We start from the raw sequence: 94,744 nt of genomic DNA, 5'->3' as shown, positions 1-94,744 counted from the left end.
TCACCCGCGACACCCTTGTCTCTGGCTAGCACTTCCTACTGCAGAGCGTGTTCGGGACTCTAACCCTATAGTCGATTGCCATGCCCGGCGCACCATAAAAAAGTCCCGATTTTCATCGGGACTCTTCATTTTATCCTCTGCTACCTCTTGATGGTCTTCCACCTTCGCCACCTCTTTCACCTCCGCCACCGCGCTGTTGTGGGGCTTCCATCCTTCTTTGTTCCTGTCTTTGTTGCATTTGCTGATTACGCTGTTGCTGCATTTGCGCATCACGCTGAGCCCTTTCCTGTTGTTGCTGCTGGGCTTGTTGCGCACGTTGCTGTTGCATTTGCTCATTACGCTGTTGTTGCATCTGCGCATCGCGTTGGGCCCTTTCTTGCTGCTGTTGCTGTGCTTGTTGCGCACGTTGCTGTTGCATTTGCTCATTACGCTGTTGTTGCATCTGTACATCGCGTTGTGCCCTTTCTTGCTGCTGTTGCTGGGCTTGTTGCACGCGTTGCTGTTGCATTTGCTCATTACGTTGCGCCCTTTGTTGATCCATCTGAGCACGTTGATCATCCTGACCTCGTTGTGGCTGCATATCACGTTGACCACGTTGTTGATCTATGCCCATGCGGTCTTGATTACGTTGTTGTCTGATCTGATCCCCACGTTGCTGATCCTGAACACGATTTGCATTATCTTGTCTGTTGCCATTATCAATCCCATTGGCACCACCGCGACTAATACGTCCGTTTGCATCCCGGTTATAAACTTCTCCCCTTTTATTTGGCTGATTATTGTTATCCCGGCCTACATTTCGGCTATCTCTCGATCCAAAACGGTTATCGCCAGTGCCTGGAGTATTGCCTCTTTGATCGCGATTAGTGTATCCTTCATTTCTTCCGCCTCGGCTAATGCCAGCATTGCCTTGCTCAAATCTACGTGGCGCGGCATTACGGTTGTCTAGCACTGCATTACGTTCAGGTCTTGGCCGGTAAATTGCCACCTCCCTACCGCCAATGCGGCTTGCACCTGGTCTCGAACTTTCAGCATAACGATATACAGTTACATCCCTGTTGGTTGCACGCCTGATATCTTCAACCCTTGGACCTCCATAATAACTTCTTCGGTTATACACATAAGTATTATTGATAATGGTAGTATTACGGATGTATACGTTATTACGTCCATAATCATATCTTGGAAAAGAGTTGATATAAATATTACGCTGAGGAATGAAGTTCCAGCAGAAAGCAGGCACTACATAACGGCGGCCGAAACTTAAATTAATACTAATGCTTGGTGCCATGGGTGCCCATCCGTAATAGCCATCTCCGCTTCTCCAATCTACCCAGGCTGGTCCCCAATTAGTGTCAGGCAACCAAATCCATTGCCGATAACTGTTAATTACCCAACGGCCATAGTGGAAAGGTGCCCAGCCCCAATCGTAATTGGAAACCCAGGTATTACCATATTCAGTCATGGCCCAACGTCCATTGGTATAATATGGGCGGAATTCACTTTGATCTACATCTGGTCGCCAAACATAACCGTATTGTGGATCCTGAATCCATGTGCCATAAGGTGAAAGCTCGTCGTAAAATGTCTGTAAAGAGATATTGCCGGTACTGTAACCATCAGACTGGTAATCATTTTGGTAGTCTTGTGCCCTGACAAGGGTTGTGGTTCCGGCAAGGAGCGAAAATAGCCCCAGCACAAGTGCCGTAGATTTCAGTGTTTTCATTTGTGTGTTTATTTTAATAACCTAATGTGTGTGTATCAATTAGAGAACCAAAAATGCTGAAGGTTTAATATGCAAGCATAGTTATTTACATTTTCCCTTTAATATTGCATTACAAGGCATATTTAACTAATATTTAACGTTTTACAGCAAGTTTAATTGTGTAGAAAAGAAGTCAGTTAAAAATAAAATTTGCTACACCTCTGTACATGAAAGAGATTATACTGCCATTTCCATAAGTTTTAGAACTTAAATTCTATTTATTGTATGTATTTTTGTAACATGCAAAAAGGCACTTTATACCTTATTCCCGTACCACTGGCCGAAGAGGCAGCACATAAAACTTTTACTCCTTATTTGGTCGATACGATTAATCAGATTGATACCTATATCGTAGAGAATAGTAAAACAGCACGCCGGTTTTTAAAAGAGGCAGGTTTAAAAACACCACAGAAAGATTTAATCGTACACGATTATGGCAAACATAACCGAACAGATCTGGGACAGTTTTTTGGGGAGCTTACCGCCGGCAAAGACGTTGGTTTAATGAGCGAAGCGGGTTGCCCGGGTATTGCCGATCCTGGGGCTGATATTGTTGCCGAAGCACACAAACGCGGTATTAAAGTAGTGCCACTGGTAGGGCCAAGCTCCATTTTACTGGCTTTAATGGCCTCTGGCTTTAACGGACAAAGTTTCGTCTTTTGGGGCTATCTGCCTATCGATAAAGAACAACGTACGAAGCGCATTAAAGACCTGGATTTATCGGCCAGCCGTTATAAACAAACCCAGATATTTATTGAAACACCTTTCCGCAATAACCAGCTTTTTGAAGAAGTATTGAAAAGCTGCAAACCCAATACTCAGATTTGTGTCGCCAGCAACCTTACCGCAACAGATGAATTTATTAAAACACAAAGTGTTTACAACTGGCGCAAAGAGGAAATAGATTTACATAAAAAGCCGACTATATTTTTGTTATACTAAAATCGGATGAAGCGTAGTCCTGAACGTTAGGTTATCGTGTGGACACATTTATATTAGCTGCATTTGTTTTTTATAGCACATATGCTACGGCAATCGTCATGCTGATCCGATAGGAACGTTAGGGGGAAGAGATCTTTTATATAGACTTAATTTCGCTGAACCTTTGGGTTACCTACGCTGTTGCACACTGCCTGAAATGCCGGACGATTTCAAAAAATCAAAACATATCCAGCCTAACATTGGTTGTTAAGGTAACGCTTTGCAATATTATTCACTAAATCTTTGAGTTATGAAAAATACGAGCACACCGAAAAACAATCCAACAGTTCAAGGCAATTCAATAGCTGACCGCGCTAACCACGATGTTAAAACGGATAAAAAGATACAGGGCATTACCAACGGAGGTGGCCAACGTTCCGATCAGACATCGAATAAAGATAACCAGCGGAAGTACGATAACAAAAAATAATGAAAAAGGTGATGATTCTTCCGGATCATCACCTTTTTCATTATCACAAATCCCTAATCCGGGGATATACAGAATAATAGCCATTTTATCAATAACATATTGCTCTTTTACTGATGGAAGTTCAGGCAAGGCAAAATGCTCAGTGACTATGGTAATGTGATCGGCTAAGTTTTCAGCCATTTCAACAGGGCTTCAAAACATTTTCAAGCTTCTGCATTTCCGAAATTCGGATCTGCCTAAAACCCCATCCAACATCCATTTTTTTGCTGTGTCATGCGGTCAAATGTTAACCAGACAACCTGAACCCAATTATTAGCTAATGAATTACTTGCTTATACCCCCAAGATCGGTTACGCATGGCAACTGGAGCAAAGCAGAAAGCGGAGCATTTATTGATTAGCCATTCTGTTTTACAGGTGTAATAGCGGCTGTATTAGGAGATTTATGCGAGTTCACTAAGCAGATGATATTTTGATACATCTCTCATTCCCAACTTATCTGGAAATCCTCTTAACACACGAACTATGGAAGTTCTGAACAATCCATCCTAACGAAAAAATTACTAATAAATATGGCTTTTATGTAATTTTTTATACATAAAAATGAATTATAAATATTACAAACAATACTGATTAAGTTTTCGTGTAAAATTCCGCTTAACGCCAAAATTAATGTAACATGTTCTGTTACATTTGTTTCATCAGCTATTAAGGACCAACTAACCTCTTATCCAATGAAAAAAAACTTAAAAAAAATCGCTTTCTTAGCGATAGTTGCAGTAACCATTGCTGCATGTAAAAAAAACCAGGAAACAGTAAGCCCAGAACCACAGGAAACGGTAAAAAATGCCGATAAGGTTTTACAGCACATTAAAAATCTGGGCTTTCCCGAGTCGAGCATTGTTGATAATGGCAATGAATATATCGTTGAGGAAGATATTATATTTCCTAAAAACATGGAAATCCCGGTTAATAATTCGGCACCAAAAACAGAACAGTACTACACCGGAAGTATTGTAAACGCAACGAAAAAACTAAACATCCGGATTTTTGTAGATGCATCCATGACATCAATGAGCAGTGAGATCAACAGCGCCATTGCCCAATGGAATGCTGTTCCAAATTCTACTTTACGCTTCAGCATTGTAACCACCGCCCCTTACGACATCCTGATCAAAGATGAAAATTTGGGAAATGGCGTTTGCGGCCAGGGACAGTTCCCTTCAGGCGGAAGTGCAGGTGCTTTGGTTAAAATCAATAAAAGTTATATTGCAGGTAATTCTTTTGCACAACGTGCCAGAACAATTTGCCATGAGTTTGGTCACTGCATCTCATTCAGACACACCAACTGGGCTGCGATCGGTGAATCAAGTGCAACGAATGTACCTGGCGTAACCGGAACAGACGCCTTATCGCTAATGAATGGTGGCCAATGTGGTTCGGGTGCAACCGTATTATCTCAAAAAGATAAAGACGCAACTGCAGTATTATATTAAAACGCAAAATAATCAATTAACCTAAACTAAATCCTTAACCAGTTGAAGATGAGCTCGGGTACCTAAGCAGTACCTGAGCTTATTCTTTAGCTAAAGCAATAATATCCTTACCTTCTAAAATCCGTCTCTGGTCATGATGGCTCAAGGTGTTAATCATCGCCTGGCCAAGCTCCGCCATCGTGCAAAAACCACTTGGATAAATGGTCCTGCCAATTGGAAACAACCAGTTGATGTATTTATAGAATTGATGTGCATACTTTTGCCCTGCTAAAGGCTTGATAAAACCCGGACGAAAATTAAAAACCTGTTCGAAAGGTAATTTTGTTAAATCACTTTCTGTTTTGCCTTTTACCTGAGCCCATCTTAAACGGCCATTCTCATTGGTGCCTCCACCAGAAACGTAACAAAAAGTCATACCACTGTTAAGCCTACTCAATGTTTGTGCTACATGCATGGTAAGCGTATAAGTCATTTTATAATAGGTTTCCCCATCAACACCTACCGATGAAATGCCTAAACAGAAGAAACAGGCATTATAGCCAGACAACTGATGTTCGATCGCTGAGAAGTTAAAAAAGTCAGCATGAATAATCTCCTTTAATTTTGGATGCGCGTAACCACAAGGCTTACGGTTAATTACCAGGATATGATCAATTTCAGTGCTGCCTAAGCATTGCATCAATACACCCTCCCCAACCATTCCGGTGGCGCCGGTAATGATAACATTATGCTCATTTCTTGTTTTTCCCATTGAAAGTTATTTAATAATCAAAACGAAGATCAGTGAATCTTTGTTTGCCAAATGAAGCTGTTAGCTTTGTTTTTGCTTTATTAATATAGAAAAATGATAATTAATTACCGTAATATGAGGAGTCAAAATTTGCCAATCATTAAAATGATGTTGTCAGCCTGCTTATTATTTATTTCCAGCTGGTTATTTGCACAAAACGAATTAAGTCCAGGGCAAACCTATCCTGATTTATTTGAGAGAGTGCAAATGGCAAGAATTTATCCCGATAGTAAATCTTTTACAGACGCCATTCCAAAGAAGAGTCCTTCAGAAATCATGAAGGCCTATAACGCTTTAAAAAACAAGCAAAGTTTTGATCTGAAAGCTTTTGTAAATGAATATTTTAATATTCCGGAAAGTCAGCATGCGGCTTACCAATCTGATATCAGTGCGGGTATAGAAAAGCATCTGGATACTTTGTGGACGGTTTTAAAAAGAGAGCCTGATACCGCTTCCACTTACCAGACGTCACTCCTACCATTACCAAAACCCTACATCGTTCCTGGCGGTAGGTTCAGGGAAATTTATTATTGGGATTCCTACTTTACCATGCTTGGATTACAAAGGGCAGGTAAAACAGAAATCATAAAAGACATGGTTGATAATTTCGCTTATCTCATTGATAAATATGGTTTTATCCCTAACGGAAACCGTACTTATTACCTCACACGTTCGCAGCCACCATTTTTTGCAGCTATGGTTCAATTGCTTGCAGCGCACAATAAGGATATTAAACTGGCAGATTATAAAGATACCCTGGAAAAAGAATATCAGTTTTGGATGAAAGGAGCCAGTAAATTAAGTAATGGCAAAGCCATAAACCATGTGGTAAAGCTTCCTGACGGTTCAGTTTTAAACCGATATTATGATGCAGGCGATCAGCCACGGGAAGAATCATACAGAGAAGATTTTGAAGCCGCTAAATTAACGAAACAGGCTCCTTCCACTTTTCTCAGAAATGTACGTGCTGCCGCAGAATCGGGCTGGGATTTTAGCAGCAGGTGGTTTGCCGATGGTAAAAGTTATAACCAGATTATCACTACCGATTTACTTCCGGTGGATTTAAATACTTTATTATATAATCTCGAAATGGCCATCGCTACCGCCAACAACGAAGCAGGCAACAAAACAAAAGCCATTGTATTTCTCCAAAAAGCTGCGCTGCGGAAAAAAGCTATCCTAAAATATTTCTGGAATAAAAAGCAAGGTTTTTTTACTGATTATAACTGGAAAAACCGGTCATTTTCCAGCCAAATTACACTTGCCGGAGCATTTCCGCTGTATTTTAGACTCGCTACACCGGTACAGGCCAAAGCCGTTAAAGAAAAACTAGAAAAAAACTTCCTTAAAACCGGCGGTTTAATTACCACATTAGCCACTACAAAAGAGCAATGGGATGCACCAAATGCCTGGGCGCCACTTCAATATATCAGCATTATGGCATTGCGCAATTACGGGTACAATACATTGGCCGATACCATTAGTAACAGATGGATTAACCTTAATATTTCGGTATTTAAGGAAAGCGGGAAATTGATGGAGAAATATAATGTGGTACATCCGAACAGCAAAGGTGGCGGCGGGGAATATCCACTTCAGGATGGGTTTGGCTGGACAAATGGTGTACTTTTGAAACTTATGAAAAAGTAGATGATCTACGATAGTCAAATTGAACTTGTCGGAATATTTACTGGTTTCGACAAGTTCAAAGCGACAAATTTTTAATTTCTGTTCGCAACAGAAAAGGTTTTGTTTTCCATACCAACACCCGTAATTTTAAGCGATTTCCATTTTGAAGGTAAAACGCTGGGAATTTGAATAATCCCTTTGTTTGTGATATCCAGACCTCCGAATCCCATGAGCATGCTTTGTAAAACCCCGCCGGCACCCGTAGCAAAATATGGATTTTTGCCTCCTTTAGTTTCCGCAATAACTCTGAATGGAGGATTTAAATTTGGCTGATAAGCCTCCGTAAAATATTTGTATGCCTTTTCTGCATTACCCGTTCTGGCATACAACAATGCAAAAATTGCATGTGTCATTGCAGGTGTGCCTTCATCAGGGATTCTGGTTTCGTAGTAGGCTAAATCTTTAACAATCTGACCTTTGTCCGTGATCGCTTTAAGCGGATAGGCCAATAAATTAACATCAGCCTGTTTAATACCTTCACCTTTATAAGTTGCATGTTCTTTGGTTACACCATCCGGAAAGGTTAAAACGGGAATGTTTTTTTCGACCAGTTCCCAATCTTTATTTTCAGGCAAGCCTAAAATTGCTGCAGCCAGTTTAGCATTTTTTAAATTCAGTTTGGCAGCTGCGTTTGTAAAAGCATTATTATCTACATTTTCTGCCCATTCATCAGCGGCCACCACATTTTTGATATCATATTGGTTGGGTCCGTTACGCTCTACCCTACTTGCCCAAAAATCGGCAGTTTGTGACAGGATAAGCCAGCCCTTTTCTTTAAGCCAAACTTTATCCTGAGTTACGCAATAGTAATTCCATGTGGCCAATGCAACATCGGCAGAAATATGGTGTTCAAAAGGACCACTTAAAGCCCAAACAGGCGTTTCTTCAACTCCTGTATCAGCACTTTCCCAGGGATACATTGCGCCTTTAAATCCATGTGAAAAAGCATTTCGTTTTGCTGCTTCCAGTCGTTCAAATCTATATTCAATCAATGATTTTGCAATATCAGGATGAAGCGCAAGGAGAGCCGGAAACATCCAAATATCTGTATCCCAAAACACATGTCCGTTATAGCCTAAGCCTGATAAGCCCATTGGCGAAAGTGAATAGGAAGTTCCCGCGCGCGCGAATGAAGTGAGGTGATACAACATACTATGTACATCCTGCTGCGCTTGCGGGTCTCCATCAATTAAAATATCCGATTTCCACAAATCATCCCAGGCTGCATTATGATATTTAAGTAATCGGTCGTGACCTTCGAGTTTGGCAAAAATGGTCATCCGTTCTGCCTCATTAAGTGGATCGGCATGTTGAACAGAACTTATCGTACTGCCAATAACCGAATAAGTGTAGCTTTCGCCTGCCTTTAGCGTTTTACTGAACTTCATTAAATGGCTGTTATTATCCCACATTTCGTGGATAATTTTTGGCTCACTGCCATGGAGCTCTGTAAACAAAAAACTGTTCGATGCACATAGCTGCAATTTACCTGTCGGGCTTTTCGCAGTTGAGGTGAGCAGGCTTAAAGTAACCTGCGGCCTGTCTATTTCGTTATAGTAATTCTCAACATCCCGAAGCGCATCCGGAGTTTCCATTACACTTGCCGCAGTGAGTTTTAAATCTTCATTCGCTGTGATGGTTACATCCATTAAAACCGTAAATGGCAAATGGCGTAATGCGTAATAGGTATATTTAATATTCGCTTTTTTGCCATAAAGTAATTGCGTTGTAAAAGCCCCATGCTTCATGTCTAATTGCTGCTGCATGTTGCTGGTATTTTGGTCATCAAGCCTTCTGCCATCAATTTCGATATACATATTCAGTAAGTTGAAACCGTTAAGAAAATTGCTTACACGACCGCGCCCGTAGGTATCAAACGTACCAGCCAATACCACGTTTTTAACTTTAAATGGCTGTGGTGAGGAAACAATTCCAATGATGCCGTTGGCAGCTGTTATTCCAAAATATTTATTAGGATCGATTCTATCAGAACTTATTTTCCATGGGTCTTGAGCCTGCAAAGTAAGAGCAATTCCCAATTGAAGAAAAAATAATAAAATTAATTTCATAACCTCTAAAGTTTAATTTTCATAAGCCTTTAAAATTTTACAATAAAAAAGTCCGGTTTTTAAAGCCGGACTTTTTAACTTATTAAAAATGATTAATAACCGGGATTTTGCTTTAGATTTTCGTTAAGCTGGTTATCAGGAATAGGGTAAAGAAGGTATTTAGCATCGCTTGCTGCCTTTTCCTGCCAGGCGTTTAACCATTTTCCAAAACGAATTAAATCAGTACGGCGATGGCTTTCCCAATAAAATTCTCTTCCAAGCTCATCAATCATTACATCAGGAGTAAGGGAGTTTAATGCACCAGCGCCACGAATCTCTCTGATATTGTTAACAATTACAAGTCCGGCAGGCGCGTTTGTAGTTCTCATTAAGGCCTCTGCTTTCATCATTAATACATCAGCATATCTGAAATAAACCCAATCATTATTTGGATTACCAATTTGTGCGTAATCTATAGCATATTTATATACCCGAATACCGGCAACTTCTAGATGATTTACATCTTTTTCTATGATATTAACCTCAGGTGTGAAAGCCAAAGCGTTTCCACGGCGATCTTTCAGGGCTACGCCATTTTGATTATATTGTTGTCCAACATTAAATCCAATTTTAACGCCACCAACATTAGTCATTCCAGGGTAACTCATGCCACGTCTGGTATCTGTTGCAGTGAACTTGTTGTAGAAATCAGATAAGGTAGAAAAACCATTCCAGCCACCTGGATTCATGTTATAGTGTGATGGCGCATAGAAGAATGCATTTAATCCGCTACCTTCTCCTCCTCCAATGTTGTGCCCGGTAAAGATATTCTCTGTAGAAATTATTTCATTATTTGGCGCAAAATTATCAAAGTAATTAGCGGCAAGTGCGTATTTGCCAGTTGCTGTAATCTCATCTGCTAATGTAATTACTTTGGCCATATCAGCTGCATCAAATGTAGGGGCTGCTCTGTTAGTAAATGCGCCTTTATTTAAATAGCATTTCATTAACAATACCTTGGCAGCTTCTTTAGTGGCAATATATGGCTTGGAACTTGCTGCTGTAGCACTTGGTAAAGCTGCCATAATTGCATTGAGTTCGCTAATTATAAACTCAGTAGCTTCTTTCGCTGTACGTACCTTTGCAGGCAGCGTAAGATTTTCGCCTGGTTCGCGATATGGTACTTGTCCAAATAAATCAATAATTGAAAAAGTAGCTAATGCCCTGACAAATCTAGCCTCTGCTGCTTGTTGAGTAGTTGGATTATAACGTAACAAATCGGTAGCAGCAAAAGTCGTACCTGTTAAGTCTTTTAAGGTACTGTAAATCCGTGAGTGAAAAGAAGTCCATTTATGCAAATGAAAAGCTCTCCAATCGCCACCATCATCCCAATCGCCGCCACGTGTTGGAATAATTACTTCATCCGAAGCTACTTCCTGCAAAGACCAAACACCCCATGGAGCCTCGAAAGGATTTCTTAAAGAGGTATAAACACCCTTTAAAAGAGTTGTCGGATCTGCGGCACCACTACTTATTTGCGATGAAGTTAACTCACTATTTAAGTTCTCATCTAGCTTAGTACAAGAACCTAATATTAAAAATGCAACTGGTAATACCAGCCATTTCTTTTTATTTAAAATTTTCATAACGTTGTTATTAATTAAAGATTAAAGAGATAAATTAACACCAAATGTAAAAGTACGTGCAGTAGGGTATGGAATGTATTCAATGCCTGCTGATGGTACGCCATCTTTGTTTTTATCTACGTTTACTTCAGGGTCGAAGCCTGTAAATTTGGTAATTACAAACAAATTCTGACCAGTAACATAAATATTTAAATTTTTAATTGATTTACCGATATCGCCAATGCGGTAGTTTAATGTTGCGTTGGCCAATTTTAAATAACTACCATCTTCTATATAACGGGAGGAAGCAGAAATTGGATTTGCTAACGATTCTTTAATAGAACCACCTACTAAATTTGTGGCGATATTTTTACTTCCTAAATTGGAAATTGAAATTACCCCGTTGGCAGTATTGTTATAAATGTCCTGGCCAAAAGCTCCATTTAAATTAGCTGTAAAAGATAGTTTTTTGTAAGCAACAGTAGTACTGATACCCAATAAAGTAGACGGATTAGGATTACCTACGTAATAAGAAGTAAAACCTCCATCAGTGTATTGCGAAAAGCCGCTGGCATCTAAACCTTCATACCTTTTAGTAACCATAGCAAACAAAGGCAAACCGTTTTGTATTACTTCAGCAGTTACACCACTTAATCCCTGTCCATTTAAATTCCCTGTTAATATGGTATTTGGCATATTGCTAACGTTATTTTTAATAAATGTTGCATTTGCGCCCAAATCCCAAGTAAAATCTTTTTGGGCTACAACCTGTCCGCTTACAGCTAGCTCAATACCGCTATTTTTAATAATACCAGGCAAGTTAACCCATGTAATAGCAGCCGATGGCGAAGAAGGCACAAAAGGAATACGAGGATATAATAAATCAGTAGTTTTTTTACTGAAATAATCAACGGAACCGGTTAATCTACCTTTAAATAACCCGAAGTCAAAACCAATATTAGTTTGTTCGTCTGATTGCCACTTTAAATCTACGTTGGCATTATTAACAAGCGCAAAAGTAAGTGGACCGGTAGCTGCATATCTTTCCTGAGATGCACCTGCCGGAAATTCCTGGTTACCTGTTTTACCCCAACCGCCTCTTAATTTTAAAACACTTATTGCATCTACGTTAAAAAAGGGCTCGTTTTTAATATTCCATGCAGCAGAAAACGATGGGAAATAACCGTATTTATTGTTTGCACCGAATTTTGTAGAACCATCAATACGGAACGTTCCGGTGATAATATATCGGTTTTTATAGTTTAATGTTGCTCTGGCAAACTCTGATTGCAATTCTGATTTAGGATCATTAAAAGACGAAACAGTACGTTTATCAGTTGGCGAGTATTGCATTATATTGGTGTAATCAATTGGCGTGTTATCAAAACCAAAAGCCGAAGAATTACTTCCTTTATTGATATACTTCATATATTCATAACCAACAACAGCGTTTAAACTTAATCCTTCGGTTATATCTGTGGTGTAATTTAAAGTATGTGTGTTTTGTAACGTTACCAACTCATTGTTGCCGATGTTTGCAAAACCACCCTTGCTTTGAATGTCTTCTAAGTTTATAAAACTGCGAATAGAAGAACGACGAGTACCTGTACTATAATTCACACTCGCCAACATGCGATATTCTAAACCTTTAGCAATTTTATAATAAGGAGAAAAGCTTCCTAATGCTGTGGTAACTTTCGATTTATCACTATAAGCTTCTAACATAGCAACTGGATTAATAGTTGTTCCTGTCCCTACAAATACGCTACCATCGGCATTATATAGAGATTTAGTTGGGTTCCAGGAAAGTGCCTGACCAAGTATACTACCCTGGTAACCTGCATTATTAGATACTGGTGCAATATTTTCGCTATACTGACTGGTAATTACGTTAATATCTAAACCCAGTTTTTTACTTTCTAAAAATTTAAAATTACCCGTTACACCGGCAGTATATTTAGTAAAGTTTGAGCCCTTAATAATTCCATCAATATCCTGATAGCCTAAAGAGAAGCGAAATTTTGCATCTTCACGTCCACCACTCATATTCAATGAATAATTCTGATTGTAAGCAGTTCTGGTTATTTCTTTTAATGCATCTACACTTTGACCTTCATTTCCACTGGTAATTCCATATGATGATAAAGCGGCCCTGTATTCATCGCCTGTCATTACATCAATTGAACGCATTAAGTTACTAACTCCGGTTGAAGCACTAAAGTCGGTTTTTAAATCACCAACCTTACCTCTTTTAGTGGTAATTAAAACCACACCATACGCGCCTCTTGAACCATAAATAGCTGTAGCAGATGCGTCTTTCAAAATTTCCATCGATTCGATATCAGATGGATTTATAAAGTTTAGTGGATTTCCACCTGGTGTAACCCCTAAACTTCCGGCATCTAAACCTGGTCTGGCGCTTCGTCCATCAAGTGCAACTCCATCTACTACATAAAGTGGTTGCCCGGTACCAGCAATAGCCGAGTTACCTCTTATACGAACCGTGTTAGCGCCACCTGGTTGCCCGCTATTAGCTGTTAACTGTACACCTGCTACCTTGCCTTGAATCAGTTGATCTGGTGCTGTAACTGGTCCTTTATTAAAATCCTTTGCCGATACGTTGGCAACAGCTCCGGTTAAATCGTTTTTCCTCACCGACGCGTAACCAACAACAACAACTGCATCCAGGTTGTTTAGCGAAGCCAGTGTGATATTAATCTGGGTTTGATTGTTAATGTTTACGGTTTGTGTTTCAAAACCTACGAAACTCACAATTAATCTTGATGTTGGCGATGGTACCGTAATTTGATATTTACCTGCAGCATCACTTTGTGTTTTAGTGTTTGTTCCCGCAACCTGCAAAGTTGCACCAGCTAAGGGTAATTTATCATTATCTAATATTATACCTTTTACCACGGTTTGCGCAAAAGCTGCCGTGTTTAAAAAGACCATAAAGAAACTTAAAAATGTAAGTTTCTTCAATGCATACAATTTCTGTTTCACAGGCGAAACAGACCAATTGCCTGGTAGAGTCGTGTTCATAATGGATTTATTTAATTGGTTAGAATTTTTAGTTTTTTTTAGTTCAGATAATTATGCTGAATCTTAAGGTGGTTGATGTTTCATGAATTTTGTTAGTTTAGTTTAGTTAGTATGATGATTATTTTTTATACAAAGGATATGGTTTTTCAATTTTCAATTTGGCTACCTCCAGCGCCTGACTGATACATTCATCAATGGATTTCTCGTGAACAAATGCCAATAGAAATCCCGACCAGAAAGCATCTCCCGCACCGGTTACGCCAATTACGGAATTTACCGGAAGTGCCGGCTTATGCTGCCAGGCCTGGTTTTTTGTTTTAAACCAGACACCATCTTTTCCGCAGGTAAGGCAGATTATTTGAGCATTCAGATTATCCAGCCATTTAACAGCTTCCTCAATGTTCAGGCTTTCCCCGGTGAAACGCTCCAAATCGTCGACACTAATTTTTAGTAATGGATTCATTTTCATCAGTTTTTTGAAAACATCTTTACCATCATCTTCCTGCCATATGGATGGTGCATAATTCCAGTCAACCGATAAATATTTACCTAGTTGATAGGCCTTTTCGAAAGCATGTAGAATATTGCTCCGTGCCGGTTCTTTGCTCAATGCGAAAGCAGTAGTATGCAGGATACCGCAGGCCTCAATGATGTTTTCATCCATCCTTTTAATGATCATATCGGCGCTCCGGTAAGCGATAAAATCAGGCGTTCCAGAGTTTTTACCCACTAATACAATACTGGTTTTTTCATCAGAGGTGCGGCTTATATAGGTATCGGCTATCCCAACAGATTTTAATTCACGAATGAGATAAGTACCCAGATTATCGTTACCTACCGTAGCAATAAGTTCAGCATCAACACCCAGCCATTTTAAATTGGCACATAGGTTGGCTGAGCTTCCGCCCTGGCTGACCAGAAAACGTGATGGCGATGCAAGAGATTCTATATTGAACTCTGATATGATATCAGCAAGGAGCTCTCCTACTACTAAAACTTTTGCTATATTTTTCACAGGCCTGAGAATTTAAATGTAAAGAGTTTGGTAAATGCATCATTTTTAATCGCTTGCTCGGCAATTACAGCTCCCGCAGCACTCCATGTACAATTAGGAATGCCACAGGGCGATTGATTGGTACCGTTAAGGCACTCGTTAAATAAATCGCCGCTGCTGTTGGCACGATGGATATCAGCAGTAATTTTAAGCGCCGTTTCATACTCCTGGTGATGATTTAATGAAGCAGCAAGCCAGCCATTCCAAACCGGCCATAGGCCGCCGTTATGAAAATAACCGGGTTTGTTGCGGAACGAGTAGGCATAGTTATGTTTCAGCTCCTGCATATCTGCGTCACTATATTCAATTGTTGGATGAAAAGAAGGAATTAAATCCTGGTTATCGTTGTACAGCGTTTTTACGTAGGCTATGGTATTGCTGGTTTGTTCTTTGTTGCCTACACCGAGCAGTAGACAAAAAGTATTGGCCTGCAGATCAAAATAATGATAAACCCTGGCCGGATTAAAGCCCATTAACCAAAAATGCGGAGAAACTGCCGCTAACTGATGGATAAGATGAGGCGAATAAAGCTGCTTTTGCGATTCACTTTTCCAATAATTTAATTGTATAGCATGGCTGATGTTCAGCGCTTTTTCGCTCCAACCCTTATTCTCTGATAAGGTTGATGCTAGTCTTAATGCCCAAAGCCGCAAAAGCTGATCGAAAAGAACATATCCATGCTGGATATATTCATCTGCCCAATCTCCGCTCTGCGGAACATAAATTAAATGTTTACCGTTAAACTCCCAGGCATCCATTACGCTAAAGCATCGCCCGGTTTGATGTACATATTTTTCCCAGAGTGAATTGTCGCCTGTTAAAATAGTGTAGGCCGATAAACCAATTACTGCCCAAGATGGGTTATCGGCCCGGCCTGATGTGCCTCCAAAACTTACCGATCCATCGCTGGGTGAAACGCTGGAGGGCATAAAACCGCTTTCGTGCTGGTGGTTAAAAATGGTTTCAATAGTTGCTTTGGCAGTAGCTATAAGTGATTTGTTACCGCTTAGCAAAGCCGCTATGCTTGTAATTACTCCATCCCTCGTCCACACCCTTTTATAATTATCATGTTCCTCTACTGCAGCCACAAAACCGGAAGGTGTTGATGCCCGGGCCATCAGTTTCAGTGCTAGTTCATATCCTTTTTGATTAACCATTGGTCTTACCTCCTATATCACGCTTGCTGATCAGTGAAACCATTATGCCTGCTACTACAAGCAATCCACCGGCAAACAGGATAGCGTTTTCGGGCGTATGCCCTAAAAAATACCGGTATACATATTTAAAAGTGATGGTTTCTAAAAGCATGGGCAGCACAATAAACATGTTGAGGATACCCATAAAAATGCCGGTTTTCGCTTTCGGTATACTACCGGCAAGCATGGCATAAGGGGTACCCATCATGCTCGCCCAGGCAATGCCCAAACCAATAATGGGTATAAACAACAAAGCTTTAGTGTGGATTAGCGGCAAACAAGCCAAACAAACACCTCCTGTTAATAAACTGATGAGGTGAACTTTCTTTGCTGTTATTTTCCTGGCGAAATAAGCAAGTGGAAAAGCAACAATGAAGGTAACCACATTATAGCCGCCATTTACGGTCCCGGTTAAAAGCTGCGCGGAAGCAAAACCATCAGCTGCTGCATTACTGGTATTGTAAATGGTTTTTGCCAAACAAAGGGTTACAAACTGCCAGTAAACAAACATGCCGTACCAGTTAAAAAGGTAAACCAGTCCAAGTTTTTTCATTGTTGCAGGCATTACCTTAAAGGCCTCGATAATATCTTTAAAAATATTGATAACACCCCCCGGCATTGCCTTAACCTTTTTAATTTCTTCAGGGCTTAACGGGGTTTCCTTTGTGGTAAAACAGCTGTACATGATAGAGCCGATGGATACCAGCCCCCCGATAAAAAATGCCGCGTAAGTGGTATACGGAATGTTGTTGCCACTGCGGGCATGTATGCCGATTAAACCTGCAGCAATTAAAATACCCGGGGTAAGATTGGCAAGTGTAATACCCAGACCGGTAAAAAAACTTTGTGTTAAAAAACCGAGGGCGTGCTGCTCTGACGGGAGTTTATCGCTAACAAAGGCGCGGTAGGGCTCCATGGTAATGTTGTTGCCTGCATCCAGTATCCATAAAATTCCTGCAGCCATCCAAATCGAACTGCTGTAGGGCATGGCAAATAAACAAATGCTGCATATAATGGCCCCGATTAAAAAATATGGTCTTCGCCGTCCAAATTTACTGGTCGTTTTATCGCTCATGGCACCTACTACCGGCTGGATAATCAGTCCGGTCATTGGCCCTGCGAGGTTTAGCAATGGAATCTGATCTGCATTTGCTCCCAGATAGGAATAAATTGGAGTCATGTTGGTTTGTTGCAGACCAAAACTATACTGTATACCGAAAAAACCCAGGTTCATGGCTATGATTGAACTGAAATTCAGTTTCACTGCCGATGAAATACCTTTGTGTTTTTCTGCTTGTGCGATTATCATATCAGGCCCTTTTAAGTTGATAAACGATAGCCTGCCAAGGCTTCAGATTTAATTTATTATTTGCAATGCCCACTGTTCCGCTGTAGTTGTTGATGAGCTGAGTTGCAGAAAGCGTGTTGATACCTGTACCCAGCTGGTAAGTAACTTCGTGGTTAGAAAAATTTAACACAACCAAAACTTTTTCCTTACCCAGGCTGCGTGTATAACAGTAGATACTGGGATTTTCGATATCGAAAACCTGGTAACTGCCGTAAACCAATACCGGGGATGCTTTACGCAAGGCCAGGATCTTTTTAAAATAAGCGAGCTCACTTGCCGGATTTTTTTCCTCATCAGCTACATTTACTTCGTTATAATTTTGATTTACTTTAATCCATGGTGTTCCGGTGGTAAAACCTGCATTTATTGTTCTATCCCACTGAAACGGGGTGCGTGTATTATCCCTCGAAATGAATTTCTGTTTATCCATAAAAGCCTGCAGATCCTCATTTTTGGCCTTTGCATTTTTGTAAGCGTTTATGGTTGCGATATCGCGGTAATCTTCAATCTTGTCAAACCTGATGTTGCTCATACCCAATTCATCTCCATTAAAATAATAGGGCGTTCCACGCATGGTCATAATCAGGGTGGTTAATAGTTTAGAAGATGCCGTTTTAAATGCTTTGCTGTCATTCCCATATTTGCTCACCATGCGGGGAACATCGTGGTTGCCCAGAAATATGGCGAGCCAGCCTTTATTCGCAAACGAATGGTCCCATTTGGTAAATGCCTTTTTCAGATCAGGTAGTTTATAACCTTTGGGATCGTTCCCGATATCCATGATCTCAAAATGGTAGGCCATATTTAACTCCTGCCGGTCTGCGTCAACCAGCGAATGTGCATCAGCTAAAGTACTCCCTGCACCTTCTGCAACGGTCATAATGTTGTACTTACTTAACACGGTGCGGTTCATTTCCTTTAAATATTGATGGAGGTGTGGACCCATTCCATAATATCTGATGATGTTTCTTTCGTAGCCTTCGGGATATTTTTTCCAGGTGGTATCTTTCGAAACATATTGGAAAGCATCCATCCTTAAGCCATCAATCCCTTTATCAAGCCAAAACTTCATGATATCATATACTTCGCGGCGCAGTTTTTCATTTTCCCAATTTAAATCGGGCTGTTTTTGCGAAAAGTAGTGGAGATAATAAGATTTGGTTAAAGGCTCGTATTTCCAGGCATCATTGTTTACATCAAAAAAGCTGTAACGGGGTGTGGGTTTTCCTTTTTCTGCGGGCCACCAGTGATAATAATTACGGTAAGGACTATTGCGCGAAGACCTGGCCTGTTTAAACCATTCATGTTCATCACTACTATGATTTAACACCATATCAAGCACCAGCCTGATCTTTCTTTTATGAAGGCCACTAAGCAGTTCGTCAAAATCCTTCATAGTGCCAAATTCTTTCATGATACTACGGTAATCACTAATATCATAGCCGTTATCATCATTTGGCGAAGCAAATATCGGGTTAAGCCATACCACATCAATCCCGAGACTTTCTAAATAATCCAGTTTTGAAATAATCCCACGTAAATCACCCACACCATCCCCGTCGCTATCTTTAAAACTACGTGGATAAATCTGATAAACTACGGCCTCCTTCCACCAGGCCGGCCTGTTCGTTTCGCTGTATACATTATGATTAGAAACAGGCTGCGTATGGCCGGTACTCAAATAAAAAAGCAGACTTAAAATAATAAATGGTTTCAGGGATCTCATATTTTTCGATAACAACATGCCAGCCCCAAATGAGCAGGCTACCTACATGTTGCGCTTTAGTTTAGTATTTGGTTAATGTAATTTCGAATTGGCAATGCCGAACGTTTAGCCCTACATACTTCATCTGTTTAATGATATGAAGATAGGTTTATAAAAGATTTAAAACCATATAAACCACCGAATTATGACCGCAAACGTTTGCGGAAACATTTGCGAAAATGTTTGTTGTGGAAAACTTATATTTGGGTAACCAAATATTAAACCATGAAACAGAACGCAACTTTAAAAAAAATTGCAGAAAGGTTAAACGTAAGTATATCAACCGTTTCGAGGGCACTGAAAAACCATCCGGACATTTCAGAGGAAACCAAAAAGAAAATAAATGAGTTAGCCGCATTGCTGGAGTACGATCCCAATCCCTATGCGGTTAACCTGCGTACACATAGCAGCAGGGAGTTTGCCGTGGTTGTACCAAGTTTATCAAACTTCTTTTACCATTCATTTATCAGTGCAATTGAAGAAGATGCACGCATTGATGGTTATACCGTAATTATCTACCGTTCGGCTAACGATCCGGTGATTGAACAGGAGATCTTAAAAAGCTGCAGACACAAAAGGGTTTCGGGAATATTTATTGCCATAACTTCCGGAACAAAAGAAATAGAACCTTTCCTCAAATTGGATTTACAGGGGATTCCGGTTGTTTTTTTTGACAAGGTACCAAAATACGAATCCTGTAACAAAATCTGCGTTGGGGATGCACATGCGGCAACCATTGCGGCGAATGAAATTTTAAAAAAGGGAATTACAAATGTCCTGGCTATTTTTGGTGATGAAAATATGTCGATTACGCAGGTAAGGCTGCAAAAATTTACCGAAATTGTTTCAGGTTACGCAGAATTTAAGGCTGTACACGCTAACAATTCGGAAGAAGCAGAGCAAACTGCCCTATCAATGATTCCAGGATTTGAAAAAAAACGTTTTGCTGTTTTTTGTATGAGCGATGAGATTTTGGTGGGGGCAATGAAAGCCATCCAGCGGATGGGCCTAAAAGTGCCGGCCGACCTTGGGGTAATCAGCATCAGTGATGGAATGATTCCCTCACTTTTTTATCCTGAAATTACCTATGCCGAAACCAGCGGTTTTAAACTGGGCAAACTGGCTTTTGGCAGAATGATGAGATGTATTGCCGGAAGTTCTTTTGCACAAACCATTATTGATGAATCTATATTAATCGAAGGCGGATCTATATAACCCCTTAAAATCAGCGGCTGTGTTCCTTACTAAAAACAACACAGCCGCTAAAAAAATTATCTTGCCGAAGGGCCTTTCATTTGGTAATCTTTCGGCGGCTCTGCTCCTAAAAGATGTTGAACAAAATAATCCCAGCGGCGGCGCATCATATACGGCGAGTAGGCACCGTAACCATGCGCACTGTTTGGAAAAATAACCAGGTCGAAAGATTTATTGGCCTTTTCCAATGCTTCCACAACTAAAAGTGTATTATAAGGCGGCACATTATCATCCATCATACCATGCACCAACATTAATTTTCCTTTTAGGTTTTTAGCATAATTCTGGTTGGCCTGTGCTTCATAATCCGAATTTTCTACCAAACCATTATAGCGCTCGCCCCAATCGTCCTCGTAGTTTCTATTATCATGATTACCTGATTCGGAAATGCCTACCTTGAAAAAATCAGGGTAACGGAACATCGCAGCAGCGGTTGCAAAACCTCCGCCTGAATGCCCCCAGATGCCTACCTTGTTGGTATCGATGGGATATTTTACAGATAGTTGCCTGATGGCTGCAATCTGATCTGGTAAGGTATTCTCGGCCATATTGCCATAACTCATATCATGGAAACTTTTAGAACGGCCAGGATTACTGGTTCCTTCCATAACCACCACAATAAAGCCCAGCTCGGCCAAAGCCTGGTGATCCCCACGCGAGGCAACGAAGGCCCAACTGCCTACACTACCGCCCTGAGGCCCCGGATAAATATAATCGATAACCGGGTATTTTTGATTAGCGTCCATTTTTGTTGGTGTAAAAACCAGACCATAAATATCAGTTTTGCCATCTTTGGCTTTCACCGAAACCGGAGCCGGTGCTTTCCAGCCTGTAGCAGTTAACCTGGAAACATCTGTTTTTTCTAAAGTACTGATCAGTTTACCATTGATATTTCTTAAAACAGTAACTGCAGGAACATCAGGTTGCGAGTAGCTATCAACAAAATATGCGAAAGATGGCGAAAATACAACCTGGTGATTGCCAACTTCTGGCGTCAAAAGCGTCAAATTTTTACCATCGAAACCAATTTTATACAGGTAACTGAAATAAGGATTACCTTTTTCGCGACCATTGGCAAAGAAATAAAGTGTACGCGTCTTTTCATCAACCTTAACTAAACGTGTAACTACGAAATCGCCTTTGGTAATCTGATTCTTTAATTTTCCATTGCCAGAATCATATAAATAAAGGTGTCCCCAGTTATCTCTTTCCGAATACCAGATAATCTCTTTAGAGGCAGGAAGATAACGCCAGTTAATGGCACCCTGCCCAGATTCGTATTGCGTTTTAACAGTTTCTTCGAAAACTTCGCGAACGGCGCCGGTTGTGGTGTTGGCAATGCGGAATTTTTCATTTTTATGATCGCGGGAAGTAGATACAAATGCCACTTCCGTACCATCCGCTTTCCAATCAATATCATCAAAAGTGCCACTGCTCGAGATATCATCGCTTAAGGTGGCCCGATGTGGATCTGCAGGAATATTAAGTGAAATTACTTTTGGATTTTCTACATCAATGATCACCCTCCTGATCGTTGCAATTTGTTTATCGCCAGGCAAGGGATATTTCCAGGCTTTTAATGTTGGTGCTCCAACATTGGTTGTTACAAGGTACATATCTTTCGAATTCCGCTGATCTTGCTGAAAAGTGGCAATTTTTTTCGAATCAGGTGACCAGCGCAGAATTGGCGCATCACTATGCTTCCAACCTGCATTATCCGTAGCATATCCATAATCCTTAATGCCGTCAGTAGTTAACCGGGTTAATTTTCCGGTGGCTATATCTTTAACAAAAAGATTATAATCTTTAATCAATATTGCCTTTTTCCCGTCAGGAGATAATACCTCGCTCCAGCTAAGCCCGCGACGTGATGGCATTGCACTACCTTTATAATCGGTAGTTAAAGTTTTTGTTTTCTTTACCGGATCTACCAAAAAAACCTGTTCAGTACCATTTACTTTAGTGCTATACCAAAATTTATCTCCCTCAAGCCAGTTTGGTTGCACAGTGGCATGATCGATGTATTTTGCGGTATTGTAGCTCATCAAACTTTCAGCCCTTTCGTAATCTTTAACGGTTAAAGCTTTCTGTTGCGCATTTGCTGTAAAAGCCAGCGTACAAGCTGTTACAGTAAACCAATATTTATTCATCATGTTAGTTAATCTTGCGATAAAAATAAGACTGTTTTGGCAAACGATTGGTATTAATCATGATACAAAATAAGCTTTACTTCCGGCATGGTATCAGGAAGGGCAAGCGCCATCCTTAAAAACAAACAAGCTTTTATTTGATAAAGAGATCATTCCTTGATTTGCTTACAAACTTCGGGGATTTGCATACATCAGCTCAGTTTGGCTCGCTGATCTTTGGATTATGGAAATAAAACAAATGGCATTGGGCAACCAGGGTTTGGTTGTACCAATGATTGGTCTTGGCTGTATGGGTATGACAGGCTTTGAAGCAGGACACATATATGGCCCTTCGGAAGAGCATGAAGCCATTGCAACGATTCACCGTTCACTCGAGTTGGGCGGTAATTTTTTGGACACTGCCGATCTGTACGGACCGCTGAAAAACGAACAGCTTATCGCGAAGGCCATCAGCGGGAAACGAGATCAATATGTTTTGGCCACCAAGTTTGGCTGGGAAATCGACGATAACAATAAAGTAACCTGGGCCATTAATGGCAAAAAGGATTATGTAAAGAAATCTTTGGAGCGTTCGTTAAAAAACCTTGATACCGATTACATCGATCTGTATTACCTGCACCGCTTGGATAAAAATACGCCGATTGAGGAAACAGTTGAAGCCATGGCCGAGCTGGTTAAGGAAGGTAAGATAGGCTATATCGGCTTGTCAGAAGTATCGTCTGAAACCGTTAAGCGGGCGCATGCCGTACATCCGGTTACCGCCGTGCAAAGCGAGTATTCTTTATTTGAACGGGGAGTAGAAGAGCGCGGGGTTTTAATTACGTTAAATGAACTGGGTATCGGCTTCGTCGCTTACTCACCACTGGGCCGGGGTTTTCTATCCGGCCAGATCAAAAGCATCAGCGACCTGCCGGAAAACGATTTTAGAAGAGCGATCCCACGTTTCCAGGGCGAAATGTTCAACAAGAATATCGAATTGGTTAAAGCAATCGAAGCTATGGCTGAAACAAAAAACGTCACATCTTCGCAGCTGGCTTTAGCCTGGATCATGAGTAAGGGAATTTTACCTATTCCTGGAACGAAACGCAGAAAGTATTTGGAACAAAACCTTGCAGCAACCAACATTGAGTTGACCGAATCGGATCTTTCACAACTGGAAAGCATCGTACCATTGGGTACAGATACCGGTGCGCCATATGATGAGTTTAGTATGGGCTTAATTGATTAATTTTGGTTATGAATGCTATTAACTCCATATCAGAATTTCACCGCTTACTGTCGCTGCCAGAACCCCACCATCCGCTGGTGAGCGTAATTAACCTGGCACATAGCGTTTTTTTGGAAGATGAAATCTGGAAAGGTTTCGTTAACCGCTTTTACTGCGTAGCGCTTAAACGCGAAGCTAAGGGTAAAATCAGGTACGGGCAACAGCATTATGATTATGATAAAGGCGTATTAAGTTTTACCGCGCCCAACCAGGTGCAACAACTAGACCTGCAAAGTATGGAATGTGGGTCTGGTTACCTCCTGATCTTCCATCCAGACTTTCTGTTACAGCATCCTCTGGCGAACAGCATTCATCAATATGGTTTTTTCGACTACGCGGTTAATGAGGCACTACACTTATCGGCAGAGGAAGAAGATGACCTGATCACGATTCTCCATAAAATTGATAAGGAGTGCCGGCATATCGATAAACATACCCAGGAGATCATCCTGACACAGATTGAAAGCCTCTTAAAATATTCCAACCGTTTTTATGAGCGGCAGTTTTTGACCCGCAAAAACAATAACTTAGCACTTTTAACCAGGTTTGAGCAGTTGATAGACGACTATTTTAACAGCGATGTAAACAGTTTACTCACGGTAAACTATATTGCAACACAGATGAACCTGTCGCCGAATTACCTGAGCGATCTGCTTCGGATTCACACCGGACAGAACACACAGCAGCACATTCACGAAAAACTGATTGCGAAAGCGAAAGAACAACTTTCCACCACTAATCTTTCAGTCAGCGAAATCGCTTACGCCCTCGGCTTTGAGCATGCACAATCCTTCAGCACACTTTTCAAAAGAAAAACAAATCTGTCTCCGCTGGAATTTCGTCAGGCTTTCAACTAACCAGCGGCGAAAAACAGAATTTTATTCTGTCTGACTGTTAGATTTTAGTAGCATAACGGAAGATGATATTTTGCAATGCATTTAGTTTGATCCCTTTAATGCGTAATGTTTCGGGTTCATGCCGATGTGCGCTTTAAATATTCTTGAAAAATGGCTGAGGTTTGTAAAACCCATCCGGTAACCGGCATCTGAAACAGATAGCTTCTCCATTCTTAGCAAAAAGGCGGCTTCCTGCATTCTAAATTTCTGATAATAATTGAAAATGCTGTCGCCAAAAATTTGCCTGAATAAACGTTTCAGTTTAGTTGGACTCATATGAGCAACAAATGCGAGTTCTTTAATCATTGGCGGCGTTTCCAAATGTTCAAGCATCTGCTGTTTTACGCGGTAAATGGCTTGTAAATCATGAATGTTTAAGGCAAGTAACTGTTTTTCACCGCGATTTTCCAGTTCCATCAATAACCTGCAAATCAGTTCTTCGGCCTTTACCCTTAAAAAGAAAAGTTTAAAGGTTTCATTGGCCGGTTCAGACAAGATTTCATCCACATTTTTTTGTAAAGAAGGCCACATAATCTGTTCAAACAGAAGAGGACGTTCATTCTGCAAAAGGCCTTTCAAAACCGATGATTCTTGTGAGGCAGTAAACAAACTGTTCAGGTAATCCGCATCAACTTCTATAGTAATGGTAGCAGTATTGGTATGGATCGCAATCACATCATCTGTATTGATCCGACTGGTTCCTATTAATACTGAAGGTATTGTATGCCTGAGTGGCGGTGACGTTTCTGCTCTGGAGAATATATTTTGAAACTTGAAAAATATCGTCTTCTTAGCAACATTGATATCAGGATTCTGAACAATTACATCTTTATTGAGCTCATAGTTACTAATAAGCATACGGATGTGTTCATTAAAAACAAATCCGATACAGTATCCACTTCCAAACTGCGGTGGAATCTCTAATCTTGTATTTTTTAATTTTGTTCCCAATAAGCGGGCTAATCTTTTCAGCACTTCCGGAACCGTTTGATCTTCAATTTCCATAAAGTCTTTTACGACTGTTTTTAGGTCTAATATAGCTATTTTATACTTAAATCGACTAATAATTTTGTGTATCAATCAAAGGCAATGATACTAAAAGAAAAAAAAGTGGCTATTATAGGTGCAGGGCCGGTCGGCCTGACCATGGCGATATTATTACAGCAAAAAGGCATAGATGTATGCGTTTACGAAAGGGATAAAGATCCACAAGCCAGAATCCGGGGCGGTACGCTCGATTTACACAAGGATTCAGGGCAGAAAGTGATGAAAAAAGCTGGTTTACTGGAAAGTTATTACGCCATAGCAAAGCCTATGGGGATGACGATCACAGATCAAAAAGGAAAAATATTATTGACCAAACAAGTTACACCGGAAAATCAATACGATAATCCCGAAATAAACAGAAATGACCTTAGAAAAGTACTGCTAAACACGTTAAAACAGGGTACGGTGATCTGGGACAGCAGATGCAAGAAACTCGAGGTATGTGAGGAGAAATGGCATTTGCGATTTGAAAACGAAACATTAGCAATTGCTGATTTTGTTATCGTGGCCAATGGCGGAATGTCTGAGATAAGGAAATATGTTACGGATACAGTCGCTGAAAACACCGAAACTTTTATCATACAAGGCGATGTAACTCAACCTGAATTAAATTGTCCTGAATTTTTCCGACTATGTAATGGTAACCGGTTAATGGCTGCCTACAAAGGAAATTTATTGGTAGCAAACCCCGATAATAAGGGTGTGTTAACCTATGGTGTGATTTTTAAAAAGCCTGAAAATTGGAGTGATGATTATAATGGTTTAAACTTTCAGGATCAGGACAGTATCCGAACATTTCTTTTAGAGAGGTTTATGGATTGGAATGAACATTACAAACAATTATTCCGCTCAACCTCCTCTTTCTGGGGCTTGCCGACAAGAATATTATCATTGGATAAACCCTGGAAAAAAGACCGCCCTTTGCCGATTACACTTATCGGAGATGCTGCGCATTTAATGCCGCCTTTTGCTGGCGAAGGTGTAAATACCGGACTGGTAGATGCATTAATTTTAGCAGATAACTTAACTGAAGGAAAATTTGAAAACTTAGCAGATGCTATTAATGATTATGAAAAACAAATGTTTATTTATGCCAACGAAGCACAACTTGCATCAGTAAGGAACGAAATAGAAATGCATCAGCCAGATTTTACTTTCGAAAAGTTGATCCGTTAAGCTTCGGTAGCCCACCTTCACCAAAGGCATTGTTGAATACGATTATAAGGGGATATCTAATGTAACACCGTCCTGAAGCAGGGCTGATTAGCATAGTAAACAAACTTTTAAAACATTGCCTACCTTATTCTAAACGTAATTCTGCTGAAATCAGCTGTTAATATTTTGTTCACTTTGATATTGCTTCAAGTGTAACATAAGTTGCCCAAGTGCTGCATGCAAGGGCGAACAATAGGCAGTACAAAAGAATATCTATTTCTTTTCTAAGCTTGATCCAAAAAACGATGATAAACATCAAAGGGGAAACTGCTATAAAAATAAAGACAATTGTTGCCAGGGTCTCGAAAATATCCTGATCATAATTCATGAGCAACATCCTGCTCCCAAAGTAAAGCAACCAGACGAACAATGGCGAGAGAAAGCATATTAACATTTTCCATAATAACTTAAGGTTAAGGTGTCCAGGCACTGTATTGCGATAATTTTTATATAACCAAAAAACTATGCCACCCATACACAAGATCAGAATTGCCAGCTGAATATAGGTGTTAAAAATGGTATCGGAACGAGTATTGATTTTTGAAGACGACTTGAGCTTATCTTGGTTATAGTGTTTGATACTGGTTGTTTCTCCGTTAACAAACGTCTGTATAACCTTATCAGTGCCAACAGTATCCCTGATCACCCAGGTTGAGTCTTCAAATCCCATTTTATAAAAACCCTCGATGATAGGCTTACCATTTTTCATTCTTACAAACCTTCCGTCAAGTCGCCCGCCACTAAATCTTAAAGAATCAATTCCTTCCTCCGTATTTACCGTTACAACTGTTATTTTTCCCGGGGGAACCAAGCTGGCGCTATCTGCGATATCATATAAAACCTCCTTGTCAAGATTTTTGAGGGATAGGTTTTTATTATAATCGTCATTCCTCACAGGCTTGCTGATGTATAAAGAATTTATTTTAACAACAAGCAAAGAATCCTTTTTGTAAAATTCGTATTCGCCATACGAACCGAGATTTTGCATTATTGGGTTTCGCAAAAGCACGTATTGTGGTTGATCAAACGATTGAATATATTTTTGTTGGGTAGTGGCACAAAAAGAGAAAATCGCAACAACGCCAATAAAATAGGCGCCTAATCGGGACATCAACGCTGTACCCATGGATTTACCTAGGGATTGTCGCGAATCGTTTTTTTGGTACATCCAGGCAAATAAGATCATGGGTAGTGCCATCAGATCGGAAAGATCGACCGTTCTTCCAATACTGAAATATGGTTTTATCAATTGAATGATAACTGAGGCATATTCGCTTTTCCAAAAAGTAAATAGGATCGCTGTAGATATAAAAACCCATATTTTTTGTTTTGGGAATATAGCCGACCAAAATATAGGAAAGATAAAAAGCCCGCAAAAATCAGAAAGTTTTCCGGTAAACCAGTTATGGAAAGCTGGCTTCAGAAAGAAGTCGTTGATAATTAACAGGAAAAGAAAAAAAATGAAAAGTGGCGAAAGAAGATTTTTAAGGCGGTTATTCATATTTTGCATTTACATCTGCTATTGATACCGATTATGCAATTTGGTAACCTGCGAAATTGAATCAATTAAATACAATCCAGGCTATTAAATAATAGAATAAAGAAAGGATATAAGCTTATTCTTAAGATAGGTATAAAATGTTTTAATGCGCGATACTCCTGTTTCAAAAATCAAATTTACGCAGCTCAGGTCGATGTCAGATTCGACATCATTAGGGATTTGCACTATTGGATGATACAAAAAAGCGGGAGAATTTTTCAATTCGCCCGCTCAGCGGAGAGAGAGGGATTCGAACCCTCGATACCGTTGCCAGTATACAAACTTTCCAGGCTTGCTCTTTCGACCACTCAGACACCTCTCCGTATCGGACTGCAAAAGTAATTTTTTTATTCATATCTCCATAAAAATTAATGACAAGAAATTCGGTCTGATGAATTTAATCTTTTGTTAAGTTATATCCCGTTTAACCGCTTGTTCTTTTTAAAGCTGAAGTCGTATAAAACATATTACAAATATTTCTCCACTGCGGTCGAAACGAAGGTTAGCGAAGAAGACAGCTAGGCTCCTTAAACGGACTTTTGACGGACTTAAGTCGGGGTTTCGTCGGACTTATGACAATTCCACCCGACCAAAATCTGAATTAAATCCCTGGTATATCTTTAGATAAGTATAAGCGACTAGCCTGATATTTAAAAGATCAGGCATAAAAAAAGCGCCTCATTTAAAATGAAGCGCCTTGTAATAAATTATATATAATTAATCTATAACGGTAATTTTTAACATATTGGTTTTGCCTTTTGCTTCGATCGGAATAGCGGCGGTATTGATGATGATATCACCTTGTTTAACCAATTTTTTACTTTTCAAGAATTCGTTTACTTCAATAATGGTATTATCAGTACTTTCCCAATTATCATAATAGAAACCTCTTACCCCCCAAAGCAAACTTACTGCATTTAGTAATGCCCTGTTGCTGGTAAAAATAAAAGTTAGGGCTTCCGGACGGTGACTTGAAATTTCGAAAGCAGTATAACCACTTAAAGTCATCGATACAATACCTACTGCATTGGTCTGTTTAGCTAGGAAACAAGCCGAATCACAAATCGCGTCGCTTAAGAAAGAAGGTGATTTTGGTTTTAAAAACTTATCAGGATGGAAAGGATAATTGTTCTCTTCAATGTTCTGAATAATTTTTTGCATGGTTTCGATCACAATCAGCGGAAATTCTCCTACTGAAGTTTCACCACTTAACATTACCGCATCAGCGCCATCCAAAACAGAGTTAGCTACGTCATTTACCTCAGCACGTGTTGGACGTGGGGTTGTGATCATACTTTCTAACATTTGGGTAGCTACAATTACCGGTTTAGAAGCTGCCCTACATTTCGCAACAATCATTTTCTGTAATAATGGAACTTCTTCCATCGGACATTCAACACCCAAATCGCCACGGGCAACCATAATACCATCAGTTACCGCAATAATTTCATCAATATTGGCAATAGCCTCTGGTTTTTCTATTTTAGCAATTACGCGGGCAGTTTTACCACGCTCAGCAATAATCTTTTTAAGTTCGATAATGTCTTCTGCCTTACGCACGAAAGATAAACCGATCCATTCTACATCGTTTTCTAAAACAAATTCTAAGTTTTCACGGTCTTCAGGAGTTAAAGAAGGAATAGAAACTTTAGTATTTGGCAGGTTAACACCTTTTCTGGAAGTTAAAATTCCACCATGAACAACTTCACAAACTACTTCGTCTTTTAAATTGGTGGAAATCACTTTCATCTGAAGCTTTCCATCATCCAGAAGTATAATTTCGCCAGCCTGAACATCCTGAGGAAAGTTTTGGTAAGTAATGTAAATGCGTTCTTCGTTACCGATGCACTCGTTCGTTGTAATTACGGTAGTAGTTCCATTGATCAGGTTAATGCCGCCTTCTTTTACTAAACCAATACGGATTTTAGGCCCCTGTAAATCAGCAAGAATACCTACATTATACTCGTATTTTTTATTCAAATCGCGGATGGTATCCAAAACCGCCTGATGATCTGCTTGTGATCCGTGTGAAAAATTTAGACGGCAAACATCTAAACCTGCGTTAAACATACTATATAATACATCTGGTTTTGCTGATGCAGGCCCAAGCGTGGCAACAATTTTAGTTCTCGAATGAAAAGGTTTCATTTATTAATTGATTTTAGGAATGCAGTTTAAAGAAAGCACTAATTATTATCTAAAATAATCAAACTGCATTGAATTTTATATATTTTGTTTTTTAGTTCTTTGTTTGTAACTGCCAAATATAGTGTATTTAATACACCATGTATATAATTTTTATATTACCAAATTTTCACGGCTCTTTAATTTCGCCGGATCTATCTTTGCAGCTACCTGTATATCAGGAAGTTTGTTCAATCCATTAATTAAATAATCCAAATCTTCCTTATCAATAAATTCTTTAATGATGATGAAAAAATCTACCTTGCTCATCTCCGGAATCAGGAAGCCATCGCTGCTTTTATTGCAGATTAAATAGTATTCCACTTCACCCTGCTCTACAAAAAAGTAATATTTAGAAAAAGACCAGGCGGGTTCATCAATATTAAAAAATATTTCGTGGTCCTCTATTTTTTCAAACTGGGTATTTAGCCGGGTATTAATTTTGTGGCAAAGCACATAGTCTTTAAGGGGTGCTGTGATCGCAATTAGTGTAAAATCAAGGTCTAAGGTAAGTTTTAGGTAAGTCTTATTCAAAACGAAATAAATTATTTACAGAACGAAATTAAAAAACTAATTCTATATTCGCTGTGTTATTGAGGTACCAAAATTACGTATCGAAATAAAAACATTTGAAAATTGTAAGAATTTATTTTTCTTTGCACAGAATTATTTAACCATTAAATTATAAAATTATGTCTGATATTGCTTCAAGAGTTAAGGCTATTATCGTAGAAAAACTAGGTGTTGACGAAAGCGAAGTTACGCCAGAGGCTTCATTCACCAACGATTTAGGTGCAGATTCTTTAGATACCGTAGAATTGATTATGGAATTTGAAAAAGAATTCAATGTAGCTATTCCTGATGATCAGGCTGAAACCATCGGTACAGTTGGCCAGGCAATTGCTTATTTGGAAAAAAACGTTAAATAGAATTACGCTTTTTCAGTATAAATGGAATTAAAAAGAGTAGTAGTAACAGGGTTGGGTGCGCTCACTCCTATAGGCAATAATGTTCCCGATTTTTGGGAAGGGTTGACTAACGGGGTGAGTGGCGCTGCTCCTATTAAAGGTTTTGATACTGAAAAATTCAAAACCAAATTCGCATGCGAGGTTAAAAATTTTAATCCTGAAGACTTTTTGGAGAAAAAAGAAGCCCGCAAGCTAGATCCGTTTGTACAATATGCTCTTGTAGCAACAGATGAGGCTGTAAAAGATGGTGGTTTTGATTTTGAAAAATTAGATACCAACCGAATCGGCGTAATCTGGGGTGCAGGTATAGGTGGATTGAAAACTTTCCTGGATGAAATTTCAAATTTCGCCAAGGGAGATGGTACCCCAAGGTACAATCCATTCTTTATTCCTAAAATGATCGTAGATATTGCTCCAGGCCATATTTCGATAAAATATGGCCTGCGTGGGCCAAATTTTGCAACTGTTTCAGCATGTGCTTCTTCAACAAATGCGATGATTGATGCATTTAACTATATCCGTTTGGGTATGGCTGATGTCATTATCAGTGGTGGTTCAGAGGCAATCATCAATGAAGCAGGCATGGGTGGCTTTAATGCCATGCATGCATTATCAACACGTAATGAAGATCCTTCAACAGCATCGCGCCCTTTTGATAAAGACCGTGATGGCTTCGTAGCGGGTGAAGGTGCAGGAACCATTATCTTAGAAGAGCTTGAACACGCTAAAGCAAGAGGTGCAAAAATTTATGCAGAACTTGTTGGCGGTGGAATGAGTGCAGATGCTAATCACATCACAGCGCCACATCCAGAAGGTTTAGGCGCAAGAATGGTAATGAGCAATGCACTGAAAGACGCTGGTTTAACAACTGCTGATATAGATTATATCAATGTACACGGTACTTCTACACCACTGGGTGATATTAGCGAAACCAAAGCTATTGGTACATTATTTGGTGAAGATGCTTACCGTTTAAATATCAGCTCAACCAAATCGATGACTGGCCACCTTTTGGGTGCAGCCGGAGCTGTTGAGGCCATAGCGGCAATCCTTGCTGTTAAAAATGATATTGTTCCTCCAACAATCAATCATTTTACAGATGATCCTGCATTTGATCCTAAACTGAATTTTACTTTCAACAAAGCACAGCAACGTACTGTTAGAGCTGCTTTAAGTAATACATTCGGCTTTGGTGGCCACAATGCTTCTGTAATTTTCAAAAAATACGAAGATTAATTAAAACTGCGCTGGTATATAATTTTGTATGCTAATTAAAAATAGATAACTTAGTTAAATATGCTAATTAGCCGTTAATTGTGTTATTTATTTAATGCCGATATTAAAATTATATAAACTCTATCTTTCTCCTGAAAAGGAGTTTGTTAAAAAGCTGAAAAATATTTTAGGCTTTGTTCCGGGTAATGTTACGCTTTATAAAATGGCGTTCAGACATCGTTCTGCAGCAAAAATCCTAAAAAATGGAAGCAGGAGCAGCAATGAACGCTTAGAATTTCTAGGCGATGCTGTTTTAGGTTCAGTAATTGCAGAGCTGCTTTTCAAACACTATCCCTACAAAGAAGAAGGTTTTTTAACCGAGATGCGTTCAAAAATCGTAAACCGGGCTAATTTAAACCAACTGGCAAAAAAAATTGGTTTTGATAAGCTTATCCAGTTCGATCAGCGTTCTGTTAGTATCCAGACAAAACACAACTCAATGTTGGGCGATGCTTTTGAAGCTATTGTTGGCGCCATTTATATGGATAAAGGCTACAATTTTACCAAAGAGTTTTTATTGCGGAGAATTGTAAAACCCCATATCGATATCCATACCCTTGAACTCACGGAAACCAATTTTAAAAGTAAGTTAATTGAGTGGTGCCAGCGCCACGGTAAGGATGTATTGTTCGAACTGGCTGAAAACGGTGAAGGCGAAAGCACTAAATTATTTACCATCAGCGCAGTGGTAGAAGGCGAAAAAGTGGGTACCGGCAGAGATTATAACAAAAAAAATGCGGAAAAACTTGCTGCAGAAAAAGCTTGTGAGATGCTTAGTATTTAATGGTTCATTCGTTCACTGGTCATTTGTTCATTAGTAAGGGCAAACCGCTAACTGCACACTGGTTAATCGGTTAATTGTTGAAACTAGTTAAGTGAATCCAAACCTCAGATCAGATCATGAGTAACTGCAAACCGCAAACTGCTTAACGGGCTCCCGACTAAGGACTAAACTACTTCCCCTTCCCAAGCGTATCTGTAAACTTTTTCGAAGATTCTTTAATATACTTGATGTAATCGTAACTGTTCCAGTACTGCGCTTTATTAAATTCAGGACGACAATTGAGCATGTATCTTTCTAATGTATCGCCTCTTAACTCGGTATTATTTTTAATAATGCTTTGGTTGAAGTATACATCGATCTGCGATTGTTTAATCTCATTATCCGCATACCGGCTAAATCTCCGGGCATTTTTAGGGTCAGTTCCAAAAAGGTTATAAAGTGCATTTAAAGGACTAAATATAGCCGATAGGATCGTAGTTTTACCGCCATTGTATACACCCTTATTCTTAAACTCCCGCTTAATCTCATTCAGGTCCTGCTGTTTTGTATTGCCCCGAATGGTTACATCAGCCAATGTGGTACTTCCTCTAACCAGATAAACGACCAGATCCTTTTCACTGCTTACCGCTACACGCTGATCAATCAGGTCCCTTTTAGTTACCAAAAGTGTATCACCAATTCTGGCTTTTAGTTGAAACATGCCAATATCATTACTGCCAACACCGATACCGGTACGCAAATTCGTAATCTCCGATAATGCAATTCTAACATTTGAGCCTTTCTCGATAACCACACCTCTCACAATAAAGTCTTGCGCTTTTGCCACAAAGCCGATTAAGGTAAAAACAAAGATTATAAAGGCAGATTTAACGTTTCTCATGTTATGCTAATTTGTGTGCTTTAAAGTATCGGTGTATTTTTTAGCCGACTCTTTAATGTATTTAACCGCATCATAATTGTTCCAGTTAATGGTCATGCTGCGTGTTGGGTAATAATCGAGCAGAAATTTGTCGAGGTCTTTACCTGTTAATGTTGTATTGTCCACAACCAGGTTTTTATTAAAAAACTTGTCTACTTCGATCAAACTTAACTCCTTTTTGTAATAACGGTTAAATTTACGTGCTCTTGCCGGTGTTTTCCCAAAAAGCTCATAAAAAAATGTTATCGGGCTGCCACCAAGCGGGTTTAATAAAATTAATGGCGGTTTACCAGCAAAGAAAGAGCCGTTATGTTTCAAATCCCGCTTAATATCTTCCATTTCCTGCTTTTTGGTCTGCCCTTTAACCGTCACTTCTGCCAGCATAGTGCTGCCCCTAACTAAAAAAACAACCAGGTCATCAGCTGTTTTAACAACTACTTTTTGATCGTTTAAGTTTTTTTTCTGAATAAAAAGCGTATCACCGATTCTGGCATTTAACTGGAACATGCCGATATCGTTGCTGCTTGCACCCATTTTACTTCGGATATTGGTTATCGCTGCTAAAGCAACACGCACATTAGAACCTTTTTCAATCACCACTCCTTTTAGCAAAAAATCCTGGGCGTTGAGTTTTATACCTTTTATTATAATGATGAATAAAAGAATAATCTTCAAATGCTTCATTGTTTAAAACTGGCAAATTAAATGATCAGATAGCGTGGCTTAGCTTCTATATCAACAGCGATTAAGCTTTTGTTTTTTTACTCATCATTCTACACCTTGGTCAGAAAATCATAAGCTTCATAAAAACAGTTTTAAAGCCATCCTATTTACAACAAGTTGTAAAAATAAGATTTGTTAAGCATGCAAACTGTTAAATAAACGTTAATCCTATGAAAAAACTAATGGCATTTTTACTACAGGAATAGAAGTTCCGTACCAAATGGGTAATAGCCCTTGCCAAAAGCATTAGCACTTTTTGCTTAAACCTGATTGAAATGAAAGACTGCAGCGTAGCAAGGACTTGTAATGGAAAGCAGGGCTTCACTACCCGAAGAAATACTGAACGCTGCTTTTCTAATCATAAAGCTATTTTATCTGATAAGCTACAATTCTAGCCTCTTAACCATTATTATTTCTCCTTTCGGCTTAAAACCCTATCTTTGCGCATGATAAAATCCATGACAGGATACGGCTTAGCAACAGCCGATTATGCAAACGCAAAGTATAGTGTCGAAATCAAATCACTCAACAGTAAATTCCTGGAGCTGAATTTAAAATACCCAAAGGCATTTTCAGATAAGGAGCTGATTCTACGCAATATCTGCAGCAAAGATATAGAGCGCGGAAAGGTAAGTTTAAGCATCACGATAGAACGCACTAATGGCGAGGTTACCGGTGCTACTATTAACACCGCTTTATTGGGTCATTACTACCAGCAACTTGTTGCTGTTAATAACGAATTAGGTGCTGATAGCAGTAATTTATTGCAAACAGCCTTAACTTTTCCTGATGTAATTAGTTACAAGGAAGAAAGTGTTAGCGAAGATGAGTGGAACCAGCTGTACCAGATTTTTACCGAAGCCCTGGCCAATTTCAACCAGTTCAGGGAAGATGAAGGCGCTGTTTTGAAGGCAGATCTGGAACTGCGGATTAAAAATATCCTGTCGTACTTTAAATCGGTGGAAGAACTGGAGCCTAAAAGGATTACAGCCATCCGCGATAAATTTAACCAGTTTTTAGAAGATGCAGTAGGTAAGGTAAATATTGATCAAAACCGTTTTGAACAGGAATTGATCTACTACATCGATAAAATTGATATTACCGAAGAAAAAACACGTTTAAAAAGCCACTGCGATTATTTCCTGCAGACTCTGGCAAGCAAAGAAGCAAACGGCAAAAAAATGGGTTTCATTTCGCAAGAAATAGGTAGAGAAATCAATACCATGGGCGCTAAAGCGAATGATGCTCAGATGCAGCAGTTTGTGGTAGGAATGAAAGAAGAATTAGAAAAGATAAAAGAACAGTTACTGAATGTGTTGTAACGTTAGGTAGAAAGCGGTAAACGCTTAATGCCAGACGCCAATCGCAAAACTTTTAAAAGCATGCAAGGCAAATTAATCATATTTTCAGCACCATCAGGAGCAGGTAAAACCACAATAGTACATCATTTATTAAAGAAGTTTCCTGAATTGAGCTTTTCCATTTCTGCAACTACCAGAGAATTGAGAGGTGATGAAACACATGAAAACGATTATTATTTTATTACCAAGGAAGAATTTTTACACAAAGTTGCCCACCAGGAGTTTGTAGAGTTTGAAGAAGTATATAACGGCACCTTTTACGGAACACTACGCTCAGAAATAGAGCGCATCTGGAATGAAGGCAAACACGTTATTTTCGATATCGATGTTGAAGGCGGCATCCGTTTAAAAAGAAAGTATGAAAATGATGCCTTGGCTATTTTCGTTCAGCCGCCATCATTAGAGGTATTAAAGGAACGTTTAAGCGGCCGCGGAACCGACAGCCCTGAAAAATTACAGGAACGTTTTATCAAAGCCGAAAAAGAATTGCTTTATGCAGATAAGTTTGATGTGATCTTAAAAAATTACGATTTAGCCACCGCTTGTGCAGAAGCAGAGCAATTGGTTGGGGATTTCTTGAAAAGTTAGCAGTTTCCAATTCTCAGTTCAGGATGCATAGGATAATTATTCTTTAAATTTAAAAATCAATCTATGGGTAATTTTTCTGATCTATTGGTTTATAAGAAGTCGTTTGAATTGGCCATGGATATTTTGAAACCAGCAACTCTTTTCCTAAAGATGAAGCACATTCATTAACTGATCAGATTAGAAGATCTTCCCGTTATACCAATATTTGTCTAATTGAAGCCTATAGAAAACGTAGATACAAAGCCTATTTCATTAGCAAACTTTCTGATAGTGAAATGGAAAATAGTGAAACAAAAGGTTGGCTAAAATTTGCATTCGAATGTAAATACCTATCTCAGGAAAAATATGAGAAATTAACATTACAAAGCGAAGAGGTTGGAAGATTATTATATCATATGATAAATAATCCTGAGAAATACGGTGCTGTTTAAAGAATTATTAATGAGCACGCCCCAACTGAAAACAGTCAACTGAAAATTGGAAAAAATGTCAACTGAAAACCGCCAACTGAAAACAGGACTCTTCTTCGGTTCTTACAACCCCATCCATACCGGGCATTTAATTATCGCCAATTATATGGCGAACCATACGGCACTTGATGAAGTATGGCTGGTGGTTTCGCCACACAATCCTTTAAAAGACAAAAGCGGCTTGACCAACATGTATGATCGCTTGGAAATGGCCAAATTAGCTACCGAAACCGCAGAACATATCCGCGTTAGTGATATCGAATTTGCATTACCACAGCCTTCTTATACCATTGATACGCTAACCTATCTCCATGAAAAATATCCTGAGAAAGAGTTTGTACTGATCATGGGCGCTGATAATCTCGTTTCTTTTAAAAAATGGAAGAACTATGAGGTATTACTCAAAAACTATCATATCTATGTTTATCCCCGTCCGGGAGCAGATGTGGACGCATGGAAAAACCACCCCTCCATCACTTTTACAAACACTCCCTTAATGGAAATTTCGTCAACCTTTATCCGAAAAGCCATCAAAGAGAAAAAAAATGTACAGTTTTTCCTGCCTGATAAAGTAATTGAGTTTATTGAGGGCAAGGGAATGTACAGATCTTAATCTGCAGTATATTTTTTTAAAACCTACTGTATTAAATTCGTTAATTGGACGGGTTTTTGTTCAATACGGCTTTGGTTTATTAATTTAGCTAACTGATCCAAAAAATAAGTGAAAAAAAATCTTTTTATCCTCATTGCCCTATGCGGAGTTGCATTTTCGGGCAGCGCACAACAAAAATCCTATCTAGAAATGTTAGCCAGTCAACCAAAATGGGTCGATTCGGTTTTTAATAAATTAAACCGCAGAGAGCGTATTGCACAGATGTTCTTTGTACGTGCTCATACCAACCTTGGTCAAAAATATACCGACTCGGTTGGACAGGTAATTAAACGCGAACAATTGGGCGGAGTGATCTTTTTTCAGGGTGGACCGGGCAGGCAAGCCATTGCCACCAATGCCTATCAGAAACTGAGCAGGGTACCGCTTATTGTGGCAAACGACGGGGAATGGGGCTTGGGCATGCGCTTAGACAGTACCATCTCTTATCCTTACCAAATGACTTTAGGTGCCATCCAAAATAAGGAGCTATTGTATAAAATGGGCTTGGAAATAGCTAAAGATTATAAGCGACTGGGGATGCAGATGAACCTTGCTCCTGATGCGGATATTAACAATAACCCTAAAAACCCGGTAATTAACTACCGTTCTTTCGGCGAAAACAAATATAATGTGACGAGTAAAGTTGCATCTTATATGAAAGGCATGCAGGATGGTGGTTTATTAACGACATTGAAACACTTCCCCGGTCATGGCGATACCGATGTTGATTCACATTACGATTTACCGCAGCTTACTTTCTCTGCTACACGTTTGGATACCTTAGAAATGTATCCATTTAAAGAACTGATCAAACAAGGCGCTTCCGGAGTAATGATTGCCCACATGAACATCCCCTCTTTGGATAATATTCCAAATTTACCATCTACACTCTCTAAGCCTATTGTTACTGGTATTTTAAAGCAGAAATTAGGCTTTAAAGGGCTGATTATTTCAGATGCGATGGATATGAAAGGGGTGGTAAAATACTTTAAAAATGGCGAAGCTGATTTGATGGGGATTATTGCAGGTAATGACATCATAGAACTTTCTGAAAACAGTGATAGAGCCATTAAGTTGGTACGTAAAGCGGTAAGACATGATCGTGTAAGTATGGCTGAGATTGACCAAAGCGTGCGGAAGATCCTAACTGCAAAATATTGGGCGGGTTTAGCTAAACGCGATACGATTGTAACCCAAGGTATTGTTGCAGGTGTAAACCGCAATTCGAGCAGTGCTTTGGTGCAGGAACTGGCAAATGCATCAGTAACTTTGCTCAAAGGTAAAGATTATATTAAAAGACTTATCCCCATCAGAAGAACAGCGATTATCAGTATTGGTGTACCTTCTGTAACTACCTTTCAGAAAGAAATATCGAAAGGTTATTACAACTCTGTTTATTATGTGTTGGACAAAGACGCCAGTGCAGCCCAAATTTCAAACATCGCTCGTGAAATCAGCGCATTTGACCAGGTAATTGTAGGCATTCATGATAGCAGGTCAAGGCCTGCAAATAATATACAGCTGAATGCAGGTGTTAAGAATTTTATTAAAGAATTATCGACCAAAAATGCTGTTTTTGCCTTGTTTGCAAATCCGTATAACCTGGCTGGCTTGTCGGGGTTAGAGAATAGTAAAGGTTTAGTAGTTGCCTATCAAAAAGAAGATTATATGCAGATTTCGGCTGCTGCAGTAATTAACAACCGCTTGGTACCTACGGGTAAGTTACCCGTGAGTGTGGCTCCATATTATAAATTTGGGGATGGGCTTTAGCTCTACGCAGCCCACATAATATCAATTTTTTTGTTACTGGGATAATTATTGTATAAAATCAATATGAGTGACAGATAAATTTTATTTGATAATATCCTTCGGCCGGTCTTCGTTCCTGGCTTGATTGGGAACCACAAAGTGCTCATGAATGCCATTGAATAAAAAACACTTATGAATAATCTTAATGCGAGGGCGTTAAGATTCCCACATACTCAGGATGCGATAGCTAGCGATCGGGTGAAGACCTTTCTATTGGATTTATGTCATTGATAGCTTATCCAGCGACTATTTAAGTCATTTCAATAAGTTCAATGTGACCTATCTATCAATTTAGCTATTTCTTAACCAACTCAATCTGAAAAATATGTGGCCATTTTTTACCAGCTACAAAAAGCCTTTTACCAGCCTTATCGTAAGCAATTCCGTTTAATACATTGTTATTTTTTTCATCATCAGTTTTAAAATAATCGGCTGGCAACAGTCCTGATAAATCGATCTTGCTTTCAACAGCTCCCGTTTCAGGGTTAATGATCATGATTTCATTCGTCGTATATACATTTGCATAAATCTTACCATCAATCACTTCAAGTTCGTTCAGATTTTGGATAGGGCCCTTATTATCGAAAACATCAATCGAACCAATTTTTTGATAGGTATTCTTATCCAGGAAAAAAATCGTGTTGGAACCATCGGTATTCAACACCTTCTCCCCATCAAAGGCCAAACCCCAACCCTCTCTTCCTGTGGTGTAAGAAAATTCCGATAATTTTTTGAAGGTAGCCTTATCGTATACAAAACCTACTTTCTCGCGATAGGTTAACTGAATAATCTTATTTCCGATTACGGTCATGCCTTCGCCAAAATACTGTTTATCTAAATCTGTTTGCTGAAGAATTTTCCCTGTAGCAGGATCTACCTTGCGCAAGCTCGAGTGACCATAATCTCCTGCACTTTCATAAAAGAAACCATCATGGTATTCTAACCCCTCAACATAAGAAGCGGTATCATGAGGCAGGCTCCTGATTACTTTGTAAGTATATTCTGCAGGCGCCTGGCCAGCTAATACATTTATATTTGATGTGATATCTTCTGATTTCCCTTCACCAAATATTTTAGCTGTTAACAGGTGATTACCCAGTTTCAGACCGTTAGTTTTAAGTTTAAGGGCCAAAGTATCGGTTTTTGAAGCAACTTTGACGGTATCGATCAAATACACTACTGAATCTACTTTTTGATCAGCTCCAAACAGCACTTTCACATCAAATTCATTCCCCGATGGTACATTAAGACCGGTTAATGGAGAAACAAAGCTACGGTAGGTTGTAGTAGCACTTTCTTTACAGGCAGTTACCAATGCAAGTGCAGATCCAACAAATATGAAATTTTTAATATGGTTAATCTTCAGGCCAAAACGCATCTTCTATATGGTTTAAATTATAAGTCTTATTTTTTGCAAAGGTAATCGCAATAATATCAAAACGGATATCATTTTGATGATTCATGATTTCAATATAGGCATTAGCGACCAATTCCATCTGAATTTGTTTCGATTTTTGTACAAATTCTTCTGGTTCGCCAAAAGCGATAGAGCTACGGGATTTAACTTCTACAAAAATCATAATACCATTTTTATAAACAATTAAATCTACTTCGGCTTTACCATGCGTCCAGTTTTCATCTAAAATTTCATACCCCTGATCTTCCAGATATTGTTTCGCAATCTTTTCACCTGCTCTGCCTAAATCGTTATGAAGCGCCATAAATAATTATTTAATGATCGATTTTTCACTGAACAACCTTCGTACTGGAAAAACGGTAATTTCTAGTAGTGTGCTGGCCAGTCGCCAACCACAAATTGCCCAACAAAGCTATATCTGTTTAAATAGATCTCTCCATTTCGCTATGCTTCAGTCGAGACGAAATCTCTACAGGACTCCAATCATTTATAATTTACTTTACGATAACAGAGCCTAAAAATTTTGAAATTTCCCTTTCTACTCCTTTAATCACGCCGTAGCGCTGCATTAAAATCATTTGGTTATCTTCGTTCTTCTCCTCTTTAATTTCTTTCAACAGGTTCATTAATATCTTCTCCACCTTCCGTTTTTTGAGGTGAAAAATACCGCCCAAAATGGTTGCTTTCAAATTCATCGATTCATCTTTAACATAGATAAGATGTTTATTTAACCAGTTTTCACTTAAAGCATACTCTGAAGTGGAAAGCGTAATCGCAAGATCGGCAATATCCCGGTCTTCATGTTTAACGAAGTGGTTTGCAGTTGGTAATCTGCCATTGTCAATTTCGGATTTATAATGGTCAATAATTCTCTTGCAAAGCGGATCATCAAATTCTACATCACTCAGGTTCTGCATGATGAATGGACCAATGTACATATCATCAATTTTATCCCAGTTTACAAATTCATGTCCGAAAGCCAGTAATAAGCGAACAATTTCCTTTTCCTGATACTCTTCTTCTTTAGCTGGCTCTTGCGGCTCGTAACCCATTGGGCCGGCACTATCATCCCATAAATCATCGGGCGGACCAAGCGGTTCTGGAGGACCTGAAGTATATGGTTTCGGATTTGAGGAAGGAGTTGCACGATGATTACCCTCAAAACTTTTCTTAAGTTTTGCAGAACGCATCTTATTCAGTTCGCTCAGCAGAATATGTTCTTCTATTTCGAGCAGGCTACTACTCTCGCGGATAAAAACCGAAGCTTTAATCGGATCAGGAATTTTAGCTATACTTTCTACAATATCGCGGATAATACCAGCACGTTTGATCGGATCGGTACCGGCATCCTTGAGCAGCACATTCGCTTTGTATAAAATAAAATCTTTTCTATTCTGCTCCAGGTAGGTTCTAAATGCTCCGGCACCTACATGATGCATATAAGAATCAGGGTCATGACCATCGGGAAAGGAAACAATCTTCACGTTCAGTCCTTCTTCCAAAATCATATCTAAACCACGGAGTGAAGCTTTAATTCCCGCAGCGTCGCCATCGAAAAGAATGGTGATATTTTGTGTAAAACGGCCGATCAGTTTAATCTGCTCTACCGTTAAGGAAGTACCCGAAGAGGCTACTACGTTTTCTACACCAGCCTGGTGAACAGAAAGTACATCAGCATAGCCTTCGGCCAGGTAGCAGTTATCCAAATCTCGGATGGCTTTTTTGGCATGAAATAAACCATAAAGTACGTTCGATTTGTGGTAAATTTCGCTTTCAGGAGAATTTACGTATTTGGGTACATTTTTATCTGTTTTTAGCGTTCTGCCGCCAAAACCAATAATCCTACCGGTAAAGTTATGGATGGGAAACATCACACGGCCGCGGAAACGGTCGTAAATTTTCCCATTATCATTTTTAATTGATAAGCCGGTGGCTTCTAAAAATTCTAACTTATGGCCCGCATGGGTTGCGCTTTGTGTCATCGCATCCCAAACATCGGGAGAATAACCCACCTCGAATTTTTTTAAGATATCTTCCCTAAAACCACGCTCTTTAAAATAGCTCAGACCTATGCCCCTGCCCTCGTCTGTTTCCCAAAGCTGTTTTACGAAAAAAGTAGCAGCATACTGCGATACGATGTAAAGGCTTTCTTTGGCACTCTGGGCTTCGGCAGCCTCAGGAGAAAGTTCGGTCTCCTCTACTTCTATGTTGTATTTATTGGCTAAAAACTTAAGTGCTTCCGGATATGAATATTTTTCATGATCCATAATAAAACGCACCGAATCGCCTCCTTTACCGCAGCCAAAACATTTATAAATCCCTTTGGTTACAGATACGTGGAAAGACGGTGTTTTTTCGCCGTGGAAAGGGCAATTACCAATTAAACTGGTTCCGCGTTTTTTTAAGTGCACAAAATCCCCAACTACCTCCTCAATACGGGCGGTATCCATTATCTTATCTATTGTTTCGCGGTTTATCATACTTAGTTATTGTCCGTCATTGCGAGGAGGCACGACGAAGCAATCTTTTTTGCTATTTTTATTTTAAACTGTTTTTACCTGCAGGAAAGATTGCTTCACTCCATCGCACATTCCCTTACTTCAGTTCGCAATGACGCTACAAATTCATCATTGCGAGGAGGCTTTTTCAGCCGACGAAGCAATCTTTTTTGCTGTTATTTATTTTCAATTGTTTATCCCCAAAAAGGAAAGATTGCTTCAGTTTGCAATAGTGATTCGTTTGATTACAATTACAAATCACTTTTAAGCAAAGATTTCCATACTCCCTTCCTTTGTCTCGACTTCTAAAAATTGTCATTGCGAGAAGGCTTTTTTCAGCCGACGAAGCAATCTTTTTTGCTATTTTTATTTTAAACTGTTTTTACCTGCAGGAAAGATTGCTTCACTCCAGCACACTTTCCCTTTCTTCGGTTCGCAATGACGAATCGGCTTGTTTAACCACAAAGATAACAGAGAAAAAACACAAAGCACACAGAGAAAATTTCTTTGTGTGCTTTGCGAAATACTTGGCGAACTTTGCGGTTTAGAAACCTGTTACTTCACCAAAGGCAAAAGCTGATCCGCTACCAATTTATTTCCTGTCTCGTTTAAGTGTACCCGATCAACAGTTAAAATACCTTTCTCTTTATCTTCCGGATTATTTTTTGCTTCATAATCTGCAAAAACCTTCCTCAAATCGCATACAGGAAGACTATTTTTTGCGGCTAATGTCCTAATTCCTTCGGCATATTTATTCAGATCGGCATCTAACTCATTGGTACCATCTTTTTTCTCGCCAACAACTGAAGGGGTAACTAATACCACTTTACTGCCCACACCCTGAATTTTATTGATCAAGGCCTGATAAAATTTCAAATATTTATCATAATCCGTTCCTGTATGAGAAGATTGTTTATGCCACACATCATTAATCCCTACATAAATCACCACTAAATCCGGCTTTTTGCTTAATACATCATCTTCTAAACGCAGGTAAAGGTCATAAACTTTATTGCCGCCGATACCGGCGCCCATTACATCATATTTGGTTGAATCGAGCGACTTTTTGATCAGCGTTACATATCCGTTTTTTGAAACACCCTGTTGGGTAATTGAATCGCCGAAAAAGATAATGCGTTTAGGTTTAAATGTCATTGAGGTTAATGCAATTAAGCAAAAGCTTAGTAAAATACTCGTTTTCATTACTGTTTTCATTGTGTATAATTGGTTAGGTTATTTATTATCGGTCTTTTTAAAATCCAGGTCCTGAAAATCGAAACTAAAATCAGTTAATGGGGAAATGGCCTCAATTTTGAAACCATCGGCCAGGGCATTGTTATCTAAGCTAAAATTAACAAAGGCATCAGCATCCAAACTTCTGTCGTACCATTTCACAATAAAAGTATTACCCTTATAGTAAGTCATATCGCCCTTTAATTTAGGTGAATTTTTAGCCTGGAAATGCATTTTACCATTTACTTCACTAATGCTTACTTCGCCAAACCAGGCGTCGCGGAAAGTTCCATAATAGTTTTTGGCATCAGGTTTTGAAGCCGCTAATTTTTGCTGTACAGCAATATCGCTCCAAACTCTGGCAACCATCTCATCTGCTTGTTTTTCGTTTCTTAACCTATTATCATTGTAAGTTTTAATCCTATCCTGACCTTTAATGCCTAAATAACCATCTTTGATTGAATTGGTAATGGCATTGAAAGCGGCTCCGGACTGCTGATTGGTTAACACAATGATACCGAGTTTCAGTTCAGGAAGAATGGTTACCTGCGTTACAATACCGGATAAACCACCGGTATGTGTCGCCTGGAAATTACCATTAACGTTGCTCAAAAACCATCCTAAACCATAACTGCTAAAAGCTGCCGGATTACCCCCTGCAATAATGGTTTGCGGGGTCCAGAGTTCTCTTGCCACAGCAGGACTGAATAATTTTTTATCAAGGTTCTCTCCATATTTACCACCGTTGATCATCGCCAATACCCACTTGCTCATATCGGTAACATTTGAGTAAATACCTCCTGCGGCATTCGCAATTTCGCCAAAGCTTAACCCTACTGGAAGCAGTTTACCTTCATAAGTTGCATGACCATCAATTACATTTGATTTATCTTTTAAACGGTACCATGAAGCAGCCGTTTTACTCATACCTAATGGTTTAATGATTCTGCTTTCAATAAAATCTTCATAGGTAATACCTGAAACTCTTGCCACAACTTCGCCGGCAACAATATACATCAGGTTATCGTAATCGTATTTGGTACGGAAAGAGGAAACCGGTTTTAGGTACCGTAAATTGTGAATGAGCTGCTTTTTATCTACTGTTGATGAATCAGGCCAGATCATTAAGTCGCCGGCGCCTAAACCCAAACCACTGCGGTGCGTCAGAAGGTCGCGGATGGTAAACTCGCTGGTTACATAAGCATCGTACATCTTAAATTCGGGGATTATATCGGTTACTTTTGTATCCCAGGCAATTTTCTTTTCGTCAACCAACATACCTAAAGCGGCCGCAGTAAAAGCTTTTGTGTTTGACGCTACACCAAAAAGGGTATTTTCATCAACCTTTTTATTGGTTTTGATGGAACTTACACCGTAACCTTTTAAATGGATAATTTTGCCATCCTTAATTACAGAAACGGCAATACCGGGAACATTAAAGGTGCTTAGAGTTTTTTCGACCACACTATCGATCTGTTTTGAGGTGAGTACCTGCGCGTGTACCTGGATACTCAAAAACAGCGATAAAGCAATGGATATTTTAAATTTTAAGGAAGATAAGAGTTGCATATTGGTGGTTTTAAATAATCGTTTAAAGATAATAAATCTTTTAGGCGATAACCGAATCCCTATTTGCCCTTTTCAAGTTTATAATCTTTGTGTACGATTAAAAAACTCGCTCTTTCTTCTTTTTTGAAAGGATAATCCCAATTACCCTGGTAAGTAATTTTGGTTGGTAATTTATCCTCTCCGAAATAACCCATTTCGATATTCATCTGCACATCAAAATCAAACAACATATTGCTGTATTTCATGTCGACATAACGACCAAGGATATTAAAATTGCGTTTATCAAAAATGGTAACCAGTTCTTTGATCATGATCCCATCTTTGGTCCATTTGCTTAAATCAGGTTTAACAGAAACTTTAAAACGGTACACCGGGATGGAATCGAGATAAGTACCGCTTGTGAAACCATAATCATAATATTGGCGCATATTGGCCGAAAATATCTCTGTTTTACTACCGATGAACGGCACCTTTATCGGACGGCCAGGATTAAAAATTAAGGTTTTCAGTTTGTCTTTATAACTTTCGTTTGTTCCTCCTTTTCCATCAGGCTTGGGTGCATTGGGTACAAAATCGGTGTTATAAGCGTTCATAAAAATGTAATCAAACATTTCTACGGTATATAACTGGTATTTCCCGTTTTTTTTATAAATTTTCCCGGTATCCTGTTTTACCAGATATTCCATTTTGTAGGGGCCGCTATTGTTATGGCGGATTTTCCGGTAAATTTTTCCATCTACCTTATTCTTCTTATCGTAACTGTAAATCCTGTTTTCAGCAATGAAAGTATAACGTTTCATATCTCTGAACGATTGATAAAACGAAGTATCATACATCACTTTTCTGATAAAGGTTTCTACATTCAACTTCTCAGCCTTGATATTTACAGCCGAATCAAGTACGATGGTTTTAATTGTATCCGGGTTAAAGCGGTTGATTTCTTGAGCGAAACCTTTGTGAAACAGCGGGATTAACACTAAAAAAAGCAATATTTTTTTCATGGATAAATGTAAAAGGTAAAATGGAAAAAGGAAGGTGGGGAATGCGTTATGATAAGATTAATGATAGTAATTTTAATTCCTTCATCCATCTTACCTCCTCCATCATTAATTCCCTAATTGTTTTAAAGCAATGTAAGCCATTAATCCGGTTGATATTTTCAAGGCGTCCTCATCCACATCAAATCTTGGCGTGTGTACCGAGTATTGGGTGTCTTTAGCTGCGTTCCCGGTACCTAAACGATAAAAACAGGCATCTGTTACCTGTGAATAAAAAGAAAAATCTTCAGCAGCCATCCAGATATCTAAATCAACCACATTTTCTTTTCCCAAATAATCTTCTGCAAAGGCTTTTGCATTTGCGGTTAGTTTTTCTTCATTGATTAAAAACGGATAACCCCTATGGATATCGAAATTGCAGCTTCCACCCATGCTTTCGGCAATCCCTTCGGCCATTCTTTTCATACGTTTGTGCGCTTCATCTCTCCAGTTTTCATCCAATGTTCTAAATGTACCTTCAATTTTAACCTCATTCGGAATAATATTGGTTGCACCATTGGCCGTAACTTTACCAAACGACAGCACCGATGGAATACGTGGATCGGCATTGCGACTCACAATCTGTTGCAGAGCAATAATGATATGCGAAGCGATTAAAACGGGATCGATATTTTGGTGTGGTTGTGCGCCATGCCCGCCTTTTCCGGTAACGGTAACATAAAGTTCATCAGTCGAGGCCATGTAAATACCTGAACGGAAACCCACTTTACCTGCATCAATTAATGGCATTACATGCTGGCCAACAATATGTTGTGGCTTTGGATTTTCGAGTACACCTTCTTTAATCATAATGCTTGCCCCACCTGGCAGAAGTTCTTCAGCAGGCTGAAAAATCAATTTGATGGTTCCGCCAAAATCATCTTTCATTTGATTTAGGATATAAGCGGTTCCCAAAAGCGAAGAAGTATGCACATCATGTCCGCAGGCATGCATTACACCATGATTCTTGGATTTATAAGGTTTGTCATTTGCTTCATGGATGGGTAACGCATCCATATCAGCACGCAAAGCAATAATTTTATCAGATGGCTGGTTGCCTTTAATTAACCCTACAACACCCGTATTGGCACAGTCGGTATATTCAATTCCCCATTTTTTTAATTTATCCTTGATGAACAGTGATGTTTCGAATTCTTTAAAAGATAATTCGGGATTGGCATGAATATGTTGACGATAACCGACTACATCGTTAAAAATGTGAGCGGCAAGTTCCTGTACTTTATTTTTGATCATTGGTTGTTGTGGTATCTAAAGTTGGTGCATTTATTTTTTCCCTAAAAATAAATAATGTGGGGAAAGTTGGTCTGAGTTCGTTAATCAGTCGTTGAGCCTCTAAGCGGCTTCTGAAATCGCCCACACGAACATAATAGTTAGGCTCTTTGTAAGTAAGGTAAGTATTTAACTGAGGATACATTCCTTTAAAACGCGCCTGCTGGTTAAAAACTTCGCGCCGGTCTGAGCCGTAGAAAATCTGTACGCGGTAGCCATAAGATGAAAAAATCGGTTTACCTGGTTTCACCTCACCCGAGGATTTGTAAACCTCCAGTCGCTTGGCGATTAAACTATCGATTAAAGGGTCTTTTATAACAGTTACTTCGCCTTTCTGTGCAAAAACGGTTAGGGTGAGAAACAAACAGAATATAAAAGTTAAAGTTATTTTCATGAGTAAATAATTGGCGTATGATGAGCACATGTACTGTCTCTATCTTCTTAACAACAAGAATGCCGAAATCGTTGCAAAAATCGGCATTCTTTATGGGTTAAGCAAATCGGTTAGCCTCCGCTTATTTCTTGAGGTAATTTATCAGGATTTTGATGCGTTTGCCAGATAGTATGAACAATGATTTGAGTCTTATTTGGCTCATAGAATATGATAAAATCAAGCACAACTAATCCTCGGACATTTACTTTTGAAGTCTCAATTCCTAAGAGAGGTTTTTTAATTAAAAGCTTAATTTCCTTATTAAATCTTTTGTAAAGTTTAGCTGAATATTTTTTATTACCATTTCTATTGGCATAAAACTCAAGTATACTATAAAGTTTAATTTTTGCTTTATGGGACCAGATTATTTCTTTAACCATTTATTTATTTCATCGTCTAAATCTGGCTGTGTTACAAAGAGACCATTGTTAATTTGTTCTTGGGATGAAATAATTTCTTGTTGTTGTTCAGAGGATAATTTTATCTGTCTACTTTTTACAGGTGCTTCAAGAATAGTAACACCAAAATCTTTTAGCATTTGTTTTACAACAGTATTGTTTTGATCAGGAATTTTTATTGTTATTGTTTCCATAACTCAAAAATACTAAATATATATATCGATGTCAAGACGTAAAGACGTCAGCATTTAAAAAGCCAGATTCCTTTTGGAAACCTGGCTTTAAGAATTATAACCATTAGGCAATTGATTAATTCGCTTTCTTAGGTTCTAACGTAAATTCGTACACTTTTGGGTCGTATTTCATCATCGCGCCTGTAGCCACATCAACAATAAAACCAGGAAAAAATAATAAATTTACTACAGACACAGCATCAAATGTGGATTGGGGTTGAAATGTTTTGGTTTCATAACCATCCAGCTTTAAACTAACGGTTTGTCCGGTGAATCCTTTTTTTAAGGATACAGCCATCGGTGTAACGCCTGTTTTAATGCCATCTACTTCAATAGTAGCGGCCGGAGGATTGGAATTAATTTGAACGGTTTGTTTTGTACCCGTAAAAATTGTGGCGCAGCTAGACAGCAGCAATGTCGCTGAAACAGCGGCAATGTTTAAAATTCTTTTCATTTGTGTGTTTTTTGTGTGTGTTTCCTACTCTTATGGCTTTTCGGTTACGCCCCGTTTTTTATGGTTGTCAGGCTCCATTTTTTAAGTTTATTGACCATTGAGAAATTGCCTACCAATTTCAAACTGACCGTCCATAAATATACCTGTTAATTTGAGGATTAAAAATTTAGTTACAAAAAAGGCCTCAACAAATATTGAGGCCTTGTAAAGCACTGTATATCTTAACTATAAATTAGCGCCGTGGCAGTTTTTGTACTTTTTACCACTACCGCATGGGCAAGGTTCATTTCTGCCAATAGTTGCTTCTTTGCGGATTGGCTGCTGTGGAATCGCTTCACGTGTATCGCCAAACTCAATTCCCGGCTCTTCTCTGCCAAACTCCTGTTTAGTGGTTTGCAGCTTTGGCTGTTTAACCGGTGCTGGTGCTTCTCTTACCTGATCTGGTTCCTGCTGTACCGGGATACCGCCTTTATATAAGAAACTCACCACTTCTTTATTCACTGCATTAAGCATGTTTTTAAATAAGTTGAAAGCTTCCATTTTATAAATTACCAATGGATCTTTTTGCTCGTAAACCGCATTTTGTACCGATTGCTTCAAATCGTCCATTTCGCGTAAATGCTCTTTCCAGCTATCATCAATTAAAGCAAGAACAATGGTTTTTTCGAATGAACGAACCACCTCTTTTCCTTTATTATCAATAGCTTTCTTTAAATCAACAGCTACCTGGATACCGCGGATACCATCTGTAAACGGAACCACAATCTGTTCGATATGGTCTCCGCGCTCTTCGTAAACCTGGGTTAATACCGGTAACGATTGCTGAATAATGGCATCTGATTTACGTGCATAAAATGCCTCTGCTTCTTCAAATAACTTCTCAGTTAACTGAGGAATACTGGTTGAAGAGAATTCTTTTTCGGTAATCTCCGTATCTAAAGAGAAGTTTTTGATTACTTCCAGTTTAAATCCATCGTAATTTGCTTCTTGTTTATACTCGCTTACAATGTCTTCAGCAACATCGAAAACCATGTTGTTCATGTCCACGTCTAAACGTTCGCCAAATAAAGCATTTTTACGTTTAGCATAAATAACGGTACGTTGCGAGTTCATCACATCATCATACTCCAATAAACGTTTACGGATACCAAAGTTGTTTTCTTCTACTTTTTTCTGTGCACGCTCAATAGATTTGGTAATCATAGAGTGCTGGATCACTTCACCATCTTCAATGCCCATACGCACCATGATACTAGAGATACGCTCTGAACCAAATAAACGCATTAAGTTATCTTCTAATGAAACGAAGAACTGTGAAGAGCCTGGATCGCCCTGACGACCTGCACGACCACGTAACTGCCTGTCTACACGACGAGATTCGTGACGCTCGGTACCTACAATAGCTAAACCTCCTGCTTCCTTAACGCCTGGACCCAATTTGATATCGGTACCACGACCAGCCATGTTGGTTGCAATGGTTACGGTGCCTGCCTGACCAGCTTCGGCAACGATATCGGCCTCTTTCTGGTGCATTTTAGCGTTCAATACGTTATGTTTGATGCCGCGGAGTTTAAGCATACGGCTTAATAACTCAGAAATCTCCACGGAAGTGGTACCCACCAATACCGGACGACCAGCTTTTGGTTCTAACTGCCCTGTTTGAGGATTAACCGCAGGAATTAACGCCCCTTTAGCATCCAATTTAGGCACAGCCCTGCCGGTTTGATCGTATTTAACAACCGGTTTACCATCTTTCTGTTTTACATTACCTTCTTTATCCGTCTCATATTCTGTCTCATAATGAGAATAAGGAAAAACCAGGTATTGTATTTCTGCAGCAACAGCATTATATTTTTCACGAACAGTGCGATAAACATAATCCTGCTCATCAATCCTCGAAATGTTTCTGTTGGTCGGGATTTCTACCACATCTAATTTATAGATCGACCAAAACTCACCCGCTTCTGTTGTTGCAGTACCCGTCATACCACAAAGTTTGTGGTACATACGGAAATAGTTCTGTAAGGTTACAGTTGCATAAGTTTGGGTAGCATCTTCAACCTTAACATTTTCTTTAGCCTCAATTGCCTGGTGCAAACCATCGGAGTAACGGCGGCCATCCATGATACGGCCTGTCTGCTCGTCAACAATTTTAATTTTTCCTTCATCGATGATGTATTCCACATCAATTTCGAATAAAGTATATGCTTTTAACAACTGGTTAACCGAGTGGATGCGTTCTGCTTTTACCGAATAATCGCGCATTAGAGCATCTTTTTGCATCACCTTTTCTTCTAACGGAAGGTCAGATTTTTCGAGCTCTGCAATTTCGGTACCTACATCCGGCAAGACAAAGAAATGAGGATCCTCACCTGATTGAGTGATTAGTTCGATACCTTTTTCAGTTAATTCAACCTGGTTATTCTTCTCATCAATATAGAAATACAATTCAGAATCTACCTTTGGCATATTCTTAGATTGATCTGCCATATAGTGGTTTTCGGTTTTTAACAACAAACCCCGAATACCGGTTTCACTTAAGAATTTAATTAAAGCTTTGTTTTTAGGTAAACCGCGGTATGCACGCAATAAGGCTAAACCACCTTCGCCTTCTTCAGTCCCGCTGTTGCCTGCATTAATTAATTTTTTGGCTTCGTTTAATGCTTGTGTTACATAGGCCTTTTGTGCATTAACCAAACGCTCAATGCGTGGTTTCAACTCATAAAACTCATGTTCATCTCCACGTGGAATAGGACCAGAAATAATCAAAGGTGTACGGGCATCATCAATTAAAACCGAATCGACCTCATCCACCATCGCAAAGTGCAGCTTGCGCTGTACCAATTGGTCTGGCGTTTGCGACATATTGTCACGCAGGTAGTCAAAACCAAATTCATTATTGGTTCCATAGGTAATGTCTGCGGCATAAGCCTTTCTTCTTGCTTCAGAATTTGGCTCATGTTTATCAATACAATCAACCGTTAAACCGTGGAATTCGAATAAAGGACCGTTCCATTCACTATCCCTGCGGGCCAGGTAATCATTCACGGTTACGATGTGTACTCCCTGTCCGGCCAATGCATTTAAGTAAGCCGGTAATGTACTTACCAGGGTTTTACCCTCACCTGTAGCCATTTCAGCAATTTTACCGCTATGCAACACAATACCACCAATTAACTGTACATCGTAATGTACCATGTTCCAGGCTACTTCTGTTCCGGCAGCATCCCATTTATTGGCCCATTGTGCTTTATCGCCAACAATTTTTACGTTGTTTTTTCTTGCAGCATAATCTCTGTCAAACTGGGTTGCGGTAACCTCCAGATAATCGTTTTCGCTTAAACGACGTGAAGTTTCCTTAATCACCGCAAAAGCTTCCGGAAGGATTTCCAAAAGTACTTTTTCCAACTCCGTATCGCGGTCTTTACCTAGGGCATCAACCTGATCATAAATTGCCGTTTTTTGGTGAAGATCTAATTCTTCGCTTTCTGCTTCAGCTTTTAGTGCTGAAATTTTATTATCGATATCGGTTAAAAAAGCAGAAATTCTTTCTTTAAACTCAATGGTTTTACCACGTAACTCATCGTTGCTTAAGGCAGATAGTTTACTGTAGTGTTCGTTAATTTTAACCACCAATGGCTGTATAGCCTTTATATCTCTTTCTGATTTACTTCCGAAAATCTTCGCTAAAAATCCTAACATTATATTTTAAATCGTATTTTATTATTGAAAAATGGGTATGTTACAACAACCAAGCCATTGTCAGCATCAAGTCAGTCTGGCAGTTGTTGGTGTAAAGGGGTTTAAATCTTAAAAAGATTTTTTAGATAGAAAGAGAACTATGGACTGTTGTTTTTTGGTTTTTTCCTGATGGTTAAATCAGCAATTACCTGGTCTGCACTCACATATTTAGCCACTTTTAACGGCGCTTGCGTTCCGATTAAGGCTAACTTAGTGTACGATAACAGATAAGGGTTACGGTCTTCATTGAGCTGAACCGAAGCTTTACCACTAGCATTAACACAAATATTATGCTCATTGCAATATTCGTTTAATATCCTTAGCCCTTCAACACGTTCGGCTTTTGCCAAATGTGTTAAGCTAAAAAATACAAGTGATATGGTAACGAGGTGTTTCATTAATTGCGGCAAAGCTAGTTTTAATCTTTTATAAAAAGAAATTACTGCCTTGCAAAAAGCATACCTCAATTTTTCGCCTTCCCGCACAAAATAATTTTCTTCAAAATCATGAATAATGGAATCATCCATACAAAAGCGTAAATTACCGATACTCTATCTATAAATTTTGCAGATTTATGTTAATTTGTTTATGCTTAAGAAAGTAAATTTTAGAATAATTATTCAAATCATTGCTGCTATATTTTTGTTAAGTCTGCCGCTTTTTATCATCGCAGATCATAACATTAAATTCATCATTACGGGACCAGGCTTAGTTCAATATATCCTTTTTTGCCTGATTTTTATTTCGATTTACTTTATACATAGCCTATATCTGTTTCCAAAATTATATGGCAAATCCCGGCACATTTTATACCTGTCAGGACTGCTCATCATTCTAGCCGGAATCATATGGTTAAGGCCCTTTGATAAATTCATTTTTCAAAACCAAGAATTTATTGAACATTCTGCGGGTTTCGACCGACCTCCGCTGCCTCCGGACCATCACCAGATTCCGCAACTTAGTGGGAAAAGATTTTCTCCCGGCCCTGAAAGAGGTGTTGATGCAGGACCGAGGGTTGACGTAGCAAGTGTTTTTCTTTTTTTCCTTGACAATTATTATCAGTTTCACCAAAGAAACAAATAAACAATTAAGCCTGACAACTCAAAGGGCACTTATCGCAGAAGCGGAAAAAGCACAGGCTGAATTATCTTTTTTAAAAGCACAGGTAAATCCGCATTTTTTATTTAATACGTTAAATAACATTTATACGCTCGCCACAATCAAAGATGAAAATACAGCACCTTCCATCATGAAACTGTCTAATATTATGCGATACATCACTGATGAGACCGGAAATGATTTTGTAAGTTTACAAAAGGAACTGGATTGCATTACAGACTTTATTGACCTACAAAAATTAAGGCTAACCCAAAAAACAACCCTAGTATTTGAACAGGAGGGCGATTTTGAGCATAAAAAAATTGCTCCCCTCATATTAATGGCTTTTGCTGAAAATGTTTTCAAATATGGCATCAGCAACCATAACAGCAACAAATTAATCATCAGAATTTTCAGCAAACAAAATTCGTTAACCTTATTTTGCCAAAACACTTTATATCCTGATAAGATCAATACCGAACGAAGTGGGATAGGTTTAGAAAATACTAAGCGCCGTTTAAATCATATCTATAAAAACAGGCACATTTTAACTATTGATAATAGCCAGAACCTATTTACTGTTAATTTAACGATTCAATTATAATGGTCCAAACCTTAAAATGTGTAGTTGTTGATGACGAGCCGTTAGCAGCTGCCCTGATTAAAAGTTATATAGAGGCTTCTGATCATCTTGAAATCGGAGCTGTATTTGAAGACGCCATTGCGGCTGCTGAATATTTAAACAAGCATAAAACAGACCTGCTCTTTTTAGATATAAACATGCCTGATATTACAGGTATAGATTTATTTAAATCACTAAAGGATAAACCCATGTTAATTTTTACAACGGCTTATAAAACCTTTGCTTTTGAAGGATTTGAGTTGGAAGCCATTGATTATTTATTAAAACCAATAGATTACCCGAGGTTTAAAAAAGCGGTAAATAAGGCTAAGGAATTTTATCATTATCAAAATGGAAAACAGAAAATAGACGTTGTAGAAAGCATATTTGTACATTCGGAATACAAGCTTATTAAAATAAATTTGCCTGATATTTTATTTATCGAAAGCCTGGAAGATTATATCAAAATCCACCTGCAGGGGAGCAAAATGGTTTTAACCTTAATGCCATTAAAAAAAATAACGGAGAAATTACCTGCAGATCGTTTCAAACGCATACACCGGAGTTTTGTGGTCGCTATACAAAAAATCAAAGCCATACACAATCGTAAAATAGAGTTGATTACCGGAGAAATATTACCCGTTAGCGAAAGTTATATGGAAACGATAAATGAATGGAAAAAAGGTTAAGCCCTTTAACACTTTTTAACTAAATTTTGATTTACCGATACAAAAGTCCGCTTTATCGGTACACATTTGCCAGGCTTATAGAATCTTTCGAGTTTAGCAGTGGTAACTAACAAGAAGATAACAGCAATGGAAAGAAAAAATTTTATTCGGAGTTTAATGATTGGAGCAATCTCTACTCCTGTAATAATTGACGCCTGTAAAAAAAGCAGTGTGACAGATGAAACTTCAGCAGGTTCAGGAACAGCGGGAACAACTACAAGTACAAACGGAACCTGTACTATAGCACCTACTGAAACGGAAGGGCCTTTTCCCACAAAAGTGCCTACATCATATGTTCGCAGTGATATTACCGACGGACGTACAGGTTACAAAATGACAGCTAAAATTACGATTGGCAACTTGAATAACAGTTGCGCTGGTTTGGCTGGTGCGATAGTAGACATCTGGCATTGCGATGCGGAAGGAAATTATTCTGAATATGGTGGTTCAGGTATGCAAAATACCAATTACCAGTCAGTTCATTTTTTACGGGGCCGTCAAATTACCGATGCGAATGGATTAGTAACCTTTACTTCGATTTTTCCGGGCTGGTATAGCGGTCGCGCAACACATATACATGTACATGTTTACAATGCCTCCGGAACTTCATTAAGTGTAACACAAATTGCTTTTCCTGAAGGTAGCGGTACCGCAGTGGCACTGGTAAACGGTTACGCTAAAGGCATGACCGGCTACACCTATAATAATGCAGATAATGTTTTTAGTGATGATAAAACAGGTATAGAAATCGCAACGGTTACCGGAACTTTGACAACAGGTTTCGATCTCACTTTTAAAGTAAATGTTAAAGCTTAATATTCTTATTGTTTTATTTTAATAGAGGCGCCTGGATTTCTGGCGTCTTTTTTAATTTTATGCCATGTCGGGAAAAGTAATTACGTTATGCTATCGGAAAATAATTGATGCCAACAACACAAGTCCATGGGATAAGTTTATATATGAAGATAGTTTTATAGAATTTAAAATGCAGGCTCAGTTTTATAATCAGGAACAACAGTTTAGCACTTTTGCAGAAATGCTGGTGAATGTTCCGGAAGCCGATAAACTGCATTTTTTGGTCAGCGCAGCCATTACCGGATATTTGAGGCAATTAAACGGAATTATACCCGACATACTGGATAACTTAGGCCGGCGTTTTTTGACTTTTGAAAATTTTAAGTTCGAAATCATCAATTCTGATATTCATGACCATAAAAAACACAAGGTGGCGATCAATTTCTTTTCAAAGCCAATGATTTGGCATGATACGATTGATAATTTACTTTTAGTATCACAATCTAAGGAAACAGATGAAGATGAAATTTTCACTAATCTTTTTCAGCTACAGCCTTTTGTAAGTATACACTCCATAAAAAACATTGATTAAAAGATGCAATCCAACCCAGGAAAAATATATTTGGCCGATCAACGCGGATTGACGGAAACATCGGTATTGAGAAGATACAGTACTTTTAATTTCGAGAAGTATTACAACGAACATAAAGAACCTTTTGGCGATTTATTTTTATGTAATGATGAATCTGTTGTGGGTGGAAAAATCACCTTCTTTCTTTGTAAGGAGGATTCACTCCAGATATTTATGCCCATTACAGGCGGAATAGATCTTGTTGCGAATGGAAAAGAATTTGCTGTAGAAACCGGACAGGTACAGGTATTGAACATGGGAAAAGGCGAGGTGCTGGAAATCAGTAATCCTTATCAGAACGATATTGTAAACTACATTCAGTTTGGGATTAAAACAGGTATGTTTTTAATGCGGGCCAGTGAGATGCTTTTCGACTTCGATTTGGAGAAAAACCATTTGATTGAAATTATTGCTAACCCAAAATTACCCTTTAAGTTAAGTGCAGGGATCTTTGCTGCCAGAGAAGAGGTGATTTATAAAATGCAAAGTCCAAACCATCAGTTTTATACTTTTATTATTGATGGCGCCTTTGAAATTGAAGGTCGTTTAATGCATGCAAGAGATGGCCTGGCACTTTGGGATATTGGGCAGGTAGAACTGGAAGCATTAAGTAATAATGCGATTGTATTAGTGCTGGAAATTGGATTTTAGTTTTATATGGTCATTCTGAACACAGTGAATAATCTTTAATCTACTAAATAGATTCTAAAAACAAGTTCAGAATGAAGGATCGCATCTAAAGAACTCCTCCATCCTACACCTCCCCTCTTCCATCATTTAAAAACCACCTCGGTGGCACCATAACCAAACTTTTCTTTTCTGGCATCCATATAGGTTTTTACATGGGGATTTCTGCTGATCAGTTTATGGATTTTATCCCTTAAGGTACCGTTACCCGAACCATGGATAAAAACGATCTTATCAAAATGATGTACCACCGCAGCATCCATCGCATTTTGAAAGTGATTGATCTGTATCTGCAACATTTCATCGGCTTCTAAAAAATGATGATCATCTCTTAGTTTTTCGATATGCAGATCGATTTCTTTTTGGGGTGCTTCAACTGTTCTTTTCTCATCTGCAGATTTAAAAAAACTTTCTTTTAATTTCTGTGGATCGATGGATACCGGAGTGAGATCATCCAAACGGATGAACCAACCTTTATTCCTTAATTGAGGCAATTCCTTTTGTTCGGTACTAAAATCTTTTGCCCTAAACTTCTTACGGATCACCAACGGATCGATGGGTTTCACATCTGCTTTACTAAATACCACCATCTGAAAATTAAACTCAGGCCAAAGATCAAGTTCAGCCAATGATGCAGAATAAACCAAATTGGAACCGTAAGATTCAATTGCCCCATGAAAAACACCTGCATATTTCCCTTTTCGATCGGTAATTAAACCAACCAATAAAATGTTTGGAGAATGGTTTTGGAGATGAAAATGTACTACATTACCCGCTTTATCATCGGTGGCAACGGCTACATAAATGCCATTTTCGATTTTGTTAACACCGGGAACATTCACCTGGATAGGTTTGGGCGCGTCCGGTTCTACAGCAATCACCCCATGACCATGCACGGAGGTTAAATTGCTCATCGCAACAGGTATCTCAAAGCCATCTTCATCGGTAACGCCTAAAGTTTGCGTATCAATAATTCTGGTAACATAACCTTCACGTTTTTCATCAACAAAACGCACAAAATCTCCTAGTTTAAATTTCATAATCCCTAAATCCCCTAAAGGTGAATCCCCATATTATTTATCAATAATTATCTTATTTTCATTTTAGCCTTTCAATCAGCTCCCCTTCTGACTTCTGACTAAACTAATGTCGCGTATCGTTTCCGTGGTAAATGCTCAGGTAACTTTCATATCTGGAAACTGCAATTTCACCTTCATTTACAGCTTCGATAACAGCACAGCCCGGTTCATTAATGTGCCTGCAATTATTAAATCGGCAATTGTGCGAGGTTTCAAAGATTTCCCTAAAAAAATGCCCCAGTTCTTCTTTTTCGATATCGATTACACCCAATTCCCTGATGCCTGGAGAATCTACAATAAAGCCACCTTGTGGCAGTTCGAACATTTCGGCAAAAGTAGTGGTGTGCTGCCCCTTATCGCTCCAGTCAGAAACCTCCCCTGTTCTTAGATCACGATCCGGCATTAAAGCATTGATCAGACTTGATTTTCCCACACCCGAGTGACCCGATATTAAGGTAATTTTATCCGTAATCAATTCCTGTATTACCGGGATATTAATACCTTTTAAAGCGGAAACTTCATAACAGGCATAGCCGATATTTTCGTAGATATCTTTAAACTCCTGCAGAATTTCCAAACCCTCTTTACTAAACAGATCGAGTTTATTAAACACCAATACGGCTGGTACATCATAAGCTTCTGCCGTAACTAAAAAACGATCGATAAAACCCAAAGAGGTACGGGGCGAAGCTAAGGTAACCACCAACATGGCCATATCTAAATTGGCGGCCAATATCTGGGCCTGCTTGCTCAGGTTGATCGATTTGCGGATGATGTAGTTTTTACGGGGCAACATCTCATTGATCAGACCCTGGCTGCTATCTTTTTCCAGATCAAATTTCACCCTGTCGCCAACCGCAATCGGATTGGTGGTTTTAAGTCCTTTAATCCTGAATTTGCCTACAATCCTGCAATCATAGCGCTCACCATTATCGGCCAGAACACTATACCAGCTCCCTGTAGATTTAATAACTAATCCCTGCATATTTGCAGTAAAGGTATGAATATGATTTCATTGGTAGAAGTAGCTGGCCTTGATAAAGTTTGTACATTAACGATGGAGAATAAAAAGGAATACAAACATTTCCGCTACATATTTTCTTATCCATTAAATATCTTACATAAATCCAACGCTTTAAAAGGCAAAAAACCTAAATTTGCGACAACAAAATCAAAAATATAATGAGTTTCAGAATAGAACACGATACCATGGGCGAGGTACAGGTACCTGCCGACAAATACTGGGGTGCACAAACCGAACGCTCACGCAATAACTTTAAAATCGGTCCGGAAGGCTCGATGCCAAAAGAAATTATCCACGCTTTTGGATACCTGAAAAAAGCAGCTGCCCTTGCTAACAACGAACTTGGAGTATTATCTGCTGAAAAAGCAGATTTAATTGCTAAAGCCTGTGATGAAATTATTGCCGGACAATTAGATGATCAATTTCCTTTGGTTATCTGGCAAACAGGTTCGGGTACACAAAGCAACATGAATGGCAATGAAGTGATTGCAAACCGCGCTCACGTGATTAACGGTGGTTCACTAGCTGACGATAAAAAAGTGCTTCACCCAAATGATGATGTAAATAAATCACAATCGTCAAACGATACTTATCCAACTGCAATGCATATTGCAGCTTATAAACTTACGGTAGAAAATACCATACCAGGCTTAGAAAAATTAAGAAATACATTAGCCCAAAAAGTAGAAGAGTTCAGTACGATTGTTAAAACAGGCCGTACGCACTTTATGGATGCTACGCCGCTTACTTTAGGCCAGGAATTTTCTGGTTATGTACAACAGATCGACAATAGCGTCCGGGCCATTAAAAATGCTTTGGTTATGGTTGCAGAACTGGCTTTGGGCGGAACTGCCGTGGGTACAGGCTTAAATACCCCAAAAGGATACGATGTTTTAGTGGCTAAAAAAATTGCCGATTTAACCGGTTTGCCTTTTGTTACCGCTCCTAATAAATTTGAAGCACTGGCTGCACATGATGCGATGGTAGAACTCTCAGGGGCATTAAAACGCACAGCAGTTGCCTTGATGAAAATAGCCAACGATGTAAGAATGTTAAGTTCAGGTCCCCGTTGCGGCATCGGCGAAATTGTAATTCCAGACAATGAACCAGGCTCGTCTATTATGCCGGGAAAAGTGAATCCTACGCAACCAGAGGCTTTAACCATGGTTTGTGCCCAGGTAATCGGTAACGATGTTGCAGTTTCGGTGGGTGGTATGAGCGGCCATTTTGAACTTAACGTATTTAAACCATTAATTGCTGCGAACGTACTGCAATCGGCACGTTTAATTGGTGATGCCTGTGTTTCTTTTACAGATAAATGTGCTGAAGGAATCACCGCGAACTTACCTGAAATTGAAAAACACCTGCAAAATTCTTTAATGTTGGTTACCGCTCTGAACCCGCATGTAGGTTACGAAAATGCAGCTAAAATTGCGAAGAAAGCCCATAAAGAAAACAAAACCTTAAAAGCAGCTGCTGTAGAATTGGGATTGTTAACCAATGAGCAGTTTGATGAGTGGGTACGCCCCGAAGACATGGTTGGCAGCTTGAAATAAGTTATTAGATGAGTCGTCATTCCCAACCTGATCCGATAGCCATCGGATGGGAATCTTAAAATATATCGCATTAAGATTCCCGCCTGCACGGGAATGACGTCACTTTTAAAAATAATGCCCAAATCAATACGGTTAATTAAATATAGGTAATATGAATTCAATACTTTCTAACCTTTTAAGCTTGATATCCATTATTTCACCTTGTATTGTATTTGGAACCTGCTGCTATTTTTTAATAAAAAAATCTTCAGTTGAGGCCATTTTAATGACCATTGGCTCAGGCATTGGCTTGCTCATTACCCTGTTTTACAGCTTTTTGATGCCATTACTAATTTCATCTCAAAATTTAGCTTATACAGAAGTTTCGAAATACTATGCCGTTGTGGGCATCATCAGCTTTATAGCCAGCCTTTGTTTTGCAGCAGGTCTTTTAATTCTGGTGATCAACACGGTTAAAAAGAATAAGATCATGTACGATCAAATCCCTAAAAGCAACAATTAATAACACAATGAACAAACTGCATCTGGCTTTCAGGAATTGCTACATCTTGCTTTTTATATTACCCATTTTACATCTGGCCTGTAGCCTGCGGCCCAATATTCAGGGTAAGGGAGAAGATTTTATGCAAGGCGTTTGGAATGAAGATTCTGTTGCTTATAGCCACAAGTTGAGCAACTATACACAACACCATTTCAAGTTTACCTGCGATTCGGTTTATATCGATATGGTAACCCATAGCAAAGTAAATTTTTACGAAGATTCTTGTTATAACAATGGCATCTGGAAAGAATATGCCAAAGGAGTGTATAGGGTTAAAGGAGATACGTTATTTATAGGTGCAACCTTTACACATGCCAATTATAAACAAAAAATATCAGGTTGCTACCGCATCGGCCGGTATGAAAAAAACTTCCTGATCAGCAAAAAATCGTCAGACAGCTTAATTTTAGAGAGTTTGAGCGATCAGCGTGAGATTAAACTCACACTTAAAGAAAAAATTACCTGCGTACCAAAAGAATTATAAAAAATGATTTTAACATCAATTAAACAGAAATTAACCATTGCTTTAACGCTGGGTCTTTTAGCGTATTTGCCTATGCAGGCAAATGCATGGGGCACCATCGGCCATCGTGTAGTTGGCGAAATTGCCGATAGTTATTTAAAAGCAAAAACACGCAAGGCCATTCAAAGTATTTTAGGCTATGAAACCTTGGCAATGTCGGCCAATTGGGGCGATTTTATTAAATCAGATTCTACTTATAACTATATGTACAACTGGCACTTTGTTAATCTTCCGGCTGGATTGGATAAAAGCGGTGTATATCAATTTTTGGAAACTGATAAAAAACCAAATCTTTACAACAAAATCCCTGATCTGATTGCCATTTTAAAGAAAACAAGCAGTACAGCTTCTGAAAAAAAACTGGCTTTACGCATGTTAGTTCACCTTGCGGGAGATTTATGCCAGCCCATGCACGTTGCCCGTAAAGAAGACCTGGGCGGTAACCGCGTTTCGGTATTATGGTTCAATGAGAAATCAAATATCCACAGGGTTTGGGACGAACAGCTGATCGAATACCAACAGTTAAGTTATACCGAATATGCAAAAGCCATCAATCATGCTTCAGCTGTACAGCTTTACAACTGGCAAAACACCAGCCTGAAAGATTGTATTTATGAATCGTACACGATTTGCAATAAAATTTACGATACGACTAAACCAGATGCTAAATTAAGCTACCGCTACAATTTCGACTGGGTTGATACCCTTAATAACCAGTTATTAAAAGGTGGTGTACGTTTGGCTAAAATGCTGAATGAAATTTACGCATAAAAAATAAGTTTGTGATAGGAGAGTTTTAATGAAATAAGTCCCTAAAACTTATCGTCATTGCGAGAAGGCTTTTTCAGCCGATGAAGCAATCTTTAAAGCCAAGAGCACTGTTACGAAAGATTGCTTCGTCGTTCCTCCTCGGAATGACGAATCTTTATGGCTATCCATCATTAATAACCTTTCTTAGGGCTATTATTTACTTTTAAAGCGCAGTAAAATTGAAAATTTTAATGGTTTGCCTCGGTAACATCTGCCGTTCTCCTTTAGCTGAAGGCATTATGCGCCATCTGGCAGATGAACAAAACTTAAACTGGGAAATTGCTTCGGCAGGAACAGGCAACTGGCATATTGGCCAGGCACCAGACCACAGAAGTGTTTCTGCAGCGAAGGCGTTGGGTTATGATATCAGTAAACAGCGGGCGCAGCAGTTTAACCCTTCGATGTTTGACTACTATGAACTGATTTTGGTAATGGACAAGAACAATTTAGCCGATGTTAAAAGTTTAGCCAAAACCGATGAGCAGCGAAAAAAGGTTAAACTTTTTCTTGATAACGGAGAAGTTACAGATCCATATTGGGATAATAGCCTGTTTAACCCTGTTTGTAAACAGGTTGAGGAAAGATGTATGGAAATTATCAAACAACTTTCTTAAATTTAAAGCTAATAATCTATCTTACTAACCAAGTCGAAGAAAAAATGAAAAAATACCTGTCCATATGTTTATTAGTTGCAACCGTGATTTTATTTCAAAGCTATACCGCAGCGAAGAAATCGACAAAAGTTTTAGTTTTCTCCAAAACAAAGGGCTTTAGGCACAACTCCATCGAAACGGGAAAAGAGGTGATCCAGAAATTAGGCACTGAGCGTCATTTTGAAGTAGATACGACAGAAAATGCTGATGCTTTTACTGAAGATAACCTAAAAAAATATGCCACTGTTATTTTCCTGAATACCACAGGCGATGTATTAGACGATAAACAACAGGTAGCTTTCGAAAGGTACATACAGGCTGGTGGAGGTTATGTGGGTATTCATGCTGCAACAGATACCGAGTACGATTGGCCTTGGTATGGCAAATTGGCTGGCGCTTATTTTATAAGTCACCCCGCTGTTCAGGAAGCCAGATTTATTGTTAAAGATAAAAAACACCCTGCTACAAAATTCCTTACCGATTCAGTATGGATGAGGAAAGATGAACTGTATAACTTTAAGAATATTAACCCGGACATTAAAGTGCTGATTAATTTAGACGAGAAATCGTATACTGGTGGTAAAAATGGCGATTTCCATCCTTTTGCCTGGTACCATAACTTCGATGGCGGAAGAGCTTTCTATACCTGTATGGGCCATACCAAAGAAGGCTGGGCTGACGATAAATTTCAAAAACATTTATGGGGAGGTATAGAATACGCTATAGGCGGGCAAAAGAAACTGGACTACAGTAAAGCCCATTCAAAGTTCTAAATAATAGTTGGGCTTGCTGATTTTCTACTCAACAAGCCCAATGTTATCTCATAAATATTTTAACGGTTGACGATTAATAAAATACGAATATATTCCACCAGATATTGTCGTTTTTATACGCTGGTTTCATCGCCCAAAAACAATCAATCTGATCTTCATCAAGGATCTTTTCTAAATTCCGGGAAAAATCAAATAGCCAGTTATTGGATCTTCCCCTCCATTCTTCAGGTTTCCTATATTCGAATTCGCGATATTGCATCCGTTTGATCAGGTATTTTTTAAGTTGCGCTTTGATTTCAGGTTTTTGAGCTATTGTAAGCCTTAACTCTTGTTCCATCTCAAACATAACCTTATCGAGATTGAGTGTATCTATTATAAATTCTTTAACCTCTTTATTACCATTCCGATAAAATTGCGCAGAGGCAGGATATCCCGTACAACAGGTAAACAATAAACCTAAAATTCTTTTTTAATCAACATAAGAATTTGGTTTAACCCTTTTAAAATTAACCAAATAAATATAATTCAGCATACAAAAGGAGGCTATTGCTCCGAAGGTATGCCATAAAAAATGCGTGCCGGTACTTAATATATCCCATTGATCTGCAATCCGGAAAGTTAAGGCAAAGATGAAGGCAATTAAGGCAAAACCAACCCATTTGCCATTCTTCCAGTTGGTCTTGATTAAGTACCCAAATACCGGAAATAAAACCAGCGCAGCCATAAAAGCATAATTGATATTGATAAAAATCTGAAAATCGCCATTACTAAAAAGCCTTCTTACATAAAACTGAAAAAAAGCATAAACCGCTACAATTAAAACGGCAAAGTACCATTCGGTCAGCTTGGAAAGAAAGTAGACACCAGCCGAAAGGCACAAAAGCATAATTGGCATCCAATCCATCATAATAAAGATAGGCCAACGCCTAAACCCGTGGTAAGTAGTACCTCCAATACCGCCGATATAAAGCAGCACCAATGCTACACTTAAAAAGCTATGCTGTTTAAAATTACCCCATAGTTTAACTGTCCAGTATACCGCTATAGCCAGAAAGAAACAACTTGTTAGGGTGTTAAAAGGCTCCGGAAATAACTGGCTCAGATTAGTTTCTGCATATACGGTACCGCCGTCAGGAGGATTTTGGTTAAAAGCACTCATGTTTAATTAACGTCTACTGTAATTAAATGTTTTGACTGATCGATGTAACACTCAAGATGTAAAATAATTTCGCTTTCACATGTTTTAACAGGTTAAATATCGGTTAAAACTTACCAACAGCAATGGTAATTATTTGTACTTTAGTTGAATCTAAGCTATAAGTATATGAAATCCGTATTGATCCTTTTTTTACTTCTTTCTACAGCTATTTATGCTCAAACCCCTCCTCAACCTTATGGTGCGGTACCATCAAAAAGGCAGTTGGCCTGGCATGATGTTGAAGTTTATGGCATCATGCACTTTACACCAACTACTTTTGAAAATAAAGAATGGGGTTTTGGCAATGCTGATCCGAAAACATTTAACCCAACAGATTTTAATGCCGACCAGATTATTAAAGCTGCTAAAGCAGGTGGCTTGAAAGGTATTGTTCTGGTGGCGAAACATCATGATGGTTTTGCTTTATGGCCAACTAAAACTACCGCTTATAATATCAGCAAGAGTCCGTTTAGAGGAGGAAAAGGAAATTTAGTTAAAGAAGTAGAACAGGCCGTGCGGAGAAACGGATTAAAGTTTGGGGTTTATTGCTCGCCATGGGACAGAAATAATCCACTTTATGGTACCGATAAATATCTTGCTGTTTATCAGGCACAGTTAAAAGAACTGTACAGCAACTTTGGAGAACTTTTTATGAGCTGGCATGATGGTGCCAATGGTGGCGACGGCTATTATGGCGGTGCAAAAGAAAAACGCTCTATTGACAACACCACCTACTACGATTGGAACAATACCTGGGCTATTACACGCAAAATGCAGCCCATGGCGAATATATTTAGCGATATCGGTTTAGATGTACGCTGGGTAGGTAATGAAGACGGACATGCTGCACCAACCTCTTGGGCTACTTTCACCCCCATGGCTCCGGACGGAAAAAGTGAAGCCGTACCCGGGCAGGCAAACTACCCGCAAAGCCCTGAAGGCATCAGAAATGGTAAATTCTGGATGCCGGCAGAATGCGATGTTCCGCTTAGAAAAGGTTGGTTCTATCATCCTAACGAAAAGCCAAAAAGTCCGGAAGAATTGTTTGATCTGTATTTAAAAAGCGTTGGCCGCGGTGCAGGTTTAGACCTTGGCTTGGCACCCGATACGCGTGGACAACTTCATGATGATGATGTTGCTGCACTGAAAACTTTTGGCGACATGGTTAAACATACTTTCCAAGATAACCTGGCCAAAAATGCATCGGTTAAAGCAAATGATAGCAGAGGGAAAAATTATGATGTTGCTACGCTGCTAGATAGCAAGAGAGAGACATATTGGGCCACCCATGACGATATACACCAGGCGACCTTAGAACTTGATTTGAGAACTCCTAAAACCTTTGATATTATCAGCCTGCAAGAATACATTCCTTTAGGTCAGCGGGTAGAAGCCTACAATATTGAAGTATTTGAGAACAATGCCTGGAAAAAGGTTTACGATGGCACAAGTATTGGCGCAAAACGCCTGGTTAAATTGGATACCCCCGTTACAACGAACAAAATAAAAATAAACATTACCAAATCGCCGGTCTGTGTTACATTAAGCGAAATCGGATTGTACAAAAAAGCCGGATAATTTAATCCGGTTTGTAAAGAATTTCGAAAACCTGTGCCAATGCGGCAGAAGTCTGTTTGCTATAGCGATAAGTGCTATCGGCCTTAATATCCCGATACATCAGCATTACGGCCCTATGCGATGCTTTACTCAGTTTTACTTTTTCTGCGCGTTCTTTAGCATCTTCAGGCCTCAAAGTCAGGGCCTGCATTTGCTTGATGATTATCAGGTTTCTTTCCATGGGTATGATACCATCTTCTTTAATAGAAGTAAGTTTAACATCTTTAGGCAAAGAGATTTTCAAATTCATAATGTTATTGAGTGAACCCAGATTAGCATTAAAAGTATCTCTTAGTTTTCGATATTCCTCTGTCCCGTATTTCGGACTAAAATGAAGCACTCCGCTAAAAAACATTAAAAATAAAAGTACCGATACTGCGTACCTTGTCCAGGTTTTAACCTCAAAAGTTTTATTAGGCTCATAGGCGAGCAGATAAGTAATAATAAAACCGGAAACAAAGCCCCCGATGTGCGCTGCATTATCTACCCTTTTACCAAATGCGCCATTTATGACCACCAATAATGATACAATTAGTGTACTTACTAATAAAGACTTAGTGGCTTTAGGCTCGAAAGACTTAGTGATCAACAGCGCAATAAAAGCCCCATAAAGGCCCATAATAGCTCCGGATGCACCCATCATTACGCCTTCCTGGTGAAAAATCAGACTGATCAGGCCTCCGCAAATACCACTCATTATGTAAACGAAAAGGTATTTTTTCCAGCCTAGTTTATTCTCAATCATCAAACCCAGGTAAACCAGGGCATACATATTAAAAAACAGGTGCGAAACCGATCCATGGATAAACTGATAAGTAATCAGGCGCCAATATTGCCCTCCAAGAACCAGGTTGCGTTGATTAACTCCAAAGTTCAATACTAATCGTTTTATTTCTGCAAGATAATCTTCTTGAGAAGCATGTCCGGTTTTTAGCGACAGATAGGCAATGAATACAATGGACAATAAGACAATTGCGATATAATATAACGTATTAAGTAGAACAATTATTGGCGTTACCGTATAACCTTTCTGGGGGAAAAGCAAGAACAACACGTTTTTGATTTTATTCTTCGTAGCCAAAGGAGCTTTTTCGAAGTAATGGTCATCTTGCGTTGCAATAAACTGATGAAATTTTTGCAGGTTCTCTTCCCAAACATCTTTCAGGTGAAATTCTACATATTCAAATTCATGAAAAAATTTCTCCAGATTGAGATCGTTTTTACCGTAATCGTTAAAGAGCATCTGGATCCCAACGCATTCACTTTTTACCACTGCAAAATTTCCGTGGATACGAATTGATATTTCTTCACTGTACGACTGGAAGGATATCGGGGTATAAGCAATTAAGCCGGTTTCGGAAACGTGGCTTAAGGCCCAGCCAAGATTTTCGATAGCCTGTTTGGCAACAATTAAATATTTATCTGCCGGAAAATCGGCCAGGGGAATAAATTTTTCGATTTTAGGCGAGTAACCCCAACTTACTGACATAGCGCGTTAATTTTTTTTCGCTGCTAAGATAATATAAGGTGACAGATTTTTGCTCTCGAATGGGATCAGCTTTGTAAATATTTTTCCGGTCAGCCAAACTGCCTTTTTAAATAAACGCACACTTGCCGACTTTTGATCTTCGTTTTCCAACCAAACGCTAAAGCGTCCAAAATAACCTGATTGTACATCTTTAAGGCCAGCCTGTTCACATATTGATTTCAGCAATGACGGGTCCATACTGTTGATATTGTGTTTATCATAATTTTCCTTATCGAAATTCTTCTGGAACCAACCGTTAACTGCTTTAAAATTTGGCAGCGTGATAAACAAAGTACCACCTGGTTTTACGAAAGCAATGTGACGGTTGATGATATCCGCCGTATCGTTAAAATGTTCAATTAAACCGCAGCTTAGTACCAGATCATATTGTTGCTCCGGTGTGTAATTAAAAAGATCGGTTTCGATGATGTGGATATCCTTTTCCGCTAAATCGCTCTTTTCCAAAAGTTCTTTTACCACTGGCGGATGAACAAAATAATCAAGAAGGGTAACGTCAAGTTTAAAATATTTTTTCAGGAACACGGCATAATAGCCAGGAAAACCTCCCAGTTCAATTGCTGTTTTAACGCCGTTTTTCCGGATCACATCAGCCAGCTGAGCATGAAATAAATAATTTGAAGGCAAATGAACTGCCAGTCCTTTTTTACTCTCCCAATAATTTACCCAAAAAGCCCTATCGGTTAATAAATTTGCCATGTTTTAAATAATTTCAGGCTCAAAGAAACGGAAAAATTTGATTAATTGTTTAAATGATATTGCTGTATTGCCAGATTGTTTTATTGCTAATTTAGCAACTCCGCTTATATATTTTATTGTCGGTTGCCAGATAACAGCCCGACAATAAAACAATCTTTTTAAGATTAACCCTATTTCAGGTCTTTTAAAATTTCGGCTACTGCTTTTTCCAGTTGCGGATCCCTGTCTGCCAGGCGGTCTTCAAAAGTATTTTTCACAAAAATATCTGGTTTAACCCCCTCCTTTTCAATGTTCTTACCATCCATGGTATAACAGCCCCAAGATGGTAAACGGTAAGAAGAACCATCAACCAAACCCTTAGCCGACGTAAAAATAATCCATCTGTAGGTTTCTGTACCGATAATCTTTCCCAGTTTTAATTGTTTAAAACCTGCAGCCGTCATTTCAGCATCACTTAACGATTGTTCGTTTATCAGTAATACGATAGGTTTCGCAGCCGGGCCAAAGTTACTTTGCGGGGCCATTTTACCTCCGCGGTATTTCCACTTCAGGTAAGGACGCTGCGAAAGAAATTTCAGTACCTCATCGTGTACATTCCCACCGGTATTGTAACGAAGATCAAGGATAATGGCTTCCTTGTTTTCTTCCTGGGCCACCATATCCAAGAGAAAATTTTCAAGTTCACCACTTCCCATATTTTTCATGTAAGAATAAGCAATCCGGTTGTTGCTCCACTTATCTACATTTTTATGGTTCTGGCTAATCCATTCATCATAAAGGTTCCCGCGTAGTGTACCCGAACTTTCAGGATGTACATTTAAATAAACATCCTTTCCGTTGCGTTTAAACGTTAATGTCATCTCCCGATCTAATGATGGCTTGCTGAAATAATAATCACGGTCTATTTTTTCATCTACTTTAACCCCGTTTACTTCTGTTAAAATATCACCAGCTAAAATGTTATTTCCAATACGGGCAGCATTGCTTTTTGCTGCAATACGTTCTACCTTCAAAGGGTTTTCATTTTCGAAGATGATTCCGGTTTCGTTGGTGATATAATTCAGGTTTTTTCGCTCCTCTGCTCCTGCGCTATTAAATCCCATATGCGAAGAATTCAATTCGCCCAGCATATCATTCAATAAAATCCTTAAATCACTTCGGTTATTCACATAAGGCAGATAAACGGCATAACGCGTCCGCATTTTATCCCAATCTACACCATGAAATTTTTCGTCATAAAAATTTTCGTCTAAACCTACCCAGGTTTCGTAAAACATCTGGTTAAACTCGGCATTTAGGTTCCTGGTAAATTTATAGCCGTGATCCACCCGATCAAGCTTGTTTCCTTCCAGGGTATATTTGTTGATTGCACCTCTTGATAAAACGAAAAATTTGTCGCCTGCAGAAGTAATCGAATAATCGCCACCATCGGCAACTTTTTCTGTTTTATTAGCTTCAAAAGGCTCGATAGTGGTCCGATACAGGCCCGGGGCTCCACCTTCGTGGTTAGACGAATAAAAAACATAAGTTTTATCGCCCTTGGCATACACATCTGTTCCGTACTGGCCACCAAATGAAGGACCAACCAACTCTATTCTATCCAGAAGATCTTCGGTATTAATGGTAATTACATTGGCTGGCTTAGGTGTAGGTTTAATTTCTGTTTTCTTCTTAGCTGTATCGGTTTTAGCCTTTTTATCATTTTTATTTTCTGGTGCAGGCATAACATCTGTCGGTGCGGGCTTGCTCTCTTTAAACAGGTCATCAAATTTATCAGAACGATAAGGCTCATCATAATTATTTAAAGCCATGCGGTAAATATGTGCATTTTGCATTCCTGTTGGATAGGAAGGCTTGGTGCGGGCACTGGTAAAGAAAATATATTTACCATCTGGCGACCAGGCCGGGCTGGTTTCGGTAACGCCTGTGTTGGTTAAGTTGATGGTTTTATTGTTTTTGATGTGATGTACCATAATATCCTGTTCAAAATTGCGGTAAACGGTAAACAGCACATATTCGTCATTTGGCGAAAAACTTGGTGTCGCGCTCTGTATGGCCCAAAACTCATCGGTTACCAAAGTTTTAGCCTCGAAAGTTTTAAGGTCCATCAGTTTAAGTTCGTTCCGGCCGCTTAAATACACCGCCATGGTTTTAGTTTTATTCAACGTAATATCACGTACATTTGCTTTGTCTTTTGTAAGCTGTTTTACAGTACCTTTTCCATCGCCTGTGATGGAAAACCAGTTCTGGTAACCATTAGTGGTTTGACTGAAGAGAATTGTTTTATTATCCGCCAGCCACTTACATTCCAGGGCGCGTTCGCCACTATTGGTAATTTTGCGGATAAACTTTCCATCGGCATCGCTCACAAACACCTCGCCACGCGAAATGAATGCCATTTTTTTCCCGTCGTTTGAAACATCAAAGGCTGAAATATTGCCACGTACATCGTACTCCTGCTCTTTACTCAATACCTGATTGCGCGAAGTGCTTATATTCACTTTTTCGGCTTTCTTAGTGGCAACATCGTAAGTATACAACTGATAATCTTTCTCGAATACCACCGTAGTTCCATTAGCCGAAACAAACGGACGCTTAATGGAAGTATCAAAGTTTGTTAAACCGGTTTTTTTACCATTAATAAAGGTATAGAGGTTATATTCATCGTTGCTTTCATCCGATACAAAGAAGATATTGCCTTTTTGATCAACACTCGTCCAGAAATCTTTCCCGATATAATCGGTATAACGTTTATAACTTTTTGTTTTTGGGTTGTATGACTGAATATCGGGATTATAGGCTCCTTTATAATGTTTACGGTTGGCGAAGCGCATACTTTCCCAGGTATCGTTAAAAAACAACTCTCCTGTTGGTGATTCAGCAATATGGTGTGTGGTATTAAAATAGTTATTGAATAAACGAACCGCTGTTCCGCCGTTTACATTTACTTTATAACTTGAAAAAGAATTGTAACGGCCCGAAGTAAAATAAATGGTTTTAGAATCCCAGCTCCAGTTATCTACTTCATCACTGGCATCATTAAATGTCAACTGTTTAATATCGCCACCTGCTAAAGGCATTACATAAATATCATAATTACCAAACTGATTAGATGAAAAAGCCAGCCATTTTCCGTCGGGAGATATTTTAGGGTTTATCTCTTCGCCCTGCATGGCTGTAATGCGCGATGCTACGCCACCTTTTACCGGAACTTTCCAAATATCACCATCGTAACTAAATACTATTGTTTGTGCATCTGGCGTTAAAGCAGGATATGCGGCGAAATAAGTTTGATTTTGGGCAAATGAATGTGCCGGCCATAAAAAAGCCAGTGCCACAAGTGATTTCACGAAGGATTTGATCATAATTAAGTTAGTTTGGCTCCGGAAAGGTAGTTCTTTTTTGATAAAAACAGCTTAACCTTAAGAACGATAAAATTTATGGATGAAATTACGCAACAGATTTTATATTCGTAAACAATAAAATGTATTTTTGATTGATTTGAAAGTAGTACACCTAAATACCTATGATGGAAATGGCGGAGCAGGCAGGGCCTGTTTGCGTTTAAGTGATGCTTTAAAAGCCAATGGAATCGATTCGAAAGTATTGGTTTATTATAAATTTGGCCAAAATCCCAAAATAGACACTTTCAGCAAATCACCATTACAGAAAGCCAAAGCCGTTTATAACATCTTATCAGAAAGATATTTTGCCAAGTGGTTAAGCAAATCGGTAAAAACACCATTCAGTTTGCAATGGTTCGGCCGTTCGGTGATCAACCATCCTGACGTTAAAAATGCAGACATTATCCATTTACATTGGATAAATCATGGTTTTCTCAATCCTAAGTTTCTGGCACAGCTGGATGAACTGGAAAAACCGATTGTGTGGACTTTTCATGATAGCAATGCATTTACCGGTGGCTGCCATGTACGCTATGGTTGTGAACATTTTCACCAGCAATGTGGCCATTGCCCCATTCTGAAAATTAGCGATAAAGACGATATTTCGCACAAAACCTGGCTGCGTAAACAAAAAGCATACACCAGATTAAATTTCCATATCGTAGCACCAAGCCAATGGATGGCCGCTTCGGTAAAATTCAGTAGCTTATTGGGTACCAGGAAAACTACCGTTATTCCGAATACGATCGAAACAAAAATTTTTAAACCTTATGTTAAATCGGAAGCGAAAAAAGTCCTGAAAATCAATCCCGATAAATTTGTATTGATGAGCGGATTTATGCCCTCAAAAAACGACAAACATAAAGGAACCCCATATTTAGTTGAAGCTTTGGAAATCCTTTCGCGCAGAAGCGGGATACATAAAGAAAATATTGAACTGGTTATTTTCGGAAACAAAGAAAATGCAGAAATGCCCGAATTTCCTTTCAAAACCACTTTCCTGGGCACTATTAACAAGGATGATCATTTAGCGAAGTGCTATTCTGCTGCCGATGCTTTTATTACGCCTTCTTTAGAAGATAACCTGCCCAATACAGTGATGGAAAGTTTATCTTGTGCTACACCAGTTATTGCTTTTACCACCGGCGGGATTCCGGATATGGTTAAACACCTGCAAAACGGCTACCTGGCCAAATATCAAAATGCAGAGGATTTAGCAAATGGCATTGAATGGTTGTATCACCGTCCGAATAAAGAGGAAATTCAGAAAGCTGCGAGATTGAGTATTCTAACCGATTTTTCGGAGGAAGTTATTGCTGCAGAACACATTCATCTTTACGAAACACTGATTGATTTACTGCCTAAATAAACCCATATTTAACAAAATTTCATAACGCTACTAGTTATTCGGTTTGCAAAATCTTATTCTCCATTCTACAAATAAAAAACTGGTTAATCTTTATTAAATTTATACCGACTGAACTGGTAAATGGAAAGCATCGAAAACTATTCTGCAAGTATTAAAGCATTAAAATCTGCTATTTTATCGAGCCGGTATAAAGCAGCTACTTTTGTAAACAAAGAGCTTTTACTGCTCTATTTTACAGTAGGTAAATTCATTTCGGAAAAGGTAGAAAAAGAGAAATGGGGCGCCAAAGTGATAGATAATCTTTCTAATGATTTACAGTTAGAGTTACCAGGTTTAAGAGGATTTTCAGGCACAAATATTAAACGGATGAGGTTCTTTTTCGAATCGTGGAGAGAACAAATCTTAATTAGCCCGTCACTGACGGACCAATTACAAACAACTGATATTGAACATATTGAATTTAGACCGTCAGTAACGGACCAATTGGAAAAGACATTTTTCAACATCAGTTTTACCCACCACATTGAAATTCTACAGAATTCACAATCGATTGAAGAAAAGATATATTATATCCAAAAGGCAGCTATCGAATTTTGGAGTGTTGGTACCTTAAAGCACCAACTTAAAAACAAATCATTCAGTAACTCCGGCAGTTTACCGAATAACTTTTTGAAAACGATTTCTAACGAAGAGATCAGGAATAAAGCCCTCCAATCTTTCAAAGATGAATACCTTTTAGATTTTATTAATATAGAAGATGCCGATGAACAGGACGAACGTATTTTAGAAAGTGGAATCGTAAACAATATTAAGAAGTTTTTAATGTCGTTAGGAACTGATTTTGCTTTTATCAGCAACCAGTACAGATTGATTGTTGAAGATGAGGAATACTTTATAGATCTTTTGTTTTTTAACCGCCGTTTACAATGTTTGGTTGTTTTCGAACTAAAAACCGGAAAATTCAAACCTGAGTACCTAGGCAAAATGAATTTCTATCTATCTGCTCTTGATGAATATGTTAAACTGCCACATGAGCAGCCATCAATAGGCATCATACTTTGCAAAGAAAAGAAGAATAAAATTGTAGAATTTTCATTCCGCGATTTTAACAAAGCAATGGGTGTTTCTACCTACAAAACCAGTGCAACATTACCTAAAGCATTTAAAGGTTTAATTCCGGATGCCGAAACCTTTAAAAAATTAATGGATTAACCCATGCCCAAATTAACCGTTATCACTATTGTGTACAATAACGTTCGCGACATTGAGCGTACTATGAAATCTGTTTTAAATCAGACTTATCAAAACATTGAATATATCATCATTGACGGAGCCTCGTCTGATGGAACACTGCAGGTAGTTCAGCAGTATAAGGACCGGATCTCGAAAATCATATCAGAACCCGACAAGGGCATTTATGACGCCATGAATAAAGGTTTGGCCTTGGCAACAGGTGATTATGTGTTATTTATGAACTCGGGAGATGAGATTTATGACAACCACACGGTAGAAGATGTTTTTGCAACTGCTCCCGGTGCCGATATATATTACGGCGAAACTGAAATGTATAACGATAACTGGGAAAATTTAGGCCGAAGGAGGCACGAAGCACCAGATGAGTTCGACTGGAAGAGTTTTAAATATGGCATGAATATCAGTCATCAGGCCATTTATATCCGCCGCAGCATCATTACGCCTTATGATTTAACTTACCAATACAGCGCTGATATCGACTGGATTATCAAAGCGGCTAAAAAGGCATCTAATATTGTAAATGTACACCGTTATGTAGCCAAATACCTGGTTGGTGGCATGAGCAAGAAAAAACACCGGGAAAGTTTAAAAGAACGGTTTAAAATTTTTACTAAATATTATGGCTTGATCCCCAATATTTTTAATCATATGATTATTGCGGGCAATTTAGCATGGTACTTTATCAAGCATAGAAGAACAAATGATTAATTTATGAATGAAGAAATTAACGAGCTCATTTCTCACTATGAAGAAGAAAAAACACAGCTTGAACTGTGGATAAAGGGAGCGGTAGAACAATCAGACTATAAATCTGCTCACGTAAACCAGAAGGCTTTAATTTATATTAATAACCACCTTCGCATCTTCAAAGCACTTAATGATCCTTACTATTTAAAAAAAGAAGAATATGAAAACCATATCAGTCTTTATGAAAAGATTTCTTTAAACCATGAACAAATTAGTGATTACATTAAAGAGCAAATTCAGAAAATAAGAATGAATTTAGATGACTTAAACAGTCGCAAAATTGCTGCTTTTCATGACGGACAAGAATTTGATGATGCGGTATTTGATCTGGTTGAAAATAAGATTTAGTGCTTTCATTTTTAACCTCCGTAAAGAAGAAAATCTTTATATCAAGTTTTCGGTTAAAAAGAACAAAATCATTATCCGTCTAACCCCGTTTGCAGATATTTTGGTTAGCGATTATTTTAATAAATCTACAGTAACTGTACTTAAACAAATCGGATTCACGAAAAATAAACTGCGTACCTGTTTTCAGATTAAATATCCTCTGGATAGCTTTAAAGATGCCAGTCCGATCAAAACAATTGTAAGCAGGGTAATTTATGAAGCCTTTTATAATTATCAGGTAAACAAATCAATAACTCTTGAAATTATTCCCCAATCTTAAATTTCTGAAAACAATACTTTTCCCTAACTGTCTTTAAATATATCACCTATTAAAAATTTAAAGATTATGGGACAATTAAGTAACCGCACCATTGCTGTACTTTCAGAGAGTGGATTTGAAGAAGTAGAATTAACCGAACCAGTTAAAAGGTTAAAAGAAGAGGGCGCAACCGTTCACATCATCTCCTCGAAAAGCGGAAAAATAAAAGCCTGGGATCAGGACCATTGGTCGATAGAAGTTGACGTTGACAAAACCATTTCAGAAGCAAACGCTGATGACTATAACGGACTACTTTTACCAGGTGGTGTGATTAATCCGGATCAGTTAAGGGTTAATGAAGATGCATTGGTTTTTGTAAAAGCTTTCTTCTCCGATGGGAAACCAGTTGCTGCCATTTGCCACGGTCCACAAACGTTGATTAACGCAGATGTAGTGCAAGGCAGAAAATTAACTTCGGTAAAAAATATTTCAAAGGATTTAATTAATGCCGGAGCGATCTGGTCTGATGAAGAAGTGGTAGTAGACCAGGGTTTGGTTACAAGCCGTACCCCTGAAGATTTACCCGCATTTAACGATAAAATTGTAGAGGAATTTGCCGAAGGAGTTCATGAAGGCCAACATGCCTAAAATTTTGGACGCTCTTTCTAGATTCACTCAAAAACGGTTGGCAATTTGTCAGCCGTTTTTCTTTTAAGCTACTTTTTTAGGCCGTCAGCTGTTACCACCTGAGGAACCTTACTTTCTAAATGGAATTACCTTACAGAACCGTTTGCGATGTCGGATGGTTACATCCAACACCACATAAATTTGACGACTTTCAGTATCGGATGGCAACATCCAACACCACTTATAACTTTACCTGCCTGATGATATTTTTGATATTCAGTTCAATAATATCGGTCATGGTTTTACACCGCAGGTAATTGGTATCCTTAAAATAATCGCTCATTCCCTGTTTAAGTAAAGCAATATTTTCGGGTGTAGTTAGCTCTTCTTTATTTGACACATCCCGAAGATCGGTTAAACGGTGTCGTTCGCTTCGTACACGGTGTACAATTGATGAGCGCTCCTCCTGCTGGTACTGCAATACCGTTTTCTCTGTCAGTTGCTCCATACTCATTTTTACGTAAGGCAGGTTTTCTTTAAAAAACTGCGGTAAGTAAACTCTTAAATTACCTTCGTAAAACTGTTGATCAAAATCTATCGCCCGGATACGGAACTGGATATCATCAAAATCAGGTGTAATCTGAACCACAAAATTATAGGCGCGCATATCGCCCAAAAGCATAATCAAACAGCGTTCATTAAATTTTACAAATTCTTTAGCTATACGTGTAGGGTTAAACTCTGGTGTATACAATTGCCCTTTTGTAAAAACATCACCTGGAATGCCGGCAATATGTTCTTCTACCAAGGTATTGCCATCTACAAGGTAATTTACCTGATTCGGCGAAAGTATTTCTTCCATTTCCAGTCCGTAAATCCTGGAGGCGTCAGCCTTTTTTACGTAGAAGTAATCATATACATCATTTAAACGGTTTACAATACGGATACGGAAAGGGTGGGTATTGCCAAATGTGCAATATTCTATTCTATCAATGTACTTATGCTCAACAATGCGCAGGTTCCCCGAAGCTTTAAGATTTGCATAAATTTCCTTTAGGCCATCATGCAATCTTTCAATTAAATCCTGAGCATATATAGGTCCTTCCCATAATGAGTCCTTACCAAACTTATCCATTAGCGGAAAAGCCTCATTAAACTGCATCAGGTCATTATAACCGATGGGCAATTTCGCTTCACGCTGGTAGGTACGCAAATATTTCTGCAAAGCAGGACTAACGGGAAAAATCGGTTTCTTTTTTGAAATTTTTACGTCGTTGTTTTCCATTTAATGACAAGGTACTATTTTATAGAAATATGTCTAAATCTTTTACCACAAAGGTCACAAAGAAATAGCACCGAGTAAACAGAGAATAGCTAAAAATGATGGTATTATCTATTCTTGAATCTTAGTATAAACCAAAATAGCCTGATTTCACTCGTTTCTTTTAGATAACTCACTGAGCGCTGTGGTTATTAACCTTTAGGATAACTAAACGGCAATCCAGCCAGATATCTGCTGATTTTCCGGTAAGGGTAATTTCCTGCGCCGTGATCAGCAAACTGCACAATGATGGTATTCGTTTTCGGATCAACATATAACCGTTGGCCAAGCATCCCTTCAGCCGCATAATCGCCCTTATCCCCTTCTTGCGGGATCCACCAGAGATAATGGTGTGCCGATTTCTGCCATCCTTTAGCCGATGCAGGCTTTTCTGTTCCAATATGGGTGGATTGATTTACCCAGCTTTCCGGAACCACCTGCTTTCCATTGTACTTACCCTTGTTTAAATATAAACGGCCGATTTTTGCAAAATCAATGGCCGTAACCTGAAAACGGCTTGCCGTATTGGTGAGGCCGTTAACCTGATCTAAACCCCAGGTTGCATGATACGCGGTACCTATCTTTTGCCACACATGAGTTTCAAAATATTTTGCTACCGATTTTCCGGTGGCCTTTTTTAAAACCCAGCCTAACAAAATCGGGTCGATACTTTTATACACCCAAACCGTACCTGGTTGATTAACCAGTTTGACCCTCATCAGTTGCGCTTTCATATTACCGGTATAATAATACTTGGCCTCGTCAGAAAAAAATGCTTTTACTATACCACCCAAAGCATCCCGAAACTCAAGGCCCGATTTCATATCCAAAAGATTTTTTAAAGTGATCTGTTCAAAAGCGGGGTTGGATTTTAATTCGGGAATGTACTGTGTTACTTTATCATCCAGGCTTTTAATGCTGCGCTCGGCCAATGCCTGACCTACAGCAATAGAAATCATACTTTTAGCGCCTGAGAATATACTGGTTAACGTACTATCGCTGTAACTTTTAGCATATCTCTCGTACAAGATACTATCATTCCTGATCACGATAAAAGCATTGACCTGTCCATTTTTCAAATAGTCTTTTAATGGAATATAGCGGCTATCGCCATCTCTAACACGAAGCGTATCCAGATCGTTCCGCTGTTTTGCCGATCTTATAAAATGAAAAACCGAATCGCTTCTATGCGAAACTTCCTGCGGAAAAACTTTATAGGTTTCAGCATTTGGCGTTCTGTATTTTAATACCTTCAACAAATAAGGTTTCCAAAGGAATAAGGCCAGCAACGATAAAAAAAAAGTATAAATCAGGATCAATAATATTTTTTTGACTGTCTTCATAGATAGGCGTTGTAAGGCAAATATAAAGGATTTAGGAAATTATACCCGCTTTGGCTAATTTCCCTGAAAAAGAACTTAATACTGAGGTTTATACTTCCACCGCCTATGGCTCCATAGCCAGTATTCGGGCTGTGCATTGATTATTTTTTCCAGAAAACGGGTATGCAGTTCAGTAATTTCGAACGAAGCGGTTTCGGCAGGATTTAAACAAAGCGGCACGCAATCAACCTCATAAAAACCACGTTTCAGCACATTCACTTTAAAATAAAATATAGGCTGATTGGTACGCATGGCAATTTTTTCAATTCCCAACTGTATGGAACTGGGCTGATGCATAAAATCGGTCCAATAATGAGATTCATCTTTGGCAGGTGCCTGGTCATTACCAAAACTAAACATGCTCGGTTTGCCTTTGCTAGCTTGCAATGCCCGCATGGTCTGCCGCATGGCAATTAATTTATTACCAAATTTACTTCGTACTTTTTTAAACCAATGATCAAATACCGGATTGCTAAGAGGTTTATAAATAGGGTAATGATCTGCACGAAAATTGAGTCCGATACCTAATGTACCCCACTCCCAATTGCCATAATGTGCCGAACAGATTAATACACTCTGGCCGCGGTCTAAATATTCCTGAACCTGTTTTTTATTTTTAAACACAAAGCGTTTTTCGATCTCCTGTTTAGAGATACTTTGCATTTTAACAATTTCAAACACCAGCGAGGCCAGATAACGGTAAAATCGTTTTTCGACAATTAAAATCTCTTGTAATGTTCTATCCGGAAGTGCATTCAGCAAATTTTCCCTCACCACTTCCCTGCGGTAGCGAAATACAAAATACAGTAACAGATATGCTCCATCAGCGAAAATGTACAATACAGATAATGGAAGCAAGGCTAATGTGCTTAAAAGAAATATTCCCAAACGGGAAATCCACGTCTTAATCATCAGGGTAGTTGAAACGCTAATTTATAAAGCACCTGGAAAAATTTTGCCACGAAAATGTTAGATTTCATTTTTATAACAACGCATATAGCTAAGCCATAGCATCCATAATATCATAATCTTTTATATGGGTTGATGAAACCTTTGGTTCAGGCTTATATTTCCATCTCCGATGACTCCACAGCCAATAAGCGGGTGATTCTTTAATGATGTCTTCCAGAAAGAGCGTATGCATATCGGTAATTTCAAAATCTCCTGTTTCAGATGGATTTATACAGATAGGCACACAATCAACTTCATAATAACCTCTCTTCAAATAATTGATTTTTAGATAAAAAACGGGGCGGTTGGTTTTCCTGGCGATTTTTTCTACCCCCAACTGTATAGAAGATTGCTGATTTAAAAAGATTGTCCAATAATTTGATTCATCTTTTGAAGGTGCCTGATCGCTGCCAAAAGTGAATATAGTTGACTTATGCTTATTGGCTTGGACCGCCCTTAAGGTTTGTCGCATGGATACCATGTTATTGCCAAACTTGCTTCTCATCTTCAGGAACCAGTTATCAAAAGCTTCATTGCTTAAAGGTTTATAAATCGGAAAATGTTCACCAGAAAAGTTCAGGCCAATAGCCATGCATACCCATTCATAATTACCATAATGCGATGAGCAGAAAAGTACACTTTCATTATTTTTCAGATAGGCTTCTACCAGATCGGCATTCTTAAATTTTACCCTTTTGTTCAACTCCTTTTTAGAAATGCTTTTCATTTTGATCACCTCTATAAAAAGTGAAGCCAAAAATTTATAAAACCGTTTCTCTATTGCATAAATTTCAGTGGCGTTTTTTTCCGGAAAAGCATTCATCAGGTTTTCTTTAACCACTTTTCTGCGGTAACCAAAAATATAAAACAGCAATACATAAAAAGCATCTGCCAATCCATATAATAAAAATAGCGGCAATAGAGAGAGTACATTTAATAAAAATATACCCGCCTTGGATAATCCTTTATGAATCACGATATAATTAGTTTGTTTGAACCGCAAATTTAAAATTGCCGGTAAATCCGATTGCCACCAGATTGTTAACTTTACATTCCCATAAGTTTTATGAAAAAAGCCTGACAGAAAATGGCAATTGTGATTAAATCGAAAACCAAATCATCCTTCAGCTTAATACTAAATTATTAAGCCATTTAACATAAAAAAAGCCCCGATTTACATCGAGGCTTTTGATCTATATTTTATTCCCGCTAAGGAATGTAGGATTAAGCGAATTGCTTTCCTTTAACTTTACGTTCTTGCTCAGTTAAGAAGATTTTACGTAAACGCATGCTTACCGGAGTAACTTCGATGTACTCGTCAGCCTGGATGTATTCCATAGCCTCTTCCAGCGAAAATTTAATTGCCGGTGCGATACGGGTGTTATCATCCGTACCAGATGCACGCATGTTGGTTAAAGCTTTACCTTTCACGATATTGATTACTAAATCATTATCACGGATATGTTCTCCCAAAATTTGTCCTTCGTAAATATCAACTCCCGGATCAACAAAGAAACGACCTCTATCCTGTAATTTATCGATAGAATAAGCAGTAGTGGTACCTTTATCCATCGAAATTAATACACCATTCAAACGGCCAGGAATCGTCCCTTTCCAAGGTTCGTAAGATTTGAAACGGTGTGCCATAATCGCCTCACCAGCTGTTGCAGTTAAAACGTTGTTACGTAAACCGATGATACCGCGAGATGGAATTTCGAATTCCAAGTGTTGTAGATCGCCTTTTGGTTCCATAATCAATAACTCACCTTTACGTTGGGTTACCAATTCAATTACTTTACCAGAAACTTCAGCAGGTACATCTACAATCAGGGTTTCGATTGGCTCATGTTTTTTACCATCGATTTCTTTAACAATAACCTGTGGCTGACCTACCTGCAATTCGTAACCTTCACGACGCATCGTTTCAATTAATACCGATAAGTGAAGGATACCACGGCCATATACCAACCACGAATCTGCACCTTGAGTTTCAACAACTTTTAATGCCAGGTTCTTCTCCATTTCTTTGATCAAACGGTCTTTAATCCTTTGAGAAGTTACCAGTTTACCTTCTTTACCGAAGAATGGTGAGTTATTAATGGTAAATAACATGTTCATTGTCGGCTCATCGATACTGATTACGGGTAATTGTTCCGGTGCTTCAAAATCAGCAATAGTATCACCAATTTCAAAACCGTCAATACCTACAACCGCACAGATATCGCCAGAGCTTACTTCTGTCGCTCTTACCTTACCTAAACCTTCGAATGTATAAAGTTCTTTTACCCTTGATTTAACGATTTTGCCGTCGCGTTTAATTAAAGTAACCGGTTGGTTTTCTTTAATGGTACCGCGGTGAACACGGCCAATTGCAATACGACCTACGAAAGACGAATAATCCAACGAGGTGATCTGCATTTGTAATGTACCTTCGTTTATTGGTGCAGCAGGAATATTTTCTACCACAGCATCCAATAAGGCGAAAATATCAGTTGTTGGTTTCTGCCAGTCAGTACTCATCCACCCTTGTTTAGATGAACCGTAAATAACCGGGAAATCCAATTGCTCTTCAGTAGCTTCAAGGTTAAAAAACAATTCGAAAATCTGCTCGTAAACCTCTTCAGGGCGGCAGTTTTCTTTATCTACTTTGTTTACAACCACAATCGGCTTTAAACCTAATGCCAAAGCTTTTTGTGTTACGAAACGGGTTTGAGGCATTGCCCCTTCAAAAGCATCGCAAAGTAAAAGTACACCATCGGCCATTTTCAAAACACGCTCTACTTCACCGCCAAAATCCGCGTGACCAGGTGTATCGATAATGTTAATTTTTACATCTTTATATTTAACAGAAACGTTTTTAGACACGATTGTGATACCACGCTCACGCTCTAAATCGTTGTTATCCAATATCAACTCTCCTGTTTGTTCGTTGTCACGAAAAATAGAACAAGAGTGTAAAATCTTATCAACCAACGTGGTTTTACCGTGGTCAACGTGTGCTATAATAGCTATATTTCTAATCTTTTGCATAAAATGCGCCTCAAATTTGGCGCAAAGATAGTGTTTAGAAATGGATTTTTCACTATAACGCCTACTATTTAATGCATTGATAACGCTGCAATAGTCTCATTTTTAATTAGAAAAGCAATTCCGGCAGCTTTTCGGTTTGATCGATCCTGTTGTACAATTAGTCTTCATCAAAAATTCTGGTCAATCGTTTCCATCAGGTTTAAAAACCAAAAGCCTGTTTAAAAAATCATTAAAATTCAAATGAATAAAACAAATGACTAATTTGAAGGTATTATGTAAATGGAAAAATCAATACAGGAATTATTTGATCAATATGAAGAAAAGTCGCTTGAAGTAGAAGCAGCAAAAAGGGCTATGGATGCAGCTGAATTACCGGATTTATCAAAGGAAGAATACATTACCGGTCCACAGGCCGACGAACACCTTATTGCCTGTATAGAAAGGGAACGCAAAGAAAAGGAATTGGAAACCCTTAGCCAGGAGTGGTCTGAAATTCAGGATGAATTGGCAGAAAAACTTTGTAAAATCAACACCAAAGTTCTGGTAAAAGATAGACGGGATGAATGTACCGTGTTAATTCATTGCGAAGGCGGCGGCATTATAATTCAAGACAAAGAAATTAATTAATAAACTAGACTATTAATAATTCATAACAATTAGACCTGTTAATTTGAACAATTAATGCGTTAAGATAACAGCCATAAATTCCGATTTATAAGTTTAGCTTTAACCAATCCGGATAAGTTACCACACCCAGTTCAGGTCTGGCTTCTCCATCTAAAATGGCAATAAACTCCAATGCATGTCCATCAGGATCATTAAAATAAATGGCCCACAGCAGGCATCCAGGCAAAAACCATGGGATCATGATTGGCACTCTTAAGAAAATTATAAGGCTGAAGGTTTTTAGATTCCAAAAACTGAACTGATTATTCAATACATCATCCACCTCACACCGAAATGCAAAGTGCCTTACATCAATTTCTTTTTTTGGCTTTTCCCAAATCCCCAACATGGCTTCCTGCGGCTTGCCAATCCAGAAAAACGCAATTCTCCGGTCGGCTTCATAAAGGCATTGCGTTAAACCTAAAACATTGCTGTAAAAATCAATCGATCTTTCCAGATCTTCAACATAGATATGCGTTTCAAACAATCCTTTTATCATGCTGTCAAGATAGCGATAACTCGTACGAGCAAAAAATCATGTTTTTCGATATTAACATCAATAAAATCGATTAACATAGTTATTCTATAAATTCGTTACTTAAATGCAGTTGATGTTAATGGAAACAATAAAGCTGGGATGAACAAAAGGATTTTAAGGTATACAGGCAGATCTTTAATCGTTTTTAGTGCACTAATTGCGATTTACTTCATTACTGCATTCTGCTGCTCGCGTATTACAATAAATGCCAATCCTGTAAATGCGAAGGAAGTAGACATATACATGATGACAAATGGTGTGCATACCGATATTATTGTTCCGGCTGTTAGCTCAGAAATTAACTGGACAAAAGAAATCCCTTACCATAACACTTTAGAGGCCGACAGTAGTTATCATTATCTGTCCATGGGCTGGGGCGATAAAAAGTTTTACCTGGAAACTCCAGAATTTTCAGACCTAAAACTAAGTAACGCTCTACGGGCAATTTCTGGCTTAAGCGCCTCGGCCATGCACACTACTTATTATAAAAATATAAGGGAAGATGAGAACTGTATAAAAATCATGATCAGCAAAACACAATATCAGCAGCTGGTCCGCTATATTTTAAATAGCTTTAAAAAAGATGATTCAGGGCATTTAATTGCTGTTCAATCAAACATTCATTATGATATCGGCGATGCTTTTTATGAAGCCAAAGGAAGTTACAGTATTTTCAAAACCTGTAATACCTGGGCTAATGCTGCTTTAAAAAGCTGTGGACAACGAAGCTGTTTATGGACAATATTTGATACCGGTATTTTTTTGAAGTATAAATAACTTCAAATAATGGTCGTCATGCTGAATTTATTTTACAAGTCGAAATAGTATTTTCAATTGTCTTGTATCTACTACGTGGTCAGCATCTTTACACTTATTAGACCCGGAAATAAATTCAGGGTGACGAAATTCAAGAGAAATTGTCGAACTTGATGTAATATACTAAACCTCAAATGCCCAATTTAAAAAAGCAGGCATCACACTTTCCCAGGTAGGTACATTATGTTTGCCACCAACTTTCTCGTAGTAAAAAACATGATCGGGCCTTTTGTAACCCTTATTTAATAGGATTTTAACCACATCAATGGTATCGTCTATAGAATCGATAATTAAGTTTTTATTCCGATCGGCAACTTCGTCTTCCGTTCCGGTCATCAACCAGAATTTCATATCCGGCTTGCCGGAAGTGTTTTCCAACTGCTGATGCATAATGCGGTCAGCATCCGTATAGCCATCATTTAAATCCTTTTTTCTCCACCAAAATGCACCCGAAAAAACTCCGACAACATCAAACGAAGCAGGATTATTCCAGGCAATATCAAAAGCAGAGAGGCCTCCCAGAGAAAATCCGGCGAAACCCACCTTACCGGTAATCGGCATCGCAATTTTCTTTTTAACAAAAGGCAAAAGTTCTTTGACTACAAAATCGGCATAGAGGTTTGCTTTTGCGCCACGCCCTTTAAAATCCGGCACACCAGCAACCCCATACTCCATTAAACGATCGTCTGATGCCTTAATGGCCACCACAATTAGCCTATGGTTTCTTTTAGCATGATGCGCATCTTCCAAAATCTGACTAAAATGCATCTTGGCCACATCTTGTCCGTCGTTTAACAGAAGAAGTTCTATTTTTTCATTACCCAAAATACCTTCGGGCGTATAAATATCTATCTCTACCTCACGTTTTAAATAATTTGAAGATATTTTAAAGTTGGTGGTATTAACTTTTACCGATAAAATGGTGGTGTACTTCATAATCAAGATCCCTATCACATGGCTATCGCCTCAGCATTAGGCTGCAAAGTTACAAATCTCTATAAACTATTAATTATCATAGGATATTTTTTACCATCTCCGCCTCATTTCATTCATTTTTAATATTGACACTATTCTTATTGTAGATTTTAATTTATACCTTAAACATTCAATTTGTATTATGGTTAAAGAAGAACATAAGAAATGGTACAGCCCGAATTTAAGTGGCGAAATCGACATGCTCATCTTTGGTCACGGTGGCATCCCTATCCTACTGTTCCCAACAAGTATGGGTCGATATTTTGAAAATAAGGATTTCAAATTGATCGATTCTGTAGCGGGATTTATCAACGAAGGAAAAATTAAAATTTATTGTCCGGATAGCATTGACAAACTGAGCTGGTACAACAAAAGTATTCATCCTGCCGACAGGGTTAAAAACCACATTTGGTATGATAAATATTTATTGGAAGAAGTAGCCCCGCTGGCCAGGCACGAAACCGGCCATAGTAAAATGATTACCGCCGGCTGCAGCTTTGGTGGTTATCACGCTGCAAATTTCGCTTTCAGGCATCCATGGCTGGTTAGCCATATGTTTAGCATGAGTGGCGCTTTCGATATAACAGGCCAGCTAGACGGTTTCTACAATGATGATGTTTATTTTAATAACCCGATTGATTTCATATTGAACAACAGTAATCCTGAGCTACATTACATGAAAATTGTTTTAGGTACAACCGACCGCGATATGTGCAGGTCAGATAATGAGCGTTTATCCAACATCCTAAATAAAAAGGGCATCAACCACTGGCTGGATATCAGACAAAACGCAGATCACGACTGGCCAATCTGGAGAGAAATGTTTCCGGATTATATTGCACAGCTTTAGTTTAGTCCGAAGTCGGCAGTCTTAAGTCACCAGTCGATTTAGGTTATAATCACCAAACAATTAACCGATTAACCAGTTAAGCAATTAAACTTAAAATTTACCAATGAAGAAAATAGGGATTTTATTTGGACAGGAACGCTCTTTTCCTGAAGCCGTAATCGAAAGAATTAATCAAAAAGCAGAGAAGGGCATTACTGCCGAAGCCGTTAAAATCGATAAGATATTTCAGAATGTACCACTGGGTTATTCAGTAATCATAGATCGTATTTCGCAGGATGTACCATTCTACCGCGCTTCATTAAAAAATGCTGCCATTACAGGAACTGCCGTAATCAACAATCCATTTTGGTGGAGTGCCGACGAGAAGTTTTTTAATAATGCCCTGGCCGAACAAATTGGTGTTCCAGTACCTAAAACGGCCTTGATCCCTTCCAGAGAACATCCAACGGGAACAACGTCCGAATCATTTTCTAACCTGGAAATGCCCTTAAACTGGGATGCGATTTTTGAGTACGTGGGTTTTCCGGCTTATATGAAACCTTACGATGGCGGTGGCTGGAGAGATGTTTATAAACTTCATGATAAAGAAGATTTTTTTGACAAACACAGTGGCACCCAGCAATTAGTGATGCTTTTGCAGGAAGAGATTATTTTCGAAGAATATTTCAGGTGTTATTGTATAGGTGGCAAACATGTTCGCATTATGCAGTACGACCCACGTAACCCACATCATTTACGATATGCAACCGAGGGTAAATCGCCAGATCCGAAATTACTTAAAACGGTTGAAGAATATACTTTAAAACTATGTAGCTATTTAGGATACGATTTCAATACGGTAGAGTTCGCGGTGCGTAATGGAGTACCTATTGCTATCGACTTCTGTAACCCGGCTCCAGATGCCGACATTAAAAGTGTTGGTCAGGAAAATTTTGATTGGGTAGTAGAAACCACAGCAAACTATGCGATAGAACGAGCCAAAGCACAAAAAGACGGACAAGATAATTTAACCTGGGGCGACTACATTAAATCGTCAGTTGGAGGCGAACCCCTAATCGCTAAAGCTGGATCAAAGGTATCTAAAACAGCCGCGTCAAAAAAAACTACGCCAACCGAAAAGGCTAAAGCGGCAACAACAGAAAAAACAACTGCAAAACCTAAAAAAGCTGCAGTAAAAAAATAAAGGGGATTTAATTTATGATTAATAAAGGATGAACGAGTTTACGCTGGGCATAGAAGAAGAATACATGGTAATTGATCCCGTTACCAGAGAACTTACTTCTCACGAACAAAAAATTGTTGAAGCCGCACAAAAAATACACAAAGACCAGGTTAAGGCAGAAATGCACCAGGCTGTGGTAGAGGTGGGAACAGGTATTTGCCGTACCACTACCGAAGCCCGCAAGGAAATTGCTCAATTGCGTTATACAGTTTCTCAACTGGCCGGAGAGCAGGGCCTGCGGATTGGAGCTGCGGGCACACACCCTTTTTCTCACTGGGAAAAGCAGCTGATTACCGAACACCCACGCTACAACGAAATTGTGAACGAACTACAGGAGGCTGCACGTTCTAATCTCATTTTTGGTCTGCACGTACACGTAGGTTTCCAATCGCGCGAACTGGCTATCCACATTGCCAACCAGGTGAGGTATTTCTTACCACACGTTTTTGCTTTATCAACCAATTCTCCATTCTGGGAATCGCGCAATACTGGCTATAAATCTTTCCGCACTAAAATTTTCGACAAATTTCCGCGTACCGGAATTCCTGATATTTTTAACAGCATTGAAGATTATGACAGTTATGTAAAACTGCTCATCAAAACCAATTGCATGGATAACGCCAAAAAAATATGGTGGGATATCCGCGTGCACCCTTTCTTTGATACCGTTGAATTCCGCATTTGCGATTGCCCGATGTTAGTAGATGAAACGATGGCGCTTACAGCCTTATTTCAATCCTTATGTGCCAAACTGTACAAACTGCGTTTACAGAATATGGAGTTTATCAGTTATTCAAGAGCATTGATTAACGAAAACAAATGGCGGGCAGCCCGCTACGGAATTGACGGAAACCTGATCGATTTTGGAAAAGAAATGGAAGTAAACTGCCGTAACCTTGTTTTGGAATTATTGGATTTTGTGGATGATGTAGTGGATGATTTGGGCTGCCGCGATGATATTAATTACGTACATAAAATATTAGAACACGGTACTGGTGCAGACCGGCAGCTGGCCGTTTACCAGCAAACCGGTAGCTTTGACGCGGTGGTAGATTACATTACTAATCAAACACTTATAGGCGCAAAGTAATTTTAGGATGGATAAAAGAAGCTTAAGAGTAGCCGTTATTGACATGAATAACGGTGCACCCAACCAGGGCATCCGGGGAATTCAGGAAATCTTATCCCGTTTTAAAGAGGAAAACGATATTGATTTAAGTTTCGATATTTTTGATTTAAGGCAAAAAGGAGAGATACCAGGCATAGATTATGATGCTTATATTTCAAGCGGTGGCCCGGGCAGCCCAATTGAAAGTAAAGGCGAAAAATGGGAAAATGATTTCTTTAATCTTTTAGATCAGATAGAAGATTTTAACCATAAAAACAAAGAAAGAAAAAAGTATGCATTTTTGATCTGTCACTCCTTTCAGTTGACCTGTAGAAAATATGATTTGGGGAACGTAACCGAAAGACGCTCGAATGCTTTTGGTATTTTCCCGATAACCCTGACTGAAGATGGAGAAAAAGACGAAATTTTTAATGGCATTACGAACCCCTTTTTTTCGGTCGATAGCAGAGACTGGCAGGTTATAGAACCAGATTTTGCTGCTTTTGAGAAAAAAGGCGCAAAATTATTGGCCATTGAAAAAGAACGCAAACATGTAGATTTAGAACGCTGCATGATGTCGATCCGCTTTTCTGATGAAATCATTGGTACGCAATTCCACCCAGAAGCTGATCCGGTGGGCATGAAAATGTACCTACTTCAAGAAGAAAAGAAAAAAGCCATTGTAGATATGCACGGCGAACAAAAGTATCTGGATATGCTGAACAGTCTGGATGATCCGGCGAGGATTGTATTAACGCAAAGTATTATCTTACCTAATTTTTTAAAAAAAGCCGTTGGGAATTTGCAAAAACAGCCGTCGTTGCGAACTGAAGAAATGGATTGAGCGAATGCGTGAAGCAATTCTATTGAGATTAAAAGATTGCGTTTCGATGAAAAATCGAAAACCTGCAATGACGATTTTTTGTAGCCATGACGAAAACTATAAAAACCTATGATACCTGCCCAACGCCAAAAATACAATCAACAATTCACTAACGAGAAATACCAAAATTTCCTCGCTCAACTGCAAAGCAGTTATCCGGAAATTCCGTTTCGGGTGGCTGAAACGCCTATTTTTGTTCCAAAATCTTTAAAAGAGAAGTTAATTGCGGCTGGTGAAGAAATCATAAAACTGATTAAGCAACCTGACTTTAAAGCACTTACGCAAAAGGCAATCCCATCCGAATGGAATGTACCTAATGAAAATGACCAGCCACATTTTTTAACTTTTGATTTCGGCATATGCAAAAATCAGGCTGGGGAACTTACCCCAATGTTGATCGAAATGCAAGGATTTCCTTCCCTGTATGGCTTTCAACATCACCTGGCAAAAACTTATAAAAGTAGTTTTGACATTGATGATTCCGTGAACCATTTCTTAAACGGTTTTACTGAAGATAAATACATCGCCTTACTAAAAGAAGTTATTATTGGCCAGCACAAACCCGAAGAAGTGGCGCTAATGGATGTTGATGCCCCAAACCAGAAGACAGCGATTGATTTTTTTGTAACCCAAAAAATGCTTGGCATTAAAATTTTGGCATTGGAAGAAATTAAAAAAGAAGGCAAAAGGCTCTTTTACGAAGAAGATGGTAAAAAAATCCAGTTAAAAAGAATTTATAACCGCCTGATCTTTGATGAAGTAGCCAATAACGCCGAAATCTTTAAAAACAGCTTCGATCCGCGTGAGAAACTCGAAGTGGAATGGGTAACGCATCCCAATTGGTTTTATCGGATCAGTAAGTTCACCATGCCTTTTCTCAAAAGTGAGTTTGTACCTGAAACACGCTTTTTAAACAAAACAGAAAAACTACCCGCCGATTTAGAAAATTATGTGCTTAAACCCTTATTTTCTTTCGCCGGCATGGGCGTTATTATTGATGTAACTGAAACGGACATTACCAATATCAAGGATCCTGAAAACTGGATTTTACAGCGTAAAGTAAATTATGAGCCTGCAGTACAATCGCCGGATGGTGGTGTAAAAGCCGAAATCAGGATGATGTATTTGTGGCCAGATGGTGGTGAACCCCAGCTTTGCATTAATCTTGCCCGTCTTAGTCGCGGTAAAATGATCGGTGTACGCTATAACGCCGATTTCGATTGGGTTGGGGGCACTGTTGGCTTTATGGAATAATTTTGCGTTTCAACCGCAAAGTACGCAGAGAAAAGCACAAAGAATCACAGCGCATAGTCTATCCTTGATCTGATAAACCGTTCTATATATAAATCTCTCTTACCCTCTGTGAAAAACTCATTTCTCTGTGTGGTAAAACAAACTTAGCGCTCTTCGCGAAAACCTTCGTGTACTTTGCGGTTAATGATAGACGATCCATATACATAAAAACGTCTTTTGTCCTACGTGTAAAACTCTGTTTTCTCTTTGGTAAAACAAACTTAGCGCTCTTCGCGAAAACCTTCGTGTACTTCGCGGTTAATGATAGACGATCCATACACATAAAAACGTCTTTTGTCCTACGTGTAAAACTCTGTTTTCTCTGTGGTAAAACAAACTTAGCGCTCTTCGCGAAAACCTTCGTGTACTTTGCGGTGAATGATAGACGATCCATACACATAAAAACGTCTTTTGTCCTCCGTGTAAAACTCCGTTTTCTCTGTGGTAAA

General features: G+C 38.8%; 84 protein-coding genes and 1 tRNA gene. 40 read left to right on the top strand and 45 right to left on the bottom strand.

Annotated elements, in window-relative coordinates:
- Positions 1-130: 130 nt before the first annotated feature.
- Complete coding sequence (locus tag ACIQXP_RS13880; protein WP_387505724.1) at positions 131-1,726, bottom strand: DUF6600 domain-containing protein; 1,596 nt, start codon at positions 1,724-1,726, stop codon at positions 131-133.
- 279 nt (positions 1,727-2,005) lie between these two features.
- On the opposite strand from ACIQXP_RS13880, the gene ACIQXP_RS13875 reads away from it, so the two are divergent.
- Complete coding sequence (locus ACIQXP_RS13875) at positions 2,006-2,707, top strand: SAM-dependent methyltransferase (RefSeq protein WP_387505723.1); 702 nt, start codon at positions 2,006-2,008, stop codon at positions 2,705-2,707.
- Between the two features lie 337 nt (positions 2,708-3,044).
- Here ACIQXP_RS13875 and ACIQXP_RS13870 read toward each other — a convergent pair whose 3' ends face one another.
- Complete coding sequence (locus ACIQXP_RS13870; protein WP_387505722.1) at positions 3,045-3,356, bottom strand: hypothetical protein; 312 nt, start codon at positions 3,354-3,356, stop codon at positions 3,045-3,047.
- A gap of 553 nt (positions 3,357-3,909) precedes the next feature.
- On the opposite strand from ACIQXP_RS13870, the gene ACIQXP_RS13865 reads away from it, so the two are divergent.
- The gene (locus ACIQXP_RS13865) at positions 3,910-4,671 is read left to right on the top strand and encodes a M57 family metalloprotease (protein WP_090986327.1); all 762 of its coding nucleotides are present in this window, start codon (positions 3,910-3,912) and stop codon (positions 4,669-4,671) included.
- Positions 4,672-4,750: 79 nt separating this feature from the next.
- On the opposite strand, the gene ACIQXP_RS13860 is transcribed toward ACIQXP_RS13865, so the two are convergent.
- Positions 4,751-5,422 (bottom strand): NAD-dependent epimerase/dehydratase family protein, encoded by a 672-nt coding sequence (locus tag ACIQXP_RS13860; protein WP_387505721.1) that lies wholly within the window; start codon positions 5,420-5,422, stop codon positions 4,751-4,753.
- Positions 5,423-5,536: 114 nt separating this feature from the next.
- Here ACIQXP_RS13860 and treF point away from each other — a divergent pair, with 114 nt between their 5' ends.
- Positions 5,537-7,111, top strand: a complete 1,575-nt coding sequence (gene treF / locus ACIQXP_RS13855) for an alpha,alpha-trehalase TreF (protein ID WP_387505720.1) — start codon at positions 5,537-5,539, stop codon at positions 7,109-7,111.
- 71 nt (positions 7,112-7,182) lie between these two features.
- Here treF and ACIQXP_RS13850 read toward each other — a convergent pair whose 3' ends face one another.
- The 7 genes from ACIQXP_RS13850 to ACIQXP_RS13820 all read right to left on the bottom strand — a co-directional run bounded on the left by ACIQXP_RS13850 (position 7,183) and on the right by ACIQXP_RS13820 (position 19,189).
- Positions 7,183-9,219, bottom strand: coding sequence for a kojibiose hydrolase (locus tag ACIQXP_RS13850; protein ID WP_387505719.1), 2,037 nt, complete (start codon positions 9,217-9,219; stop codon positions 7,183-7,185).
- 92 nt (positions 9,220-9,311) lie between these two features.
- Entirely contained in the window at positions 9,312-10,844 is a 1,533-nt protein-coding gene (locus ACIQXP_RS13845; protein WP_387505718.1) for a RagB/SusD family nutrient uptake outer membrane protein, read from the bottom strand.
- Between the two features lie 21 nt (positions 10,845-10,865).
- The gene (locus ACIQXP_RS13840) at positions 10,866-13,865 is read right to left on the bottom strand and encodes a SusC/RagA family TonB-linked outer membrane protein (RefSeq protein ID WP_387505717.1); all 3,000 of its coding nucleotides are present in this window, start codon (positions 13,863-13,865) and stop codon (positions 10,866-10,868) included.
- Positions 13,866-13,983: 118 nt separating this feature from the next.
- Positions 13,984-14,880: a carbohydrate kinase family protein gene (locus ACIQXP_RS13835; protein WP_387505716.1), complete on the bottom strand. Its 897-nt coding sequence runs from the start codon at positions 14,878-14,880 to the stop codon at positions 13,984-13,986.
- Entirely contained in the window at positions 14,877-16,076 is a 1,200-nt protein-coding gene (locus tag ACIQXP_RS13830) for a glycoside hydrolase 100 family protein (protein ID WP_387505715.1), read from the bottom strand. The genes ACIQXP_RS13835 and ACIQXP_RS13830 overlap by 4 nt, the downstream gene beginning before the upstream one ends.
- On the bottom strand, positions 16,069-17,424 hold the full coding sequence (locus tag ACIQXP_RS13825; RefSeq protein ID WP_293742643.1) for an MFS transporter: 1,356 nt from the start codon (positions 17,422-17,424) through the stop codon (positions 16,069-16,071). Before ACIQXP_RS13825 ends, ACIQXP_RS13830 begins: the two co-directional genes overlap by 8 nt.
- Position 17,425: 1 nt before the next feature.
- Entirely contained in the window at positions 17,426-19,189 is a 1,764-nt protein-coding gene (locus ACIQXP_RS13820) for a glycoside hydrolase family 13 protein (RefSeq protein ID WP_387505714.1), read from the bottom strand.
- Between the two features lie 264 nt (positions 19,190-19,453).
- On the opposite strand from ACIQXP_RS13820, the gene ACIQXP_RS13815 reads away from it, so the two are divergent.
- Positions 19,454-20,443 carry a LacI family DNA-binding transcriptional regulator gene (locus ACIQXP_RS13815; RefSeq protein WP_293742645.1) on the top strand — a complete coding sequence of 330 codons (990 nt, stop codon included), beginning with the start codon at positions 19,454-19,456 and terminating at the stop codon, positions 20,441-20,443.
- A 56-nt stretch (positions 20,444-20,499) separates the two neighbouring features.
- Here the strand turns inward: ACIQXP_RS13815 and ACIQXP_RS13810 are convergent, their stop codons facing one another.
- Positions 20,500-22,635, bottom strand: coding sequence for a S9 family peptidase (locus ACIQXP_RS13810; RefSeq protein WP_387505713.1), 2,136 nt, complete (start codon positions 22,633-22,635; stop codon positions 20,500-20,502).
- A gap of 220 nt (positions 22,636-22,855) precedes the next feature.
- Between ACIQXP_RS13810 and ACIQXP_RS13805 the strand changes: the two genes are divergently transcribed.
- Positions 22,856-23,860, top strand: coding sequence for an aldo/keto reductase (locus ACIQXP_RS13805; RefSeq protein ID WP_293742647.1), 1,005 nt, complete (start codon positions 22,856-22,858; stop codon positions 23,858-23,860).
- Between the two features lie 8 nt (positions 23,861-23,868).
- Complete coding sequence (locus ACIQXP_RS13800) at positions 23,869-24,756, top strand: helix-turn-helix domain-containing protein (RefSeq protein WP_387505712.1); 888 nt, start codon at positions 23,869-23,871, stop codon at positions 24,754-24,756.
- An 81-nt stretch (positions 24,757-24,837) separates the two neighbouring features.
- Here the strand turns inward: ACIQXP_RS13800 and ACIQXP_RS13795 are convergent, their stop codons facing one another.
- Positions 24,838-25,800 carry a helix-turn-helix transcriptional regulator gene (locus ACIQXP_RS13795; RefSeq protein WP_387505711.1) on the bottom strand — a complete coding sequence of 321 codons (963 nt, stop codon included), beginning with the start codon at positions 25,798-25,800 and terminating at the stop codon, positions 24,838-24,840.
- Positions 25,801-25,884: 84 nt separating this feature from the next.
- On the opposite strand from ACIQXP_RS13795, the gene ACIQXP_RS13790 reads away from it, so the two are divergent.
- Positions 25,885-27,018 carry an FAD-dependent oxidoreductase gene (locus ACIQXP_RS13790; RefSeq protein WP_387505710.1) on the top strand — a complete coding sequence of 378 codons (1,134 nt, stop codon included), beginning with the start codon at positions 25,885-25,887 and terminating at the stop codon, positions 27,016-27,018.
- Positions 27,019-27,187: 169 nt separating this feature from the next.
- On the opposite strand, the gene ACIQXP_RS13785 is transcribed toward ACIQXP_RS13790, so the two are convergent.
- The 4 genes from ACIQXP_RS13785 to ACIQXP_RS13770 form a co-directional block, all read right to left on the bottom strand.
- The gene (locus ACIQXP_RS13785; RefSeq protein WP_387505709.1) at positions 27,188-28,183 is read right to left on the bottom strand and encodes a hypothetical protein; all 996 of its coding nucleotides are present in this window, start codon (positions 28,181-28,183) and stop codon (positions 27,188-27,190) included.
- A gap of 649 nt (positions 28,184-28,832) precedes the next feature.
- A tRNA-Ser gene (locus ACIQXP_RS13780) sits at positions 28,833-28,919 on the bottom strand.
- 395 nt (positions 28,920-29,314) lie between these two features.
- The gene (gene pyk, locus ACIQXP_RS13775; RefSeq protein ID WP_090984242.1) at positions 29,315-30,745 is read right to left on the bottom strand and encodes a pyruvate kinase; all 1,431 of its coding nucleotides are present in this window, start codon (positions 30,743-30,745) and stop codon (positions 29,315-29,317) included.
- Positions 30,746-30,895: 150 nt separating this feature from the next.
- Positions 30,896-31,315 carry an IPExxxVDY family protein gene (locus ACIQXP_RS13770; RefSeq protein WP_387505708.1) on the bottom strand — a complete coding sequence of 140 codons (420 nt, stop codon included), beginning with the start codon at positions 31,313-31,315 and terminating at the stop codon, positions 30,896-30,898.
- A gap of 158 nt (positions 31,316-31,473) precedes the next feature.
- On the opposite strand from ACIQXP_RS13770, the gene ACIQXP_RS13765 reads away from it, so the two are divergent.
- From ACIQXP_RS13765 to rnc, 3 genes are all read left to right on the top strand, one after another.
- Complete coding sequence (locus ACIQXP_RS13765; RefSeq protein ID WP_008508386.1) at positions 31,474-31,710, top strand: acyl carrier protein; 237 nt, start codon at positions 31,474-31,476, stop codon at positions 31,708-31,710.
- 21 nt (positions 31,711-31,731) lie between these two features.
- Positions 31,732-32,985, top strand: coding sequence for a beta-ketoacyl-ACP synthase II (fabF, locus tag ACIQXP_RS13760; protein WP_293742652.1), 1,254 nt, complete (start codon positions 31,732-31,734; stop codon positions 32,983-32,985).
- Positions 32,986-33,079: 94 nt separating this feature from the next.
- A complete protein-coding gene (rnc, locus tag ACIQXP_RS13755) occupies positions 33,080-33,808 on the top strand; it encodes a ribonuclease III (RefSeq protein ID WP_090984249.1) in 729 nt (242 codons plus the stop codon).
- A gap of 169 nt (positions 33,809-33,977) precedes the next feature.
- Here the strand turns inward: rnc and ACIQXP_RS13750 are convergent, their stop codons facing one another.
- Positions 33,978-34,688: a hypothetical protein gene (locus ACIQXP_RS13750; RefSeq protein ID WP_293742653.1), complete on the bottom strand. Its 711-nt coding sequence runs from the start codon at positions 34,686-34,688 to the stop codon at positions 33,978-33,980.
- Between the two features lie 6 nt (positions 34,689-34,694).
- Positions 34,695-35,411, bottom strand: coding sequence for a hypothetical protein (locus ACIQXP_RS13745; protein WP_387505707.1), 717 nt, complete (start codon positions 35,409-35,411; stop codon positions 34,695-34,697).
- A gap of 497 nt (positions 35,412-35,908) precedes the next feature.
- On the opposite strand from ACIQXP_RS13745, the gene ACIQXP_RS13740 reads away from it, so the two are divergent.
- The 5 genes from ACIQXP_RS13740 to ACIQXP_RS13720 all read left to right on the top strand — a co-directional run bounded on the left by ACIQXP_RS13740 (position 35,909) and on the right by ACIQXP_RS13720 (position 40,291).
- Entirely contained in the window at positions 35,909-36,772 is an 864-nt protein-coding gene (locus tag ACIQXP_RS13740) for a YicC/YloC family endoribonuclease (protein WP_090984255.1), read from the top strand.
- A 60-nt stretch (positions 36,773-36,832) separates the two neighbouring features.
- A complete protein-coding gene (gmk, locus tag ACIQXP_RS13735; RefSeq protein WP_090984656.1) occupies positions 36,833-37,399 on the top strand; it encodes a guanylate kinase in 567 nt (188 codons plus the stop codon).
- A 107-nt stretch (positions 37,400-37,506) separates the two neighbouring features.
- The gene (locus ACIQXP_RS13730; RefSeq protein ID WP_387505727.1) at positions 37,507-37,830 is read left to right on the top strand and encodes a four helix bundle protein; all 324 of its coding nucleotides are present in this window, start codon (positions 37,507-37,509) and stop codon (positions 37,828-37,830) included.
- Positions 37,831-37,885: 55 nt separating this feature from the next.
- Entirely contained in the window at positions 37,886-38,482 is a 597-nt protein-coding gene (nadD, locus tag ACIQXP_RS13725; protein WP_293742655.1) for a nicotinate (nicotinamide) nucleotide adenylyltransferase, read from the top strand.
- A gap of 189 nt (positions 38,483-38,671) precedes the next feature.
- Entirely contained in the window at positions 38,672-40,291 is a 1,620-nt protein-coding gene (locus tag ACIQXP_RS13720) for a glycoside hydrolase family 3 protein (RefSeq protein ID WP_387505726.1), read from the top strand.
- A gap of 334 nt (positions 40,292-40,625) precedes the next feature.
- Here ACIQXP_RS13720 and ACIQXP_RS13715 read toward each other — a convergent pair whose 3' ends face one another.
- The 13 genes from ACIQXP_RS13715 to ACIQXP_RS13655 all read right to left on the bottom strand — a co-directional run bounded on the left by ACIQXP_RS13715 (position 40,626) and on the right by ACIQXP_RS13655 (position 55,160).
- Entirely contained in the window at positions 40,626-41,708 is a 1,083-nt protein-coding gene (locus ACIQXP_RS13715; RefSeq protein ID WP_387505706.1) for a glutaminyl-peptide cyclotransferase, read from the bottom strand.
- Positions 41,686-42,051 (bottom strand): YraN family protein, encoded by a 366-nt coding sequence (locus tag ACIQXP_RS13710; protein WP_387505705.1) that lies wholly within the window; start codon positions 42,049-42,051, stop codon positions 41,686-41,688. The genes ACIQXP_RS13715 and ACIQXP_RS13710 overlap by 23 nt, the downstream gene beginning before the upstream one ends.
- Before the next feature lie 190 nt (positions 42,052-42,241).
- Entirely contained in the window at positions 42,242-44,227 is a 1,986-nt protein-coding gene (gene dnaG / locus ACIQXP_RS13705; protein ID WP_293742659.1) for a DNA primase, read from the bottom strand.
- A gap of 573 nt (positions 44,228-44,800) precedes the next feature.
- Positions 44,801-45,460 (bottom strand): SGNH/GDSL hydrolase family protein, encoded by a 660-nt coding sequence (locus tag ACIQXP_RS13700; RefSeq protein WP_293743081.1) that lies wholly within the window; start codon positions 45,458-45,460, stop codon positions 44,801-44,803.
- Between the two features lie 18 nt (positions 45,461-45,478).
- Positions 45,479-47,047 carry a serine hydrolase gene (locus ACIQXP_RS13695; RefSeq protein ID WP_387505704.1) on the bottom strand — a complete coding sequence of 523 codons (1,569 nt, stop codon included), beginning with the start codon at positions 47,045-47,047 and terminating at the stop codon, positions 45,479-45,481.
- Positions 47,048-47,106: 59 nt separating this feature from the next.
- A complete protein-coding gene (locus tag ACIQXP_RS13690) occupies positions 47,107-48,048 on the bottom strand; it encodes a hypothetical protein (RefSeq protein ID WP_387505703.1) in 942 nt (313 codons plus the stop codon).
- Positions 48,049-48,153: 105 nt separating this feature from the next.
- Positions 48,154-49,338: a M20 metallopeptidase family protein gene (locus tag ACIQXP_RS13685; RefSeq protein WP_387505702.1), complete on the bottom strand. Its 1,185-nt coding sequence runs from the start codon at positions 49,336-49,338 to the stop codon at positions 48,154-48,156.
- Positions 49,325-49,768, bottom strand: a complete 444-nt coding sequence (locus tag ACIQXP_RS13680; protein WP_387505701.1) for an SPOR domain-containing protein — start codon at positions 49,766-49,768, stop codon at positions 49,325-49,327. The genes ACIQXP_RS13685 and ACIQXP_RS13680 overlap by 14 nt, the downstream gene beginning before the upstream one ends.
- Positions 49,769-49,878: 110 nt before the next feature.
- Positions 49,879-50,187 carry a type II toxin-antitoxin system RelE/ParE family toxin gene (locus ACIQXP_RS13675; protein ID WP_293743088.1) on the bottom strand — a complete coding sequence of 103 codons (309 nt, stop codon included), beginning with the start codon at positions 50,185-50,187 and terminating at the stop codon, positions 49,879-49,881.
- Complete coding sequence (locus tag ACIQXP_RS13670) at positions 50,172-50,399, bottom strand: hypothetical protein (RefSeq protein WP_387505700.1); 228 nt, start codon at positions 50,397-50,399, stop codon at positions 50,172-50,174. The genes ACIQXP_RS13675 and ACIQXP_RS13670 overlap by 16 nt, the downstream gene beginning before the upstream one ends.
- Before the next feature lie 115 nt (positions 50,400-50,514).
- Entirely contained in the window at positions 50,515-50,892 is a 378-nt protein-coding gene (locus ACIQXP_RS13665; protein ID WP_387505699.1) for a PEGA domain-containing protein, read from the bottom strand.
- Positions 50,893-51,117: 225 nt separating this feature from the next.
- Entirely contained in the window at positions 51,118-54,594 is a 3,477-nt protein-coding gene (locus ACIQXP_RS13660; protein WP_293742915.1) for a preprotein translocase subunit SecA, read from the bottom strand.
- Positions 54,595-54,731: 137 nt separating this feature from the next.
- Positions 54,732-55,160, bottom strand: a complete 429-nt coding sequence (locus ACIQXP_RS13655; protein WP_293742914.1) for a hypothetical protein — start codon at positions 55,158-55,160, stop codon at positions 54,732-54,734.
- 518 nt (positions 55,161-55,678) lie between these two features.
- Between ACIQXP_RS13655 and ACIQXP_RS13650 the strand changes: the two genes are divergently transcribed.
- The 5 genes from ACIQXP_RS13650 to ACIQXP_RS13630 all read left to right on the top strand — a co-directional run bounded on the left by ACIQXP_RS13650 (position 55,679) and on the right by ACIQXP_RS13630 (position 59,158).
- Positions 55,679-56,335, top strand: a complete 657-nt coding sequence (locus ACIQXP_RS13650; RefSeq protein WP_387505698.1) for a sensor histidine kinase — start codon at positions 55,679-55,681, stop codon at positions 56,333-56,335.
- The gene (locus ACIQXP_RS13645; protein WP_293742912.1) at positions 56,335-57,042 is read left to right on the top strand and encodes a LytR/AlgR family response regulator transcription factor; all 708 of its coding nucleotides are present in this window, start codon (positions 56,335-56,337) and stop codon (positions 57,040-57,042) included. Before ACIQXP_RS13650 ends, ACIQXP_RS13645 begins: the two co-directional genes overlap by 1 nt.
- 126 nt (positions 57,043-57,168) lie before the next feature.
- Positions 57,169-57,897 (top strand): dioxygenase family protein, encoded by a 729-nt coding sequence (locus tag ACIQXP_RS13640; protein WP_387505697.1) that lies wholly within the window; start codon positions 57,169-57,171, stop codon positions 57,895-57,897.
- A 64-nt stretch (positions 57,898-57,961) separates the two neighbouring features.
- Positions 57,962-58,468, top strand: coding sequence for a hypothetical protein (locus ACIQXP_RS13635; protein WP_387505696.1), 507 nt, complete (start codon positions 57,962-57,964; stop codon positions 58,466-58,468).
- Between the two features lie 3 nt (positions 58,469-58,471).
- On the top strand, positions 58,472-59,158 hold the full coding sequence (locus ACIQXP_RS13630; RefSeq protein ID WP_387505695.1) for a pirin family protein: 687 nt from the start codon (positions 58,472-58,474) through the stop codon (positions 59,156-59,158).
- Between the two features lie 122 nt (positions 59,159-59,280).
- On the opposite strand, the gene ACIQXP_RS13625 is transcribed toward ACIQXP_RS13630, so the two are convergent.
- Positions 59,281-60,234: a Smr/MutS family protein gene (locus tag ACIQXP_RS13625; RefSeq protein ID WP_387505694.1), complete on the bottom strand. Its 954-nt coding sequence runs from the start codon at positions 60,232-60,234 to the stop codon at positions 59,281-59,283.
- Positions 60,235-60,337: 103 nt separating this feature from the next.
- Positions 60,338-61,258, bottom strand: a complete 921-nt coding sequence (rsgA, locus tag ACIQXP_RS13620; protein WP_387505693.1) for a ribosome small subunit-dependent GTPase A — start codon at positions 61,256-61,258, stop codon at positions 60,338-60,340.
- Positions 61,259-61,455: 197 nt separating this feature from the next.
- Here rsgA and fumC point away from each other — a divergent pair, with 197 nt between their 5' ends.
- From fumC to ACIQXP_RS13590, 6 genes are all read left to right on the top strand, one after another.
- A complete protein-coding gene (gene fumC / locus ACIQXP_RS13615) occupies positions 61,456-62,853 on the top strand; it encodes a class II fumarate hydratase (protein WP_387505692.1) in 1,398 nt (465 codons plus the stop codon).
- A gap of 151 nt (positions 62,854-63,004) precedes the next feature.
- Positions 63,005-63,355: a hypothetical protein gene (locus tag ACIQXP_RS13610; RefSeq protein ID WP_387505691.1), complete on the top strand. Its 351-nt coding sequence runs from the start codon at positions 63,005-63,007 to the stop codon at positions 63,353-63,355.
- A gap of 7 nt (positions 63,356-63,362) precedes the next feature.
- The gene (locus ACIQXP_RS13605; protein ID WP_293742904.1) at positions 63,363-63,878 is read left to right on the top strand and encodes a fumarate hydratase; all 516 of its coding nucleotides are present in this window, start codon (positions 63,363-63,365) and stop codon (positions 63,876-63,878) included.
- Positions 63,879-63,881: 3 nt separating this feature from the next.
- A complete protein-coding gene (locus ACIQXP_RS13600; protein ID WP_293742903.1) occupies positions 63,882-64,688 on the top strand; it encodes a S1/P1 nuclease in 807 nt (268 codons plus the stop codon).
- A 218-nt stretch (positions 64,689-64,906) separates the two neighbouring features.
- Entirely contained in the window at positions 64,907-65,341 is a 435-nt protein-coding gene (locus ACIQXP_RS13595) for a low molecular weight protein-tyrosine-phosphatase (protein ID WP_387505690.1), read from the top strand.
- Between the two features lie 44 nt (positions 65,342-65,385).
- On the top strand, positions 65,386-66,153 hold the full coding sequence (locus ACIQXP_RS13590; RefSeq protein WP_387505689.1) for a ThuA domain-containing protein: 768 nt from the start codon (positions 65,386-65,388) through the stop codon (positions 66,151-66,153).
- Positions 66,154-66,226: 73 nt separating this feature from the next.
- On the opposite strand, the gene ACIQXP_RS13585 is transcribed toward ACIQXP_RS13590, so the two are convergent.
- Positions 66,227-66,490 carry a hypothetical protein gene (locus ACIQXP_RS13585; RefSeq protein ID WP_387505688.1) on the bottom strand — a complete coding sequence of 88 codons (264 nt, stop codon included), beginning with the start codon at positions 66,488-66,490 and terminating at the stop codon, positions 66,227-66,229.
- Positions 66,491-66,622: 132 nt separating this feature from the next.
- A complete protein-coding gene (locus ACIQXP_RS13580) occupies positions 66,623-67,312 on the bottom strand; it encodes a hypothetical protein (protein WP_387505687.1) in 690 nt (229 codons plus the stop codon).
- Between the two features lie 165 nt (positions 67,313-67,477).
- Between ACIQXP_RS13580 and ACIQXP_RS13575 the strand changes: the two genes are divergently transcribed.
- Positions 67,478-68,929: an alpha-L-fucosidase gene (locus tag ACIQXP_RS13575; protein ID WP_387505686.1), complete on the top strand. Its 1,452-nt coding sequence runs from the start codon at positions 67,478-67,480 to the stop codon at positions 68,927-68,929.
- 1 nt (position 68,930) lies between these two features.
- Here the strand turns inward: ACIQXP_RS13575 and ACIQXP_RS13570 are convergent, their stop codons facing one another.
- The 3 genes from ACIQXP_RS13570 to ACIQXP_RS13560 form a co-directional block, all read right to left on the bottom strand.
- The gene (locus ACIQXP_RS13570; protein ID WP_387505685.1) at positions 68,931-70,457 is read right to left on the bottom strand and encodes a rhomboid family intramembrane serine protease; all 1,527 of its coding nucleotides are present in this window, start codon (positions 70,455-70,457) and stop codon (positions 68,931-68,933) included.
- A gap of 6 nt (positions 70,458-70,463) precedes the next feature.
- A complete protein-coding gene (locus tag ACIQXP_RS13565; RefSeq protein ID WP_387505684.1) occupies positions 70,464-71,213 on the bottom strand; it encodes a class I SAM-dependent methyltransferase in 750 nt (249 codons plus the stop codon).
- Between the two features lie 170 nt (positions 71,214-71,383).
- On the bottom strand, positions 71,384-74,578 hold the full coding sequence (locus tag ACIQXP_RS13560) for a S41 family peptidase (RefSeq protein ID WP_387505683.1): 3,195 nt from the start codon (positions 74,576-74,578) through the stop codon (positions 71,384-71,386).
- A 127-nt stretch (positions 74,579-74,705) separates the two neighbouring features.
- Here ACIQXP_RS13560 and ACIQXP_RS13555 point away from each other — a divergent pair, with 127 nt between their 5' ends.
- The 6 genes from ACIQXP_RS13555 to ACIQXP_RS13530 all read left to right on the top strand — a co-directional run bounded on the left by ACIQXP_RS13555 (position 74,706) and on the right by ACIQXP_RS13530 (position 79,281).
- Positions 74,706-75,986, top strand: a complete 1,281-nt coding sequence (locus ACIQXP_RS13555; protein WP_391527778.1) for a glycosyltransferase family 4 protein — start codon at positions 74,706-74,708, stop codon at positions 75,984-75,986.
- 120 nt (positions 75,987-76,106) lie between these two features.
- On the top strand, positions 76,107-77,198 hold the full coding sequence (locus tag ACIQXP_RS13550) for a PDDEXK nuclease domain-containing protein (protein ID WP_293742894.1): 1,092 nt from the start codon (positions 76,107-76,109) through the stop codon (positions 77,196-77,198).
- 3 nt (positions 77,199-77,201) lie between these two features.
- The gene (locus ACIQXP_RS13545; protein WP_387505681.1) at positions 77,202-77,948 is read left to right on the top strand and encodes a glycosyltransferase family 2 protein; all 747 of its coding nucleotides are present in this window, start codon (positions 77,202-77,204) and stop codon (positions 77,946-77,948) included.
- A gap of 3 nt (positions 77,949-77,951) precedes the next feature.
- Positions 77,952-78,335 carry a hypothetical protein gene (locus ACIQXP_RS13540; RefSeq protein WP_387505680.1) on the top strand — a complete coding sequence of 128 codons (384 nt, stop codon included), beginning with the start codon at positions 77,952-77,954 and terminating at the stop codon, positions 78,333-78,335.
- Positions 78,319-78,654 carry a hypothetical protein gene (locus ACIQXP_RS13535; RefSeq protein ID WP_387505679.1) on the top strand — a complete coding sequence of 112 codons (336 nt, stop codon included), beginning with the start codon at positions 78,319-78,321 and terminating at the stop codon, positions 78,652-78,654. The genes ACIQXP_RS13540 and ACIQXP_RS13535 overlap by 17 nt, the downstream gene beginning before the upstream one ends.
- Positions 78,655-78,720: 66 nt before the next feature.
- Positions 78,721-79,281, top strand: coding sequence for a type 1 glutamine amidotransferase domain-containing protein (locus tag ACIQXP_RS13530; protein ID WP_090984325.1), 561 nt, complete (start codon positions 78,721-78,723; stop codon positions 79,279-79,281).
- A gap of 220 nt (positions 79,282-79,501) precedes the next feature.
- Here the strand turns inward: ACIQXP_RS13530 and ACIQXP_RS13525 are convergent, their stop codons facing one another.
- The 5 genes from ACIQXP_RS13525 to typA form a co-directional block, all read right to left on the bottom strand.
- Positions 79,502-80,545, bottom strand: a complete 1,044-nt coding sequence (locus ACIQXP_RS13525) for a hypothetical protein (protein ID WP_293742891.1) — start codon at positions 80,543-80,545, stop codon at positions 79,502-79,504.
- A 188-nt stretch (positions 80,546-80,733) separates the two neighbouring features.
- Positions 80,734-81,924: a serine hydrolase domain-containing protein gene (locus ACIQXP_RS13520; protein ID WP_387505678.1), complete on the bottom strand. Its 1,191-nt coding sequence runs from the start codon at positions 81,922-81,924 to the stop codon at positions 80,734-80,736.
- Positions 81,925-81,999: 75 nt separating this feature from the next.
- Positions 82,000-82,875 carry a lysophospholipid acyltransferase family protein gene (locus tag ACIQXP_RS13515; RefSeq protein WP_387505677.1) on the bottom strand — a complete coding sequence of 292 codons (876 nt, stop codon included), beginning with the start codon at positions 82,873-82,875 and terminating at the stop codon, positions 82,000-82,002.
- Positions 82,876-82,963: 88 nt separating this feature from the next.
- Positions 82,964-83,890: a lysophospholipid acyltransferase family protein gene (locus tag ACIQXP_RS13510; RefSeq protein ID WP_387505676.1), complete on the bottom strand. Its 927-nt coding sequence runs from the start codon at positions 83,888-83,890 to the stop codon at positions 82,964-82,966.
- A gap of 248 nt (positions 83,891-84,138) precedes the next feature.
- Positions 84,139-85,944, bottom strand: coding sequence for a translational GTPase TypA (typA, locus tag ACIQXP_RS13505; RefSeq protein ID WP_134204246.1), 1,806 nt, complete (start codon positions 85,942-85,944; stop codon positions 84,139-84,141).
- A 279-nt stretch (positions 85,945-86,223) separates the two neighbouring features.
- On the opposite strand from typA, the gene ACIQXP_RS13500 reads away from it, so the two are divergent.
- Positions 86,224-86,571: a hypothetical protein gene (locus ACIQXP_RS13500; RefSeq protein ID WP_387505675.1), complete on the top strand. Its 348-nt coding sequence runs from the start codon at positions 86,224-86,226 to the stop codon at positions 86,569-86,571.
- 85 nt (positions 86,572-86,656) lie between these two features.
- Here the strand turns inward: ACIQXP_RS13500 and ACIQXP_RS13495 are convergent, their stop codons facing one another.
- The gene (locus tag ACIQXP_RS13495) at positions 86,657-87,109 is read right to left on the bottom strand and encodes a VOC family protein (RefSeq protein ID WP_387505674.1); all 453 of its coding nucleotides are present in this window, start codon (positions 87,107-87,109) and stop codon (positions 86,657-86,659) included.
- Positions 87,110-87,247: 138 nt separating this feature from the next.
- Here ACIQXP_RS13495 and ACIQXP_RS13490 point away from each other — a divergent pair, with 138 nt between their 5' ends.
- Entirely contained in the window at positions 87,248-87,925 is a 678-nt protein-coding gene (locus tag ACIQXP_RS13490; protein WP_387505673.1) for a TIGR02117 family protein, read from the top strand.
- A 162-nt stretch (positions 87,926-88,087) separates the two neighbouring features.
- On the opposite strand, the gene ACIQXP_RS13485 is transcribed toward ACIQXP_RS13490, so the two are convergent.
- Positions 88,088-88,900 carry an alpha/beta hydrolase gene (locus ACIQXP_RS13485; protein WP_387505672.1) on the bottom strand — a complete coding sequence of 271 codons (813 nt, stop codon included), beginning with the start codon at positions 88,898-88,900 and terminating at the stop codon, positions 88,088-88,090.
- Positions 88,901-89,081: 181 nt separating this feature from the next.
- Here ACIQXP_RS13485 and ACIQXP_RS13480 point away from each other — a divergent pair, with 181 nt between their 5' ends.
- The 5 genes from ACIQXP_RS13480 (at position 89,082) to ACIQXP_RS13460 (ending at position 94,256) form a co-directional block, all read left to right on the top strand.
- Complete coding sequence (locus ACIQXP_RS13480; RefSeq protein ID WP_387505671.1) at positions 89,082-89,789, top strand: esterase family protein; 708 nt, start codon at positions 89,082-89,084, stop codon at positions 89,787-89,789.
- A gap of 103 nt (positions 89,790-89,892) precedes the next feature.
- Positions 89,893-90,972 (top strand): ATP-grasp domain-containing protein, encoded by a 1,080-nt coding sequence (locus tag ACIQXP_RS13475; RefSeq protein ID WP_293742881.1) that lies wholly within the window; start codon positions 89,893-89,895, stop codon positions 90,970-90,972.
- A 28-nt stretch (positions 90,973-91,000) separates the two neighbouring features.
- A complete protein-coding gene (locus ACIQXP_RS13470) occupies positions 91,001-92,101 on the top strand; it encodes a carboxylate-amine ligase (protein WP_293742880.1) in 1,101 nt (366 codons plus the stop codon).
- A 7-nt stretch (positions 92,102-92,108) separates the two neighbouring features.
- Positions 92,109-92,963 carry a type 1 glutamine amidotransferase gene (locus ACIQXP_RS13465; RefSeq protein WP_293742879.1) on the top strand — a complete coding sequence of 285 codons (855 nt, stop codon included), beginning with the start codon at positions 92,109-92,111 and terminating at the stop codon, positions 92,961-92,963.
- 108 nt (positions 92,964-93,071) lie between these two features.
- Positions 93,072-94,256, top strand: coding sequence for an ATP-grasp domain-containing protein (locus ACIQXP_RS13460; protein ID WP_293742878.1), 1,185 nt, complete (start codon positions 93,072-93,074; stop codon positions 94,254-94,256).
- The last annotated feature ends 488 nt before the right edge of the window (positions 94,257-94,744 follow it).

Origin of the sequence: Pedobacter suwonensis (genome assembly GCF_044762335.1) — a bacterium.
Lineage (GTDB): Bacteria > Bacteroidota > Bacteroidia > Sphingobacteriales > Sphingobacteriaceae > Pedobacter.
This window is presented reverse-complemented; position numbering and strand designations above follow the sequence as displayed.

Excerpts from the sequence above, each read along its gene's own strand:
- ACIQXP_RS13560 (WP_387505683.1), bottom strand. The coding sequence starts at position 74,578 with ATGATCAAATCCTTCGTGAAATCACTTGTGGCACTGGCTTTTTTATGG.
- rsgA (WP_387505693.1), bottom strand. The coding sequence starts at position 61,258 with ATGCAGGGATTAGTTATTAAATCTACAGGGAGCTGGTATAGTGTTCTG.
- ACIQXP_RS13700 (WP_293743081.1), bottom strand. The coding sequence starts at position 45,460 with ATGAAAACAGTAATGAAAACGAGTATTTTACTAAGCTTTTGCTTAATT.
- pyk (WP_090984242.1), bottom strand. The coding sequence starts at position 30,745 with ATGAAACCTTTTCATTCGAGAACTAAAATTGTTGCCACGCTTGGGCCT.
- ACIQXP_RS13860 (WP_387505721.1), bottom strand. The coding sequence starts at position 5,422 with ATGGGAAAAACAAGAAATGAGCATAATGTTATCATTACCGGCGCCACC.
- ACIQXP_RS13635 (WP_387505696.1), top strand. The coding sequence starts at position 57,962 with ATGTCGGGAAAAGTAATTACGTTATGCTATCGGAAAATAATTGATGCC.
- ACIQXP_RS13525 (WP_293742891.1), bottom strand. The coding sequence starts at position 80,545 with ATGGAAAACAACGACGTAAAAATTTCAAAAAAGAAACCGATTTTTCCC.
- ACIQXP_RS13790 (WP_387505710.1), top strand. The coding sequence starts at position 25,885 with ATGATACTAAAAGAAAAAAAAGTGGCTATTATAGGTGCAGGGCCGGTC.
- ACIQXP_RS13810 (WP_387505713.1), bottom strand. The coding sequence starts at position 22,635 with ATGATGAATAAATATTGGTTTACTGTAACAGCTTGTACGCTGGCTTTT.
- ACIQXP_RS13675 (WP_293743088.1), bottom strand. The coding sequence starts at position 50,187 with ATGGTTAAAGAAATAATCTGGTCCCATAAAGCAAAAATTAAACTTTAT.
- ACIQXP_RS13585 (WP_387505688.1), bottom strand. The coding sequence starts at position 66,490 with ATGGAACAAGAGTTAAGGCTTACAATAGCTCAAAAACCTGAAATCAAA.
- ACIQXP_RS13800 (WP_387505712.1), top strand. The coding sequence starts at position 23,869 with ATGAATGCTATTAACTCCATATCAGAATTTCACCGCTTACTGTCGCTG.
- gmk (WP_090984656.1), top strand. The coding sequence starts at position 36,833 with ATGCAAGGCAAATTAATCATATTTTCAGCACCATCAGGAGCAGGTAAA.
- ACIQXP_RS13685 (WP_387505702.1), bottom strand. The coding sequence starts at position 49,338 with ATGATCAAAAATAAAGTACAGGAACTTGCCGCTCACATTTTTAACGAT.
- ACIQXP_RS13545 (WP_387505681.1), top strand. The coding sequence starts at position 77,202 with ATGCCCAAATTAACCGTTATCACTATTGTGTACAATAACGTTCGCGAC.
- dnaG (WP_293742659.1), bottom strand. The coding sequence starts at position 44,227 with ATGATAAACCGCGAAACAATAGATAAGATAATGGATACCGCCCGTATT.
- ACIQXP_RS13870 (WP_387505722.1), bottom strand. The coding sequence starts at position 3,356 with ATGGCTGAAAACTTAGCCGATCACATTACCATAGTCACTGAGCATTTT.
- ACIQXP_RS13470 (WP_293742880.1), top strand. The coding sequence starts at position 91,001 with ATGAACGAGTTTACGCTGGGCATAGAAGAAGAATACATGGTAATTGAT.
- ACIQXP_RS13495 (WP_387505674.1), bottom strand. The coding sequence starts at position 87,109 with ATGATAAAAGGATTGTTTGAAACGCATATCTATGTTGAAGATCTGGAA.
- ACIQXP_RS13740 (WP_090984255.1), top strand. The coding sequence starts at position 35,909 with ATGACAGGATACGGCTTAGCAACAGCCGATTATGCAAACGCAAAGTAT.
- ACIQXP_RS13680 (WP_387505701.1), bottom strand. The coding sequence starts at position 49,768 with ATGAAAATAACTTTAACTTTTATATTCTGTTTGTTTCTCACCCTAACC.
- ACIQXP_RS13795 (WP_387505711.1), bottom strand. The coding sequence starts at position 25,800 with ATGGAAATTGAAGATCAAACGGTTCCGGAAGTGCTGAAAAGATTAGCC.
- ACIQXP_RS13660 (WP_293742915.1), bottom strand. The coding sequence starts at position 54,594 with ATGTTAGGATTTTTAGCGAAGATTTTCGGAAGTAAATCAGAAAGAGAT.
- ACIQXP_RS13465 (WP_293742879.1), top strand. The coding sequence starts at position 92,109 with ATGGATAAAAGAAGCTTAAGAGTAGCCGTTATTGACATGAATAACGGT.
- ACIQXP_RS13720 (WP_387505726.1), top strand. The coding sequence starts at position 38,672 with ATGTTAGCCAGTCAACCAAAATGGGTCGATTCGGTTTTTAATAAATTA.
- ACIQXP_RS13605 (WP_293742904.1), top strand. The coding sequence starts at position 63,363 with ATGAACAAACTGCATCTGGCTTTCAGGAATTGCTACATCTTGCTTTTT.
- ACIQXP_RS13515 (WP_387505677.1), bottom strand. The coding sequence starts at position 82,875 with ATGATTAAGACGTGGATTTCCCGTTTGGGAATATTTCTTTTAAGCACA.
- ACIQXP_RS13715 (WP_387505706.1), bottom strand. The coding sequence starts at position 41,708 with ATGCGTTTTGGCCTGAAGATTAACCATATTAAAAATTTCATATTTGTT.
- ACIQXP_RS13490 (WP_387505673.1), top strand. The coding sequence starts at position 87,248 with ATGAACAAAAGGATTTTAAGGTATACAGGCAGATCTTTAATCGTTTTT.
- ACIQXP_RS13665 (WP_387505699.1), bottom strand. The coding sequence starts at position 50,892 with ATGAAAAGAATTTTAAACATTGCCGCTGTTTCAGCGACATTGCTGCTG.
- ACIQXP_RS13765 (WP_008508386.1), top strand. The coding sequence starts at position 31,474 with ATGTCTGATATTGCTTCAAGAGTTAAGGCTATTATCGTAGAAAAACTA.
- ACIQXP_RS13745 (WP_387505707.1), bottom strand. The coding sequence starts at position 35,411 with ATGAAGCATTTGAAGATTATTCTTTTATTCATCATTATAATAAAAGGT.
- ACIQXP_RS13850 (WP_387505719.1), bottom strand. The coding sequence starts at position 9,219 with ATGAAATTAATTTTATTATTTTTTCTTCAATTGGGAATTGCTCTTACT.
- ACIQXP_RS13670 (WP_387505700.1), bottom strand. The coding sequence starts at position 50,399 with ATGGAAACAATAACAATAAAAATTCCTGATCAAAACAATACTGTTGTA.
- ACIQXP_RS13565 (WP_387505684.1), bottom strand. The coding sequence starts at position 71,213 with ATGGCAAATTTATTAACCGATAGGGCTTTTTGGGTAAATTATTGGGAG.
- ACIQXP_RS13550 (WP_293742894.1), top strand. The coding sequence starts at position 76,107 with ATGGAAAGCATCGAAAACTATTCTGCAAGTATTAAAGCATTAAAATCT.
- ACIQXP_RS13830 (WP_387505715.1), bottom strand. The coding sequence starts at position 16,076 with ATGGTTAATCAAAAAGGATATGAACTAGCACTGAAACTGATGGCCCGG.
- ACIQXP_RS13480 (WP_387505671.1), top strand. The coding sequence starts at position 89,082 with ATGGTTAAAGAAGAACATAAGAAATGGTACAGCCCGAATTTAAGTGGC.
- ACIQXP_RS13575 (WP_387505686.1), top strand. The coding sequence starts at position 67,478 with ATGAAATCCGTATTGATCCTTTTTTTACTTCTTTCTACAGCTATTTAT.
- rnc (WP_090984249.1), top strand. The coding sequence starts at position 33,080 with ATGCCGATATTAAAATTATATAAACTCTATCTTTCTCCTGAAAAGGAG.
- ACIQXP_RS13645 (WP_293742912.1), top strand. The coding sequence starts at position 56,335 with ATGGTCCAAACCTTAAAATGTGTAGTTGTTGATGACGAGCCGTTAGCA.
- ACIQXP_RS13750 (WP_293742653.1), bottom strand. The coding sequence starts at position 34,688 with ATGAGAAACGTTAAATCTGCCTTTATAATCTTTGTTTTTACCTTAATC.
- ACIQXP_RS13655 (WP_293742914.1), bottom strand. The coding sequence starts at position 55,160 with ATGGATGATTCCATTATTCATGATTTTGAAGAAAATTATTTTGTGCGG.
- ACIQXP_RS13820 (WP_387505714.1), bottom strand. The coding sequence starts at position 19,189 with ATGAGATCCCTGAAACCATTTATTATTTTAAGTCTGCTTTTTTATTTG.
- treF (WP_387505720.1), top strand. The coding sequence starts at position 5,537 with ATGAGGAGTCAAAATTTGCCAATCATTAAAATGATGTTGTCAGCCTGC.
- ACIQXP_RS13825 (WP_293742643.1), bottom strand. The coding sequence starts at position 17,424 with ATGATAATCGCACAAGCAGAAAAACACAAAGGTATTTCATCGGCAGTG.
- ACIQXP_RS13880 (WP_387505724.1), bottom strand. The coding sequence starts at position 1,726 with ATGAAAACACTGAAATCTACGGCACTTGTGCTGGGGCTATTTTCGCTC.
- ACIQXP_RS13805 (WP_293742647.1), top strand. The coding sequence starts at position 22,856 with ATGGAAATAAAACAAATGGCATTGGGCAACCAGGGTTTGGTTGTACCA.
- ACIQXP_RS13500 (WP_387505675.1), top strand. The coding sequence starts at position 86,224 with ATGGAAAAATCAATACAGGAATTATTTGATCAATATGAAGAAAAGTCG.
- ACIQXP_RS13570 (WP_387505685.1), bottom strand. The coding sequence starts at position 70,457 with ATGTCAGTAAGTTGGGGTTACTCGCCTAAAATCGAAAAATTTATTCCC.
- fumC (WP_387505692.1), top strand. The coding sequence starts at position 61,456 with ATGAGTTTCAGAATAGAACACGATACCATGGGCGAGGTACAGGTACCT.
- typA (WP_134204246.1), bottom strand. The coding sequence starts at position 85,944 with ATGCAAAAGATTAGAAATATAGCTATTATAGCACACGTTGACCACGGT.
- ACIQXP_RS13540 (WP_387505680.1), top strand. The coding sequence starts at position 77,952 with ATGAATGAAGAAATTAACGAGCTCATTTCTCACTATGAAGAAGAAAAA.
- ACIQXP_RS13600 (WP_293742903.1), top strand. The coding sequence starts at position 63,882 with ATGATTTTAACATCAATTAAACAGAAATTAACCATTGCTTTAACGCTG.
- ACIQXP_RS13530 (WP_090984325.1), top strand. The coding sequence starts at position 78,721 with ATGGGACAATTAAGTAACCGCACCATTGCTGTACTTTCAGAGAGTGGA.
- ACIQXP_RS13460 (WP_293742878.1), top strand. The coding sequence starts at position 93,072 with ATGATACCTGCCCAACGCCAAAAATACAATCAACAATTCACTAACGAG.
- ACIQXP_RS13845 (WP_387505718.1), bottom strand. The coding sequence starts at position 10,844 with ATGAAAATTTTAAATAAAAAGAAATGGCTGGTATTACCAGTTGCATTT.
- ACIQXP_RS13610 (WP_387505691.1), top strand. The coding sequence starts at position 63,005 with ATGAATTCAATACTTTCTAACCTTTTAAGCTTGATATCCATTATTTCA.
- ACIQXP_RS13485 (WP_387505672.1), bottom strand. The coding sequence starts at position 88,900 with ATGAAGTACACCACCATTTTATCGGTAAAAGTTAATACCACCAACTTT.
- ACIQXP_RS13875 (WP_387505723.1), top strand. The coding sequence starts at position 2,006 with ATGCAAAAAGGCACTTTATACCTTATTCCCGTACCACTGGCCGAAGAG.
- ACIQXP_RS13520 (WP_387505678.1), bottom strand. The coding sequence starts at position 81,924 with ATGAAGACAGTCAAAAAAATATTATTGATCCTGATTTATACTTTTTTT.
- ACIQXP_RS13695 (WP_387505704.1), bottom strand. The coding sequence starts at position 47,047 with ATGCAACTCTTATCTTCCTTAAAATTTAAAATATCCATTGCTTTATCG.
- ACIQXP_RS13580 (WP_387505687.1), bottom strand. The coding sequence starts at position 67,312 with ATGAGTGCTTTTAACCAAAATCCTCCTGACGGCGGTACCGTATATGCA.
- ACIQXP_RS13815 (WP_293742645.1), top strand. The coding sequence starts at position 19,454 with ATGAAACAGAACGCAACTTTAAAAAAAATTGCAGAAAGGTTAAACGTA.
- ACIQXP_RS13690 (WP_387505703.1), bottom strand. The coding sequence starts at position 48,048 with ATGAAAAAAATATTGCTTTTTTTAGTGTTAATCCCGCTGTTTCACAAA.
- ACIQXP_RS13625 (WP_387505694.1), bottom strand. The coding sequence starts at position 60,234 with ATGAAATTTAAACTAGGAGATTTTGTGCGTTTTGTTGATGAAAAACGT.
- ACIQXP_RS13640 (WP_387505697.1), top strand. The coding sequence starts at position 57,169 with ATGGAAAGAAAAAATTTTATTCGGAGTTTAATGATTGGAGCAATCTCT.
- ACIQXP_RS13475 (WP_293742881.1), top strand. The coding sequence starts at position 89,893 with ATGAAGAAAATAGGGATTTTATTTGGACAGGAACGCTCTTTTCCTGAA.
- ACIQXP_RS13840 (WP_387505717.1), bottom strand. The coding sequence starts at position 13,865 with ATGAACACGACTCTACCAGGCAATTGGTCTGTTTCGCCTGTGAAACAG.
- ACIQXP_RS13785 (WP_387505709.1), bottom strand. The coding sequence starts at position 28,183 with ATGGGTACAGCGTTGATGTCCCGATTAGGCGCCTATTTTATTGGCGTT.
- ACIQXP_RS13590 (WP_387505689.1), top strand. The coding sequence starts at position 65,386 with ATGAAAAAATACCTGTCCATATGTTTATTAGTTGCAACCGTGATTTTA.
- fabF (WP_293742652.1), top strand. The coding sequence starts at position 31,732 with ATGGAATTAAAAAGAGTAGTAGTAACAGGGTTGGGTGCGCTCACTCCT.
- ACIQXP_RS13710 (WP_387505705.1), bottom strand. The coding sequence starts at position 42,051 with ATGGCGCTTCATAACGATTTAGGCAGAGCAGGTGAAAAGATTGCGAAA.
- nadD (WP_293742655.1), top strand. The coding sequence starts at position 37,886 with ATGTCAACTGAAAACCGCCAACTGAAAACAGGACTCTTCTTCGGTTCT.
- ACIQXP_RS13630 (WP_387505695.1), top strand. The coding sequence starts at position 58,472 with ATGCAATCCAACCCAGGAAAAATATATTTGGCCGATCAACGCGGATTG.
- ACIQXP_RS13865 (WP_090986327.1), top strand. The coding sequence starts at position 3,910 with ATGAAAAAAAACTTAAAAAAAATCGCTTTCTTAGCGATAGTTGCAGTA.